Origin of the sequence: Streptomyces sp. AHU1 (assembly GCF_045343905.1) — a bacterium.
Classification (GTDB): domain Bacteria; phylum Actinomycetota; class Actinomycetes; order Streptomycetales; family Streptomycetaceae; genus Streptomyces; species Streptomyces triticiradicis.
Map to the genome: position 1 here is coordinate 7713051 of NZ_CP174283.1, position 113852 is coordinate 7826902.

Sequence of the window (113852 nt, forward strand, 5' to 3'; positions counted from 1 at the left end):
TCGCGGACCGGGCTCCCGGCGCGTCCGCCCGGACGCGGCTTGCCCCCGCCGCGGAGCGGACGGTCGCGCGTGGTCGCCCACCACAGGAGGTCGCCGAGCGCCGCGCCCGCCGAGACCAGGGCCGCGATCACCCCGGCCATGGTCAGTCCGTCGCCGAGGTGCGGGCGTCCGTGCAGGGCGTGCAGGTCGAACCCGCACAGGTGGTACACGCCCAGCGCGGCGATCCCGAGACTCGGTACGAGCAGGGCCAGCACGGACGCCGGTCCGCGTGCCGCGCGCTCGGCGTCACGTTCCTTCACGGGTTCCCTCTGGTGTACGACGCTCACCGCCGGGACCCTACAGTACGTAGGGTCGTCGTGTCCCGGCCGTGTTTCCACCGCGTTCCGGCGGCTACCCCGTGCGACGGCCGCCATGCGGGACCGGGGCGTCCGGGCCGCGTGATCCGGATCACGGGTGCGCCGTCCGACCGGCGCCCGTCCGGTTTCCGCACTCCTCCATGACGTCCGGTGCCCCGGTGACCCAATGGCTCGGTGACTCGGTGGGCGCCGGCCGGTGCGGGAGCGGGCGCGGCCGGTGCGGGACGGTGCCCGGCCGGCCGCGGGCGCGGGTTCCTGTTCGTCGTGTCGGCCGCGGTGCTCGCCCGGAGCGCGCTCTACGGCCACGGCGCTTTCTCGGTAGCGCGGTCCCTCACGCGCGCGCCGGGTGGTGGACGGACACGTCCACCACCCGGCGCGCGACCCCGCCGCGTCGTCTCCGCGGTGCGATGCCTACACGGACCGGTGGTACTGCTCGGGGACGCGGACCTCGGCCCCGAGTTCGCGGGCCGCGAGCCGGGCGAAGGACGGGTTGCGCAGCAGCTCCCTTCCCAGCAGCACCGCGTCGGCCTCCCCGTTGGCGACGATCTTCTCGGCCTGCTCCGCGTCGGTGATGAGGCCGACGGCGGCGACGGCCAGGGAGGTCTCCCTCTTCACCCGTGCGGCGAACGGGACTTGGTAGCCGGGGCCGACGGGAATGCGGACGCCGGAGGCGTTTCCGCCCGTGGAGACGTCGAGCAGGTCCACGCCGTGCCCGTGCAGTTCCGCGGCGAAGCGGACGGTGTCGTCCACGCTCCAGCCCGCGTCCTCCAGCCAGTCGGTGGCGGAGATGCGGAAGAAGAGCGGCTTGTCCTCGGGCCAGACCTCCCGTACGGCGTCGACGACTTCGAGGGCGAACCGGGTGCGGTTCTCGTAGGAGCCGCCGTACGTGTCGGTGCGGTGGTTGGAGTGGGGGGAGAGGAACTCGTTGATGAGGTAGCCGTGGGCGCCGTGGATCTCGACGATCTCGAAGCCGGCGGCCAGAGCGCGCCGGGCGGCGTCCCTGAACTGGCCCACGATCTCCCGGATCCCGTCCACCGTCAGCTCGTCGGGGACCGGGTGGCTCTCGTCGAACGCGACCGCGCTCGGGGCGAGCGCCCGCCAGCCGTGCGCGTCCGGGCCGACGGGGGCGCCGCCCTTCCAGGGGCGGTCGGTCGAGGACTTGCGCCCGCCGTGACCGAGCTGCACCGCCGGCACCGTGCCCTGCGCGGTCAGGAAGCGCGTGATGCGACGGAAGGCCTCGACCTGCGTGTCGTTCCAGATGCCCAGGTCGTACGGGGAGATCCGGCCCTCGGGCGAGACGGCGGTCGCCTCGACGATGACCAGTCCCGTCCCTCCGGTGGCGCGGGCCGCGTAGTGCGCGAAGTGCCAGTCGTGCGGGGCGCCCGCCGAGGGGCCGTCGGGCGCGGCCGAGTACTGGCACATCGGGGGCATCCACACCCGGTTGGGGACGGTGACGTCGCGCAGGACACAGGGCTCGAAGAGGGCGCTCACGGCCGACTCCATTCATGGCGGGACCGGTGTATTCCTCGTACGATAGACCTCGTAGTACGGCGAATGTCAAACTACGATGGCTCTCGTACAATGACGGCGTCGGGTGAATCCGCCGACGACGCCGAAGGTGAGGGGACGAGGGCCGAGGTCCCCGGACGAAGTGGAGCCGCCGTGACACCCCCCGCCGCCCATGGCCGTGACCTGCCGCACCCCGCGCGGGAGGAGATCCGCCTGGAGTCGGTGCTGCACGCCCTGTCGGACCCGATGCGGCTCCGGATCGTCCGCGAACTCGCCGCCGAGGGCCGTGAACTCTCCTGCTCGGACTTCGTCCTGCCGGTCACCAAGTCCACGACGACGCACCACTTCCGGGTGCTCCGTGAGAGCGGGGTCGTCCGCCAGGTCTACCGCGGCACCGCGAAGCTGAACGGCCTGCGCGCGGACGACCTCGACGCGCTCTTCCCCGGACTCCTCGGCCGCGTCCTGGAGGCCGCCGACCGGCAGGCCGGACGCGTCTGACGCCGTGACGGACCGGGTCGCTGCCGGCGGCGCCGCCGGGCGTCCGCGGTCAGGACCTCGCCGTCCGTGCCGCCGCCCGCAGCGCGTCCCAGCCGGGCAGCTTGACCACGTCACGGCCCAGCCTGGCCCCCAGCTCCGCCTCGGCCCGCTCGATCGCCTGCCACCCGGCCCACTCCACCGGCCACACCCCCTCGGCCCGCAGCGCCGCGAGCGGGTCGTCGGCGGCTCCTCGCCGCAGGAGCGCGGGAGCGTCCTCCAGGAGGGAGGCCACCGTCTCCTTCGCGCACGGGCGATTGGTCCCGATGACCCCGGTGGGGCCCCGCTTGATCCAGCCCGCCACGTACTCGCCCGGCGCGACCACGCCGTCCCGCAGCACCCGGCCCGCCCGCTGCGGCACCGTGCCGCGCCCGGGATCGAACGGCATTCCGTCCAGGGGCACCCCGCGATAGCCCACCGAGCGCAGCACCAACTGGGCCTCGATCTCCTCGAACCGGCCGGTTCCCCTCACCCCGCCCGCCCCGTCCGGCGCCGTCCGCTCGAAACGCACCGCGCCCACCCGGCCGCCGTCGGCGAGGAGTTCGACGGGCCGCAGGAAGAAGCGCGGGCGGACGGTACGCGGGCGGACCGGCGGCGCGGCCGACGCCCAGCCCCTGAGGACCTCCACGTTGCGGCGCTGTGCGGCCGGCAGCCCCGACGGATCGAGGTAGTCCGGGTCGAGCGCCAGCTCCGCCTCGTCCACGCTGATGCCGGCCTCCGGCAGGCCGCCCAGTTCGCGCAGCTCCTTGGTGGTGAAGCGGGCCTGTGAGGGTCCGCGCCGCCCGACCATGCTGATCTCGGTGATCTCGCTGGCGGCCAGCGCGCCGAGTGCCGCCTGCGGTATGTCGGTGGGGCTCAGCTCGGGCGCGGTGCGGGCCAGGATCCGGGTCACGTCGACGGCGACGTTCCCGACGCCGATGACGACGGCCGAGTGGACGCCGGCCACGAATCCGGCGGCCACGGAGTCGGGGTGCGCGCTGTACCAGGACACGAACTCGGTCGCCGACCAGCTGCCGGGCAGGTCCTCGCCGGGCACGCCGAGGCGCCGGTCGGCGGCGGCGCCGACGCAGTACACGACCGCGTGGTACAGCTCCCGCAGCCGGGTCGCGGGCACTCCGCCGGGTCCCACCTCGACGCCGCCGAGGAAGCGCACCCGCTCGTCCTCCAGCACGGCGCGCAGGTTGTTCTGGAGCGACTTGATCTTCTCGTGGTCGGGCGCCACGCCGTAGCGCACCAGGCCGTACGGGCAGGGCAGCCGGTCCAGGACGTCGACGCGGACGTCGGGAGGCCCGCTCCGCTGGACGAGCCCCTGAGCGCTGTAGACCCCACTGGGTCCCGAACCCACGACGGCGACACGCAGCACGGCGGAACTCCTTACCCGGGGGATCAGGGAGATCGCTGACAGGACATCGCTGGTGCTCCCAGGATCGCACCACCGGGTGCTCCGCTGACAGGGTGCGGTGCGTACCGGTCGCGCGCGTGTCCATGCGTGTGGAATGTGATGACGCGGCTACGTTCCGTGCGTGCTGGATGCATCGTTTCTCAATCTGTCCGACCGCTGCCGCACGGACGGCGACGTGTCCGTGTGGCCCGCCTGGGAGGTGCGGGAGTCCGGGACGGGCGTCACGTCCTGGTACAACGTCCGGCTGGCCTTCACCGACGGTGCCCGGGTCGACCTGCTCGCCGTGCTGTCGGAGGCGGCCCTGTCGATCGAGGACGTACGGGCCGATCCGCCCCTCTCGCTGGACGATCTCGCGGTGGTCGCCGAGTGGATCGAGGAACCGCTGTCCGAGGTGTGCGGCAGCCGCCTCGGTCCCGGCCGCGATCAGGACCGGGAGGGCCAGGCGCGGCGCGCCCGTCCCGCCTGGCCGCGCGGTGCCGAGGGCCGTCAGCTGGTCGCGGAGGAGTACCGGGCCGCGCAGAAGGAGGGCCTGGACCCGGTGCTCGCCGTCATGGACGCCACCGGCCACAGCCGCCGCAAGTCCCTGAGGCTGATCGCGGGGGCCCGTGACGCCGGGTTCCTGACACCTCGTCATGCCCGCCGCTGACCGCGGCCGGACGCGTGCTCGCGGTCTTCGCGCGAACCCGGCCTCCGGACCCGGAGGCACCGGATCCGGAGGCACCGGATCCGGAGGCACCGGATCCGGAGGCACCGGGCCCGACGTCCTCGCGCGGCGCGACTACTCGGGCCGGCCGTCCTCCGGCTCCGGACCGGTCGCGAAGAAGCGGGACAGATCCGTCTCGCGGGGGCCGTTCCGCGTCCCGGTGTCCGGCGGCACCCCCATCTCCCAGTCCAGCCGGTAGCGCTTGAACAGCTCGGCCCGCAGCACCGGGACCTTCATCGGCACGCCCGGCACCAGTGCCGAGTAGACCGCGCCCATGAGCAGGGCGCGCAGCATCGGGTAATCGGCCGCGACCTGCTGCGATCCGTACCGTGCGACGGTGTCCCCGAGCAGCTCCGAGAGCCGCACCTGTTCGGGGCACTGGACGAACCCCTCGGCCTGGAGCAGCCCGGCCATGTGCTGCCGCATCAGCACCGGCTGGTCCTGGGTGAGGCCCAGGATCGCGTCGATGGCCCGCGCCATCCGCTCCCGGCCGTCCTCGCTGCGCGGCTCGCGTTCGAGGGCCTCCTCCAGCGTGCGGTGCATCAGCCGGTGCACCGCCGACTGCAGGAGCTGGCGTTTGCCGGGGAAGTAGTACGAGACGAGTCCGCGCGCCGATCCCGCGCGATCCGCGATGTCCCCGAGTGTCGTGGCGTCGTACCCGTGCTCGCTCACGAGCTCCACCGCCGCCTGCAGCAGCCGCTCCCGGGAACGCCGCCGCAACTCTTCATTGACCGAGGCGCTTCGCGGGGACATGCTGTAACTCCTGCGTTGACTGGCTGCCAGCCAACTATACTCAACGCGACGGGATCCAGGCCCTCCACGGGTCGGTTCCGGGCTGCCGCCGACCTGGGGCGACGCGGGGGATCGCCTCAGGTCGGACGGGCGGCGGCGGGCGCGCCGGGAGTGCCGTCCGATCGGCGACCGTCCCCCGGGCCCCACGAACCGTCGGCCCGCGCCACGCGCACCTCGCCCCCCGGGGCGTGCATTTGACGCGTCGTGAGACAGGCGCGTCGCCAACGGGCAGGGCCGACCGGTCAGTCGCCGACCGGATGACGCGGGTCGTGCGCGCAGGAGCCGGACTCCCCGGCCCCGTTCCCGGTGCCCGGGTTCGAGCCGTGGCGCATCCATGACCGGGCAGGCCGCCCGTGTGCGGGCCCATCTCGTGTCCCCCGTCCTCTGCGTCCCCCGCCCACAGGTCGGGAGGACGTGCCGAGGACGTGTCAAGGACGCCTCTGTCTAGGTTGACCGAGTCCTCGATCCGGTGGCTCGTGGGCATGCCGACCCAGATGGAACCGTTGAGGGAGTTGCAGCACCGTGGGCAAGCAGGTGATCATCATCGGTGGGGGCGGCACTGGCGTAAGCCTCTTCTCCAGGCTGTCCCGCGTCCCCGGTATCTCGTCGATCTCCATCGTCGACCCGAACCCGATCGGGCTGGGTACCGCCTTCGGCACCACGGAACCCTTTCTGCTGTGCAACACCTCCGTGGACGTCACCTCCATGGACCCGGACGGCGAATCGGACCTTCTCCGTTACCTCGCCGCGCGCGGTTGGCCCGTGCACCGCGACGATTTCGTCCCCCGCTACCTCGTGGGCCAGTACTGCCGTGAACGCTTCCTCGAACACCGTCGCGAGGCCGAGCAGGCCGGCGTCCGGGTGCGGCACCACACCTCCAAGGCGCGGACCGTCACCCCGGTCGGCGCCGACGGCTATGCGGTCGAGCTCGCCGACGGCCGACGGCTGACCGGCACGGACGTCCTGCTGTGCCAGGGACTGGACCGGCCGGTCGTTCCCGACGTGGTGCGCGAGCACCTCGGCAACCCCGCGCTGTCCGCCTCCGTCTACCCGGTCGATGAACTGCGCCGACTGCCCGAGAACTCCAGGGTGCTCGTCATAGGGAGCAAACTGGCCGCCGTCGACGCCGCCCTGATACTCGGTCGCGCCCGGCACCGGGTCACGATGGCCTCGCGCTCCGGGACCCTGCCCGCCGTACGCACCCGGCTGCGACGGTCCGAGAGACCCCGGCTGGACGCTTCCGCCTGGAACGGGCTGTCCCCGGACTCGCCCTCCCTCGACCGGGACGTGACACGCCTGCTGCTCGCCGCCGTGGCCCGGACGGGGAACGGCACCGCCCTGCGCAGGCAGACCAGCACGGCGGAGCGGCTCACCGAACGGCTGGCGGAGGAACTGGAGATGGCCAGGACCGGCCGGGCGCACTGGCAGGACGCCATCGCCGAGATCATCCAGGCGGTCAACCACGTCTCCGCCAACTGGCGGTACGCCGCCCGCGCCGCTGTCCTGAACCGGTACCGGTCCTTGGTCGCCCGCTACATCTCCGCCATCCCGGTGCGCAACGCCGCGTTGCTTCTGGGACATCTCAGCGCCGGAACCCTGTCCGTCGTTCCCCGGATCCCGCAGAGCGTCACCCCGGCCCCCGACGGCGGCAGGGGATGGCAGGTCACGTGGGCGGGAGCGCCGGACGAGCACTTCGACCACATCGTCTGCGCCACCGGCTACCACAAACCCGTGCTCGACCGCCTCCCGGACGGCACCCTCCGTCTCGATCCGACGGCCGCGAAGGACGCCGTCGCCCCCTACGTCGCCGGCGACCTGCGGGTCTGCGATCCGCTGACCGGTGAGCCCGAGCGGATCTGGGTGCTCGGCGGCGCCTCGCACCGGCGTACGGCCATCGTCAACTACCTGAACACGGCCGCTCAGCAGAGCAAGGCCGTCGCGGACCGGTTCGCCGCCGAGGAACCCGAGCCCACGTCACTCGCAGGAAGGCCCGTCTGATGTTCATCCTTGTCGACCCCGTCTCCACCGGAGCGGCTCTCGCCGCGGCGTTCACCGAGGAGGGGGCCGAGTGCCTGCACCTCTACGACGCCTCCCTGCGCGACGCCTACGACGCCGACGACTCGCCCCGCACCCTGCTCCACGAGGACCTCACGAAGACCCTCGAACTCCTGGAGGAACTACCGGTGACCGCGGTCATCGCCGCCAGCGAGTACGGCGTCCTCCTCGCCGACGAGCTCGCCGTCGCCCTCGGGCTGCCCCACCACCGGCCCGAACTCGCCGCGGCCCGGCGGGACAAGGAGCTGATGGTGCGCGCCCTCGACCGGGCCGGCGTGCCGACGGCACGCACGGCATCGGTCCGTACCGAGGACGAACTGAGCCGACTGCTCTCCGGCTGGGACACCTATCCGGTCATGGTCAAGCCGCGCAACAGCGCCGGCAGTGACGGCTGCGTCATCTCCCCGGACCGGGACACCGCGCTCCAGGCGTTCCGTGACATCGTCCACCGGCGCAACCTCATGGGCGAGGTCAACGAGGACGTGCTCGTCCAGGAGTTCCTGACCGGCACCCAGTACATCGTGAACACGGTCGGCCTCGCGGGCCGGCACCTGGTCAGCGACGTGTACGCCGAACGGATCGACCACGTCGACGGAGCGCCCGTGCTCCGTCACATCATTTCCCGCCCGCTGCTGGAACCCGCCGAGGCGGGGCTCGTCGACTACGTGCTGGAATGCCTCGACGCACTCGGCATCCGTGAGGGCGCGGCCCACACCGAGGTGATGCTGACCCCCGCCGGACCCCGCCTGGTGGAGGTCAACTCGCGTGTCATGGGACCCTCGCTGGCCCCCGACGCCTACCACGCCGCCTTCGGATACAGCCACCAACACCTGGTGACGGAACGGTTCCTGCGGCCCGACGAGTTCGTCCGCCGCTTCGAACTTCCCTACACCGCGGCCCGGACCATCGCCAAGGTCTTCCTGCGGCCGCATCGTCCGGGAGTCCTGCGCTCGATCGAGGGGGCTCGCATACTGCGCCGGATGCCCGGTTTCCACAGCATCGACCGGCTGCCCGCCGTGGGCGAGCCCCTGAAGGACCGTTACCTGACCACCGGCGCGTGCGGCATCGCCTACCTGGTGCACGAGGACGAGGAACTGCTGCTGAACTCCCTCGCCGTCCTCCACTCGCTGGAGGACGCCGGCGGCTTCTACCAGCTCGACGACCAGGACTGATGTCCGTGCCGATCGTACTCACCCTCGCTTCCGTCCTCCTCCAGGCCGGGGCCGAGGGCTTCCTCTCCGGACGGCTCGACGTGACGGCGAGTCTGCGCCTGTCCTTGCTGGCCTTCCTGGCGACCACCGCGGTGTTCACCGCCGTCACCTGGCTCAGGCGGCGTTCCCGCCCCGGACCGCCGGCCACCGCCGCGCAGCGCGCGCGGATACGGGGCCTGCTGTGGCGGATGAACATCGCCAGCACGGTGACGTTCCTCGGCTTCTACCTGGCCCTGGCCTGGGTACCGGCCGCGCTGGGCGCCAGCCTGGTCGCGGGGGTCGGGCCGCTCGCGGTCCTGCTGATGGGGACCCGCGCCGGTACGAAGCCCAGCGGCCCGGTCGCCTGGGCGCGCGCCGTCCTCCTGCTGGCGGTGTCCCTGGCCACCGCGGCCTGCATCCAGCCCGGCCTCCTGCTGGGAGCCGGCCCCATGGTCTACGCCGGCGCGGTGCTGGCCGTGCTCGCGGGGTTCGGCGCGGCCTCCCTGGCCGTCGTGTCACGCCGTCTGGGCGCCCTCGGCGTCGACCCCACCCGGGTGATGGCCCACCGCTTCCACCTGACCTACGTACTCGCCACCGTCCTCCTCGTGCTGCGGGGCGGGGGCGGCACGTCGGAGCTGTCCGTGGGCACCACCGTGATCACCGCCCTGGTCGGTGTGGTGGTCCCGTTGTACCTGCTGCAGATCAGCGTTCAACGCTGTCCGCCGCTCGTGACCATGGTCCTGCTCACGGCCCTGCCAGGGCTGACCTATATGGCGCAGGTGGTGTTCGGAGATGCCTTCCGGCCGCCCGCCGCCGCGATGGTGGTGGTCCTGGTGGCCCTGACCGTGGTCTTCGCCCTGCTGGAGGCAAGACCCCCGCGCAGCGTCCCGTCCCAAGTCCCCGTCCGCAGTCCGAGGAGAGTCTGATGACCACCGTTCTCGTCATCGGTGGAGCCGCACCGAGAGAATCCGGATTCGTCCGGGACATCTGTGAAAGGGCGATGGACCAGTTCCTGGCCCGCGGAGCCACGGTGATACTCACCGACACCAAGAAGAACCTGGCCGCCGCGCCGGAACTCGTCGCCAGGGCGGCGGACTCCTACGAACTGGATTTCGCCGACGCCGACGCCTGCCGCGACTGGGTGACGGAGTTCGCCCGGCACACCCCGGTGGACGCCGTGGTCGGATTCCGCGAGTACGCCGCCGTCAGCGTGGCCGAGGCGGCGGCCGCGCTCGGACTGCCGGGTAACCCGCCCGAAGCCATACGCCGGGTCCGCACCAAGGACGAGTGCCGTGAGTTCCTGCGCCGGCACGGCCTGCGGCAGCCTGAGCTGGCGCTGTGCGCCAGTGAGGACGAGGCGGTGGCGTTCCTCGCGACCCACGGCCCCGACGTGGTGGTCAAGCCCCGGCGCGGTTCCAGCAGCGAAGGCGTACGGCAGGTCTCCGATCCGGCGGCGATGGCCGCCGCGTTCCGTGACGCCGTCGACGCGGAGGGACTGGTACTGGTCGAGGAGTTCGTCCACGGCGCCGAGTACAGCGTCGAGGGCGTCTTCGAGGCGGGTGCCCCCCACGTGCTGGCGGTGACGCGCAAGCACCTCGCGCCCGGTGGATTCGTCGAGATCGGTCATGCCATGCCCGCGCCCCTGCCCGACGCGGTGGAGGCGGAGGTCCGGGACACCGTGATACGGGCCCTGGGCGTACTCGGCCTGAGGCGGGGGCACTTCCACGTCGAGTGCTGGGTCACCGACTCCGGGGTGGTGCTGGGTGAGGTGCACGGCCGGCAAGCAGGCGACTGGCTCCACGCGATGCTGGAGTGGATCCATCCAGGACTGGAGCTCTACGGTCGCTGGCTCGACGACCTGCTGGGCGTCCCGGCCGCCACGCCCCTGCCGCTCCGTCCCTCCCGTGGCGCGGCGGTCCGCTTCCTCACCCCGCCCGTCGGCGTGGTGAGGACGGTGCACGGCTGGGCCGAGCTGAGTGCCCATCCGTCGCTCCTGGCCGCGTCGTGCGTACTGTCCCCGGGCTCGGCCGTCCGGCCGGTCTCCTCCAACCTCGACCGGCACGGAGCGGTCGTGGTCGGTACGGAGGACACCGCCTCGGCCGAATCACTCGCCGCGCGGCTCCTGGCCGGTCTGCGCATCACCGTGGCCGACTGACCACAGGGCCGCGAGGACGGTTCGGGGACGGCGCCGACCGCCTTCCGCCCGTGATCCACCCCGTCCTGCCGTGGACGCCCCCGCCCCTCCCGGTCCCCGGGCGGCCGACCGACGGACGGGTGGCCGGGCATGTCCCACAGCGCGGACATCGCCTCGGCCGTGACCGCGGACAGGGTCTCGGCCGAGGCGCGCTGAGGACCGATCAAGGACGGTGCGGGGATTCCCGCACCTAGCGTCGCCGAGGTGACTGGACGAAACAACAGGCGGAGGGAAAGCGATGGGTAGGACACTCGCGGAGAAGGTCTGGGACGACCATGTCGTCCGGCGCGCCGAGGGCGAGCCCGACCTCCTCTTCATCGATCTGCACCTGCTGCACGAGGTGACCAGCCCGCAGGCCTTCGACGGTCTGCGTCAGGCGGGCCGGCGGGTGCGGCGCCTGGACCTCACCATCGCTACCGAGGATCACAACACCCCGACCCTCGACATCGACAAGCCCATCGCGGACCCGGTCTCGCGGGTGCAGCTGGAGACGCTGCGCAAGAACGCCGCGGAGTTCGGGGTGCGGCTGCACTCGCTGGGCGATGTGGAGCAGGGCGTGGTGCACGTGGTGGGGCCGCAGCTGGGGCTGACCCAGCCGGGCACCACGGTGGTCTGCGGTGACTCGCACACCTCCACGCACGGCGCGTTCGGCGCGCTGGCGTTCGGCATCGGCACCTCGCAGGTGGAGCACGTGCTGGCCACCCAGACGCTGCCGCTGGCCCGCCCGAAGACGATGGCGATCACCGTCGAGGGGGAGCTGCCGGCCGGTGTCACCGCCAAGGACCTGATCCTGGCGATCATCGCCCGGATCGGCACCGGCGGCGGCCAGGGCTACATCCTGGAATACCGCGGCCCGGCCATCGAGAAGCTCTCGATGGAGGCCCGGATGACCGTGTGCAACATGTCGATCGAGGCCGGCGCCCGCGCGGGCATGATCGCCCCGGACGAGACCACCTTCGACTACCTCAGGGGCCGCGCGCACGCTCCCGAGGGCGAGGACTGGGACGCGGCGGTCGCGTACTGGAAGACGCTCAGGTCCGACGACGACGCCGTCTTCGACGCCGAGGTCGTCATCGACGCCGCCGCCCTGTCGCCGTTCGTCACCTGGGGCACCAACCCCGGCCAGGGCGCGCCGCTTTCGGGACACGTCCCCGACCCGGCTTCGTACGAAGACGCTTCGGAGCGCCTGGCCGCCGAAAAGGCCCTGGAATACATGGGGTTGACCGCCGGACAGCCGCTGCGCGACATCAAGGTCGACACCGTCTTCGTAGGTTCGTGCACCAACGGCCGCATCGAGGACCTGCGGGCGGCCGCCGCGATCGTCCAGGGCCGCAAAGTCGCCGACGGCGTACGGATGCTGGTCGTCCCCGGCTCCGCACGCGTCGGACTGCAGGCCGTCTCCGAGGGCCTGGACGTGGTCTTCAAGGAGGCCGGCGCCGAATGGCGGCACGCGGGCTGCTCGATGTGCCTGGGCATGAACCCCGACCAGCTCGCCCCCGGCGAACGCTCCGCCTCCACCTCCAACCGCAACTTCGAGGGCCGGCAGGGCAAGGGCGGCCGCACCCACCTGGTCTCCCCCCAGGTCGCCGCCGCCTCGGCGATCCTGGGCCACCTGGCCTCCCCGGCCGACCTGTCCCACACCCCCGCGCCCGCTGGAGTCTGAAAGCCATGGAAGCATTCACCACCCACACCGGCCGGGCCGTCCCGCTGCGCCGCAGCAACGTCGACACCGACCAGATCATCCCCGCCCACTGGCTCAAGAAGGTGACCCGGGACGGCTTCGAGGACGGCCTCTTCGAGGCCTGGCGCAAGGATCCCTCCTTCGTCCTCAACCGGCCCGAGCGCGAGGGCGCCACGGTCCTGGTCGCCGGCCCCGACTTCGGCACCGGCTCCTCCCGCGAGCACGCCGTCTGGGCGCTGCAGAACTACGGCTTCAAGGCCGTCATCTCCTCCCGCTTCGCCGACATCTTCCGCGGCAACTCGCTCAAGAACGGCCTGCTCACGGTGGTCCTGGACCAGAAGACCGTGGACGCGCTCCAGGACCTGTCGGAGCGTGACCCGCAGGCCGAGATCACCGTCGACCTCCAGGCCCGCGAGGTACGCGCCCAGGGCGTCACCGCCGCCTTCGAACTCGACGAGAACGCCCGCTGGCGACTGCTGAACGGACTCGACGACATCTCCATCACCCTCCAGAACGAGAACGACATCGCCACCTACGAAAGCGCGCGCCCGGCCTTCAAGCCCCGTACGACCGCTCTCGGGCCCCGCGTCATCGATCTCGCGGTGATCCCCGGTGACGGCATCGGCCAGGAGGTCGTGGCCCAGGGACTCAAGGTCCTCACCGCGGTCCTGCCCCAGGACGTGAAGCTGGAGACCAAGGAGTACGACCTCGGCGCCCAGCGCTGGCACCGCACCGGTGAGACACTCCCGGATGCCGATCTGGAAGCACTCGGGCACCACGACGCGATCCTGCTCGGCGCCATCGGCGACCCGTCGGTCCCGTCCGGCGTCCTGGAGCGCGGCCTGCTGCTGAAGCTCCGCTTCGCCTTCGACCACTTCGTCAACCTGCGCCCCTCGAAGCTGTTCCCGAACACGGCCACCCCACTGGCCGGCCGTCCGGAGATCGACTTCGTCGTGGTCCGCGAGGGCACCGAGGGCCCGTACACCGGCAACGGTGGCAGCCTGCGCACCGGTACCCCCGCCGAGGTGGCCACCGAGGTCAGCGTCAACACCGCCTACGGCGTCGAGCGAGTCGTCCGCGACGCGTACGAGCGGGCGAACGCCCGCCCCCGCAAGAAGCTGACGCTGGTTCACAAGAACAACGTCCTCGTCCACGCCGGCCGCATCTGGAAGGACATCTTCGACACCGTCGGCGCGGAGTACCCCGAGGTCACCACCGACTACCTGCACGTCGACGCCGCGACGATCTTCTTCGTCACGCAGCCCGAGCGCTTCGACGTCATCGTCACGGACAACCTCTTCGGTGACATCCTCACCGACCTGGCCGCCGCCGTGACCGGCGGCATCGGCCTTGCCGCCTCCGGGAACATCAACCCGACCGGAGCCTTCCCGTCCATGTTCGAGCCCGTCCACGGCTCGGCCCCGGACATCGCGGGGACCGGCAAGGCCGACCCGACCGCGACGGTCCTCTCGGTCGCCCTCCTGCTGCGCCATCTGGGCTATGAGGCCCAGGCCGCCCGCATCGAGGAGGCGGTCCGCGCCGACCTGGTGGAGCGCGACGGGACCTTCCGGACCACCGATGCCATCGGCGACGCCCTCGCCGCCCGCGTGGCCGGCTGACCCTGCAGCCCGTACCACCGTCCTCGGACCGTCTCCCCGCCCACCACCGACCGCGTGTGCCGCCCCAGCGGGTTCCGTCCCGCCCGGGCGGCATCGCGTATTCCTGCCCGCCCGCCAGAGGGACCCGGGCCGGAGCCGGACGAAACCGGATCGACCGGGATCACGATTTTTTGTTTCATTCTATTTCCCTCGATGTCTTGATGAGTTCTCCGGAATCCGGCACCATGAATTCATGATGACCGAACCGGTAAATCTGCAGAAAACTCTTGATTCCTTCACCGAGCTGTGGAGCCCGCGCATCGTCGCTCAGTTCAATGATTATGACGTCCGGGTGGCGAAATTCCATGGCGAATATGTGTGGCATGCTCACCAGGACACCGACGAGCTGTTCCTCGTCGTGGCCGGCCGACTCGTCATCCACCTGCGGGAAAACGGGGTGGAGCGCTTCGTGACGCTTCAGGCGGGGGACACGTACGTGGTGCCGCGCGGCATGGAGCACAAGCCGGTGTCCGACGTGGAATCCCATATCCTCATGGTCGAGCCCACGGGGACGCTGACGGTCGGGGACACCCACGAGGAAATCCCCGACCACGTCGATGCGACCACCGGGCATCATATCGGCTGACCCCGGACAGGTATTTCATGACGAAGGCGCCGAGCCCCGGGGAATTCCCCGGGGCTCGGCGCCCGTTCGTGTCGGATCTACCGGGCCTGCGCCATTTCCGCGCACACGGCCCCGAGCACCTCGTCCTCGCACTCCCGAAGGTAGTGATGCCCGCCCGGGAACGTCCGGACCCGGGCGCCGGCCGTCGTGGCCTCCGCCCAGGACGACAGCTCCGCCACCGGACACGTGTCGTCCGCCCTGCCGCCGAAAGCCGTCAGGGGCGCCCGCAGCGGGGTCAGCCGCTTCGGCAGGTAGCGGTCCAGCAGGGCCAGGTCCGCCCGGAGCGGCGGAAGGATCAGGGGCAGCAGCGACGGGTGGTCGTACACCGCGGCGTCCGGCCCGCCCAGTCGGCGCATCGCCGCGACCAGCTCCTCGTCGCTCAGCCGGTGCCGGTGCTCCCCGTCGATCCGGTGCGGAGCGGGCCGCGCGGAGACGAAGACGTGGTCCATCACGAAGCCGTCCGAGCGCTCCAGCCGGCCGGCCACCTCGTAGGACAGGCCGGTGCCCATGCTGTGCCCGAAGAGTGTCATGGGGAGATCCAGCAGCGGGCGCAGCGCCTGTGCCAGCTGGTCGGCCATCTCGGCCATGTCTCCGATCGGCTCTTCGGCCAGCCGGTCCTGCCGGCCCGGATACTGCACGGCGACGAGCTCCACTCCGGCAGGCAGCCGTCCGGCCCAGCCGGCGAAGGAGCCCGCGGTCCCGCCCGCGTGCGGCAGACAGACCAGACGGCTGACGACAGGCCCTTCCACCGGGTGGTGGCGCAACCACTTGTCCATGGATCTCACTCCCCGGCGCGCGCGTTCACGCGCAGCTCTTCGAGTGCCTCGCCGAGCCGGTCGATGCCCTCGGCGACGGCCCATTCGTCGCAACTGAGGCTCAGCCGGACGCAGCGCTTGCCGTGTGTGCGCAGGAACGGGGTGTCCAGCGGCTCGACGAAGAAGTGGCGGCCGGGGACGACGAACATCCGCTTGCGCTTGAGGAGCTGGTACAGCTCCAGGTCGTCGAACCAGTCGTGGTCGATGGACAGCCAGCAGAACATCCCGCCGTCGCTGGAGTGCAGCCGCCAGTCCATGGAGTCCGGCAGCGCCCCGGTGAGCAACTCCTCGGCCATCGCCCGTTTGGCTTTGTAGTAGGGCTTGATGTGCTGCGTGGTGAGCGTGTCGATCTCCCGGGTCCGCAAGGAGCGTTCGACGGCGGCCTGCAGCAGCTGCGGTGCGTGCAGCGCCGAGTTGGCGATGAAGGACACCATCGGGTCGACCAGTTCCGCGGGGCCGATGGCGAAGGCGATCCGCTCACCGGGCAGGCCTGCCTTCGACAGGGTGAAGAGGTTGATCACGTGCGAGTGGAGGACCGGGGCGAGCCGGGTCTGGACGACTCCGGGGAACGGCTCCCCGTACGCGTGGTCGAGGACCAGTGGTACGTCGCGCCGCTCGGCCGTCTCGATCAGGGCCTTGAGCTCGCCGGCCTCGATGCTGCTGCCGGTCGGGTTCGCGGGGTTGGAGAGCAGCATCATGCCCATGCGGCTCTGCCGGGCCAGGGCCTCGGTGTCCACGGCGTAGTGGAAGGAGTGGCGGCCCTCCGGGACGATCAGCGGCTCCAGGCCGACGATGCCTCCCGGGTCCAGTCCCAGTCCCTGGTAGCCGGTGTAGTCGGGCAGACGCGGCAGCACCAACGGCTGGACCACCCCGTCGGTGTCCGGGCCCGTGAAGAGGGTGGTCGCGATGAACGACAGCATCTGGCTGCCGGGCCCCACGACCACGTTCTCGGGGCCGATCGACCACCCGTAGGTCAGGTTGAAGTAGTCGACCACGGCCTCGACGAGCTCGCTGGTGCCGCGCGAGGGGCCGTAGCGGGTGCTGGACTCGACGAACCGCTCGTCCAGGGCTTCCCGGGTGAGCCGGTGCCAGGCCGCGACGACCTCGGGGATGTGTGAGGGATTGCCCGGGCTGAGGTTGAGCCACTCGCCGGAGCCGGCGCCGTTACCGACCGCGGCGATGTCCTCCATGATGCTGCGGATGCCCGACAGACGGGACATCTGGCGGCCCCGACTCGATAGTTGCACTGAGGGCTCTCCTGTGGAAGTGAGGGTTGGGAAGGGGACGGCGGAACGCCGGGGACAGGGCCTGTGGCCCTGTCCCCGGCGGCACCGGGGGATCAGGTGGTCGGGGGCCGGAGTCAGGCGGCCGAGAGCGCCGACTCGATGTGCTCCGAGATCTCCGCGACCGTGGACTTGCGGAAGAGCTGGTCCATCGGAACCTCGACGCCGAGCTCGGAGAGGATCTCGCGCTGGATCCGGGTCATGATGAGCGAGTGCCCACCGAGGCTGAAGAAGTCGTCCGTGTCGGCGAACTCCGCCAGATTGAGCTCACGGCTCCAGATGGCGTGGATCTTCGATGTGATCACGTTCTGTGTTCCTTGTCTGGTGAAGGAGAAGCGGGGGAGGAGATCAGCTGGTCCAGCCGAACGGGGTGCCGTGGTTGCTCTCGGTGCGGATCCGGTTGTGCTCGTACCGGTTCTCGCCGGCCACGAGGACGCTGCCGTACTCGGACAGGTCGAACGTGGCACCGTGGGCGCTGAAGGAGTCCTGGTCCGGGTACACGCGCACGTGCGTGGGCACGTAGCGGCTGGCGATCGCGAAGCGGGTTTCGCGCTCGGTGGTGTTCGGGGTCGAACCGTGCACGCAGGACGCGGTGAAGATGACGGCCTCGCCCGGCTTCATCTCCAGCTCCACCACGTCCTCGGGACGCGGCTCCCAGTTCGGGTCGATCTTGAAGTCGGCGAAGTCGTAGCCGAAGAAGCCGGTGCTGGAGTGGGCGACGTCGTAGTCGGTGCCGCGGCCGGCCTGGGTGGCCTTGTGCTCGTCGAAGATCCAGTCACGCTGCGAGCCGCGGACGAACTTCATGCACGCGGTGTCCTTGGTGGCGGGCGTGAACGTGGTCCACACGGTGATGTCGATGAACGCGTTCCACTCCGACTCGGTCGGCAGGAGCTGCGGCTTGCCGTTGGCGTAGCTGTAGTCGCGCACCTGGTGCCATTCGGTGGCCTTGGCGCCGGGGAACTTCGGGAACCACTCGGTGCGCCAGTTCAGCACGTCCGGACCCAGGATCGCGGTCAGGTACTTGACGATCGTCGGGTGGGCGATGTGCCTGGTCAGCTCGGGGATGTCGAAGTGCCGGTCGTAGTTGACGCTGTTCTTGTAGAGCGCCTGCGAGGCGTCCTGGTTGTTGATGCGGATCTCGCGGATCAGCGCCTCGGCCTCCTCCGGCTCGTACAGCTTGATCGGGCCGGTGAAGCCGTCCAGGCTGAACTGCTCGATGTCCGCCTTGATGTCATCGGGGATGACAGCGTTGCTGGAGATCTGGGCGGCCGGAGTAGGGCGCTGCTGGTCGACGGACATGTAGGGCGTTCCTTTGCTCGATGGGTTCGGATGAGGAGGTGTTCGTCCGGGGGTCAGGCGGCGGCCAGGGCGGCCAGGGCCCGGCGGTCGGTCTTTCCGTTCGGATTGAGGGGAAAGGCGTCGAGGACCTTGAACTCCTGCGGGACCATGTTCAGAGGCAGGGTGTCCAACAGGTCGCGGTACAGGGCCCGGGCGTCGATCGCCCCGGCGGCGGGCAGGACGAAGCCGACCAGGCGGAGTTCGCCCGAGGCGTCCGGGAGCGCCACGACCACGGCGTCGTCGACGAGCGGGTGGGAGCGGACGCCGTGTTCGACGTCCCCGAGGTCCATCCGCATGCCGCGGATCTTGACCTGGGCGTCGACCCGGCCGACCACCACCAGCTCCCCGTCCGGGGTGAGGTAGCCGCGGTCGCCGGTCCGGTAGATCCGTACCGGACCGCCGGCGTCGGCCAGTTCCGTGAACCGGCGGCTGTCGGCGGGGGAGGCGTTGAGGTAGCCGGCGCTGACGCTGAGGCCCGAGATGCAGATCTCGCCGGTCTCGCCGTCCGGCACCTCGTTCAGTTCGTCGTCGAGCAGGCGGATCTCCGTGTTGTACACGGGCTTGCCCACCGGCGTCGCCGCGCCGCGGTAGCGGGCGTGGTCCGCGAGCACGTGGGAGGTCGCCACGTCCGTGCACTCGGCCACCCCGTACTGGTGCAGCAGTACGCAGGAGTTGCCGTCCTGAGCGGCCCATTCCTCGATACGGGCGACCGTGAGCGGCTCCCCGCCGATGAAGACATGACCGACCCGTGTCAGCGCGTCGGTCCCGAGTGCCTGCTCGTGGTCGATCAGCACGTACAGGGTGCTGGGCGCGCAGTGCAGCTGCCGGACGCCGTGGGTCTCGATCAGCCGGTACGCCATGCCCGGGTCGAACATCCGGCTGGGCAGCAGGTGAAGGGCGGCCCCGCAGAACAGCGGCGCCATCAGGCCGCGCTGGCTGATGTCGAAGCCGAAGGAGCTGACCGTGAGCCCGCTGGCCGATCCGTCCAGCGCGTACTCGACGCGCAGCCATTCCAGGAGGTTGTACCAGCCCTCGTGGCGCACCGCGGTGGCCTTGGGCGTGCCCGTCGACCCGGAGGTGAACACGACGTAGCACAGGTCGTCGTTGGACAGGTCGACGACCGGATCGGTGGCGGGCAGGCTCTCCAGATGTCCGGCGAGATCGTCCAGCAGGAGCAGCTCGCCCGGTGCCCCGGCGATCAGGGCACGGGTCTCGGCCGAGGCCACGTTGAGCTTGATCTCGTCCAGCTGGGAGATCATCAGCCGCAGCCGCTCGGCAGGATAGGTGGGGTCCAGGGGCACGTACGCGGCGCCGGCCTTCAGCGTGCCGAGGATCGCGACCAGCAGGTCGGGCGTCCGGTCCAGACACACGCCGATCACGGAGCCGCGGCCCGCACCGGCGGCGATGAGGTGGTGGGCGAACCGGTTGGCCCGCGCGTTCAGCTCCGCGAAGCTCAGCTGCTCGTCACCACAGGTCAGGGCCGTACGGTCGGGGTGCTGCCGGGCGTGGGCCTCGAAGACCCGGTGTACGAGCAGGTCTTCCGGCAGCGCGTGGTGTCTGCCTATGAGGGACATGCGATCCGTTCCTCTCCAGGGCTCGGGATGCGTGGTGGTTCGGGCTCGTGCGGCGGCCGGTCAGGCGACGGCGGTGTCGGCCTCGCCGATCAGGACGCTCTTGTCGTACTCGAGCAGGTAGCGGTAGAAGGGGTGGCTGGCCCGGAAGCTGCGGGCGACGAGCCGGCTGACGTTCAGCCGGTACGTCCGTGGTGCCCCGACCGGTCCCGAGCCCTCCACCGCCGTGAAGCCGAGCTCGGCCAGCCGCTTCGGGGACCGTCCGTCGGCGAGTTCCACCACGACATCGCTGACGTCATGGAACACCGCCCACTGCAGACAGCCCTTGAGCAGACCGCCGAGCGCGCCGAACGGCAGTTCCGGCAGTGGCGCGACCGCGAACTCAGGGCGTATCACCGGCCGTCGGCACTGCACCAGCCGACCGCTGTGCCTGAGCACACCCCGTAGGGCGGGCCACTCGGACAGGGGCAGCCCCAGTGGCGAATAGGCGACCAGCTCCGCGCCGGCGACCAACTCCCCCTCGACCATCACCAGCATGTGGGTGGTGTGGGGGGCGAAGGCGTCCTGCTCCTGTCCGGCCCTGGGCAGACCGAACCGGTCATGGTCCTCCAGTCCCCGCAGGTTCTCGACGCCCATCAGATCCAGGTCGCTGTGCCCCGTGTACACGAAGCAGTCACGACCGTGGTCCTTCTCGCTCTCGACGAAGGCGAAATCCATGGCTCGGCTCACAGAAGTCCGTGGCAGACGGGGAACATCAGGCATGCGCGCGGTTGACGGCGGAGGTGACGGCGCCCAGACGGGCACTCTCCGCGTCGCCCGTGATCGCGGCGCCGTAACGGGGTTCGCCGTCCAGGACGATCCGCGCATAGGCGGCGTACCGGGTGCCGAGGCTGTCCTGCAGGACGTGCCCGGACACCTCGGTGACCTCGACGGAGAGGCCGCCGTCCCCGAGGGCGTCGGCGTAAGCGGCCGACACGTCGGGACCCGCCCCGGTCAGCCGCTGCTCCCGGCCGTCCCCGTCGACGACCAGGGCCTCGACGGCCACGGTGTCCTTCCCCTCGGTCAGCCGGAACTCCTTCAGCAGCAACGCCGGTCGCTCGAATTCGAGGTACATCTGCGCGAAGATGGCCCGCAGTTCCCGGGACGTGAGTTCCACCCCGTCACCATCGGCCACCTGCTGCACGCGCCGGGCCAGCTCCACCCGCATTCCGCGGGGCAGGTCCAGCCCGTAGGCGCTTTTGAGCACGTGGGCCACGCCGCCCTTGCCCGACTGGCTGTTGACGCGGACCACCGACTCGTACGTACGGCCGACGTCCTTCGGATCGATGGGCAGGTACGGGACGTCCCAGGGCACCTCGGTGGTGGAGGTGCCCGCCTCGGCGGCCTGCCGTTCGACCGCTGCCAGACCCTTGGCTATGGCGTCCTGGTGGGTGCCCGAGAAAGCGGTGTACACCAGGTCGCCGCCGTACGGATGGCGCGGGGGCACCGACAGCTGGTTGGCGAACTCCACCGTGCTGCGAATCTCGTCGATGTCGGAGAAGTCCAGCTGCGGGTCGACGCCCTGGCTGAACAGGTTGAGCGCCAGCGTGGCCAGGCAGACGTTGCCGGTGCGCTCACCGTTGCCGAAGAGCGTCCCCTCGATCCGGTCGGCGCCGGCCATGACGGCCAGTTCGGCGGAGGCCACCGCGGTGCCCCGGTCGTTGTGCGGGTGCACCGAGAGGATCACCGCGTCACGGCGCCCCAGGTTGCGGTGCATCCACTCGACCTGGTCGGCGAAGACGTTCGGCGAGTCGGTCTCCACGGTCGTCGGCAGGTTCAGCGTCACCGGACGGTCCGGGCTCGCGTCCCACAGCGTGGTGACCGCGTTCGACACCTGGAGCACGAATTCGGGTTCCGTCACGTTGAACGTCTCCGGAGAGTATTCGAAACGCAGCTCCGTGCCCTTGACCGCGTCCGCCCGGCGGGCAATGTGCTCCGCCGAGCGGAGTGCCATCTGCTGCACCTCGTCCGCGCTCATTCCGAACACGACCTCACGCCACAGACAGGCGGTCGCGTTGCACAGGTGGACCATGGCCCGGTCCGCGCCCTCGATGGCCTCGAAGGTGCGATCGATCAATTCCGGCTTGGCCGGCGTGAACACGGATATCGTGACGTCGTCGGGAATCCGGTCCTGCTCGATCAACGTTCGCAGGAACGAGAAATCCGCGTCACTGGCCGACGGGTATCCGACCTCGATGTCCTTGAACCCCATGCGCACCAGCAGTTCGAACATCCGGCTCTTGCGCTCGATGTCCATCGGGCTGCTGAGTGCCTGGTTCCCGTCGCGGAGGTCGACTGAAGCCCAGATCGGTGCCCTGACCAGTGACTTCGTCGGCCACGTACGGTCGGTCAGCTCGTGGAGGAGCCGACCTCCCGACCGCTGGTACCGCTGGAAGGGCATGGCTGATCCGCGCTGCGCGTTCCACCGCGACTGGTCGGCGCGGCGTGGACCCACAGGGGTCCTGAGCCGTGACATGGCGAGGGGGGACGGTGGCGCCTCGGTCATTTCATGCCTCCCTTGAATTACTTCGGCCCGGCGCATCCGGTGATGAGTCCGGATGTCTCGGCCGGTGATGTCCATAAACCTAGGACGGGCCGTCCTCGATGCGTCCCCGGCCCGTCCTCAACTCGGCCTCAGCCCGTCTGCAAGGTATTTTCCGAAAGAGTGGACGACCGGGCGACGGAAGGGTTATCCGGCAGGTGAACAGAAGGGTTCGCGGGCAGGACCCTGAAGATTTTCAGGAGTGGTCCCGTCATGGCGGTCGTCACGACGGCCATCACGACCATCATCGAATAGAAGTCCTGGTTGATGAGGCCCATCTCCAGGGCGACGGCCACGATGACGATCTCCGTCAGACCCCGGGTGTTCATCAGCACGGCGGCAGGCAGAGCCTCGGAACGGGGCATTCCCGCGAGCCGGGCGCCGCCGTAGGCGCCGCCCGCCTTGGAGAGCACCGCCACACCGATCACGGCGGTGAGGGCGAGCAGGGTGGTGACGTCGAAGGCGGACAGGTCGACCTTGGTGCCGGCCACCACGAAGTACAGAGGGAGCAGCACGTGTCCGGCCTGCTCCATGTGCCGCATGATCTGCGACCGCGTCTCGCCCGTGGTGTTGCGCGGCATCGCCGCACCGAACGCGAACGCGCCGAAGATGAAGTGGATCCCGAGCCATTCCGTGGCGCCGCAGGACAGCATCAGCCCCACGATCAGGAGGGGCACGAGCCGTTCGACGGTCGGACCGTCGCGCCGGGTCCGTTCGACGAGCCCTGCCAGAAGCGGCCGCACCACGAGGAACATCACAAGCAAGTACACCGGCAGCAGGGCCAGTTGCCACTGGCCGGCCGCCCCCGCGTAGGCCGCGACGCCCGCCAGGCATATCCAGGCGACCAGGTCGCCGACGGCTGCGGCCGCCAGGGTGAGGGCGCCGACGGGGTGTCCGCTCAGGCCTCGGTCCGAGAGGATCCGGGCCAGCACCGGGAAGGCGGTGACCGACATGGCCACGCCGACGAAGAGGACGAATGCCGTGTGGCTGCCGGGGGCGTAGGTGTGAGCCAGCGGGACCGCCAGTGCCATGCCCGCGGCCAGGGGGACGACGACGGACCCGGTGGCCACGCCCAGCGTGGCCTTCCTTCGGTGGCGCAGAAACGTTCCGTCAACTTCGTAGCCGATAAGGAACATGAAAGTGGCCAGGCCGACGTTGGCCAAGGCCCCCAGCAGGGGTTTCACCGTGGTGGGCAGCACGGTGTCCGCGCCGGCCCGGGTGAGGATCATCGGGCTCGCCAGCACCCCGGCACAGATCTCGCCGACCACGGCGGGCTGGCCCACCCGGCGGGCGAGCGCCCCGAGGATCCGGGCGGTGCCCAGGGCGAGGGCGAGGGAGAGGAAGAAGTCCGCAACAGCGTTTCCGGTCATGGGAGAGGGCTCCGAGAGGACGCAGGAGAAGAGGAGGCGGTGAAAAGCGGAACGGGCGGAACGGCGCGATCAGGCGGCCAGTTGCCGAGTGAGCACGCGGCGGGGGTCGGCGGTCTGCGTCTCCGCGGTCTGCGTCTCCGCGGTCTCGTCCGGGCCGGGCAGCTGCGCGCAGTAGGTCTTGAGGAGAGGGTGCATCCGGTACTGACCGGGCTCCGGCTGCATCAGGAGGTGCTCGTCGACCAGCCCCTCCAGGAGCTGCTCGGCGGCGAAAGCCGGCACGCCCGCCAGCACCGAGGTGGACCCGACGTCCGTACGGTCCCCCTCGGCGGCGCCCAGAAGCCGCAGCAGTCGTCGCTGACCGGCGTTCAGATGCCGGTACGACGCGTCGAAACAGGCGATCAGCCCGCCGTGCTCGGTCTGCAGTTCGGCGAGCCGCAGTGCCGGATCCGAGAGCCGCTCCGCCAGGTGCCTCACCGGCCACGACGGCCGTCGCCGCAGTCGTGCCGCGGCCGCCGAGACGGCCAGCGGGAGATCGCCGCAGTGCTCCAGGATGCCGCTGACGGCATCGGGCTGCGGAATGGGGTGCCGGTCGCCGAGCAGTCGGCAGAACAGCGCGTACCCCTCCTCCCGGGGCATGCGGTCCAAGGACAGCACCCGGGTCGGGGACAACATGGTCATGGTCAGCCGACGCCGGCTGGTCACCAACGTCAGGCAGTCGTCCCCGGCGGGCAGCAGCGGTCCGATCTGCTCCGCGTCGGCGGCGTTGTCCAGCACGACCAGCACCCGCCGCCCCGAGGTACGGGTGCGCCACAGCTGGGCCAGCGCCTCGAACGACACGGGAAGCTCCGGCTCCGGCAGCCCGGAGAGCAGCAGCAGCCGGCGCAGCGCGGCCCGATGGCCGAGCGGCGCCCGCTCGCCGCTGTGGCCCCGCAGGTCCACGAAGAGGCGGCCGTCGGGGAACCGGTCCGCGAGCTGGCGGGCCACGTGCACCACGAGGGCCGTCTTGCCCACCCCGCCCATGCCGTCGACGGACAGCACGCGCTGTGGTCCGGGGCGCGCCCCGTCAGCGAGGAGCGTCTTGATCTCGGCGGTCCTGCCGACGAAATGCCCGACCTCGGACGGCAAGCTGTCCGGAGTGGCCGGCGCCGGGGCGGAGGCGGTGAGTCGTACCGAAGCGGGCGGGCTGCTCGGAGCCGGGGCCGGAGCCGAGCGTGCGGGCGCCGCCGCGTCGGCGTCCTCGCGCAGCATCAGTTGGTGGATCTCGAGCAACTCGGGGCCCGGGCTCAGGCCGAGCAGCTCGGCCAGCCTGCGTCTCGCCTGCTCGTACACGGCGAAGGCGCGGGCCCGGGCACCGGAGCGGTACAGGGCGAAGATGTACTGGGCGACCATGCGCTCGCGCAGCGGGTACTCCGCCACCCAGGCGGCGAGTTCGCTGACCAGGTTCTTGTGCCGGTCCTGGGCGAGTTCGAGGTCGATGCATTCCTCGGCGACCGACAGCCGGACCTCGTTCACCCCGGCGACCTGGGCCTGCAGCACCGGACTGTCGATTCCGGAGAGCATCGGGCCGGTCCATAAGGACAGCGCCGAGCGGAACTCCGTGATGGCCTCCGTCGGCCGCTGCCGGCCCAGCAGCGTGCGCGCTCGTCCCAGATGTCCGTGGAACTCACGGAGATCGAAGTCGGCCTCGCCGATGTCGATTTCGTAGCCGTCGGCGACGGGAGTGATGACGGCTCCGCTGGAAACCAGGATGCCGCGCAGGTCGGACACGGCATTGCGGATCTGCTTGCCCGCCGTGCTCGGAGGAGCGGTCCCCCAGACGGCATCGACGAGACGTCCGATGGAGGTGCGCCGACTCTCCGCGGTGAGCAGCGCGCCGAGAACGATCTGATGTTTCATTCCTCGCAGCGGTACCGAGCGTCCGCCCACTTTGAGCTCAAGTGGTCCCAGTACCCGAAACTCGACTTCAGACATGAAGTTGAGGACCCCGATCTTGCATTTCCGCATGGATGAGCATGATGACCGTGTATGCGACGTTGCTTACACGTGGGGGTGAAAACGAGCGCCCGCCCGGGGCGGGGGTGGGGCCCTGGGCAGGCGCGAGGCGTGGACACCGCCGCCCCCCGAAGGCGGTGTGGAAATCACTGAGTCCGATTGCCGAAGGTGATCCGGATCAGCCCCTGTTGAGGGATTCCAGATCGCCGGACTCCGTGGTGTTGCCGGGCTCGGCCGACTTGTCGGGCTGCACGGGTTCGTGCCGGTGCCCCTGCCGGAAGTGGCCTTGCGTCACGGCCAGCAGCGCGCCGGCCAGCATGACGGCCGCGCCGATGAGCTGCAGCCCGCCGAACGACTCCCCGAGGAAGATCACGGCGCAGGTCACGCCGAACACGGGAACGGTGAACATGACGACGGTCGCGGTCGACGGGCTGACGACCCGCAGACCCCGGAAGTAGAACAGATAGGCCACAGCGGTGGGGCCTACGGCGAGGTAGACGATGTTCGCCCATGTCACGGAGGACAGCGCGCCCCAGTCCACGTCCGGCACGGACGGAACGGCGAGGAAGGCCAGGGCCAGCGCCCCGGCCAACGTGCCGTACGTGGTGGCCCGCAGCGGGTCCATGCCGACCAGGACCTTCTTCGAGGCGATGCTGTACACCGCCCAGGAGAACGCGCCGAGCAGATAGACCAGGTCCCCGGTCAGCCGGGAGCCGCCCCCGTCGAGACCCCCGTTTCCTGCACCGACGAAGAACACCACGGCGCCGGCCACGCCGAGGGCGAGACCGCCGATCCGTGCGGCCGACGCCTTTTCCCTGCCGAGGGCCAGAAGGACGGCCGTGGTGATGACCGGGCTCAGTACCGGAACGATAATGCTGCCGTCCGCCGAAGGGGCCAGGGAAAGGCCCCAGAAGAAGAACAGGTTGTATGCGAATACGCCGATCAGGCCCACCCCCGCAGCGCGCAAGATCTGCTGTCGAGTAAGTGCTGAGCCGCGAGATTTTCGCCCGATGACGGCAAGCAGGAGCAGAAGAATAACTGCACCGCCGCCGAATCGGAGGCCGGCCGCGACCTGATGGGGTATATGGCCGACGACTGCCTTGGAGCTGGCGAAAGCACTTCCGAAGAGCGCCATGGTCGTCAGCAGGTACATGTACGCGTTGGCGGATTCGCTCCGCCGTTGCGATTCTTTTTCCACGTCGCGCCCCTAACGAGACGTCACGGGTGCATCGAGGCGCCCTTGACGATTTTGTCCACGGCGTTGCGCGGTCCGTACACCGCCATGCCGACGAGGTCCAGCTGATCGCGGTGGACGGCCCGCACCGCGGCCCTGTTGTCCCGGTCGTTGTTGGTGGCGAAGAGGTCGCTGGTGAACACCGACAGGTGCACGCCGCGGCTGACGGCGCGCTGGTGGGACGTGGTCAGGGCCTCCTTGCCGGCTTCGAAGACCAGGACCGGCTGCCGGAACATGGGCAGGTACGGGGTCTCGTCGGCATCCGAGTACGGCTCGCCGATCACTTCCGGCACGTTTCGGCCGATGCCGCTGACCAGAAACGCGGTCATGTTGAGGCGCTGCCACACCTGGAGATCGTCACGCAAGATCACGGCGATCTTTGTCTCAAAACGCACGGGTTCGTTCACGGATTCCATGTGTGAATCAAACCCCGGCGGCGCTGGTCGCGTCTTGTACGATCTTTGCATGCTTGATCATCCGCAGATTCGTGCATGGCGCCCTGCTCTGTCGGGGGTCGAAGAGGTTTTCCACGCTCGTATCACCGACCACGTCTATCCCCTGCATACGCATGACTCCTGGACCCTGCTGATCGTCGACGACGGCATGGTCAGATACGACCTGGACCGTCATGAGCACGGTGCGCTGGAACAGATGGTCACACTGCTCCCCCCGCACGTCCCACATAATGGACGCGCGGTCACCCCGGCGGGTTTTCGAAAGAGGGTTGTCTATCTGGATTCCTCACAGCTGGAGGACAGCCTGATCGGCTTAGCCGTCGACAGTCCCGTCCTCGAGGACCTCGTGCTGCGCCAACGCATCCACCAGCTCCACCAGTCGCTGGAACACGCCGGTGAGGAACTCGAGGCCGAGAGCAGGCTCGCGCTGGTGTCCGAGCGCCTGCGCGACCATCTGCAGGGCCGCGTGGAAGACCGCACCGCCGTGCGCAACGCCCCCATCGCCCACCAGCTGCGTGACCTCCTCGACGCGAATTTCGTCGAGGGCATCAGCCTCCAGGACGCCTCCGAGGCCCTCCACGCCCACCCCGCACACCTTGTCCGGGTGTTCAGCCGCGAATTCGGCATGGGGCCCCATCAGTACCTCACGAGCCGCCGCGTCGACCTGGCCCGCAAACTCCTCCTCGCCGGGATGTCCCCGCGCCTGGTCGCGGCCTCCGCCGGGTTCTACGACCAGTCCCACTTCAACCGCCACTTCAAGCGCACCCTCGGCACCACCCCCGGCCGCTACGCCCGCAGCGGCCCACCCGACCTGGTCGCGCCCTTCTGCTGACATCCGCTCGCGGCCTGCCGTCACCCACGGCCCGCGGCGGACCGAAGCGGCCGCCATCCGTCGGCCAAGTCCGTGAACCGGTGGGGAAAGCGACTCGCGCGGCGCCCGGCGAACCCGCGGTCGGATCAGCGGCCCAGCGCCCGCAGCCCCGGTACGAACGCCACGACGACCGGTACGACCGGCACCAGCGCCGCCGCCGCCGTCAGGCGCAGTCTGCGGGCCGCCGGGAGCCGGTCCCGGGGGGTGAGGAGGCGGTCGACGCGCTGGGGGACGTGCGCGTCCGGGGCCGGGCCGGGGCCGAACACGCCCCGGTCCTCGTTGAGTTCGACCAGGGCGAGAGCGATCGTGAGCCGGCCGAAGCGGCGTGACGCCACGTCGTCGGCGGCGAGTTCGACCAGCCGGTGCATCTCGTCGCGGAACGCGGCGAACACGGGCACCTGCGGAAACCCGTTGGCCAGCGCCGCCGAACAGTGCAGCAGCCAGTCGTGCCGGGCCCGTGCGTGCCCCTGCTCATGGGCGAGCACGGCATCCAGCTGTCGTCCCTTCAGGCGGCGCAACGCGGCCGTGGTGACGACCAGTTGGGGAGTGGTGCCGGACAGCAGCCAGGCGTCGGGGCGCTCCCCCTCCAGGACGACGAGACGGTCGTCCCCGGGTTCCTCGCCCGGCAACAGCGGTGCGCGCACCAGCAGTTCGGACCGGCTCTGGCGACGGCGCAGCCGTGCCCGCACGATCTCGCGCGCCAGCATCGCCGCCGTCCAGGCGCCGCCGCACGCGAGCGCCACGGCCGTGGCGGCCGCCCAGGGGGCGCCCGCCCCCGGCGCGTAGGCGTCGACGACCGGGGCCGGTGCGCCGCCGAAGACGTGGCCGCGCACGGCCACCCAGGCGGCGGACGCGCTCAGCGTCATCGACAGGACGCAGCACAGCAGGACGGCCGCCACCACGCATTGCCACACCCACAGGGCGACCACGGGTTCCCGGTCCGGCCAGTCGACCCGGGCGAGCAGTCGCGGAGCGGCCACGGAGGCAAGGGCGCCGAGCAGCAACAGTGCCGCGGGGACCATCATGGCCGAAGCCTATGGAGCGGGGCCCGCCGCTGGATACGGTCGGCGACTCCAAGTGACGTACGCCACGGCTTCGTGCCGCGCCCGGACTCCCGTCGGACGCCGCCGACTTCGGAGCGCGACCGGGCGCGGAGCGCGGCCGCGCCCCCGGAGGCCGGAGCGTGAACGACGTCAGAGCGTGACCAGCATCGCCAGCATCGCGATCCCCATCGACAGGCGGCAGGCCTGGGAGAGTTCGGGACGGTCGCCCCAGCCGACGGCGCGTACCGCGGGGCCCGGCGCGACGGCCAGGGGCAGGAGGCGGGCGCCCGAGCGGAGCACGTAGCCGGTGAAGTACAGCAGGAGCGCCCCGGTGAGGACGGGGACGCCGGTGCCGCCGTGGACGTGGTGGGCCGGCGCGGCGGTCATCACCGCCGCCATGTAGGCCATCGCGACGGTGCCCATCAGATGGTGCAGGTGGTGCCGGCGGCCGCGGGCCGTCCACAGCGCGCGCAGCGCGGCGGCGCCGAAGACGGCCGCGCAGGCGAACCAGGCCCAGCGCGGCGGAGTCAGCACGGCCGCCGGTACGGCCATCGCGGCCATGCCGAACCCCATGAGCGCCTCGCCGCCCGCCGTGCGGCGCTGTTCCTCGACCGGGCTGCGCATCCGCAGCAGGCAGTAGGCCCCGGTCGCCGCGCACAGCGCGACGAGCAGCCAGCCGGGTGAAGCCGGTCCGTGCACCGCGTACCTCCCCGCTCGACGACGCCGGACACACGACGCGGGACACGCGATGCCGGGCAACTGGTGCCGGGCGGCGGTGCCGGACATCGGACAGTCGGTCAGGGCATGCCCCGGGCGGCCGGTGCGCATACGAGCGCAGGGGTGTACACGGGGGAGCGTGCGGGGGTGCACCGCAGGTGGGGGCCGTCCGGAAGAATTAATTTACAGGTAAAACACCTGTTAAGGTCATTGCCATGAGCAGTGCGACCTCTTCCGGCCCCTCGCGCGCACGGCGGCTTCCGCTGGCCGCCGCGCTGCGCCTCGGGGGACCCTCCGACATCTGGTTCAAGCCCGCCCTGAGCGTCGTCGCCGCGGTCGCCCCGCCGAACCTGACACTGCTGGCGCTCGGCCGGCTGGACCTGGCGATGTACACCATGGCCGGATCGCTCTGCGCGCTCTACGCCCACAACCGCCCGTACGCCGCACGGGCCCGGGCCCTCGCCTGGGTGGTGGCCGGGATGCTCGGCGGACTCGGCGCCGCCCTCGTCACCGCCTCGCTCACCACGAACGCCGTCGTCCTGGTCACCGTCGGCGCGCTGCTGGCCGCCGCGCAGAAGGTCCTGTGCGACGCCACGCGCATCGGCCCGCCGGGGCACGTCGTCCTCGCCTTCATCTCCTCGGCGTCCCTGTTCGTGCCGCAGAGCCCCGGCCAGGTGCCGGGCCACCTCGCGCTGGGCGCGGCGGCGGGGGCCTGGGCCTGGATCGTCGGCATGGCCCCCGCGCTCGTGCGCCCGCACGGCCCGGAGCGGCGCGCCACCGCGCACGCGCTGAACGCCGCCGCGGCATCCGTCGGCGCTCCGGACGACGCCCGGGCCCGCGCCGCCGCGGCCGCCGCCGTGCACGCGGCCTGGCAGTCGCTGCTGTCCGCGGGGGCCCGTTCCGAGCCCCGGCGCGCTCTCGAGCGGCTCGTCGTACGGGCCGAGGTCGCGCTCGCCGCACCCGCCGGCACCGACCCCGGACGGCTGCGCGGCTGGGCCCGCGAACTGTCCGGCACCGGACCCGTCCCGCGCCCCGACGGCCTCGGGGACGCCGCGGACGAACTCCTCGGCGTCGAGGCCGCGCTCGCCTTCGGGGAACCGTCCCTGCTCACCCGCCTGGGTCCGCTCACCCCCGTAGCCCTGCGCACCGCGCTCGGCTGCGCCCTCGCCGGATACGTCTCGCTCGCGCTCGGCGTCGGCCGCCCCTCCTGGGCCCTGGTCACCGCCGCCTCCCTCTACCAGGCCAACGTCACCCTGACCTGGAGCCGGGGTGTCCAGCGCGTGACCGGCAACCTCCTCGGCGTGGTGGCCTTCGCCGTCCTCGCCCCGCTCGCCCACACCGGACAGGCCGCCCTCGTCCTGTGCTGCCTCGCCCTGAACTTCGGCGCCGAGGCGCTGATCGGCCGCAACTACTGGCTCGGCAGCGTCTGCGTGACCCCCATGGCCCTGCTGATCACCGAGTTCGCGCACGCCCAGCGGCCCGGGGAGCTGATGACCGACCGGATCCTGGACACCCTCGTGGGAGCGCTCGTCGGCTTCCTCGCGGCCGTCGCCGTGACCGACCGGCGGGCGGGTGACCGTGTCGAAGAAGCGCTCCTCGCGGTGGGGCGGGCCCAGGAGCACGCGGCCGCTCTGCTCGCCGCGGAGCGGCCCGCGTCCGGCGCCCTGGAGTCGGCCCGCCGCGGACTGTCCGCCGCCGTCGTGCACCTGCGCTCCGTGGCGGACGCCGCGTCCGGCGAATGGTGGCGGCGCGCCCTGCCGGAGGAGCGGGTGATGCGGGCCGAGCAGGCCGGACACCGTACGCTCGCGGCGACGGTACGACGCCAGGGACTGCACTGCCGGGAGGGCGCACAGGCATGACGACAGCGGACGGGCGGAGAGCGGCGGACGGCGGCCCGGCGCGGGGCGGTGACCCCTCGCCGGACCGGACGGCACCCGCCGGAAAGGCGCCCGCCGGCACCGGGCCCGCCGGGAGGGCGCCCGGCGGCCCGGCGGCGGCCGACACGGTGGCGGCCGTCGTGCGCCAGTGGGGGACCGTGCGGCCCGACCTCGACACCGGGCCCATGGAGGTCATCGGGCGGGTCAACCGCTGTGCCGCGCTCCTCCAGCAGGCCGAGGACGCGCCGCTGCGCCGGGCCGGGCTCACCCGCCCCGAGTTCGACGTGCTCGGCACACTGCGCCGCACCGGGCACGAGCTGACCCCGAGCGAGATCGCCCGTGAGACGTTCTCCTCGGGTGCCGCCGTCACCAAGCGGCTCAAGCAGCTGACCGAACGCGGCCTGGTCGAACGGCGCGGCGACACCCGGGACCGCCGCGTCGCCCACGTCAGGCTGACCGACGCGGGACGGGACCTGGTCGACGGCGTCCTGCCCGACCAGCTCGCCTACGAGACCGGGGTCCTGTCCGGCATCGACCAGGACCGGCAGCGTGAACTGGCCGGACTCCTGGGCGAGTTGCTCGGGCAGCTGGAGGGCCGACTGAGGCTGCCGCGCGCCTGACGCCGGCCGGATCAGTCCTTCTCGCCCTCCGCGTAGATGCCGAAGGCCGCGCCCTGCCGGTCCCGGGCGACGGCCAGGCGCCGGCCGCCCGGCTGCGAGACGGGCTCCATGAGCAGATGGCCGTCCGCCATGAGGGCCGCGTTCGCCGTGGCGTCCACGTCCTCGACGGCGAAGTAGGGCAGCCAGTGCGAGGGGACCTCGTGCGCGAAGTTCTCGTCCATCGTGACCATGCCGCCGAAGTCGGCCCCGTCGACGCCCCACTGCGGGTAATGCGGAGAGGGGGTCACGGTCCAACCGAACACCGTCGTGTAGAACTCGGTCACCCGGTCCGGGGCCCGGGTCAGGAGTTCCGCCCAGCCGAGCGTCCCCGGTGCGTTGAACAGCCCCGCACCGGGGAAGGAGCGCGCCTGCCACAGCTGGAAGGCGGCGCCGCCCGGGTCGAAGACGACCGCGAAACGTCCCATGTCGAGCACGTCCGTCGGCGCGAGGGCGATGACGCCACCCGCTTCCTGCACGGCCGCCGCGGTCGCGTCCACGTCGGCGACGGCGAACGAGACGTTCCAGGCGACGGGCTGGGACTCCTGGTAGACCGGGGCGATCCCCGCGACGGCCGCGTCCCCGAGGTGCTCGACGGTGTACCCGCCCGCCTCCGGACGCGGGTCCGTCTCCGGGCGCCAGCCGAACAGATCGGCGTAGAAGCCCTTGGCGCCCTCCAGGTCGTCGGTACCGAGCTCGGTCCAGCAGGGTCCGCCGGTCACCGGCCTGTCGAGCTTCATGACGTTCCTTCCGCAGCGAACCCCCTCAGCACGCTAAGCCCGCCGGGAAGCACCGGCCATCCGGCGCCGGCTCCGGACCCCGCGTCCGGCCGGGGCCCTCAGGGCCGGTGGCGCAGCGGATGGTCGGCCGGAACCTCGACGATCACGATCTCGGTCCCGTCCGGGTCCGCGATCCACATCTCGATCAGCCCCCACGGCTCCCGCACCGGCTCGCGCACCACCTCGACACCGGCGGCCACCAGCTCCTCGCGGGTCACCGCCACGTCCGCGACCTGGAGCCACAGCTTCAGCGCCGGGGAGGGCGGGGTCGCGGACCGTCCGGAGACCTCCAGGAAACCGCCGCCGAGGAAGTACACGGTCCCGCGCTCGGGCCCCGTACCGAACTCGCGGTAGACGGCCAGGCCGAGCTGTTCACCGTAGAAGAAGCGCGAGCGCTCGGGATCGGCCGGGCGCAGAAGGGTCCGACTGCTCAGTACGTGCACCATGCGCCCGGAGCCTAGGCCCCGTACGCCCGGTTCCGGTGGTGACACGGGTGCGGTGCGCACATCGCCGTGTCGTGTCGGCGGGGTCCCGTCGGCGTCCCCCGCCGCGACGGGCGGGCAGGTCTCGGGGGAGCGTTACGCTCGGGCGTGCCCAGCCGCGCCACTGATCGGAGAACCGCTCCCATGGAAACCGCCGCCGCCACCGGACTGACCTTCCGCGACGCCGTCGACAGCGATGTGGAGGCCCTGGTCGCGCTGATCGAGTCGGCGTACCGAGGGGACTCCAGCCGGGCCGGCTGGACCACGGAGGCGGACATCCTCGAAGGGCAGCGGACCGACGCCGAGGGGGTCCGCGCGGTCGTCGCGGCGCCCGACAGCCGGCTCCTGACCGTGGAGCGCGACGGCGCGCTCGTCGCCTGCTGCCAGCTGGAGCACCGCGGCGACCACGCCTACTTCGGCATGTTCGCGGTCAGCCCCGCGCTCCAGGGCGGCGGCCTCGGCAAGACGATCATCGCCGAGGCGGAGCGGACCGTCCGCGAGGCGTGGGGCGCCACGGAGATGCACATGACGGTGATCTCCGTGCGGGAGGACCTCATCGCCTGGTACGAGCGGCGCGGTTACCGCCGTACGGGACGGATGACGCCCTTCCCGTACGGCGACGAGCGCTTCGGCATCCCGCAGCGCGACGACCTGTGCTTCGAGCTGCTGGTCAAGCCGCTCGTCTAGACGGTCGGGCGGTCCCGCACGGGACCGCGGCCGGGCCGCCCGGCGCGTCCTCGCCGAGCGGCCCCCGGGCGTCGCCCGGTGCCGCGGTCCGCCCGGTCCGGCTACGCCGTGAAGCGGCCCGTGCGCTTGATCTCGGGGTAGTCGGTCGTGGCGCCGTCCAGTTCCAGAGCGCGCACCAGCCGGAGCTGGTCCTGGGTGTTCACCACCCAGCCGATGATCTTCAGATCGGCCTTGCGTGCCTCCTCGACGACCTCCAGGCTCAGCCTGCGGATGTTGAGGCACACGGTTGCGGCGCCGGCCTCGACGGCGCGCTCCACCACGTCGGTGCCGTAGCGGCTGGCGATCAGCGCGGTGCGGACCCCCGGCACCAGCCGGGCGGTCTCGGCGATCGCCTCGTCGTGGAACGACGACACCTCGACCCGCCCGACGAGATCCTCGCGGTGCATCACCTCGGCCAGTGCCCTGGCCGCCGCGACGTCCTTGATCTCGGCCTGCAACGGTGTCCTGACCGCCTCCAGGACCTCCTCGAAGACGGGGACGCGTTCGCCGCGCCCGGCGTCCAGCGCGCGCAGTTCCGCGAGCGTCTTGTCGGCGATCGGCCCTGTGCCGTCGGTCGTACGGTCCACTTCGGCGTCGTGCATGACGACGAGGGCGCCGTCCTTGCTCAGGTGCAGATCGAGTTCGATGAGGTCGAGGCCCGCGTTCTGGGCGGCGATGAAGGAACGGAGGGTGTTCTCGGGCTCGACACCCATCACTCCGCGATGACCGATGGTGAGGAAGTTCAAGATTCGACTCGCTTCCGTCGACGGCGGCTCGGCTCACGCGTGGTTCCGAGGGGGCGGCCACGCGGCAGGCCGCAGCCTAATGGCCTGGTTGTTCTGTGTACCCGTTCCGACACCGTGCAATGGGAGTGTCGGGTTCACACGGCGCGGCGGAGGTGTGGACCCCGGGCACTTCCTCACGGCGGCCCGTCGGTCGTCGGCCCACCGAGACCCCCGCCGTTCGGGAGGGTGTGGCGTATGTCATCGCATGGACGGTGTCAGACAGGAAAAAGAGCGGTGAAGACGGGGGTTGAGCAGGATAATCTCCCGGGTTTCCTCTTGCGTAACGGAACCTCGCATACATACGGTGTCCATACGCGAGGTTTTCCTGTGGAGGATGGGACATGACGGAAGTTCTTGTGCAGGTGGGTTCGGAGGAGCGGGTTCCTCCCGTGGCCAGGGTGGTGGAACACCCGGCATGGCCCGTCCTCAAGGCTGCCGTGGAGCAGATCCGCCCCTGGCAGTCGAAGGACGGCTCCATCGACTTCGAGGCGGACGGCGCCCCCGCCGTCGCCGACGCCGAAGCCGTCGTGCGCCGGGCGGCCGAGGCGATAGACGAGCTCTCCCCGCTGCTGCCCCACGACGTCGCGTACCACGAGGCGCTCGTGAAGGACCTGCGCCGCTGGGCCGACGGCGGATTCGAGGTCCCCGACTTCCTCGACTCGCTGCTGGCCTTCCACCCCGCCGCGAAGCGCGAGGACGGCCTCCAGCACCTGGTCGTCTTCCCGATGTACACGCAGAACGGCAACCCGGACCGCAACCTCGAGGCGGTCGTGCTGCGCATGGTGTGGCCCGAGTGGCTGGCCGAGCTGGAGGCGACCCGCTACGACAACCCGCTGTTCTGCGGCATCACCTTCGAGGACTTCACCGCCGGGTACGACACGAACTCCGCCGTCCTCTTCCCCGAGACGATCGCGGTGCGCGAGGCCCCCGAGCGCTTCACCTGGGGCGGCATCTTCTGCGACCGCGAGGCCGCCCGCTTCCGCGCCGTCACCGACGCGGCCGTCGACATCCTGGGCCTCGAACTGCCCGAGGACATCGCCGCCATGGTCCACGACCAGGAGCGCTGCGAGAAGGCCTTCGTGCTCTGGGACATGGTCCACGACCGCACCCACAGCCACGGCGACCTGCCGTTCGACCCCTTCATGATCAAGCAGCGCCAGCCGTTCTGGATGTACGGCCTGGAGGAGCTGCGCTGCGACCTCACCGCCTTCAAGGAGGCCGTGAAGCTGGAGTCCGAGGGCAACGAGCACGGCCGTGACGTGCAGTACGCCGTCCTGTTCGACCGGATGTTCCGCTTCCCCGTCTCCGGCGACCGCAACCGCAACTACGACGGTCTCGGCGGCCAGCTGCTCTTCGCCTACCTGCACAAGCACGACGTCGTCCGCTGGACCGACAACAAGCTGCACATCGACTGGCAGCGCGCCCCGCAGGTCACCAACCAGCTGTGCTCCGAGATCGAGGAGCTCTACCGGGCCGGCATCGACCGCCCCAAGCTCGTCCACTGGTTCAAGGCCTACGAGCTGGTCTCCACCTACCTCGCCCCGCACCCGGGCTCCCGCTGGGCCAAGGGTCCGGACGCGCTCGACCTGTCGCAGCCGCCGCGCAAGCTCGTGGACGACGTGCTTCCGGACGAGTTTCCCCTGAGCATGTTCTATGAGGCGCTCTCCAAGAAACTGAAGAACGTGATCGCCTCCACCAAGGGCATCACCGCGGCCGGCTCCGAGCGGGTCGCCGCGTGACCGACCGCGGTAGCGAGAACATTGCTCAGGAGGAGAAGACCATGGGGAACGGGGCTCTCAGCGGTGCGGTGATCGCGGTGGCGGGCGCGGGCGGACCCGCCGGCCGGGCGGCGCTGCTCAGGCTCGCCGAGGCGGGCGCGACCGTCATCGGCGCCGACAACGACGCGGAGCGGCTGGCGGAGGCCGTCGACGCGGCGCGCTACGCGCACGGCGGCTCCACCGTCGTCGGCGACACCGTCGACCTGCTGGACCTCCAGTCGACCCGCGACTGGGCCGCGCGCATCCAGAAGGACTTCGGCCGGGTGGACGGGCTCGTCCACCTCGTCGGCGGCTGGCGCGGCAGCGAGACCTTCACCAAGACGGTCCTCGACGACTGGGACCTGCTCGAACTCCTGCTGATCCGCACGGTGCAGCACACCACGCTCGCCTTCCACGAGGCGCTGCAGGCCAGCGACCGCGGCCGGTACGTCCTGATCAGCGCCGCGGGCGCGAGCAAGCCCACCGCGGGCAACGCCGCCTACTCCGCGGCCAAGGCCGCCGCCGAGGCGTGGACCCTGGCCATGGGGGACTACTTCCGCAAGGCCGGCATCGCCGAGGGCGCGGACGGCGCGACGTCCGCGGCCGCCATCCTGGTGGTGAAGGCGTTGGTGCACGACGCGATGCGCGCCGAGCGGCCGAACGCGAAGTTCGCGGGCTTCACGGACGTCACGGAACTGGCCGAGTCCATCGTCGGCGTCTGGGACAAGCCCGCCGCCGAAGTGAACGGAAAGCGCCTGTGGCTGACCGAGAAGCCGTGAGCCCCCAGAAGACCGACGCCCGGCGTCATCACGACCCGGCCGTCCGCGGCTTCGCCAGCGACAACTACGCGGGGACCCACCCCGAGGTGCTCGCCGCCCTGGCCCTGGCCAACGGCGGGCACCAGGTCGCGTACGGCGAGGACGAGTACACCGAGAACCTCCAGACGATCATCCGCAGCCACTTCGGTGGCGGAGCGGAGGCCTTCCCGGTCTTCAACGGCACCGGCGCGAACGTGGTCGCGCTCCAGGCGGTCACCGACCGCTGGGGCGCGGTCATCTGCGCGGAGAGCGCGCACATCAACGTCGACGAGGGCGGCGCCCCCGAGCGCATGGGCGGCCTCAAGCTGCTCACGGTGCCCACGCCCGACGGCAAGCTCACGCCCGAACTGATCGACCGGCAGGCGTACGGCTGGGACGACGAGCACCGGGCGATGCCCCAGGTCGTCTCGATCACCCAGAGCACCGAGCTGGGGACGTTGTACACGCCCGGTGAGATCCGCGCGATCTGCGACCACGCCCACGCGCACGGCATGAAGGTGCACCTGGACGGGTCCCGGATATCCAACGCGGCCGCCTCCCTGGACGTCCCGATGCGGACGTTCACCAACGCGGTCGGCGTCGACATCCTGTCCCTGGGCGGCACGAAGAACGGCGCGCTGTTCGGCGAGGCGGTCGTCGTCCTGAACCGGGACGCCGTCAGCCACATGAAGCACCTGCGCAAGCTGTCCATGCAGCTGGCCTCCAAGATGCGCTTCGTGTCGGTGCAGCTGGAGGCGCTGCTCGCCAAGGATCTGTGGCTGCGCAACGCCCGGCACGCCAACGAGATGGCCCGGCGCCTCGCCGAGGGCGTCCGCGCCGTGCACGGAGTGGAGATCCTCTACCCGGTCCAGGCCAACGCGGTCTTCGCCCGGCTGCCGCACGAGGTCAGCCTGCGGCTGCAGAAGCGCTACCGCTTCTACTTCTGGGACGAGGCCGCGGGCGACGTCCGCTGGATGTGCGCCTTCGACACGACCGAGGACGACGTCGACGGATTCGTGGCCGCGCTCAAGGAGGAGATGGCCCAGCAGTAGGGCCCGACGGGGGGAACCCGCTGCACAGAAGTTGATGCATAGATATGCGACCGCCTGAAAAGTTATTGACTCTCGGGCGGTCGCATTCCTATGCTCTACGGGCATGGAGCTGATCCAGAAGACAAGCGACCTGTCCGCCTATCTGGCCGCCGACGACGTGGTCGACCACCATCATCCACTCGTCCGCGAGACGGCCGCGCGGCTCGCCAGGGAATCCGTCGACTCGTATGCCTATGCGCGCTCGGCGTTCGAGTTCGTACGGGACGCCATCCCGCACTCGGCCGATTCCGGCGATCCCCGGGTGACCTGGCGCGCCTCCGACGTCCTGGAGCAGCGCACGGGCATCTGCCACGCCAAGGCCCACGCGCTGGCCGCGCTCCTGCGGGCGGAGGACATCCCCACCGCGTTCTGCTATCAGAAGTTCGAGGTGCTCCACGGTCTCGTCGCCGTACGCCTCGACGGCGCCTGGCACCGGCAGGACCCCCGGGGCAACAAGCCCGGGGTGGACGCCCGCTTCTCCCTCGACGGCGAGCGGCTGGCCTTCACGCCCGACCCGGACCTGGACGAGCTCGACTATCCGGAGCTGTACGCCGAGCCCCACCCGGCCGTCGTCGGCGTCATGAGGGCGGCCCCGGGCCGCGCGTCCCTGATGCGGACGCTTCCCCTCGCGCTGTGAGGCGGGGGAAGCGTCCCTCGGGCTGAGGGGAAGGGGTCAGCGGGCCTCGGCCGCGCGCACCTCTTCGGGGGTCGGCGCGGTGCCGCCGAGGTGGGCGGGCATCCACCAGGTGTCGTCCGGCCCCTTGGGGCGTACGGGGTAGGCGCGCTGCGCCGATTCGAGCAGCTCCTGGACCCGCTCGCGCAGCCGCCGGGTGATGGCGCCCGCGTACTGGTCCTTCGGGGCCTCCACCGGCTCGCCGACGCGGATGGTGATCGGGGTGTGGCTGCGCTTGAAGTTGCGCGGGTGGCCCTTGGTCCACAGCCGCTGCGTGCCCCACAGGGCCATGGGGATCAGCGGCACGCCGGCCTCCTGGGCCATGCGCGCGGCGCCGGACTTGAAGCTCTTCAGCGTGAAGGACTGCGAGATGGTGGCCTCGGGGAAGACGCCGACGATCTCACCGGAACGCAGCGACTCCAGCGCGTGCTGGTAGGCCGTCTCGCCCTGGGCGCGGTCCACCGGGATGTGCTTCATGCCCCGCATCAGCGGACCGGAGATCTTGTGCCGGAAGACCGACTCCTTCGCCATGAAACGCACCAGGCGCTTCTGCGGCAGGGCGGCCAGGCCGTCGAAGATGAAGTCCAGGTAGCTGATGTGGTTGCTGACCAGCACGGCGCCGCCCGAGCGCGGAATGTTCTCCGATCCCTTGCAGTCGATCTTGAGGTCCCACACCTTGAAGAGTGTCTGGGCGAGGCCGACGACGGGACGGTAGACAAGCTCTGCCATGGACGGGGTGGACCCTTCTCTCTGCCTGGGAAGGGGTCTCCCGGCGGGAAGTTACGCTGCCGTAGGTTTACGGCAATGCGCAGATCGTGCCCGAAGAACGAACGGGTGGCCAGTCCTGGTGCCGTGGAACGGCGAGATCCTCGTCACGTCGCCCTCTTGATCCACCTCGGAGTTTTAACCCGCCTTTACTTCGCGCGTGCGGTCGCGCGCCGCACGACCAGGTACATCTCGCAGCCGAGGCAGTACCCGAACGCGGCATTGAGGAACGCCGCCGCGAGCGCGCACGCGGTCGCCGCCGACCCCAGCCACGCCGGTCCCGCGGTCCATCCGATCAGACCCGCCACCGCGAAGCCGAGCCCGACCGCCTGCGCGAACCGCGGGGGTTCCGGCGCCTCGAACTCCGTGGGCGGGCCGAGCCTCGGCCGTACGGCCTTCCTGAAGACCCACCCGTACGGCGAGCGCGTCACGCCGCCCGCCGCGCCCAGGGCGAACGCCAGTGTCTGCCACGCCAGCAGCCAGACGCTCCCGGTGATCAGCGTGACCGCCAGGACGACGGCCGTCACCGTGGCGCCGAACCGCGGCCCTCTCGCATCGATGTCCATGAATCAAGCATTCCGCACGAAGGGCGCCGACCGGCTCCGGGAATCTTTGCGGTCTCGTGAATGCTTGTGCAGGTGATGAGCGGACTCGTGGTGTGCGTGGCGGTGCTCGCGGCGGCGAGCGTCTACGGAGTGCTGCACCGGTGGCGGAGCGGGAGGGTGCGGGTGAGCGGGCGCGACGGCGGCAGGCGGCTCGGGGCGGCGGAGCTGGGACAGGCCCTCGGGGAGAGGGCCACGCTCGTGCAGTTCTCCAGCGCCTTCTGCGCCCCCTGCCGGGCCACCCGGCGGGTGCTGGGCGAGGTGGCCGGCATGGTCCCCGGCGTGTCGCACGTGGAGATCGACGCCGAGGACCACCTCGGCCTCGTACGCGATCTCGGCATCCTCAAGACGCCCACCGTGCTCGTGCTCGACGCCGGCGGGCGGATCGTGCGGCGGGCGGCGGGGCAGCCGCGCAAGGCGGACGTCATCGCGGCGCTCGGAGAGGCCTTCTGACCGGCGGCGATCATGGTGAGGCATCTCCCACATGCCGGTACGCCCTTGACTGCGCCCGTCACCTCTCGTCAGCCTGACCGTATGTCACCCCACAGCCTTCTTCCCGAGCTCGCCGACACGGACCCGGCCCGCACCGCGGGCGCGCGCGGTCCGGGCTGTTGACCGGCCACGGACCGTCTCCCGCTCCCGGTTCCGCCCGCGCGGCCGGAACCCCACGTCGGATCTCGCAGAAGGACAGCTCCATGACGGTCACGCCCGGCCTCGGCACCCCGCTGCCCGCCTCGCCGGAGCTGCTGCGCTCGGTGTTCCGGCGGCACGCGGCCGGTGTGGCCGTGATCACCGCGCCCGGGGCCCACGGTCCCGTCGGTTTCACCGCCACCTCGCTCACCTCGGTCTCGGCCGAGCCCCCGGTCGTCTCGTTCGGCATCGGCACCGGAGGCTCCAGCTGGCCCGCGATATCCGAGGCCGCCCATGTCGGCGTCCACGTGCTCGGCGAGCACCAGCGGGAGCTGGCCGCCACCTTCGCCCGCAGCGGCGCCGACCGGTTCGGGGCGCCCACCCGTTGGCGTAAGGGACCCGAGGAAGTTCCCGTGCTCGACGACGTGCTGGCCTGGATGGTGTGCCGCGTCGTGGCGAGGGTGCCCGCGGGCGACCACCGCATCGTCCTGGCCGAGGTCGTGCTCGGCGATCACTCGGGTGCGGGCAGCCCCCTCCTGTACCACCAGGGCCGTTTCAACGGCCTGCGTGACTGATACCCGCAGGCCGGGGGCGGGGGCTTTGCTACCCACCGGTTCTACTCACCGGTTACACAGCGTTGCGAAGGTCACAGTCCAAAGCGCTTGCTTAGTGTGCGCCCCCTGGGTGTACTGGTGAGTAATATTTCGTTCGGAGCGCGGGCCGCCCCGACCGGGATCGGCCGCTTCAGGCGCCTATGCTGCCTGAAAGAAGGCAGCCCAGAAATGACGATGCAGTAGGAGAGCCGGCGTGAGCTTGAGGATCGTTGTCACTGTGAAGTACGTGCCCGACGCCACTGGCGACCGGCACTTCGCCGATGACCTGACCGTCGACCGTGACGACGTGGACGGTCTGCTGTCCGAGCTCGACGAGTACGCCGTCGAGCAGGCGCTGCAGATCGCCGAGGACGCGGACGACGCCGAGATCACCGTGCTGACCGTCGGCCCCGAGGACGCCAAGGACGCGCTGCGCAAGGCGCTGTCCATGGGCGCGGACAAGGCTGTCCACGTCGAGGACGACGACCTGCACGGCACCGACGCCCTGGGCACCTCGCTGGTGCTGGCCAAGGCGATCGAGAAGGCCGGCTACGACCTGGTGATCTCCGGCATGGCCTCCACCGACGGCACCATGGGTGTCCTGCCGGCCCTGCTGGCCGAGCGCCTGGGCGTCCCGCAGGTCACCCTGCTCTCCGAGGTCTCCGTCGAGGACGGAGTGGTCAAGGGCCGTCGCGACGGCGACAGCGCCTCCGAGCAGCTGGAGGCCTCCCTTCCCGCGGTCGTGTCGGTGACCGACCAGTCGGGCGAGGCGCGTTACCCCTCCTTCAAGGGCATCATGGCCGCGAAGAAGAAGCCGGTGCAGTCCTGGGACCTGTCCGACCTCGACATCGAGGCGGAGGAGGTCGGTCTCGAGGGCGCCTGGACCAAGGTCGACTCCGCCGCCGAGCGTCCGGCGCGCACCGCCGGAACGATCGTCAAGGACGAGGGCGAGGGCGGCAAGCAGCTCGCCGAGTTCCTCGCGGGCCAGAAGTTCATCTAGTCGTAGGAGGTCCGGGACCCGTTCCCGGACCGTCCCAGCGGCCAAGGTCCACCCCGCTCACCGCCCCTCAGACTTCGCAATCCGCAGGAGATCGTTCTCATGGCTGAAGTTCTCGTCTACGTCGACCACGTGGACGGTGCCGTCCGCAAGCCCACCCTCGAACTGCTGACGCTGGCCCGCCGCATCGGCGAGCCCGTCGCCGTCGCCCTCGGCTCCGGTGCCGAGAACACCGCCGCCGCGCTCGCCGAGCACGGTGCGGTGAAGGTCCTCACCCACGACGCCGCCGAGTACGCCGACTACCTCGTCGTGCCGAAGGTGGACGCGCTGCAGGCCGCGTACGAGGCCGTCTCCCCGGCCGCCGTGCTCGTCCCGTCCTCCGCCGAGGGCAAGGAGATCGCGGCCCGTCTCGCGCTCCGCATCGGCTCGGGCATCATCACCGACGCCGTCGACCTGGAGGCCGGCGACGAGGGTCCGGTGGCCACGCAGTCCGCGTTCGCCGCCTCCTTCACCACCAAGTCCCGTGTCTCCAAGGGCACCCCGGTCATCACGGTCAAGCCGAACTCGGCCGCCGTGGAGGCCGCCCCGGCCGCCGGCGCCGTCGAGGCCCTCGCGGTCACCTTCTCCGAGAAGGCCACCGGCACCAAGGTCACCGCCCGCACCCCGCGGGAGTCGACCGGCCGCCCCGAGCTGACCGAGGCCGCGATCGTCGTCTCCGGCGGCCGTGGCGTCAACGGCGCCGAGAACTTCTCGATCATCGAGAACCTCGCCGACTCGCTCGGTGCCGCCGTGGGCGCCTCGCGTGCCGCGGTCGACGCCGGCTGGTACCCGCACACCAACCAGGTGGGCCAGACCGGCAAGTCCGTCTCGCCGCAGCTCTACATCGCCTCCGGCATCTCCGGTGCCATCCAGCACCGCGCCGGCATGCAGACCTCGAAGACGATCGTGGCGATCAACAAGGACGCCGAGGCCCCGATCTTCGACCTGGTCGACTACGGAGTGGTCGGCGACCTCTTCGACGTCGTCCCGCAGCTCACCGAGGAGATCAAGACCCGCAAGGGCTGATCCCGCAGCGCCGGCGAAGGCCCCCGCGACCGCACCGGTCGCGGGGGCCTTCGCCCGTCCCGGAGCGGCGGCGCGCACGGCCGGCCGCTCGGGAACCGGCCGTGCGCCGGGAGGACGCCGGTCGGCGGGGCTGTTGACCCGCGGGAAGCCCGCCGGATAGCTTCGTTCAACGGATTGTTGATTCCGTGGCGCGGGAAACGGGAGGCTGCCGGATGGGCCAGGACCAGCGGGAGAAGGTGGCGACGAGCCTCCCGGGTGCCGTCACCGAAGCGGTCGGGGCCTTCCTCGCCCCCGTCGACGCCGAGCTCGAGCGCCTCTATCCGGGAGACCCCGGCACCCGGCAGCCCGTCCACACCGTGTACGTCCCCGCGGACGCGTTCGACGCCGGCACGGTCCGCTCCTGGGGCGACTGCGCCCTCGCCGCCCTCGACGAACACGCCCCCGACGCCGCGTCCTTCGCCGCCGTCCTCGGCCTCCCCGACGAACTGGCCGGGCCCGTGTACGACCGCGTACGGGCCAAGCTGGAGCGCGAACCCGTCGAGGACCTGCGCGTCGACTTCGAGGACGGCTACGGCCCGCGTCCCGACGCCGAGGAGGACGGGGCGGCGGCCCGCGCGGCCCGGCTGATCGCCGGGGCGTTCGAGGACGGCACCGCGGCCCCGTACATGGGCATCCGCATGAAATGCATGGAGGCGTCCGTCAGGGACCGGGGCGTCCGCACCCTCGACGTCTTCCTGACGGGCCTGATGGAGGCGGGCGGCCTGCCCGACGGACTCGTGCTCACCCTGCCCAAGGTGACGTACCCGGAACAGGTCACCGCGATGGTCCGGCTCCTGGCGGAGTTCGAGAAGGCGCGCGGCCTGGAACCCGGCCGGATCGGCTTCGAGATCCAGATCGAGACCAGCCAGGCGATCCTCGCCGCCGACGGCACGGCCACCGTCGCCCGCATGATCCAGGCTTCCGAGGGCCGCGCCACCGGGCTGCACTACGGCACCTTCGACTACAGCGCCTGCCTCGGCGTCTCCGCCGCCCACCAGGCGAGCGACCACCCGGCCGCCGACCACGCCAAGGCGATCATGCAGGTCGCGGCCGCCGGCACCGGCGTACGCCTCTCGGACGGCTCCACCAACGTCCTGCCCGTCGGACCCACCGAGAAGGTCCACGACGCCTGGCGCCTGCACTACGGCCTCACCCGCCGTGCCCTGGCCCGCGCCTACTACCAGGGCTGGGACATGCACCCCGCCCACATCCCGACCCGCTACGCGGCCGTCTTCGCCTTCTACCGCGAGGGTTTCGCACAGGCCGCCGCCCGTCTGTCCCGCTACGCCGGCCGCGCCCCCGGCGACGTACTGGACGAACCCGCCACGGCCAAGGCCCTCAGCGGCCATCTGCTGCGCGGCCTGGACTGCGGCGCCCTGGACGTCGCGGAGGTGGCGCGGGAGACGGGCCTGACCCGTCCCGAACTGGAGGCCTTCGCGGCGCCGCGACGGGGGGACCTCACCGCGCCGGACCGGTAGCGCCGCCGGGCCGGATGCCCCGGCGAGCGCGGGGGCGGGTGCGCGGGCGGATGCTCCGGCGGCCGGAGGCGGTGCGGCCGGGGCTCAGTGCGCCGGCGGCAGTTCCCCCGAGCCGCGGGTGATCAGCCGGGTCGGGAGTTCGATCCTCTCCGGGGCTATGAGGTTGCCGTCGAGCTGGCGGAAGAGGCGTTCGGCGGCGGTGCGGCCGAGGGCGGCGGCGTCTTGGGCGACGACGGTGACGCCGGGCTCCAGGAGGTCGGCGAGCTCGATGTCGTCGAAACCGACGAGGGCGACCGGGCGGCCGCGCTCGGCGATGACACGGACGACGGTCACGGTGACACGGTTGTTGCCCGCGAAGACCGCGGTGACCGGAGAGGGGCCGGAGAGCATGTCCTCGGCCGCCTTGCGCACCCGCTGCGGATCGGTGACACCGAGGGACATCCACTCGTCCTCGACCGGTATGCCCGCGTCCTCCATGGCGGCCCGGTAACCGCGCAGCCGCTCGGCGGCGGTGTGGATGCGGGGCATGTCGCCGATGAAGCCGATCCGGCGGTGGCCGTGGGCGATCAGGTGGGCGACGCCGTCCCGGGCGCCGCCGAAGCTGTCCGACAGGACGACGTCGGCGTCGATCCGCCCGGCCGGGCGGTCCACGAAGACCGTCGCGACGCCCGCCTTCATCTCCGGCTCCAGATAGCGGTGGTCGTCGCCGGCCGGGATCACGACCAGCCCGTCCACCCGGCGCGCGCAGAGCGCGAGGACCAGTTCCTGCTCGCGGTCCGGGTCCTCCGCGCTGGAACCGTTGATCAGCAGGGCTCCGTGGGCTCGGGCCACCTCCTCGACCGCGCGGCTCAGCGGCCCGTAGAACGGGTCCGCGAGGTCCTCCAGGACCAGTCCGATGCTCGCGGTACGGCCCTTGCGCAGCACCCGGGCACTGTCGTTGCGGCGGAAGCCCAGCGCCTCGATGGCCTCCTGGACGCGGCGCTCCGTGTCCGGGGTGACCCCGGGCTCGCTGTTGACCACGCGGGAGACCGTCTTGAGACCGACTCCCGCACGCGCCGCCACGTCCTTCATGGTCGGACGGTTTCCGTAGCGGTTCTCGGATCGGCGGGCGGTCTCGGCCACGATGTGCTGTCCTGTCCTGTCGTCCACGGGGATGCGTAGGTCCATGGGGTTGTATGAGGATGTGGCGTCGAGCATAGAGCCTGGACAACGTTGTCAGATGCGGGAGACACTGTCCACCGCAATCTCCGGCCTGCGTCTTCCCCAGGGCGCACGGTCCCCGTGGTCCGCCGGCGCGCCCCGCGCCGCGTGCGGCGGGGCCCGGTTCTGCCGGTTCCCGGCCGAAGACCCCGGACCCGCGGCGCGGCGGGCCCGTCACGACACCCCATGGGAGACCTGACTCTGATGCACACCGACCTCGTGGCCGCGCTCGACATCGGCGGCACCAAGATCGCCGGAGCGCTGGTGGACGGCCACGGACGGATTCTCCTGCGCGCGCAGCGCCCGACGCCCGCCAAGGAGGACGGCGGCACCGTGATGCGCGCCGTCGAGGACGTCATCGGCGAGCTGGCCGTCTCCCCGTTCTGGAGCAGGGCCACGGCCCTGGGCATCGGCAGCGCCGGCCCGGTGGACGCCTCCGCGGGCACGGTGAGCCCGGTGAACGTGCCCGGCTGGCGGGGCTACCCGCTGGTCGAGCGGGCCTCCGAGGCCGCGGGCGGACTGCCCGTCGAGCTGATCGGCGACGGCGTCGCCATCACCGCCGCCGAACACTGGCAGGGTGCCGCCCGGGGGCACGACAACGCGCTGTGCATGGTGGTGTCCACCGGTGTGGGCGGCGGGCTCGTCCTGAACGGGCAGCTGCACGCGGGTCCCACCGGGAACGCGGGCCACATCGGGCACATCAGTGTCGATCTGGACGGCGACCTCTGTCCCTGCGGTTCCCGGGGCTGCGTCGAGCGCATCGCCAGCGGCCCGAACATCGCCCGCCGCGCGCTGGAGGAGGGCTGGCGGCCCGGCCCCGACGGCGACGCCTCGGCCGCGGCGGTCGCCGAAGCGGCCCGCGCCGGTGATCCGGTCGCCGTGGCCTCCTTCGAGCGGGCGGCGCAGGCCCTCGCGGCGGGCATCGCGGCGACCGCGACCCTGGTCGAGATCGACATCGCCGTGATCGGCGGGGGAGTGGGCAAGGCGGGCGACGTGCTCTTCGCGCCGCTGCGCCGGGCACTGGACGACTACGCGACGCTGTCCTTCGTCCGGCGCCTGACCGTGGCGCCCGCGCTGATGGGTACCGACGCCGGCCTGGTCGGCGCGGCCGCGGCGGCGCTCACCCGCAGGCCGTGGACGGCCGGGGCTCACGTCTGATCCGGTCGCCCCGGGCCGCGGCTTCCCGCGGCCGGGGCCGGATCGGAGGCCGCGGCACTCCACCGGGTGCCGGGCGTGTCCGCGGCACCGGTGCGCGGCCGTGGCGGCGGATCCCACCGGGCATCCGCTCGGATGATCCCACCGGAATGCCGGGCCGGACGGTCTCACCGGAGCACCGGGCTGGACGGTCTTACTGGAGTACTGGACCGGACGGTCCTACTGGAGTACCGGGCAGGACGGTCTTACTGGAGCACCGGGCCGGGCGGTTCCATCGGAGCACCGGGCCGGGCGGTCCTGCCGGAACACCGGGCCGGACGGGATGTCCGGATGAAGGTGTCGGATCCACCCGTGACCCCGTCCGGTCTTCGTAGTTGAACCGGGCATGAAGAAGCGCAGCATGCTCGCCATCGCCTCCCTGGCCACCGGGTTCGTCGTCGCGGCGATCACCCCGTCCCATGCCCTGAGCGGGAACACCCTGAGCGATCCGGACGTCAAGGACGCGCTCAGCTCGGTCGATCACGCCGTCGACACCGGCGACCTGGGGGCCGACGGGGGCGCTCTCGGCGTCCAGAACGGCTGAAGGACCGCCGCACAGCGCCGGTGTCCCCGCCACGGGGGCACCGGCGCCGCCTCGTTCTCGCCCTCATCAGCGGCTGGTTTCCGTGGCAGGGTGGAGCGGGCAAGCCTCAGGGGGCCACAGAAGAGGGGGAATCGTGATCGTCTGGATCAACGGTGCGTTCGGTGCGGGGAAGACCGCCACCGCACGGGAACTGATCGAGCTGATCCCGAACAGCACGCTCTTCGACCCCGAGGTCGTCGGGGGCACACTCGCGCAGCTGCTCCCGGCCAAGCGCCTCGCCGAGGTCGGTGACTTCCAGGACCTGCCGATCTGGCGCCGGCTCGTGGTCGACACCGCGGCCGCCATGCTCGCCGAGCTCGGAGGCGTCCTCGTCGTCCCCATGACCCTGCTGCGGCAGGAGTACCGCGACGAGATCTTCGGCGGTCTCGCCGCGCGCCGGATTCCCGTGCGCCATGTGCTCCTCGCCCCGGCGGAAACGATCCTGCGGGAGCGGATAGCCGGGCGGGAGGTGCCCTTGGACCTGCCCGACGGCGAGATGCGCGTGCGCCAGTGGTCCTACGACCACATCGAGCCCTACCGGGCCGCGCTCACCTGGCTCGCCTCCGACGCCCACCCCGTGGACACCAGCACGCTCACCCCGTACGAGGCCGCCGTGCGCGTCGCCGAGGCCGTACGCACCGGGGAGGCACCCGTGTGCGACATCGTGCAGACCCCCGAACCCACCGGCGAGACGGTCGCCGCCGGGGTCCTCCTCTTCGACGAGGACGACCGCGTCCTGCTCGTCGACCCGACGTACAAGGCGGGATGGGAGTTCCCCGGCGGGGTCGTCGAGGCCGGTGAGGCCCCCGCCCGCGCCGGTATGCGCGAGGTCACCGAGGAGACCGGCATCACCCTCGACGAGGTGCCCACACTGCTCGTCGTCGACTGGGAGTCGCCCGCGCCGCCCGGCTACGGCGGCCTGCGGCTCCTCTTCGACGGCGGACGCCTCGACGAACAGGCCGTCCAGGGGCTCCTGCTCCCCGGACCGGAACTGCGCGGCTGGCGCTTCGTCACCGAGCAGGAGGCGGCCGACCTGTTGCCGCCCGTGCGCTACGAACGGCTCCGCTGGGCCCTGCGGGCCCGCGAGCGCGGCGCGGCGCTGTACCTGGAGGCCGGGACACCGCTCGGCTGACATCCGGTCCGCCCTGTCGGAGCCGAGGTCTTCCGCCCGTCGCTCCGCCGCCGCGGCCCGGCCGATGAGACCTTCTCCGCGCCGCCCGGTCCGCACGACGGGTGAGTACGGGCCCCGGCCGCCCCAGTGCTCACGCCGCACCGCCACCGCGTGGAGCCCCCGCGTCCCCGCCGGCTCTCCGGGAGAGCCCCCGCGGTGAACCGACCGGACACGGGCGGACAGGGCAGGGCACGGGCGGGCAGGGCCGGACACGGCAAGGGCCGGACACGGGAAGGGCCCGCGCCGTCAGGCGCGGGCCCCGTACACGTCCGCGGACGGTCAGCTCGCCGCGTAGTTCCGCAGGAACAGCGCCTCCGCGACCGACAGGCGCTCCAGCTCGTCCGGCGAGACGCTCTCGTTCACCGCGTGGATCTGCGCCTCCGGCTCGCTCAGGCCGATGAGCAGGATCTCCGTGTCGGGGTACAGCGAGGCCAGCGTGTTGCACAGCGGGATCGAGCCGCCCATGCCCGCCGACTGCATCTCCTGGCCCGGGTAGGCGACCGCCATGGCCTCGGCCATCGACGCGTACGCGGGGCTGGAGGTGTCGGCGCGGAACGCCTGGCCCTGTCCGATCCGCTCGGTGCTCACCCGCGCGCCCCACGGCGTGTGCGCCTCGATGTGCGCCTCCAGCAGCTTCGTCGCCTCGACCGCGTCGACGCCCGGCGGCACCCGCAGGCTGATCAGCGCACGGGCACCCGCCTGCACCGACGGCGTCGCTCCGACGACCGGAGGGCAGTCGATCCCGAGGACCGTGACGGCCGGACGCGCCCAGACCCGGTCGGCGACCGTGCCGGAGCCGATCAGCTCCACCCCGTCGAGCACCTTGGCGTCCTCACGGAACGCCTGCTCCTCGTACCGCAGACCGTCCCACGCGGCCTCGCCCGCCAGACCGTCCACGGTCGTCGAGCCGTCCTTCGCCCGCAGCGAGTCCAGGACACGGATCAGCGCCGCCAGCGCGTCGGGCGCCGCACCGCCGAACTGCCCCGAGTGCAGGTTCCCTTCGAGGGTGTCCACCTGGACCCGTACGAGGGTCATGCCGCGCAGGGTCGCGGTGACCGTCGGCAGGCCCGCCCGGAAGTTGCCGGCGTCGCCGATGACGATGGTGTCGGCGGTCAGCAGCTCCGGGTGCTGCTCGGCGTACCGCTCCAGACCGCCGGTGCCCTGCTCCTCCGAACCCTCGACGATGACCTTGACGTGCACCGGGACGCCGCCGTTCGCCTTCAGGGCACGCAGCGCCAGCAGATGCATGACCACGCCGCCCTTGCAGTCGGCGCTGCCCCGCCCGTACCAGCGGCCGTCGCGCTCCACCAGCTCGAACGGAGGCGTCGTCCAGGCCGCTTCGTCCAGCGGCGGCTGCACGTCGTAGTGCGCGTACAGCAGGACCGTCTTCGCGCCCTCGGGACCCGGCAGGTAGCCGTACACCGACTGCGTGCCGTCCGGGGTGTCGAGCAGTGCCACGTCCTGGAAGCCCTCGGAGCGCAGCGCGTCCGCGATCCAGTTCGCCGCGCCCTCGCTCTCGCTCCGCGGAAACTGGTCGAAGTCCGCCACCGACTTGAAGGCCACCAGCTCGGCGAGTTCCGCCTTCGCCCGGGGCATGAGCGAGGCGACGGTCTCGGCGACCGGATTCGACGACATGGGCACGCTCCTTGTAGGTGCGACGTTGTACTTCTGTGTACAGATGATCGAGTGATGCGGACTGGTGTACAGGACGCATCCGTTGCAGATCCTCCCACAGCGGCCCGCGGTGACGCCCGCCGTAGGATGCGGGGGACAGGTGCGGCAGACGGCTGGACTGGGAGCAGTAGACCAACGTGAGCAGCGAGAACTCTTCGGCGGACGACGAGCGGCGCCCGGCGGACGGCGAACAGCGGGTGTGGGACGTCGTGGTCGTCGGCGCGGGGCCTGCGGGCGCCTCGGCCGCCTACGCGGCAGCGGTCGCGGGACGCAGCGTCCTGTTGCTGGAGAAGGCCGAACTGCCCCGCTACAAAACATGCGGCGGCGGCATCATCGGCCCCTCGCGCGACGCGCTGCCCCCCGGCTTCGAGCTGCCGTTCAGGGACCGGGTGCACGCGGTCACCTTCTCGATGGACGGCAAGTTCGTCCGCACCCGGCGGTCCCGGAACATGCTGTTCGGGCTGATCAACCGCCCGGAGTTCGACCAGCAGCTCGTCGAGTTCGCGCAGAAGGCGGGCGCCGAACTGCGCACGGGTGCCACGGTCTCGCGCGTCGAGCAGCACGGTTCGGCGGTCCCGGACCGGCGCACCGTCGCCGTGGTCCTCCAGGGCGGGGAGACGATCCTGGCGCGGGCTGTGGTCGGCGCCGACGGCAGTGCCAGCCGCATAGGAGCGCACGTCGGTGTGAAGCTCGACCAGGTCGATCTCGGCCTGGAGGCCGAGATCCCGGTGCCGGAGACGGTCGCCGAGGACTGGCGCGGGCGCGTCCTGATCGACTGGGGCCCCATGCCCGGCAGTTACGGCTGGGTCTTCCCCAAGGGGGACACGCTCACCGTCGGCGTGATCTCCGCGCGCGGCGAAGGCGCCGCCACCAAGCGGTACTTGGAGGACTTCATCGCCCGGCTCGGCCTCGCCGGCTTCGAACCGTCCATCTCCTCGGGCCACTTGACGCGCTGCCGTGCCGACGACTCGCCGCTGTCGCGCGGCCGGGTGCTCGTCTGCGGCGACGCGGCGGGGCTGCTCGAACCCTGGACCCGCGAGGGCATCTCGTTCGCGCTGCGCTCCGGACGGCTCGCGGGCGAGTGGGCGGTGCGGATCGCCGAGGCGCACGACGCGGTGGACGCCCGGCGGCAGGCACTGAACTACGCCTTCGCGATCAAGGCGGGGCTCGGCGTCGAGATGAGCGTCGGCAAGCGCCTGCTCGCGGCCTTCGAGCGCCGTCCCGGCATGTTCCACGCCGGCCTCACCGGCCTGCGCCCGGTGTGGAAGGCGTTCACGGGTATCACCCGCGGCTCCACCACGCTCGGGGAGATCGTCCGGACCCACCCGGCGGTCGGGCGTGCCCTGACCGCCCTCGACCGACGGCCTCCGGTGGCGGAGGGGGCGGGAGAATAGCGGACGCGGTCGGCGTCGGCCCGGAGCGTGATCCGGAAGAAGCGTGATCCGGAGGAGGACGGACGTGGCCGGCGTCAGCTCTCGACCGTGATCCGGAAGACCGGGTGGTCGGGGGCGATGCGCCGCAGCTCCTCGTCGGGAGAGTCGGGTCCGACGCCGGCGAAGAACACGCCGACCTCGGCCTTCCAGCGCTTGAGGTAGGCGCGCAGCAGCGGCACCTTGTCGTCGTCGGCGACCTCCACGGCGGTGAAGGTGTCGACCTTCTTGCCCAGGCGCAGCTCGCCCCCGCCGGCCGCCCGCATGTTGTGCGTCCACTGGACATGGCCGCGGGGCGCGAGGAGGTACTGCTCGCCGTCCACGGTGAGCAGATTGACCGGGGTCGTCCGCCACTCGCCGCTCTTGCGGCCCCGGACGGCCAGGACGCGCGAGCCCCAGACGCTGAGACCACGCCTGGTGATCCAGGCCACGACGCGGTTGAAGACGTTGACGGTGAACCAGCCGGGCTTCTGGACGTGTGTGGACACGATGACCTCTCGGGGTGTGTGGGACGTGCGGGGCCTGCGGGACATTCGGCAAGAGCGCCGATCTGTTTTGTGAGCACTGCTCTCGCTCGAGAAGAGTGTGCATCGGATCGGTGATCCAATGCAAGAGCAGTGCTCTCGTTTTTGTGCGCCGCTCTTGTTTGTGTGCACTGCTCTGAAAACGTGGGACACTGCACGTATGAGTACCGCGCGAGGGGCACGTGCCCGAGCCAGGATCGAGGTCACGGCGGCCATCAAGGACGAGGCGCGCAGACAGCTCGCCGCGGAGGGCGCCGCCAAACTCTCGCTGCGGGCCGTGGCCCGCGAGCTGGGAATGGTCTCCTCCGCGCTCTACCGGTACTTCCCCAGCCGGGACGACCTGCTGACCGCGCTCATCATCGACGCCTACGACTCCCTCGGCGAGGCCGCCGAGGCGGCGCACGCCGCGGTGGCCGCCGCCGGCCCCCGGGAGCGCTGGATCGCCGTGTGTGCGGCGGCGCGGCGCTGGGCGCTGGAGCATCCGCACGAGTACGCGCTCATCTACGGTTCCCCCGTCCCCGGGTACGTCGCGCCCCAGGAGACCGTTCCGTCCGCCTCCCGGGTCGGCCTGCTCCTGATCGGAGTCGTCCGGGACGCGTACCGGGGCAAGGGCGTGGCCCGGGCGCCGCTGCCCGCCGGACTGGAGACCGAGGCGCGGCGGATGGCCGCCGACATCGCGCCCGATCTGCCGCCCGAGGTGGTGGTGGCGCTGGTGGCCTCGTGGGCGCAGCTCTACGGACTGATCGGATTCGAGCTGTTCGGTCAGTTCAACCGGGTCGTGGAGGACCGCGAGCCGTTCTTCCGGCACGCGGTGGAGCGGCTCGCGCACGACGTGGGGCTGGTGTACCCGGAGCCGGGCGGGACGGCCGGGGGGCCGAACCCGGCGTAGGCCGTCGACGCGGGCGGCACCGGGCGTGGGCCGTCGAGCAGCGCTGGGCGCGGGCCGTCGACGCGGGCCGTGGGCCGCGGGCGGCACGGGCCGGACCCGGCATGGCCGCACTCCATGGGGAGGCCGCGCCCCGTGGGGAAGCCGTACTCCGTGGGGAGTACGGGTGATCACCTCGCCCGGCGGACGCCGCCGCGATGGTCGGCCGTCTAGCGTGACGGACATGGAAGAGCAGCACATCCCCGCGGCACCGGCGCGGGGCGGTCCGCCGCGACGACGGCACCGGCCGCCCGGGTGGGACCGCTGGAACGACGAGGAGCGCCGCGCGCGATGGCCGTGGCGTTCCACGCTGCTGCTGACCGCTTTCGTGCTCGTCGGCTCCAACTTCGCGGCCCATGCCCAGCACGGCGACCGGCTCGCTCTGGACCCCTTCTCCCGGGCGCTCCTCCTGGCCGGTTCCGGCCTGCTGCTCTGGCGGCAGCGGTACCCCGTGCCCGTCGTGTTCGGCACGGCCGCGGTGGCCCTGGTCTACGTGGCCGCGGGATATCCCTACGGGCCGGTCTTCCTCCCCGTCGCGGTGGCCTGCTTCAGCGCCGTGGTCGCCGGGCACCGCAGGGCGGCCTGGACGGCGGTCGGCCTGCTGTGGGCGGGGCACCTCCTGGCCTCCCACTGGCTGTACCGTCGGCTGCCCCCGGCCGGCGACCACCCCCCGTCGTGGATCCAGGAGGTGGGCATCGCCACCTGGGTCGTGGCGGTGCTGGCGCTGTCGGAGCTGGTGCGCGTGCGCCGTGAGCAGTGGGCCCGTGAAAGGGCCGAGCGCGCGCAGGCGGCCCGGCGGCGCGCCGACGAGGAACGGCTGCGGATCTCCCGCGAACTGCACGACGTGCTGGCGCACAGCATCTCGGTGATCAACGTCCAGGCGGGCGTCGGCCTCGCGCTCCTCGACTCCGACCCCGAACAGGCCCGCACGGCGCTCACCACCATCAAGGCGGCCAGCAAGGAGGCGCTGGGCGAGGTCCGGCAGGTGCTCGACACCCTGCGGACGCCGGGGGAGGCGCCGCGCGCGCCCGCTCCAGGGCTCGACCGGCTCCCCGAACTGGTCGAGCAGGCGGCGGGCGCCGGTCTCACGGTGGAGGTCGAGGGCGAGGTCCCGGCGCCGGCCCCCGGCACCGACCTCGCCGCGTTCCGCATCGTCCAGGAAGCACTCACCAATGTCGTACGGCATTCGGGGTCGCGTCGCGCGCGGGTGCGATTCGAGCACGAGCGGGGCGTGCTGCGGCTGGTGATCGACGACGACGGTCCGGCCACCGGCGCGGACGCGGGCGGGAGCGGCAACGGGCTCGCGGGGATGCGGGAGCGCGCGGCCGCCCTGGGTGGCACGATCGAGGCCGGTCCGCGCGAGGACGGAGGGTTCCGGGTGCTGGCCGTACTGCCGTGGAAGGCCAAGGAGGAGAACCGGTGATCCGCGTACTGCTCGCCGACGACCAGTCGCTGGTGAGGGCCGGCTTCAAGGCGCTGCTCGACGCGCAGCCGGACATCGAGGTGGCCGGGGAGGCCGCCGACGGCGAGGAGGCGGTGCGCGCGGTCCGTGAGCTGCGCCCGGACGTCGTCCTGATGGACATCCGGATGCCCGTGCTGGACGGCCTCGCCGCCACGCGCCGCGTCACCGGCGACCGGGACCTCGGCGAGGTGAAGGTGGTCATGCTCACCACCTTCGAGCTCGACGAGTACGTCTTCGAGGCCATCCGCTCCGGTGCCTCCGGCTTCCTGGTCAAGGACACCGAACCCGATGAACTGCTGCGTGCGGTACGGGCGGTGGTCGAGGGCGACGCACTGCTCTCGCCCGGGGTGACGCGCCGGCTGATCTCCGAGTTCGCGGCGCGTTCCAAGGAGCCCGGGACGGCCGCGTCCCTGGCCGAACTCACCGAGCGGGAACGGGAGGTGATGGCGCTGGTCGGCATCGGGCTCTCGAACGACGAGATCGCCCGGCGTCTGGTCGTCAGCCCGCTCACGGCCAAGACCCACGTCAGCCGGACGATGGTGAAGCTCGGGGCCCGCGACCGCGCCCAACTGGTCGTGCTCGCCTACGAGTCGGGGCTGGTGCGGCCCGGCTGGCTGGGCTGAGGCCCGGCGCCCTCCTGGCGGAACCGGTACAGCACGGTGGCGACCCGGAGCGCGAAGAGGACGCCGGCCAGGGTGACGCCCGCGGTGACGAGCGCGTGGACCGTGCCCGACGACAGGGGGAGGAAGAGGGCGGGCCCGGTGACGAACCCGAAGCCGACCGCCGCGACGAACGCCGCGCTGGCCAGGGCGTACCCGATCTCGACGGTGACGGCGTCCCGCTGTGCCTGGGTCCGCCGTGTCCGTGCGGTGTCCGTACCGCCGCGGTTACTTCCCTCGTGTTCCCCGTTGTTGTCCATGCATCGAGTCAACAGCCGTGCGCCCGGCGGGGCAAGGGACCCCGCCGGGCGCGTGCGCCGGAGGCCGTCAGTGGTCGCGGACGGCGATCCGTTCCGGCCCCGGCTCCGTCGCGTTCCGGCCGGAGAGGCCGGAGGAGCCGGAGGAGCCGGACGGCTCGGACGGCTCGGACACCGGGGACCGGCCGGACCGGGCCACGACGACGGACTCCCGCGGGCGTCGTGCGCGCAGACCGGGCAGCGTGATCAGCAGTCCGGCCAGGGCGATGCCGGTCACCACCACCAGGCCGGTCCGGTAGCTGTCGAGGACGTCCTGGGGCGAGGAGCTCCCGGAGGAGTTCGCGGTGACGACGGCCGTCACGACCGCGAGGAAGAGCGCGCCGCCGACCTGTACGGAGGTGTTGAGCAGACCCGAGACCATCCCCTGCTCGTGGTCGTCGACGCCGTTGGTCGCCTGGATGTTGAGGGACGGGAAGACCAGGGCGCACGCGGCGCCGATCAGCAGCATGGTCGGCAGGATGAGCGTCGCGTAGACCGGGTCGAGGTCGACGCGCAGGAAGAGCGCGTACCCGGTGACCATCAGCGCGAAGCCCGCCGCGATGAGCCGGGGCGTGCCGAACCGGTCGACGACGGCGCCGACCTTCGTGGAGGACAGCGCCACCAGCGCTCCGGCCGGGAGGAAGGCGAGCGCGGTGTGCAGGGCCGACCAGCCCAGCAGCGACTGCATGTACAGCGTCACCAGGAACTGGAAGCCGACGTACGAGCCGAAGAACGCCATCGCGCCGAGCTGGGCCCGGATCTGGCTGCCGGAGCGCAGCACGCCGAGCCGGATCAGCGGGCTCGGGCTGCGGCGCTCGACACCGGCGAAGACGGTGAGCAGGACGGCGACGGCGAGGAAGCTCAGCAGGGTCCGCGCCGATCCCCAGCCGGCCGTGGGCGCCTGGACGACGGTGAAGACGAGCAGCAGCATCGCGGTGGTGCCGATGACGGCGCCGGGGATGTCGTAACCGCCGTGGTTCCTCTCGCGCTCGCTGCGCGGGACGATCCTCAGACCCGCGAGCAGGGCGAGGACGGCGATGGGTGCGGGGAGCAGCATGGTCAGCCGCCAGCTCGCCTCGGTGAGCAGGCCGGACAGGACCAGGCCCATGGAGAAGCCGGTGGCGGCGCAGGTGGTGTAGATCGAGAGCGCGCGGTTGCGCAGCGGGCCCTCGGCGAACGTCGTGGTGATGATCGACAGGCCCGCGGGCGCGGTGAACGCGGCGCTCAGGCCCTTGATGAAACGGCTGGCGATCAGCAGGGGGCCCGAATCGACGAGACCGCCGAGGAGCGAGGCGAGCGCGAACACTGCGAGGGCCACGAGGAAGACCTGGCGGCGGCCCAGCAGGTCGGCGGTGCGTCCGCCGAGGAGCAGCAGCCCGCCGTAACCCAGGATGTAGCCGCTGACGACCCATTGGAGCGTCGAGGTGGAGAGGTCGAGTTCGGAGCCGATGGACGGCAGTGCCACGCCGACCATCGACACGTCCAGCGCGTCCAGGAACATCGCGGCGCACAGCACGAGCAAGGTGCCCCACAGCCTGGGGGTCCAGCGTCCCGGCGCGGGGTGGGTGAGCGGAGAGGTCATGCCGCAGACATTACATGCATACGCATTCAATGCAAGTGCATTTAATTCCGATGCAACAAAGTTCATTCTTTGCTACGGTGCGGACATGGCGGCCGAGAATGCCGAGCAAGAGCTCGTGGACCAGTGGCGCGACATCCTGACGGTGCACGCCCGCACCCTCTGCGAGCTCGACCGCGAGCTGCATCCCCACGGCCTGGGGGCCAGCGACTTCGAGGTCCTCGACCTGCTGACGGTGGGCACGGCGGCGGACGGCGACCCGGGCTTCCGCGTCCAGGAGATCTCCGAGCGGGTCCACCTCAGTCAGAGCGCCCTGTCCCGGCTGATCGGACGCCTGGAGAGGGACGGTCTCGTGACGCGCGGGATGTGCGCCGAGGACCGGCGGGGTGTGCGTGTGTGCGTGACGCCGAAGGGGCGCGAACTGCACGGCGAGGTACTGCCGTTGCAGCGGGCGGTGCTGGCCCGGATGCTGACGGGCGGTCCGGCGGCGCCCGGCGCGTGAGCGGAACCCGGGCGGCCTCGCCGGCCGCCCGGAAGCCCGGAGCCGTTCCTGGACTCCGGCCGTCCCGGAGGGCCCGGGTTCCGGATGCGGGGGTCAGCTCCAGGTGATGGCGGACTTCTCCCGCCACAGGGTCGCGAGCGAGGCGTCCCCCGTCACGTCCGGGAACGGCGCGCGGTTCCACAGGGCCAGGTAGAGCGCCCCGGCCGGTCCCGCCAACTCGCAGTCGACGTCCGCGTCCTCGTCCGATCCGGCGAGCTCACCGACCGGAACTCCGGGCGACAGCCGTACGGTCCACACGGCGTCCGGGCGGTCCGTGGCGCGCACGCGCAGCACGCGGGGCTCCTCGGTGCGCACCCTGCTCTTCTCGCGCGCGTGGAATCCGCGCAGCAACTCGTCGATCCCGTCGACCGCGAAGTCCGGCGCGACGGGGGTGGGTTCCCCGCCGAGCGCGGACTCCGCGTCGACCCGGTGCACGGTGGTCTCGTGGGCCTGGCGGCGGGCCCAGAAGGCCAGCGGCGAGGGTGCCGGCAGGAAGCTCCAGCAGCGCACGTCCGGCGAGGCGCCGGCCAGTGTGTCCACGAGCCGGCGGTGCCCGTCGCGGAACCAGGTCAGCAACTCGTCGTGGTCCAGGTCCGGCAGGCCGCCGTCGGGGTGGTACGAGGTGTGCCCCTCGGCGACGAACGCGGTGGCCCAGCGGTGGACCATGCCCGTGTGCCGCACCAGATCCCTGACCTGCCAGCCCGCGCAGGTCGCGACGTCGGCGTCGGCGCCCGCCTTCTCCGCGGCGGCGGCCAGCGAACGGCCTTCCAGGTCGAGCGTTTCGACGAACTCCTGAATCTCCATGGCGCGAGTGTGCCCGACGCGGGCGGGCGGCCGGGGGCCCGTCTCGCGGAGTGGGAGTCGGGGCGGCGGGCTTCCGCGGGCCGGGGTCACCCCACGGCGGCGCGTCGTGTCGCGAAGCCGATCAGGGCGGCCACGGCCGCCAGTGCCGCGACGCTCGTGAGCGCCGTCGGCAGGGAGTACGCATCGGCCATGAACCCGATCGCGGGCGGCCCGAGGAGCAGGCCGCCGTACCCGAGCGTGGAGGCGGCGGCGACGCCGCTCGCTCCGGCGAGCGCGCCGGCCCGGTCCAGCGCCACGGGGAAGATGTTGGCGAGGCCGAGCCCGGTGACGGCGAAGCCGAGGAGCGCGGCCCAGAGGGAGGGCGCGAGGGAGCCGAGCAGCATGCCGAGCGAGGCCGTCGTGCCGCCCAGGACCAGCGTACGGGTCCGGCCCAGCCGTTCGAGCAGGGCCGTTCCGCTCAGGCGGCCGATCGTCATGGCGAGGGCGAAGCACGAGTACCCGAGGGCGGCGGTCCCCGGGCGCGCGTCCAGGTCCTGCTCCAGATGGAGCGCGCCCCAGTCCGCGAGCGCGCCCTCGCCGTACGCGGTGCACAGGGCGATCAGCCCGAAGACCAGCACCAGACCGCGCGCGTGGGTGCCGGCGGGCCGCCGCTCCGCGGACGCGTCCTCCCGTGCGCGCTCCGGTGGTACGGGGGCCGCCTCGCGGAGGAGCGCGCGTCCCGCGACCCCGGTGACGAGCAGGCCGACGACGGCGATCGCGAACAGATGGCGCGACGGTGACAGCTGTCCGGCGACCAGCCCGCCGAGACCCGCCCCGAGCATGCCGCCCAGGCTGTACGCGGCGTGGAAGCCGGGCATGACCGGGCGTCGGAGCGCCGCCACGAGGTCGACGGCCGCGCTGTTCATGGCGACGTTGGCACCGCCGTAGGCCGCGCCGAAGAGCAGCAGGACGAGTCCGAGGACGGTCACCGAGTGCGCGAGCGGGGGCAGGACGACGCTCAGGGACAACAGCGCCGCGCAGGCCACGCTCACCGGGTGGCTGCCGAACCGTCGGCAGAGCCGTCCCGTCAGCATCATGGTGATCACGGCTCCGGCGGAGACGCCGAGAAGGGCGAGACCGAGGGCGCCGGCCGAGGCGCCGGTCTGGTGCTTGACGGCGGGGATGCGGACGACCCAGCCGGCGAAGACGAAGCCGTCGAGGGCGAAGAAGGCGGTGATGGCGATACGGAGTCGGGTGAGGGGGCGATCCGGCACGACACTGTGCGGAACCATTTTGTTTATTAGCGGCACAAAATCACGTTAGACGGCCGCCGCGCTCGGAGCAAGAGAGGGGGGAGGGCTGGATCCGGGGGCCGCGGGTGATGAACGCGCTGGTGGGGCGATGTGAAGCCCTGGTCGGGCCGGTGCGGGCGGGCGCCGGCCCGCAGGCGAGGTGTCGACGGGCGTCGATCCGCGGGTGTCGACGGGCGTCGATCCGCAGTGCTGGCGGGCGCCGGTGCGGGCCCATGCGAACGAGGGGCGCCGGGGTTCCCGGCGGACGGGATTCCCTGGCGCCCCTCGTGGCGCGGCGGTTCGCCGTCCCGCCCGCTCGGACGGCGAACCGCGCGTGTCGCTCCCGGCTCAGACCGCCGGAGCCGGGAAGGTGGGGTACTCCACCCCGGAGACGTGCTGGACGACACGGATGACCTGGCAGGAGTAGCCGAACTCGTTGTCGTACCAGAGGTAGAGGATCGCGTTGTCGTCCTCGACCTTGGTGGCGCCGGCGTCGACGATCGAGGCGTGGCGCGAGCCGATGAAGTCGCTGGACACCGCGTCGGGGGCGCTGATGAAGTCGATCTGGCGCTTGAGCGGCGAGGTCAGCGAGACGTTGCGGAGGTAGTCCAGGACTTCCTCGCGGGTGGTCGCGCGGCCCAGGCGCAGGCTGAGGATCGCGATCGAGACGTCCGGCACCGGAACGCGGATCGAGCTTCCGGTGATGGGGGCCTTGAGGTCGGGCAGCGCCTTGGCGACCGCGGAGGCGGCACCCGTCTCGGTGATGACCATGTTGAGCGGCGCGGAACGGCCCCGGCGGTCGGAACTGTGGTAGTTGTCCAGCAGGTTCTGGTCGTTGGTGAACGAGTGGACGGTCTCCACGTGACCGCGCAGAACGCCGTACTCCTCCGCCATCGCCTTGAGCGGCGGCACGATCGCGTTGGTGGTGCAGGAGGCGCAGGACAGGATCTGCTCGTCCGGCTTGATCGTGTCGTGGTTGACGCCGTGCACGATGTTGGGGACGTCGCCCTTGCCCGGAGCGGTCAGGACGACCTTGTCGATGCCGGGGCGCAGGTGCTTCGAGAGGCCCTCGCGGTCACGCCACTTGCCGGTGTTGTCGACGAGGATGGCGTCCTTGATGCCGTACACCGTGTAGTCGATCTCGGACGGGTCGTTGGCGTAGATGACCTTGATCTCGTTGCCGTTGGCGATGATCGTGCTGCTCGCCTCGTCGACGGTGATCGTGCCCTGGAACTGGCCGTGGATGGAGTCGCGGCGCAGCAGCGAGGCGCGCTTGACGATGTCCTGGTCGCCGCCCTGGCGGACGACGATGGCGCGCAGGCGGAGGCCGTTGCCGGAGCCGGTCTTCTCGATCAGCAGCCGGGCGAGCAGGCGGCCGATGCGGCCGAACCCGTAGAGGACGACGTCGCGCCCCTCGCGGAGCTCGATCTTGTTCTCGCCGGTGGCGCCGGCGACCGCCTCGGCGGTGAACTCCTCGACGGACAGGCCGCGGTCGTCGGCCTGGTACGTCGCGGCGAGCATGCCGATGTCGATCTGGGAGGGGCCGAGGTCGAGCGCGGTGAGCGCCTGGAGGAACGGCAGCGTGTCGGTGACCGACAGCTCCTCGCCGGCGATCTGCCGGGCGAAGCGGTGGGTCTTGAGGATGCTCACCACCGACTTGTTCACCAGGGAGCGGCTGTGCAGAAGGACGGTGACGTCCTGCTCCCGGTGCAGCCTCCCGATGATCGGGATCATCGACTCCGCGATTTCTTCGCGGGTCTTCCAGTTGGTGAACGCGTCGTCGTTGACAGTCACAGAATCATCTTTCGAGCTAGGTGGCGCTCATATGGTAACCGGACCGTCTTTCTGATCATTCATGAGGTCTCCGCTGGCGGGTGGTGCGGCGTCCACCGGGGCGTTTCACGAGGTCCGGGCCCTGCCCGCCCGCCGGTTCGCCTCCCGGTCCGCGGTCCCGGAGGCCCCGGCGTTCCGCCTCGCGGGGTCCGGTACGAGGCGGCGGGCGCGTCGTCCGGATGCGCGGCCCCGTCACCGGCGCCGGAGTCGCCGGCCCCGGCCCCTTTGGCCGTCGGACTCCCGTGCGCGGAACCGGAGTCGACCGGGACGCGCGTGAGGCGCGGCGCGCCCGCGGCCCCGTGCCCCACGCCGGGGGCCGGTCCGTCCCCGTCCGCCCGGACCGTGGTCGCGCGCCGGGCCCGCGGTCCGGTCCGCCGTGCGCGACGTGGGGTTCCGCCGGTGCTCGCCCGTCCGTGCGCGACCGGAGTTCCGTCGCTGCTCGCCCCTCCGTGCGCGGGTCGCCTTCCGGCGGGAGCGCCGAAGGTCGTGCGGGTCGCCCTCCGGCGGGAGCGTCGGAGGGCGTGCGGGCCGCCTTCCGGTGAGGGTGAAGTCACACGGCCATGACCTCGATCCCCGCCTCCTCGAACCGTCCGATCGTCTCGGGCCCCGCCGCCGTGTCCGTGACGAGCACGTCCACCGATCCGGCCGAGCAGATGCGGGCGAACGCGCGCTGCCCCAGTTTGCTGGAGTCGGCGGCGACGATCACGCGCTCGGCCCGCTCGCACAGGAGGCGGTTGACCGCCGCCTCCGCCTCGTCGTGGGCGGCGGCGCCGTGTCCGGCGTCGAAGGCGACCACGCCGAGCACCGCGACGTCCAGGGTGATCTGCCCCAGCACACCGTCCGCCAGCGGGCCGACGAGCTCGTACGACTGCGGCCGGGCGACCCCGCCGGTCACCACGATCTTGAACTGGGGGCGCACGGCGAGTTCGTTCGCGATGTTCAGCGCGTTCGTGACCACGGTCAGCGCGGGGGAACCCGAGGTCAGGTCCGGGCGGACGGCGAGGGCGCGGGCCACCTCGGTCGTCGTGGTGCCGCCCGTGAGGCCCACCGCCTCGCCGGGGGCGATGAGATCCGCCACCGCCTTCGCGACGCGCTGCTTCTCCGAGGCGCGCCGGGCGGTCTTGTAGCGCAGGGGGAGTTCGTAGGAGACGCCGTGCACGACCGCTCCGCCCCGGGTGCGCACGAGCATCTGCTGCTCGGCGAGCTGGTCGAAGTCGCGCCGGATCGTCGCCGCCGAGACCTCCAGCCGCGCCGCGGCCTCCTCGACGTCCAGGCGGCCCTGCTCCACCAGCAGTTCCAGCAGCGCCTTCCACCGGGCGTCCCGCGACATCAGGGCCCTCCATTCCTCGGTCCTCCGCGACCCTAACGCACCCCGTCGCGACCCGAATGCTTGATTGTGCTCGAAAGCTCGCTATATCTTGCAGAAACAAGCATCGGTGGGAGGGGTACGACATGACGCACGTCGAGGACGAGCTGAGCAGCCAGCCCGAGTGCTGGATCCGCGCCGCCGACGAGGCGGCGGCGCACGAAGCCGCGCTGCCGGCGGCGGGGGAACGCGTCGCGATCGTGGGATGCGGCACCTCCTTCTTCATGGCGCAGGCCGCGGCGGCGCTCCGCGAACGGTCCGGGCAGGGGGAGACGGACGCCTTCGCCGCCTCGGAGTTCCCCACGGGCCGCTCGTACGACCGCGTGATCGCCCTGACGCGTTCCGGGACGACCACCGAAGTGCTCGAACTCCTCGGACGACTGCGCGGGCACGCGCGGACGACCGCGGTCACCGCCGATCCGCACACGCCCGTCATGAAGTCCGCGGACGACGTCGTCGTGCTCGGCTTCGCCGACGAACGGTCCGTCGTGCAGACCCGTTTCGCGACCACCGCGCTCACCCTGCTCCGCGCCCACCTCGGCCTGCACGGCGACACCGTCGTCACGGACGCGCGCACCGCGCTCGACGCCCCGCTGCCCGAAGGGCTCGTCGGCTGCTCGCAGTTCACCTTCCTCGGCCGCGGCTGGACCGTCGGACTCGCCAACGAGGCCGGGCTCAAGATGCGGGAGGCGTCCCTCGCCTGGGCCGAGGCCTACCCGGCGATGGAGTACCGGCACGGCCCCATCAGCGTCACGACCCACGGCACCGCCACCTGGATGCTCGGCGAGGCGCCCGAGGGGCTGGCCGGGCAGGTCCGGGAGACCGGCGGGCTCTGGGTGGACGGCGGCCTCGACCCGCTCGCCGAACTCGTCCGCGCCCAGCGCCTCGCCGTCGCCGTCGCCGCGGCGCGCGGCCTCGATCCCGACCGGCCCCGCCACCTCACCCGCTCGGTGATCCTCGGCCACTGAGGCGGCGCCGAAGCAGCCGAAGCAGCCGAAGCGGTCGATGGCACCCAGTCGCCGAAGTCGCCGAAGTCGCCGATCCGGTTCGATCCCCCATGGAGCAGGAGGAGTTGTGTCGCTCGCAGCAACCGCCGAGCTGGTCGCCCGGACCGCCGGAGTCCGGACCGCCGTCGCCGCGTTCAACGTCATCACCCTGGAACACGTCGAGGCCGTCATAGCGGGAGCGGAGTCGGTCGGCGCGCCCGTCGTGCTCCAGGTCAGCGAGAACGCGGTCAAGTTCCGCCAGGGCCGGCTGCTCCCGCTGGCCCGTGCCGCGACCGCCGCCGCCGAGCGGGCCTCGGTGCCCGTCGCGTTGCACCTCGACCACGTGCGCAGCGACGACCTGCTGCGCCAGGCGCCCGGGGCCGGGTTCAGCTCCGTCATGTACGACGCCTCGCGTCTGCCGTACGAGGAGAACCTCACCGCGACCCGGGCCGCCGCCGACTGGGCACATGCCCAAGGCCTTTGGATCGAGGCCGAGTTGGGAGAGATCGGCGGAAAGAACGGTGAGCCGCCGCGGGACGCGCACGCACCCGGCGCCCGCACCGACCCCGGGGAGGCCCGCGCCTTCGTGGCCGACTCCGGAGTGGACGCGCTGGCCGTGGCGATCGGCAGCTCGCACGCGATGACCACCCGGACCGCGGTCCTCGACCACGACCTGCTCGAGCGCCTGGCCGCCTCGCTCGACGTCCCCCTGGTCCTGCACGGCTCCTCCGGGGTGCCCGACCGGGAGCTCCGGGCGGCCGTCGAAGGCGGTATCGCCAAGGTCAACATCGGCACCGCGCTGAACATCGCGATGACCGGCGCCGTCCGGGAGTTCCTCGCGGCCGGCCCCGACGCGGTGGACCCGCGGAAGTACCTGGGCGTGGGACGGGAGGCGATGGCGCGGACGGTGGCGGGGCTCATCGGCGTGCTGCGGGGATGAGTGCCCTCCAGATGCCGCTACAGCGGGATATGTGCCCCAAAGCGACCGCCCGGCGGGCGCCGCGTCGGCCGGAAGCAATTTTCCGCACATGTGCATTTGCGGCGACGGTGGTTCGGGCGGGCGCCGAGGTGGCTAGGGTGAACAACCATGAGGAGGCCGAAAGGGCACGGCACGTTCGCGGGTGAACCTTCGCCCCGGAGGCCACTCGGGCACGCGTCCGTATGCCTCATGAACGCGGGGGAGCAGGGGTTTGCGGTGTTTTCGGGGCAGGGCCGACGCTGGACCGGCCGGGGAACGGAGAAGGCCTTGAGCGGTCAACTTCTGGCTGATATCCGTATGCCGGCGCGCGACGACGGCGAGTACGCCCCGGCGAACGGGGCGACGGCCGGACCCCGCACGCGCGTCGGCGAGCACCGGGGGCCCGGCCCCCGCACACCTCTGGGCCCGATGTGAGCGGACTGATCTACTACCTGGCCGCGGCCGTCCTCTGGACGGGGCTCGCCGCTCAGCTGCCCGATCTGTGCCGGCACCGCAGGGACCCGCTCAAGCGGTCGTTCTGCGCCGTCATCCTGCTGTCGGGCCTCTGCTTCGTGCTCGGCGCGCCGCCCACCGTCGCCCTCGTCAACAGCCTCACCGGCATACCGAACGTGGCGGCGCCGCTGGCCTACGGCGCGGTGACCGCCTTCGGCGCGGCCTCCCTCATCCTCATCGTGCACTGGCGCGGCAGCGACCCCGTCCAGGTGCGACGCACGTCCCGGGCCTGGCTGTTCAGCTACCTCGGAGTGATCGTCGCCGAGGGGGTCCTGTTCTCGCTGGGGGACACCCCGGTCGAGCGCCGGGCCGACTTCGACACCTACTACGCCTCGACGCCGTTCATCCGGGAGATGATCGTGCTGTACCTGATGGCGCACATGGTGGCCGCGGTGACGACGACCCTGCTGTGCTGGAGCTGGATAGGGAAGGTGAAACGCTGGACCCGGGGCTCGCTGGCCCTGCTCGTGCTGGGCTGGCTCTTCACCAGTGCCTACAGCGTCGTCAAGTTCGTGGCGCTGACCGCCCATTGGCTCGGACGCCACTGGGACGGGCTCAGCACCAGCGTCGCGCCGCTGGTGGCGGTCGGCTCCTGTCTGGCCTCGGCCGGCTACATCCTTCCCCTCGTCGGCCCGCGCATCGACTCGGCCGTCACGTTCGTGCGCCTGCGTCCGCTGTTCCGTCTGCTGGCGGGACCGACCGGCCGCCGGCGCTGCGTCACGGAACTGTCGTGGCGCACGATCGGCGACGTCGAACTGCGGCTCACCACACGGGAGACCGCCATCCGCGACGGCCTCAAGCGGCTCGCCGGACAGCTCGACGACCAGGTGCGGCAGACCGCCTACCGGGACGCGATGGCCGCCGGGTCCTCCGCGGCCGAGGCCGAGGCGATCGGGACGGCCGCGATGGTCGCCGTGGCCGCTCTCGCCGAGGCCCCGGCCTCCGTGCCGGAGACCGGCACCATCGGTATCTCGGTCGGTGACGTCGACGTGGTGGTCTCGGTCGGCGCGCGCGTGCGACGGCCGGCCGCCGGTTCACGGTCGCTGGACACGGGCCAGCCGTCCCTGCTGAGCCTGTCCAGGGCGGTGCGCACGCCGATCGTGGACGCCGCGGTCCAGTCACGGATGACCGCGGTGCGACAACTGTCCTGACCGCGCCCGCCGTCGGGCGGGCCACGGGGCCGAGCCCCGCGTCACACGGCGAGCGGGCCCACGGAGTCCACGAAGGCGCTCTCCACGGCGGTCAGCGGCGGCTCGGTCAGGGGCTCCATGACGGGTCCCTTCAGCGTGGCCAGGAGCAGTTCGGGGCGGACGAGACGGCTCGCGTCCTCCTGGAGCGTGATGACCTTGCACATGGCCGCGGACACGTCGTACGAGGTGGTCGCCACGCGCGCCATCCGGCCCATGTAGCGGCTGAGCAGCCGGTCCGCGAGCGTCGGAGCCCTGCCGACGACCTCCGGGAACCACTGGTCCTGGGAGGTGCTCATCGTGTAGGCGGCCGCGACGGACTTGGCGGCCGCCCGCTGCACGGCGTGGGCGAAGCCCGGAGCGGTGACGTCGGTCTGCCGCAACTGCCGGCTCAGCGCCTGGGCACCCAGGGCCGCGACGGACATGCCCTGGCCGTAGACGGGGTTGTAGGTGGCGACGGCGTCACCGAGCACCACCAGGCCTTCGGGCATGGCCGCCCTCTCGAACTCGCGGCGCCTGTTGCGGGTGCTGCGGCTGAGGAACACCTCGCTGAGCGGCTCGGCGGTGGAGATGAGCTGCCCGATGAGCGGGTGGCGCAGACCGAGGGCGAAGTCGGTGAACGCCCCGGGGTCGGCGCCGGGTTCGCCGCCGCGGGTACCCGCCAGACTGACCAGCCAGCGTCCGTCCTCGATCGGCACCAGGTTCCCCGAACGCCCCGGCCGGGAAGCGGTCGGGTCCGCCTCGACCTGCGTCAGCGGGAAGCTCTCCGCGCCCCGCGGGACGCGGAACAGCCGGCTGGCGTAGACGAGACCCGAGTCGACCTCGTCGGTGGGTATGTCCGTCACGCCGAGCCCTTCGAGCCAGTGCTCGACACGTGATCCGCGTCCGCTCGCGTCGACGACGAGATCGGCGCGCAGGTCCTCCTGGAGGCCTTCGGCGAGGAGACGTACACCGGTGATCCGCTCGGCGGTTCCGAGCAGGGACAGCGCCTCGGCCCGGCGGACCACGACAGGGGTGGTGCTCAGGACCGCGTCACGCAGGGTCCAGTCGAGCAGGTCGCGGCTGCAGCAGGTGAGCAGCAGGTCGTCGGTCACGGTCGGCCAGCGCCGGTACCAGCCCTGCGGGCCGAAACCCAGCATGCCGGTCAGGGACTGTTCGTGGGCCCCCGAGGCGAGCAGGCGTCCGTGCACGTCCGCCACCGGAAGCAGCTCCCGGATGGCGTCGCGTCCGCTGGGCAGCAGGATGTGGGCATGCCGTGCCTGCGGGGTCCGCTTGCGCGGGAACGGCCCGTCGGGCAGTTCGTCGCGCTCCAGGACGATCACCTCGTCCATGGAGCGGAACAGGGCCGCGGCGGCGAGCATGCCGGCCACGCTCCCACCGATGACGACAGCGCGGCGCGACATGGTTCCCCCGGTTCTCATTGGTGATCGGCATCACTCTACGGTCGTACGCGCAGGTGTCCAGAGGTGATCATAAAGTGAGGGAACTCTGTCCTGGACGGGGACTTCGGGCGACCCTCGACGGGGACTTCGGACGGCCCCCGACGGGGAGTTCGGGCGTCGTCCCGTGAGCCGGACCCGGTGGGTCGGCCTATCGGCCCGCGTCCTTCTTGACGGCCCGGAGGATCACGAACTTGGCGTCGCCCGCGACCAGTTCGCTGTTGCCGAAGAACCGGCGCAGCTTCAGGTGGTAGCCGAGGTGACGGTTCCCGATCACCCACAGCTCGCCACCGGGCCGCAGCGCCCGCCGCGCGTGCGAGAACATCCGCCAGGCGGTCGTGTCCGTCGTCGCCTGGTGGGAGTGGAACGGGGGGTTGTTCAGGACGAGGTCGACACTCCCGGAGGGCACTCCCTCCAGCCCGTCGGCGACACGGAACTCGACCCGTCCGTCGGCGTTCGCCCGGTAGGTCGCCTCCGCCGAGGCCACCGCCTGGTACGACTCGTCGGCGAACAGCACCTCGGCCTCGGGATTGGCCAGCGCCATGGCCGTACCGAGCACGCCGTTGCCGCAGCCCAGGTCCACGACCCGCTCCGCGCCCCGGCTGCGCGGCAGGTGCGCCAGGAAGAAACGGGTGCCGATGTCGAGGCGGTCGGCGCAGAAGACGCCCGCGTGGTTGACGACCGTGCGGCCGGAGACCGGGCCGACGTCGTCGGGCAGCCGGTAGCTGTACGGCCAGGGGTTCGCCTTCCGGGCGATCCCCCGCAGCGGGGTGCAGAAGATCAGCCGGGCCTTCTTCTCGGCCAGCGACGTGCGCGTCGGACCGAGGATCCGCTCGAAGAGGTGGAGCGTCGAGGTGTGGATCTCCTTGACCATCCCGGTGCCGATGACGACCGTCCCCTCGTGCACGCCGGGCGCCAGACGGTGGAGCTGGTCCTCCAGCAGGGCGAGGCTCTTGGGCACCCGTACGAGCAGCACGTCGATCCGCCCGGGAGGCGGGTCCTGGGTCGTGAGGAGCCGGACGGCGGACTCGTCGGCACCGGTCCGCGCCAGATTCGAGCGGGTCGCCTCCCGCGCCAGGTGGGAGTCGGTGATCTGCGTCGGCCGCCGCGCGGACAACGCCGTGGTGAGCGCGCCCCACCGGTCGCCGACGATCACGACCGGACCCGTCAGCGGGGTGTCGCTCTCCGCGAGGTGCCGCAGCAGGTACGTGTCGGCGGCGTCCCAGGCGCGCAGCCGGTCGCGGGGGTCCTCGGGGAAGCGGGCGAGCTCGTACTCGCCCCAGGGCGTCGTCATCCGGTCGTTCATGGTGGGTCAAGGCTAAGCGACCCGGGCCGCCCGGGGTGCGCGAGGATGGGGGCATGTCGATGGACGCGGAGCTGTTCCCGCGCGGCAGGAGGGAGATCGCGCCCGGCGCCGTGCACCTCCCGGACTGGCTGGACGCCGGACGCCAGCGGCACCTGCTGGAAGCCTGCCGCGACTGGGCCCGCCCGCCCGCGGGCCTGCGCACGGTCCGTACCCCCGGCGGCGGCACGATGACCGCGCGGCAGGTCTGCCTGGGCTGGCACTGGTACCCGTACGGCTACGCGCGCACGGTGGTCGACGGCGACGGTTCGCCGGTGAAACCCTTCCCCGGCCGGCTCGGCGAGCTGGCCCGCGAGGCGGTCACGGACGCCTTCGGCCCCGACGCCCCCGGAGCGGATCCGGCCACCGCGTACGACATCGCACTGATCAACTTCTATGACGCCGAGGCCCGTATGGGCATGCACCGCGACAGCGACGAATCATGCGACGCCCCGGTCGTGTCGCTGAGCCTGGGCGACACCTGCGTCTTCCGGTTCGGCAACACGGAGTCCCGGACACGGCCGTACGCCGACATCGAACTGCGCAGCGGCGACCTCTTCGTGTTCGGCGGCCCGTCACGGCTCGCGTACCACGGGGTGCCGAAGGTGTACGCGGGCACGGCGCCCCACGAGTTGGGCCTGACCGGGCGGCTGAACCTCACGCTCCGGGCGAGCGGCTTCCCGCCGGAGCCCGCGCGGTAGCGGCGGACGCGCCCGCGGTCGCACGGCGCCGTCGTGACCGGACGGGCCCCGCGCGAGCGGATCATGGGAGACTCGCCCTCATGAACGGCAAGGCGGGTCCCCGGACGGCGGGGGACGGCAGCACGCGGACACGGCTCGACCGGGGGCGCGGAGCGCTCGGACCGGCGCTGGAACTGGTGCACACCGGGCGCGCGCCGACGCGTGCCGTGCTGACCGCCGAGCTGGGCGTCACCCGGGCGACCGCGGGCGCGGTGGCCGCGGAGCTGGAGGCGCTGGGGCTGATCAGGGTCGACGCGCGGCCCGGTGCCGCCGCCGGTTCGCAGGGACGGCCCTCGCACCGGCTGGAGGTCGCCGACGACGGGCCGGTCGCGCTGGCCGCGCAGGTGCACGCCGACGGGTTCCGCGCCGCGCTGGTCGGTCTCGGCGGCCGGATCGTCGCGACCGCGCCCGGCTGCGAGACCGTCGACGCCGATCCGGCGAAGGTGCTCGGCTCGGTCGTCGACGCGGGCGCCGAGCTGCTCCGCGAGACCGGGCGCCGCTGCGTGGGCGCCGGGCTCGCCGTGCCGTCGGCCGTCACCGAACCCGAGGGGCTCGCGCTCAATCCGCTGCACCTGGCCTGGCCCGCCGGCTCGCCCGTCCGGGAGATCTTCGCCGAGCGGGTGCGCGCAGCCGGGATCCAGGGACCGGCGTTCGCCGCCAACGACGTCAACCTCGCCGCCCTCGCCGAGCACCGGCACGGAGCGGGCCGGGGCGCCCGCGACCTGCTGTGCGTGGCCACCGGACACCGTGGCGTCGGCGGTGCCCTGGTGCTCGACGGACGTCTGCACACCGGCAGTTCGGGGCTCGCCCTCGAAGTCGGCCACCTCACGGTCAATCCCGAGGGCCGCCCCTGTCACTGCGGAAGCCGCGGCTGCCTCGACGTCGAGGCCGACCCGCTGGCCTTCCTCACCGCGGCCGGCCGGACCCCGGGCCCCGAGGTGTCGCTGCTCCAGCAGTCCAACGAGCTGATCCGCGACGAGAGCGCCGACCCGTCCGTCCGCACGGCCGTCGAGGCGCTGATCGACCGTCTGGGACTCGGCCTCGCGGGCCTGGTCAACATCCTCAATCCGGACCGCATCATCCTCGGCGGGCTGCACCGCGCCCTGCTGGACGCCGACCCGGACCGGCTGCGCGCCGTCGTCGCCGACCGCAGCCTGTGGGGACGCAGTGGCGGGGTGCCGATCCTCGCCTGCACCCTGGACCACAACAGCCTGGTCGGGGCGGCCGAGTTGGCCTGGCAGCCGGTGCTGGACGACCCGCTGAGGGCGCTGCCCGCCTGACCCTCACGAGCATCCCGGGCGCCGGGGGACACGAAGCTCACGAGCGCCAGGGCACGGCGAAGGCGCGGCCGGGGTTCTCGGTGAGGATCCGGTCCACCAGCTCCTTCCCCAGGGCGAGTTCGAGCCTCGGGCGGACGCGGCGCAACAGGTACGGCATTCCCGGGCCGCCGTCGACCGAGCGGGCCGCCGCGGTCGTCGTGTCGCCGCCGAGCAGCAGCCGGTCGCCGAAACCGGCGTCGGCGAGGGCTCGTACGGCGTCCGGCATGCGCCAGTCGGTGCCGTGGTGGGCCCGGGAGGGGCCGTCGAAGGCGAGGTAGGCGCCCGAGGCGGCGGCCTCGCGCTGCACCACGAGGTCCGGGGAACGGTTGAGGTGGCCCAGGACCACCCGGTGCGGCGGCACGCCCGCCTCGCCGCACAGCAGGTCGAGCACGTCGAGCGCGCCGGTGCCCAGCTCCAGGTGCACGGCGACCGGCGCACCGGTGGCGTGGTGGGCCTCGGCCGCGGCGGCCATCGTCCAGCGGGCGTGCGCGTCCAGGGCGTGGAAGCCGCCCGCGACCTTGATCAGCCCGGCCCGGACCCCGGTCGTCCCGACGCCCGTCGTGAGCTCGGCGACGAAGACCTCGGCCAGCCTCCCGCGCAGCTCGCCCAGCGTCCGCGGTGCGTAGTGCGCCGCTTGGTGCAGTCCGGTCGCCGCGACGACATGGACCCCGGCGTCGCGCGAGACCGGCGGCAGGTCCGCCGCCCGCCTGCCGAGGCCGTACGGGGTCCACTGGACCACGCTGCCCCCGCCCCGCGCGCGGAACGCGGCCAGTTCGGCCCGTGCGGCGGACGTGTCCCACAGCTCCTGGCCCGGGAGCACCGGACTGGCGAAGAAGAGGTGGTCGTGCGCGTCGCACACCCCGAGGTCCTCGGGGGGCACATCGCCCAGCACCGTACGGACCAGGGCCGGCGGGCTCACCACTGCCGGCCCCGGGGCAGCCGGTCACGGCCGGGCTCGGACACGTGCAGCACCTGGAAGACCTCTCCCGGCGCCGTCGGCCGGTCGTGGTCCCAGAGCGAGAAGTGCACGACCTCCCAGTGCCGCGGATCGACGGCGGCACCGGCGCACACCGCCCCGTCCAGCCCGGCCAGCCGTCCGGCATCGCGCACCGCCTCCTCCATCGCCCCGGACAGCTCCACCCCCTCGGCGACGGGCCGGCGCCGGCGGACCGCGGCCCTGGCCGGCGATCCCGTGGCGCCGCCCTCCTCGTACGCGAGACCGGTCCAGTGCTGCACCACGGGGCGCCCGAAGTCGTTCACCAGCCCCTGGAACGCCCCTCCCCAGAGGAAGGAGTTCATGCCCTCGGCGGTGTCCCACAGGTAGAACGGCGCGTACTGGTTGACCGGGGAGCCGTCCACTCCGCGCTCGCGCATCAGATAGGCCTTGACGCCGAGGCCGTCCCACGCGTCGAGCCGGTGGCCGACGCGGGCGACGCGGTCCCGGACGACGGTCATGTCGTAGTCGGCGGGAAACGTGACCTCGTACTGCAGGGCGTGCATGGAAAGGTCCTTCCTGGGCTTCGCGGGAAGTGCGGGCGCCGGCCCCGGTGCGGCGATGTCAGCGGAGGGGCGCCAGCAGGGCGAGCAGACCCCGGACCGCCGTGTCGAAGGCGGCCGGTGAACCGGAGGCGCGCGCCAGGACGTAGCCGCCCTGGACGGTCGCGAGGATCACCGAGGCGATCTCCCCGCTGTCGAGCGCGGGCGCGAACTGCCCCTGTTCCTTGCCCTCTTCGACGAGGGCGGCCAGCCGTCCGCGCAGCCAGGCCAGGGTCTCGTCGACCGGTGCGCGCAGTTCGTCGTTCGCGATCACGTCCGGATCCATCGTGAGCCGCCCGACGGGGCAGCCGCGCAGGACGTCGCGCTCACGGCGCAGATACGCCTCGATGCGCTCGTACGGCGATCCGGGCGGGCCGAGGACGGCCTCGGCGGCGGCCCGCATCTCCTCGGCGGTACGGCGGATCGCGGCGAGCGCCAGGTCGGGCTTGCCCCGGAAGTGGTGGTACATGCTGCCCTGCCCCGCGCCCGCGCGCTCCAGGATCGCCTTGGGGCTGGTGCCCACGTATCCGCGCTCCCACAGCAGCTCGCGCGTGGACTCGATCAGTCGGTCCGGAGTGCTCATGGATCCACTGTACATACCAGTAGGTACAGAAGGAAGGCGGTCGGTCCACCACGGGGTGCCGCCGCGCGAAGCAGCCCGGGGCGCCCGGCGTACTCCCCGGGAGGTACGCGCACGGCCGCTGGCCGTACGACGACTCGGACCCCCTGTCGGAGCGAGTCTCGGAGCATCACCGAGAAATCCCGCGCCGAGGCGTGGTTCCACCGAGGAGATGACCCGAGATGCAGACCCTGGCGAACTGGGACGGCGGCCCCGGCCCCTGGATCCTGTTCTTCCCGCTGATCTGGGCGGCTGTCGTGATCGGCGTCGTGACCGTCCTGCGGCGCACCGGCCGGTACGGACGCCGCGGTCCCTGGCGGGCGGCGGGCGGCTACGGCCCCAGCGGCTCCCTGAGCGCCGGTGACTCGCCGATCGCCGTGCTCGGCCGCCGCTTCGCCTCCGGAGAGATCGACGAGGACGAGTACTGGCGCCGCCTGTCCGTCCTCGACGAGCAGTTCGGACGCATGGACAAGGGCGGTGCGGCATGACCGCCGCGACCGCCCGCCCGGACGCGGCACGTGTCGTCGACGCCGTGAAGGTGTACGGCGCCGGCGACACCGTCGTACGGGCCCTGGACGGGGTGAGCGTCGGCTTTCCGGCCGGCCGCTTCACCGCGATCATGGGGCCCTCCGGCTCCGGCAAATCCACCCTCATGCACTGCGCGGCCGGTCTCGACACCCTCACCTCGGGAGCCGCCTACATCGGCGACACCGAACTCGGCGCCCTCGACGACCGCCGGCTGACCCTGCTGCGCCGCGACCGGATCGGCTTCGTCTTCCAGGCCTTCAACCTGATCCCGACGCTCACCGTCGCCGAGAACATCGCCCTGCCCATGGACCTCGCCGGGACCAAGGGTTCCCGCGCGTGGACGGACGCCCTCGTCGACGTCGTCGGACTGCGCGACCGCCTCCACCACCGGCCGGGCGAGCTGTCCGGCGGCCAGCAGCAACGCGTCGCCGTGGCGAGGGCGTTCGCCTCGGAACCCGACGTGGTCTTCGCCGACGAACCCACCGGCAACCTCGACTCCCGCTCCGGCCAGGAGGTCCTCGACCTCCTCGGCCGGGCGGTGCGCCGGATGGACCGTACGGTCGTCATGGTCACGCACGACCCGGTCGCCGCCGCGCACGCCGACGAGGTGGTCTTCCTCGCCGACGGGCGCCTCGTGGACCGGATGGAGAACCCGACGGCCGACAAGGTCCTCGACCGCATGAAGGCCTTCGACGGCAAGGGCGCACCGGTATGAACGCCGCACTGCGCCTCAGCCTCTCGTCGCTGCGCGGCCACGGACGCCGTTTCGCCGGGACGTTCTTCGCCGTGTTCCTCGGCGTCGCCTTCCTGGCCGGAACCCTCGTCATGGGCGACACCCTGCGCGCCGGGTTCGACACGATGTTCGGCGAGGCGACCGAGGGCACCGACGCCGTCGTCCGCAGCGCGAACGTCATCACCACCCCGGGGGAGAGCCAGGGCGTCCGCGCGCCCGTCGGCACCGCTCTGGTCGAGACGGTCGAGCGCGTTCCCGGTGTCGCGGCCGCGGCGCCCGACATCCAGGGTGCCGGCCAGCTCGTCGGCTCCGACGGCAGGCCCGTCGGCGGACAGGGGCCGCCCACCCTCGCGGGCAACTGGATCGGCGACCCGAAGCTCAACGCGTACCGGCTCGCCGAGGGTCGCGCCCCCTCCAAGTCCGGCGAGGTCGTCGTCAACAGGGGAGCCGCGAGGAAGGGCCACCTGAAGATCGGCGACACGACGGTCCTGCGCACGCCCGACCCCGTCCGGGTGACGATCGTGGGCCTCGCCACCTTCGGCGGCGAGGACGGCATGGCCCAGGTGACGTTCACCGGCATGACGCGGGCCGACGCCGAGAAGTACCTGACCGCGAAGCCCGGCGAGGCCGCGGGCATCCGGGTGCGGGCCGGCCCCGGAGTCGGTCAGGAGGAGCTCGTCTCCGCCCTGACTCCCGTGCTTCCCAAGGGGGTCGAGGCCATCACGGGACAGGAGTCGGCGCAGGAGAACACCGACATGGTCTCCAGCCGGTTCCTGAACCTCTTCACCACGCTCCTGCTCGTCTTCTCCGGCATCGCGCTCCTGGTGGCGACCTTCTCCATCCACAACACGTTCGCGATCGTCGTCGCCCAGCGCACCCGTGAGAACGCGCTCCTGCGCGCCCTCGGCGCCTCGCGCCGGCAGGTCACCGCCTCGACCCTGGCCGAGGCGAGCGCCGTGGCCGTGACCGCCTCGGCCGCGGGGATCGCGGGCGGGATCGGTATCGCGGCCGGACTCCAGGCCCTCTTCCCGGCCATCGGTTTCCCCTTCCCCGAGGGCGGCCTGGTGATCAGCGGCCTGTCCGTGCTGCTGCCGCTCTGCGTCGGCGTCGTGGTCTGTCTCGGCTCCGCCCTGCTGCCCGCCGTCCGCGCGGGACGGACCGCTCCGCTCGCCGCGCTGCGGGAGACGGCGGTCGACGAGTCCGGCGCCTCGCGCACCCGGGCCGCGGTCGGCGGGGGACTGGCCGCCCTGGCCGTGGGCGTCACCCTGGCCGGTGTCCTGCTCGACCCGTCGCTGTGGCTCGCCGGACTCGGCGCCGTGCTGGCCCTCGCCTCCTTCGTCGTCCTCGGCCCGGTCGCGTCCTCGGCCGCCGTACGGGTGCTCGGCGCGCCGCTCGACCGGCTGCGCGGTGTCACGGGTTCACTCGCCCGGCGCAACGCGCTGCGCAGCCCCGGGCGGACCGCCGCGACCGCTGGCGCCCTGATGATCGGCGTCGCCGTCGTCTCGCTGTTCACGGTCTTCGGCGCCTCGCTCAAGGCCACCATGGACCAGACCGTCTCGCGGTCCTTCGCCGGTGACGTCGCCGTCAGCACACCGTCGTTCGGAGCGGGCGGCAGCGGGCTCAGCCCGAAGCTGGCCCCCGCCCTCGGGCACCTGCCCGCGGTCGAGTACGCCGTCGGACTGGGCAAGGGGGTCGCCGAGGTCGACGGCGAGGGCCGCGCGCTGACGGTCACCGACCCCGTCACGCTCGGCAAGGTCTTCGACCTCGGCCAGGTGCGGGGCTCACTGGGCGACCTCGGAACCGACGGCATCGCGATCACCCGCCAGGAGGCCGCCCGGCGGCACCTGGACACCGGGGACACGACCCGGCTGACCTTCACCGACGGCCGACAGGCGGACTTCACGGTCCGTGCCGTCTACGGCCGGTCGGAGCTCGTGGGCGACTACGTCGTCACCCGCGCCGCCTGGGCCCCGCACCGCACGCAGGACGCCGACACGCTCGTCGCCGTCTCCTTCAGGGACGGCGTGGGCACCGCCGAGGGCAAGGCAGGGGTGCAGCGGGTCGCCGAGCGGTACGGCAGCCCCGAGGTGCAGACCCGGGACGAGTACGCGCGGTCGTCGGCGGCCGGCATCGACATGATGCTGACCCTGGTCTACGCGCTGCTCGCCCTCGCGGTGCTCATCGCCCTGCTGGGCATCACCAATACCCTCACGCTCGCGATCCACGAGCGCACCCGGGAGCTCGGTCTGCTGCGGGCCGTCGGACAGACCCGGGCGCAGTTGCGCGCCATGGTCCGCTGGGAGTCGGTCCTCGTCGCCGCCTTCGGCACGGCGGGCGGGCTCGCCCTCGGCGCCTTCCTCGGCTGGGTGCTGGTCAAGGCCTCCGACGGAGCGTCGGACAGCGCCTTCGCCTTCGCGCTCCCGCCGGGGCGTCTCGCGGTGGTGGCGCTGGTGGGTCTCGCCGCCGGCGCCCTCGCGGGGCTGCGGCCGGCACGGCGGGCGGCGCGCCTGGACGTGCTGCGCGCCATCGCCACGGAATGAGCCGCCCCGTGCCGTACGACGCCCCGTGAGCGGGCGGCGCACGCGAGGAGGTCACCGCCCGGTCAGCCGGCAACGGCCGACCGGGCGGGAGCGTGTTCCGGCCCGAGCACGTCGACGGTGTGCCGGAGCGTGACCTCGCTCGCGGTCTCGTACGGCGGACGGAGGGAAGCCGCCACCACGGGGGCGGACGCCGGAAGCGTGAACCACACGGCCTTGCCCGACTCGCCGTCGGGCCGCACGCCCCAGCTCTCGCTCACCGCCGCGACCATGGCCAGGCCGCGTCCGCAGGTGGAACCGGGGTCGGCCTCGCGTATCACGGGAAGCCGGGGGTCGTGGTCGTGCACCGAGACCGTGAGGCGGTCGAGCAGCAGCTCGATCTCGACGGTGCAGAGCTTGTCCGGCTGGGCGTGCCGGTGGACGTTGGACAGCAGCTCGGTCACCCCGAGCACGGCCCGGTCTATCAAGGGGTCCAGATGCCAGTAGCGCAACTGCGCAGATACGATTCTGCGGACCTGGCCGATCCGCGACGGCAGGGCTTGGAGCTCCACCGTGCAATGCCTGCTTGGCTGGCTGATCACGGCTGCGACTCCCCGAATTGAGGTCCGGAAGAAGACGGAGATCGGATCCAGCAGAGCGGTCGAGTGGAGCGGCCGCCTGCTGTGCGACCGGCGGGCTGGTTCGCAGCGTTATCGCCGGTAAACCCAGAGTGATGTTCACATCAGAGTGACCCAGGGGGCACGGTCCCGCAACTCGCGGTGTTCGTGGACGCGCGGCCGGCGTGACCTCAGCCGCTGTGGCCCGCTGCCTTGCGGACCGCCTCGATGAAGCGGCGCGCCGACGGGGGTCCCGGCCGGCCGGGTGCCGGATCGTGCTCGCCGAGCGTGAGCGAGTACCGCGTGCCGTTGACGTCCGCCAACGCCCGGTCCTCGTGCGCGAACCAGGGTTTCGAGGCGCGCACCGCCTGCACCGGCGCGCTGTCGATCTCGCTGCCGTAGCTGGTGAGCAGTTCCAGCCTGCCGTCGCTGATCCGGACCTGTCCGGCCCGGGTGAGCGAACGCAGCCTCTTCCCGATCCGCACGCCCGTGGCCGTGAACTCCGGCTCCGCCATGACGCTCCGCCCCCTCGTGGGCTCCGGCTGTGCCCTGTCGTGACCCAGTGTGCATCCGTGTCGGGGGCGACCGCCCCGCGCGGTGCAGTCTGCCTGCAGGTGGCGTCGAGCACCAGTGCGTGCGGCGAGGCGGTGGAGGTGGCGGGAGCAAAGGCCGGGATGCGCCCCCCGGGATTCGGGTTCCACGCCCCCGGATCCGGGTTCCCGGGGTCCCGCCCCAGTGGTGCCTTTGGGCTGCTCAAAGGTGTGTTTATGCAGGTGAGAAGCGTGCGGAAGGTGCTTATGATCGAGGCGTCCGACCAGTTGAAGCGGCGTCGGCGCCCTGCGTTAGGAACCTTCCCGTGAGTACTGTCCAGCCGATCCGGACCGGCGAGACCCTCGATGTCGACCGCAGCGACGCGGAGTACCGGAGCTGGCTCAAAGAAGCCGTGCGCAAGGTCCAGGCGGACGCGAACCGCTCGGCGGACACGCATCTGCTCCGCTTCCCGCTGCCCGAGGAGTGGGGCGTCGACCTGTACCTGAAGGACGAGTCGACCCACCCCACGGGCAGCCTCAAGCACCGCCTGGCCCGTTCGCTCTTCCTGTACGGCCTGTGCAACGGCTGGATCCGGCCCGGCCGCCCGGTGATCGAGGCGTCCAGTGGCTCGACGGCCGTCTCCGAGGCCTATTTCGCGGGGCTCGTCGGCGTGCCCTTCATCGCGGTCATGCCCCGCACCACGAGTGCCGAGAAGATCAGACTGATCGAATTCCACGGCGGGCAGTGCCACTTCGTGGACGACTCGCGCAAGCTCTACGAGGAGTCCGCCGCTCTCGCGGACCGGACCGGCGGCCACTACATGGATCAATTCACCTATGCGGAAAGGGCCACGGACTGGCGCGGGAACAACAACATCGCCGAATCCATTTTCCGCCAACTGGCCCTCGAACGGTTCCCGGAGCCCGCGTGGATCGTCGCCACGGCCGGTACCGGCGGCACCTCGGCGACCCTCGCCCGCTACGTCCACTACATGCAGGCGGACACCCGTATCTGCGTCGCCGACCCGGAGAACTCCTGTTTCTTCGAGGGCTGGACCACCGGCGACGCGGACGTCACCTGCGACCGCGGTTCGCGCATCGAGGGCATCGGCAGGCCGCGCGTCGAGCCGAGCTTCGTGCCCGGGGCCATCGACCGCATGATGAAGGTTCCGGACGCGGCGAGCGTCGCCGCCGTACGCGCCCTGGAACAGGCCATCGGCCGCAAGGCGGGCGGCTCGACCGGCACCGGCCTGTGGAGCGCCCTGAAGATCGTCGCCGAGATGGTGGCGGAGGGGCGCAGGGGGAGCGTGGTGACGCTGCTGTGCGACCCCGGGGACCGTTATCTCGACAAGTACTACTCGGACGAGTGGCTGGCCGGACAGGGCCTGGACATCGCGCCGTACACGGCGGCGATCGACTCCCTGCTGGAGACGGGCGTCTGGCCGGCCTGACGGCCGAGGCCGACGGTTCAGGCGGGCGCCGACGCGAGCCGCCGGTCCAGTGCCGTCACCGCGTCGCGGAAGGCGCGGCCCAGGCCGCTCCGTCCCACGGCGAGCGTCGCCCGGAACAAGGCGGTTCCGTCGGCGGCGAAGGTCCACTGCACGCGTGTCCCCCTGCCCGCGGGCGTCAGCCGCCACTCCTCGGCCAGGGCGCGGAGCCCCGGCGCGTTCGTGCTGTCCACCCGGTACGCGTACACCTCGGGGGCCCTGGCGACCAGGACGGTCTCCTCGAAACGTCCTCCGCCGCGGAGCCGCACCTCACGTCCGGCGCCGTCGGCGGTGGGCCGGGCGAGCGTCACCGCCGAGAACCACTCGCTCCAGCCGGACACGTCCTCGGCGAGCGCGGAGAAGACGGCCTCGGGAGGGGCGGCGACCTCCCGCGCGAACACCAGACGCAGCGCGGCGGTCTCGACGAACTCGGGCCCCACCGGACGCAGTCGACGTGCCATGAGCGAACCCCCCTCGCGGTCGGCCGCGAGCGGCGGCCCGGCGCACCCGCGCCACGGACGACGCCGATGGCGTGACCGGCGGCGCGGGCAGCGTCACCTTAGCTGGCGGACCGTCAGATGTCTGTATCGTCCTCGGGTTCGCCGGCCACCACCAGGCGCCGCAGGTGCTCCGAGATCTCCGCGCGGGCGGCGGCGGGCATGCCGCCGTCGGTCACCAGCGTGTCGACCTGGTCCAGCGCGGCGAACGAACTGAGGCCCACCGTGCCCCACTTGGTGTGGTCCGCGACCACGATGACGCGTCGCGCGGACTGCACGAGCCGCCGGTTGGTCTCCGCCTCCGCGAGGTTCGGCGTCGACAGCCCCGCCTCCGCCGATATGCCGTGCACACCGAGGAAGAGGACGTCGAAGTGCAGGGCCGCGATGGCCTGGTCGGCCACCTGTCCGACGAGCGAGTCGGACGGGGTGCGCACCCCACCGGTCAGGACGACGGTCGCGGCCCCCTGACGCTGACCGGAGGTGCGCTGCGCCGAGTGGAACACGTCGGCCACACGCACCGAGTTGGTGACCACGGTCAGATCCGGGACGTCCACCAGGTGATGGGCCAGCGCGTACGTCGTCGTGCCACCGGAGAGGGCGATCGCCGAGCCCGGCGCGACCAACTCGGCCGCGGTCCGCGCGATGTCCTCCTTGGCGGTCAGCTCCAGACCCGACTTGGCCTCGAAACCCGGTTCGTGCGTGCTCGCCTCGGCCACCGGCACCGCGCCGCCGTGCACCTTCTCGACGACGCCCTGACGGGCCAGCGCGTCGAGGTCACGGCGGACCGTCATGTCGGAGACGCCGAGCCTTCGCGTCAGCTCGTTCACGCGGACACCGCCACGGCGACGCACCTCGTCGAGGATCAGAGCGCGACGCTGCTCCGCGAGGAGGTTCTGATTCTCACTCACGACCGCTCCGGTCCTTTCGCCGCTGCCTGCCCGACACTCCGTCCGAACCCACTCCCACGTGGACATTCTCCTTGCCCGAGGTCTGGAGGACGACCCATCCTCGCACGGGACACCCTCGGCCGTGCCACTGCCCGGGCACCCGCTGTGCCCCTCCTGTGCCGCAGCGTTCACACGTATCGGGGAGATTTGGTGCCTTCGGGTGTGCACGAGGCCCGGAGCGCGAGAGCCTTGTGCCTGCACATGACACCTGAGACACGCGGGGCACGGGGAAGTGCGGAACAGTGGAACGTGCACGGGAACACGCAGTCGACGGGGAGCCCGGCAGCCCCGTACGACGGCCCGGAACGGCCGGCAGTGCCCTGGAACTCCTGGTCCACGGCGTCGGGGGCACCACGCCGGAGGAGATGCTGAACGACCCGCGGACGGTCCGGATCACCGGCGACGCCACGGCCGCCGTCTTCCGGCGCGCCGACGACACCGACACCGACGCCGAGGAACGCCCCGGGGACCACGGCGGGGGACCGGTGCGCGAGGCGTACGTGTGGTGCAACCTCACCTCCGGCAACGGCGCCCGCGCCCTGTGGCTCCTCCTGCTGCCGTTCATGGTCGTCAACCTCGCGCACTGGATGCGCCCCGCCTCGCACGGTCACGGACGGACGGTGCGCCTGTACGGGCTGCTGGTCCGCCTCGCCGGACTCACGCTCACGGTGTTGCTGGTCGCCGCGGCCTGCGAGGTCGCCCTCGACCTGGCCGCCTGGCAGTGCGCGGGTACCCGCCTGTGCGTGCGCAACCACTCCTGGCTCGGATTCCTCTCCCCGGACCGGCCCGACGCCGGCTGGTGGAGCCAGCCGGGCCGCCGCCTCGCCCTGGCCTCCCTGGTGCCCGCGGCGCTCACCACGCTCCTGTGGTACCTGTCCCACCGCACCTGGAGCGCGTACGAGTCGCAGCAGCCGATGGCCCGCGCCGCCGAGCACGACGAGGAGACCGACGGCACCGGACTCGGCCGCCCCGGCTTCTGGTACGGACGCCGCCTGGTGGCCCGGCTGCGCGCCGCGCACACCGCCGCCGGATTCCTGACCGTCGCCGCGGCCGTGGGCTCCCCGGCCGCCCACCACGACCGCGCCCGGGGCGGGCCCGCCGTACTGGAGGTCCTGGGCGGCCTCTTGAACGCAACGCTCGTGGCGGGCGGGGCCGTTGTGCTGTGGGTGGTCTGCCGTCGTGGCCGCAGCGAGAACCGGATCGACCACGGACGCGACCCGGCGCTCGTGCGCCGGCTGCCGCTGGGCTCGCTCGCCCTGCTCGCCCTCACCCTGGTGTACGCCGGCTGGTCGCGGCCCCACTGGCACTCGGCCGGGCGCCTGCCGGGCGACGCCACGTTCGGCGGCCTCACCCTCGCGCAGGGTCTGCTCGTGATCGCCCTGTGCGTGGTCGCCCGGACCCTGCACCGCACGGCTCCCCCGGCCGTGGACGGGGGCCGGACAGCGGACGGCACCCCCACCCCGCGCACCGCGATGCGCGGCTTCGCGGGGCCCGCCGTCGCCATGCTGGCCTGCGCGCTCGGCGGCGTGATGTCCGGAGGGGTCTCCCAGCGGGTCGCCGACTGGCTCGACGGCACCCGCCACTCGATCCCCGGTCCGCCTGTCCTGCTCACCTGGCAGGCCTCCGTGATCCCGCCGCTGCTCGTCGTCCTGCTCGTCCTCACCGTCCTGCTCGCCCGGCGCACCTGGCGGCTGCGCCGCCAGGAGGCGATCGCCGTCGAGCGCGAGTACCCGGGCGGACCCCGGGACGCCTCCCGCACCCGCCGTATCGCGAGCACGCGCGCGATGGCCGCCCTCACCGACCGGGCGCCGCTCATGGTCGGCGTCGTCTCGTCCGTGACCCTGCTGCTCGGGGCCTGCGCCCTGGCCGGGTCCCTCGTCACCGGTGACGCCCCGGCCGAGGCCGCGCGAGGCACGAACGGCTTCGTCCACGGCGCGGCCGAGACCGCGCAGGCACTGGGCTCCTGGCTGATCGGCCTCGGCTTCGTCCTGTTCGTCACCTGGGGCCGGCGCGCCTACAAGGACCAGGCCGCCCGCCGCACCATCGGCATCCTCTGGGACGTCGGCACCTTCTGGCCGCGCGCCGCCCACCCCTTCGCGCCGCCCTGCTACGCCGAGCGCGCCGTCCCGGACCTCACCTGGCGCATGGCCACGTGGACCCGGGCGACCGGCGGACGGCTCGTGCTCTCCGGACACTCCCAGGGCAGCGTGCTGGCGGCCGCCGCGGCCTGGCAGCTCGAACCCGCGGTACGGGGGAGGGTCGCGCTGCTCACCTACGGCTCACCGCTGGAGCGCCTGTACGGTCGCTGGTTCCCGGCCCACTTCGGCCCCGCGGCACTGGCCTCGCTGCACCGCGAGGTCGCCTGCTGGCGCAATCTGTACCGTCGCACCGACCCGATCGGCGGGCCCGTCCGGCTGCCCGGGGACTGCGGTCCCGAGGTCGACCACGAACCCTTGAAGGACCCGCTCGCCTACGGCCGTACCGAGCGGCAGCCGCTGCCCGCGCCGATCCTCGGCCACTCCGACTACCAGGCGGACCCGGTCTTCGCCGCCGAGCGTGAGCTCCTGCTGGAGCGGCTGCTGCCCCAGGTGTCGGACCAGCGCCCCCGCGAGGACGCTCAGGGCAGTTCCGGCAGGTCCTCCGAGTAGAGCAGGGTCAGGTCGTCCGTGCTCGGCTCCTCCAGCTTGGCGACCCGGCCCGCGTGCCGTTCCAGCATCGCCTCGAACGTCTGCCGCGCGGTGCGGCCGTTGCCGAAGGCGGGCCCCCTCGGGATGGAGGTGAAGTACTTCAGGACCGCCTCGGGCGCGCCCGGACCCAGCCGGTACTCGTGCTCCTCGGCCTGTTGCTCCACGATCCGCAGCAACTCGGTGGGGAGGTAGTCGTTGAAGGTGATCGTCCGTGAGAAGCGGGACGCCACGCCGGGGTTGACCGACAGGAACCGCTCCATCTCGGCGGTGTACCCGGCGACGATCACGACCACCGCGTCCCGGTGGTCCTCCATCAGCTTCACCAGCGTGTCGATCGCCTCGCGCCCGAAGTCGCGGCCCGAGTCCTCCGGCGACAGGGCGTACGCCTCGTCGATGAACAGCACACCGCCGCGCGCCCGGTCGAACGCCTCCTGGGTGCGGATCGCGGTCGATCCGATGTGCTCACCGACCAGGTCCACCCGGGACACCTCGACGAGATGCCCCTTCTCCAGCACGCCCAGCGAGGCCAGGATCTCGCCGTACAGCCGGGCGACGGTCGTCTTGCCCGTGCCGGGGGAGCCGGTGAAGACGAGATGGCGCCGGGCGGACGCCGCCTTGAGGCCCGCCTGCTGCCGACGGCGGCCCACCTCGATCATGTCGGTGAGGGCACGCACCTCGCGCTTGACGTTGTCCAGGCCCACCAGGGTGTCGAGTTCACCGAGGACGATCTTCGACCCACGGGCCGCGGGGGCGGGTTCCGCGCCGGCGACGAGCGGTTCCCGCTCGGTGCTGCGCTGACCGGGGATCGTGCCCGGCGGACTCACGGACGAAGCCGAGGTCTCGACGGCCGTCGCGTGCGCCGGGGTGCGCAGCGATGCGCTCTCGTCGCTCGCGCAGTCCTCGACCACGGGACCCGAGCCGGGGGCCGAGCCCGCGTCGGCGAACTCGTAGCCCCCGCGCGCGCACCGCTCCGTACGGCACTTGCGCAGGGTCGCCCGGCAACCGTCGATCACATGGAAGCCGTAGCCGCCGCTGTCCGCCACCCGGCAGTTCAGGAAGCTTCCCCGGCCGTCCGCCGACACGTAGAAGCCGGCCTCGGCGGGCGAGGAGACCGTGCAGCGCTCGAAGGTCGGGTCGGCACCCTTGGTGACGATCACGCCGGTCTGCGTGCCGCCGATGATGCAGCCGGACAGAGTGCCGCCGCTGCCGTGGTCGCGGAACCAGGCGCCCGTCGCGGCCTCCCGGATGCGGCAGTCGTCCAGTTGCGCGGTCGCGCCGTCGCTGACCGACACCGCGGTGTTGCGCACCTGGGAGATGTCGCAGTCGACGACGTCCGCGCGTGAGCCCCGGTCGAGGACGAACAGGGCGTCCGGCACGTCGTGCACCCGGCACGAGTCCAGTACGGCGGTCGCCCCGTCGCTCACCCACACCGCGGGATAGTCGCCGGTGCTGTCGAAGATCTCGCACTGGTTGGCGTCCACCCGGGTGCCCGGGTCCCAGACCGACAGGCCGTTGCGCCCGAACTGCCGCACGCTCGTGCGGGTCAGGGTGAGCACCGAGCGGGAACGCAGGTCGACGGCGTTCTCCGGGATGTCGTGGATGCGGCAGTCGGCGAGCGTGAGCACGGCGTCCGTGTCGAGGGTGACGCCGTCAGCGGTCGTCCGGTGCACGTCGCAGTCGGTGAGGTGGGCCGTGGCCCGGGCGGTGATCTGCACCCCGGAGCCCTTGACCTCGTACACCTCGCAGCCCACCGCCTCCAGCGAGGAGTTCTCGCCGGTCGCCGACAGCCCCGGACCGGAGGTGTGGTGCACCCGGCAGCGCTCGAGGCGTGGACGCGCGCCCCCGCGGACCACGACCCCCGACTGGCCGGCCGCCACGACCTCGCACTCCTCGAACACCCCGCCGCCGCCGTCCAGTACGGCGATGCCGACGCCCGCGGGGTTGTCGACGGCGCAACGGCGCACGGTCGGCCGGGCGCCGCCGCGGACCTCGATCCCGGCCGCGGAGCGCGTGACGATCCGTACGTCCAGCAGTTCCGGGGTGCCCTCCTCGACGAGCAGCGCGGGCGAGGCCGAGTCCTGGCCCTCCAGGTGCAGGTCCTGGACGACGGCGGAGGCGCGTACGGTCAACGCCACACCGTCGACCGGCGCGATCCGCACGGAGCCCGGGGAACCCTCGGGGCCGCGCAGCGTCACCGCGCGCTCCACCACCAGGTTCTCCCGGTAGGTGCCGGGAGCGACGGTCAGCACATCACCCTCGGCCGCGGCCTCCAGGGCGGCGGCCAGCGAAACGTACTCACCCGTGCGGCGCCGCCACCGCGAGGTTCCGGTGTGCGTCACCTGGACCGTGCCCTGTGCCATGGCGCTGTTGTGCCCCCACCTCGTCGTACGCGGGTCCTGCGAGGTCGTGCTGATGCCCCGTCGGCCGGGATGCCGGCCCTGCCGGACAGCCTCTCACGACGGTGCCGAACGGTTCGGCCGGTCCACCGTAGCGTGCGCGGGGGCGCCCGGTTGACCGGAGCGGGAAGGCCGTCAGCTGCCGGCGTCCGCCTTGCCCCAGTCGGGACCCGCCTCGGCCCAGGCCCGGTCCCATCGGGCATGACGCCGGCGGATCATGTGCCACAGGATCAACCGCCTTGTGCCTTCGAGGAGTCCGGCCGCCAGCACGGCCGCACCGAAACCGGCCAGAGCGGAGTGCGCGGTCGCGGTGGCACCGTCCAGCGGGCGGCCCATTATTCGGCCGTGCCGGTCGGTCCAGATCGAGAACCGGTCCCCGGGAAGCGGCGACTTGAGGCCGGCGATCACCGTGCCGTGCCGAGGAGTGCCGTCCGGCGCCGTCCAGTCGGCCACGACCCGGCTGTGCGCGCCCCGTCCCGACGGGGTCTCGGGGTCGGGAGCGAGCGGGCCCCGGGACAGCTTCCTGACGACGACGGCCGCCACGTGGTGCCGGTCCTTGCGCTGGTCGCGCACGGCCTTCTGCAGCGTTCCCTGCACCGAGACCCCCACGGCCGCTCCGGCCAGGGGCGCCGCGACCAGCACGAGCAGGAGGGAGGCCAGGGCCAGCCAGGCCTCCACGAGATCCGTCGTACGGCACAGCGGATTGCGCCGCCAGCGCCAGAGACCGATGATCGCGCGCACCGTCCCGCACCCCCTTCCGCCTCCGTGATGTCCAGCCGCGGTGCCGTTCACGCGCGGGGCCGCGGAAGAGAGGCCGACGTCACCCTCTCCCGGGACCTTTCACGAACATCTCACGCAGATCCAACGATCCTGCCCGGCCCCGGTGTTCCCGGAGTCCGGTCTCTGGCGGAATGTGGTGGGGCGGCCCAGGGGACTCCGTCCGGATCGGCCCGGGTGCGCCCTGATCCGGACGTTCCCTAGCCGAGGACCGTGACCGGGTCGCCGACCCGCAGTGAGCCGCGGGTCTCGGGCACCAGGTTCTGCCCGAACATCGCCTTTCCGCCGAAGCGCCGGTGCCGGGCGAGCGTGCGCAGGGGTTCCTTGCCGCGCCGGGCGGTGTCCTGGTCGGTGGTGGTGACGATGCAGCGGCCGCACATCTTGGTGACCCGGAAGGTGACCTCGCCGATGGCGATCCGCGACCAGTGGTCCTCGGCCCAGGCGTCGGTGCCCGAGACGACGACGTTCGGCCGGAAGCGGCTCATCGGCACCGGGCCATCCTCGGCCCGGTCGCCCTGCGCGATCAGGGAGTTGAGCGCGTCCAGCGATCCGAGCGTGGTGACGAGCAGCGGGTAGCCGTCGGCGAAGCTGACGGTCTCGCCCGGCAGCGCGAAGTCCGGGTCGACGGGCCGGCGGACGGCCGGATCGTCCATGTGGACGAGGCGTACGTCGGCGCCCAGGTAAGCGCTGCACCAGTCGTGCGCGGCCGCGTCGGCGAGGACGGCCTCCACCTTGTCGCCGAAGATCTCCACCGTCGTCGTACCGGTGGGTTCGGGCACGGGAACCGTCACGGACCCGAGGTCCCCGCCGGACAGACGAAGGCCGCCGCCGGAGAGTGTCTCGGCGGCGGCCAGCGCCAGACGCGGCTGCTCGCGTTGCGTGACGACCTTTCCCCCGTCGTCGATCAGGACCCAGCGTCGGTCTCCGGCCAGCCCCCAGGGCTCGACCTCGGCCTCCTGGAGCGACGTGCTCCGGAAGGCTTTGACCGGATGGACGTGAATCGAGTGCAGTACCGCGTTCCCCATGACCGCCATGGTGCCAGGAAGCACCGACAAGCCGGTCAGGGAGTGTCAGTATCCGCGGTACTGCTGACCGTTGTACGGGTCCTGGTACGGAGCGGGGGCGGGCCGGGGGGCCGCGGGGCGCATGGCCTCGAAGCCCGTGGGGGCCGCCATCGGGCGGGGCTGCTGCGGCTGGGGGCTGGGATAGCCCCGGGGCGCGCCGGCCTGCTGCGGGATGTACGGCGCGGGGGCCTGCTGCAGCGGAGAGGGCTGCTGGGCCTGCTGATAGCCGTAGGAGGAGGGGCCGGACGGCAGCGCGGGAAGCGCGGACGGCAGGGCCGGGAGGTTGTTGCTGCCCGAGTCGTAGGCGGAAGGGACCCGGATCGGGGCGATCTGAGGGGTACCCCGTTCGGCGACGAGGGAGTCGTAGATCGGGGTGTCAGGGAAGGCGGAGTAGTAACCGCCGCCATAGGTGGAGCGGGGGGAGGTCATGGCCATAAGTTAAGCCCACGATGTGCTGGTTGGGGAGACCGATAAGAGGGTTGTTTTTCGGTGTCCGTGGTGACGTGGGATCCCCAATGCGAGCGAACTTGGCAAAAAAGGACGTCGAAGATGGTTGAGATCGTGTAAAGGCCGAGCCTCGGACGGGTTACCGGCGGTTGACCAGGATCTTCCTGTGCGAGCCATGGGAGTCGGTGGACCTGGGGATTAGGTTTGGCGGGACGGGGCCGGCGGTCCGTTCGGGGACTCGCACCGGCGCGGAGACACGTGATGGGGGAGTACATGTCAATGCCTAAGGGATCTAATGTTCCTGTCCCGACGAGCGCGCTCAGCGTGGAATTGGGGTGGCGTTCAGGACAGGGGGTGCCCGACGTCGATGCGTCCGCCCTTCTGCTGGTGGCCGGAAAGGTCCGTTCGGACGGCGACTTCGTCTTCTACAACCAGCCGGCGCACTCCTCGGGCGCCGTGCGCCACGAGGGCAAGCGGAACGACGGCGGCCAGGTGACCGACACGCTGTCGGTCGACCTCACGCGCGTGGAACCCGCCGTCGAGACCGTGGTCCTGGCGGCCTCCGCGGACGGCGGCTCCTTCGGACGTGTTCCCGGCCTGTACATCAGGGTGCTCGACGCACGCGGCGGCACGGAGGTCGCCCGTTTCGAGAGCACCGACGCGACCGTGGAGACCGCCTTCGTCCTGGGCGAGTTCTACCGGCGTCAGGGCGCCTGGAAGTTCCGCGCCGTGGGACAGGGCTACGGAAGCGGCCTCGAAGGGCTGGCCACCGACTACGGGATCACCGTGGACGAGCCGCAGCACGCGGCGCCGCCCGCCGCCGCGCCGCGGGGGCCCGCCACCCTCGTACAGGGCCCCCCGGCCCCCGTGGCGCCCCCGGTCGCCCCGCCCGTCACGATGCCGCCGCCCATGGCCCCGCGGCCGCCGGCGGCCCCTCCGGCGCCCGTCCGCCTCTCCAAGGTGACGCTGACCAAGGAGGCGCCCTCCGTCTCGCTCTCCAAGCAGGGCGGCACGAGCGGTGCCATGCGCGTGAACCTCAACTGGGAAGTGCGCAAGCAGTTCTCGGGCTGGGGCAGCAAGCGCGGCCGGGCCGTCGCCATGCACGCGGACCTCGACCTCGACCTGTGCGCGCTGTACGAACTGTCCGACGGCCGCAAGGGAGTGGTGCAGGCGCTCGGCAACGCCTTCGGGGCACTGCACCAGCCGCCGTACATATATCTCGACGGGGACGACCGCACCGGAGCCGTGGCCGGTGGCGAGAACCTCACCATCAACCTCGATCACAAGCAGAGCTTCCGGCGCATCCTCATCTTCGTGACCATCTACGAAGGCGCGCGTTCCTTCGCCGACCTGCACGCCACGGTCACCCTCCAGCCGCAGAACGGCGCGCCCGTCGACTTCTCGCTCGACGAGTGCACGGTGCCCTCCACGGTCTGCGCGCTCGCCCTCATCACCGGCAACGGCGCCGACCTCGTCATCCAGCGCGAGGCCCGGTACCTGATCCCCGCGCGCGGGGTGAGCCCGCAGCGCACCGTCGACCACGCCTACGGCTGGGGCATGAACTGGACGCCCGGCAGGAAGTGATCCCGGCCCGGGCGGGAGCCGGCCCTCCCGCCCGGCGGGAGACGACGGTCCGCCCGGCAGGAGGCGACCGTCCGCCCGGCGGGAGGCGACCGCCCGCCCCGCCCCCTCAGTTCTCCCAGTTCTCGTCGAGGGCCGCGCCGGGGCGCGCGTAGGTGCGGCCCTTCCAGGCCGCGCCGCGCCCCCTGTAGTGCTGCACCGCGGAGTCGACCGTCATGAGGAGGTAGAGGAACGCGGTGACCGGCAGCAGGGGAGCGAGCGCCGGAGACTGCCGGTAGTGACGGAGCATCGGTACGTAGGTCGCCGTCATCACCAGCCAGGCGGTCCCTCCCGCCACCGCCGCCCACGGATTCCCCGCGGCGAGGCCCGTCACTAGGGCGACCGGCGGAACCAGGTACACCACGGCGAGCCCGGCGACCGTCCCGGCGAGCAGCAGCGGGTTGTGCCGCAGCTGGGCGTACGCGCTGCGCGAGACCATGCGCCACAGATCGCGCAGCCGCGGATAGGGGCGCACGCTGTCCACCCGCTCGGCCAGTCCGAGCCAGATGCGTCCGCCGCCGCGCTTGACGGCACGGGCGAGCGCCACGTCGTCGATGACGGCATGCCGGATCGCGTCCGGGATCCGCGCCCGCTCGGCGGTGTCCGCGCGCAGCAGGACGCAGCCCCCCGCCGCGGCCGCCGTCCGCGAGCCCTTCACGGCGATCCGGCGGAAGGGGTAGAGCTGCGCGAAGAAGTAGACGAAGGCGGGCACGACGAGCCGTTCCCACGGGCTCTCCACCCGCAGCCGCGCCATCTGCGAGACGAGGTCGAAGCCGCCCGTGCGTGCCGCCGCCACCAGGAGCCGCAGACTGTCCGGGGCGTGCGCGATGTCCGCGTCGGTCAGCAGCAGGTACTCGGGCTCTCGCGCGCGGGCGAGACCGATGCCGTGGCGCACGGCCCAGAGCTTGCCCGTCCAGCCCGCCGGCGGCTCTCCCGGCGAGCCGACGGTGAGCGGCAGTCCACCGTGCCGCCGCGCCAGCTCGCGGGCCAGCTCACCCGTGCCGTCCGAGCTGCCGTCGTCGACGAGGAAGACCTCGGCCCGCCCCGGATAGTCCTGGGCCAGGAGCGAGGGAAGGCTCTCGGGCAGCACTGCGGCCTCGTCCCGGGCCGGCACCACGACGCAGACCGAAGGCCATTCCGACGGTTCGCGGCAGGCGGGCAGCCGTACGTCCGTACGCCAGAAGAAGCCCTGGCCGAGCAGCAGCCACAGCCACGCGGCCAGTGATCCGACGGCGGTCCACACGAGGGCGCTCACCCGCCGCAGTCTGCCCCACCGCGGTCGCCCGTGAAGACGGATCGTCTATGGTGACCGGGTGAAGATCGCGCTCATGGACTCCGGAATCGGACTGCTCGCTGCTGCCGCCGCGGTGCGTCGACTGCGGCCCGACGCCGATCTCGTCCTCTCCTCCGACCCCGACAGCATGCCCTGGGGACCGCGTACACCGGAGGACGTCACCGCGCGTGCCCTCGCCGTCGCCGAGGCCGCCGTGCTGCACCGGCCCGACGCCCTGATCGTCGCCTGCAACACCGCCTCCGTACGCGCCCTGCCCGCCCTGCGCGCGCGCCTGGAACCGGAGGTGCCCGTCATCGGCACCGTCCCGGCCATCAAGCCGTCCGCCGCGGGTGGCGGACCCGTCGCGATCTGGGCCACGCCCGCCACCACAGGCAGCCCGTACCAGCGCGGACTGATCGAGGAGTTCGCCGCCGGAGTGGCGGTCACCGAGGTGGCCTGCCCCGGACTCGCGGACGCCGTCGAGCACGCCGACCAGGCGGCCATCGAGGCCGCGATCGAGGCCGCCGCCGCGCACACCCCCGAGGACGTGACGGCCGTCGTCCTGGGCTGCACTCATTACGAACTCGTCGCCGAGCGCATCCGCGCGGCCGTGCAGCGCCCCGGCCGCCCGCCGCTCGTCCTGCACGGTTCCGCCGGAGCGGTCGCCGCCCAGGCGCTGCGCCGGATCGGCGAGCTCCCGGACCCCGGGGCCCCCGCCACGTCCACGGTCACGGTGCTGCAGAGCGGACGCGAGGGCGCGCTGCCCGCCACGGCGCTCACCTACGAGGAAGGCCGCATCCTGGCGGCGGTCAGCTCCGCCCGCTGAGAGCCGGCGCCTCCGCTCCTGCCGCTCGGCGGAGTGACGCTCAGCGATCCGGTGCCCGCGCAGCGAAACCTGAGTAGTCTCATGAGCATGAGGGACCATCCCCACGGCGAAGCCTCCCCGGATCCGGAGATCTGGACCGGGCGCGCGAGGAACCGTGTCCAGTGGCTGCCCGCCATAGGCGGTGTGGCCTGTGTGGCTCTAGGGATCGAGCTGGCCCTCACGTCCGGCTGGACGTCGGGAACGGCGCCGCTGGTCATGTCCGTCGTCGGATGCATCGCCGCAGGACTGCTGATCCTCTTCGGCACGCTCGCGTTCGTCCAGGTCGCCGTGCGGGTGGACGAGGACTGCCTGGAGGTGCGGTGCGGCCACATGGGCGTGCCGCGCCGCCGTATCCCGCTCTCCACGGTCGTCGACGCCGACTTCGCGCCGCAGGTCACCCCACGTCAATGGGGCGGCTGGGGGTATCGCTGGCGGCCCGAGCAGGGAACCGCCGTCGTCGTCCGGCGGGGCGAGGGCGTGGTGCTGCGCCTGGGCGACGGTCATACGTTCACGATCACCGTGGACAACGCCGAGGCGGCCGTCCGGATCATCCGCGGCCGTCTCCACCCGGACAGGACCGGCGTGGGGCGCTGACGGCCGGTCCGGATGTCGCGCACGTCCCCGGGCGGCCGTCGGGGCGCCGGGCCGGGGCCGGGACGCCGTCCGGCTCCTCCGAGGTGAGCGGCCGCGCGGTCGCGCACCCGGCCAGCAGCCCCGCACCCGCGGTCACCGTCGTGAAGCTCAGCGCGTTGCCGACCGAGGCGACGGCGGCCACCGCCGTCAGCGCCGCACCCGCCGACAGCGCGATCGGAGTGGCGCGTGGCGAGCGCAGAAGCGCGTACAGGACCCAGCAGAACGCCGTCGCGAGCAGGAGCACTCCGGTCAGCCCCTGCTCGGCGGCCTGCTGCAGGGGCGCGGAGTGCGGTTTGCCGTCGGGCAGCAGGGACCGGGCGACCGTGGGGCTGAGCTCTCCGTAACGGCCGGGCCCGACCCCCAGCCCGGGATCGGCACGGGTCATGCGCAGGGCGTCCTGCCAGAGCAGGACGCGGTGCTCGGTGAGCCGGCCCTCCAGGGACGAGGCCAGCCCGCCCGGCAGGGTGTCCTCCCCGATCGTCCAGGCAACCCCGGTCACCAGGGCCGCGGCGGCCGCGAACCCCGCCAGACCGAGGGCCCGGCGGCGCGCACGGGCGGCGGCGAGCGAACACAGCAGGACCCCGGCGCAGGCGACGAGTCCGGTGGTGGACCCGAGGAGCGCCGCCGCCACGGCGGCCCCGACGGCCGGCAGGCACAGCGCGAACCGCAGGGCGGACGGGCGCGCGGCCCAGGCCGCACAGCACGCGGCACCGCAGGAGAGGGTCAGCAGGGCCGCCGTGGCACCGCTGTGGCCGAGCCGCAGGCTGATCTGCGGGCCGGGCGTGGAGACCGCGAGGCCGAGCCCGGCCACCGCTCCGGCACAGGGGGCGGCCACCGGCAGGAGCGCTCCGGAGATCCGGCCCACCGCGTAGCCCGCCGTCACGGCGAGCACCGCCAGCAGCATGCCCTCGGGCCGGCCGTCGTGCGCGGCCGCCGTGATCAGCGACCAGGCGGCACAGGCCGCGAGCACGATCACGCCGGCGATGTCCGAGGCGCCGTGTCTTTCGCCCGTGGCTGCCATCCCCGCGGAACCCACCCCCGTCGTCCCCCGACCCCGCCGGACCCCGGGCGCCGTCACCGCATCGGGCCGCACGTCAGAGGCTCGGCCACACCGTAACGGCTGGTGCGCCGGTTGGGCACCGGTTGCGCAGGAACGTTACGGCGGACCTGGATGAGGGGACCGGTGAGCGGTGTTCCGTCCGTCGGGACCGAGCGGTCCGAGCTGTCGGGGCCCAGGTCAGGCGCCGTACACTCCCCGAGTGACCGCCACCGCAACCACCGTAGACGAGCCGGACCAGCTCGAACCCCAGGCCGTGCCCGCCCCGCGTGGGTCCGCCCTGGTGCGTCGCCTCGTTCCGGCCGCCGTCGCGGCGCTCTCCGGAGTGCTGCTGTACGTCAGCTTCCCGCCACGGACCCTGTGGTGGCTCGCCCCGCCGGCCTTCGCGGTCTTCGCCTGGATCCTGCGCGGCCGTTCCTGGAAGGCCGGCCTCGGCCTCGGCTATCTGTTCGGCCTCGGATTCCTGCTGCCGCTGCTGGTCTGGACCGGCGTCGAGGTCGGCCCCGGTCCCTGGCTCGCGCTCGTCGCGGTGGAGGCGATCTACATAGCGCTCGTCGGCGCGGGGATCACGTTCCTCTCCCGGCTGCCCGGGTGGCCGCTGTGGGCGGCGGCCCTCTGGATCGCCGGCGAGGCGGCACGCGCGCGTGCGCCCTTCGGCGGTTTCCCCTGGGGGAAGATCGCGTTCGGACAGGCCGACGGTGTCTTCCTGCCGCTCGCCGCGGTCGGCGGTACTCCGGTCCTCGGCTTCGGTGTCGTGCTGTGCGGCTTCGGGCTGTACGAGATCGTCCGTCTCGCCGTCGAACGGCGCGGCACAGGAGTCCTGCACCGGGGCGCGGCCTTGGTGGCGCTGCTCGGCGTCGCCGTCCCGGTCGTCGGCGCGCTCGCAGCGCGGGTGCTGGTCAGCGACAAGGCGGAGGACGGCACGGCGACGGTCGCGCTCATCCAGGGCAACGTCCCGCGCGCGGGACTCGACTTCAACGCGCAGCGGCGCGCCGTCCTCGACCACCACGTGCGCGAGACCGAGCGACTGGCCGCCGAGGTCAAGGCGGGCAAGAAGCCCCGGCCCGACCTGGTGCTCTGGCCGGAGAACTCCTCCGACATCGACCCGTACGCCAACGCCGACGCCCGCTACGTCATCGACTCGGCGGCCAAGGCGATCGGCGCCCCCGTCTCCGTCGGCGCGGTCGTCGAGCGGGACGGCAAGCTCTACAACGAGCAGGTCCTGTGGGACCCGGCGAAGGGCCCGGTGGACACGTACGACAAGCGGCAGGTCCAGCCGTTCGGCGAGTACCTGCCCCTGCGCCCGCTGCTCGGAGCCATCAACAAGAACTGGACCAGCATGGTCCGCCAGGACTTCAGCCGCGGCACCGAGCCGGGCGTGTTCAAGATGAACGGCACCGGCGTCGGGCTCGTCACCTGCTACGAGGCGGCGTTCGACTGGGCCGTGCGCAGCACCGTCACCGACGGCGCGCAGATCATCTCGGTGCCCAGCAACAACGCGACCTTCGACCGCAGCGAGATGACCTACCAGCAGCTCGCCATGTCCCGCATCCGCGCCGTCGAGCACAGCCGCACCGTCACGGTGCCCGTGACGAGCGGTGTCAGCGCCGTGATCATGCCCGACGGGAGGATCACCCAGAAGACCGGGATGTTCGTCGCCGACTCGCTGGTCCAGAAGGTGCCGCTGCGGTCCTCCGAGACCCCGGCCACGAAGCTCGGCGTCCTCCCCGAGACGATCCTGGTGCTTCTCGCGGCGGGCGGCCTCGGCTGGGCGGCGGCGACGGCGCTCCGGTCGCGGCGGAACACCGCCGTCTAGGACGAGCCGACGACCTTCGCGTCGCGCGGGAACACCAGGACCGCCGCCCGGGACCGGGCGGCGGTCTTCGCGTCGTGGTGCGCCGAGGGCACCCGGTCCAGGGCCTCGGCCGGTGCGCGGAACGGCTCAGCCGCGCGGATAGGGTCTGGGCCATGGCTACTCCCGACTTCATCCGCACCATCCGGGCCTTCGCGGGCCACCAGCTCCTCTGGCTTCCCGGAGTCAGCGCCGTGGTCTTCGACGACGAGGGCAGGATTCTGCTCGGCCAGCGTTCGGACAGCCACAAGTGGGCGCTGATCTCCGGCATCCCCGAGCCGGGGGAACAGCCCGCGGCCTGCGCGGTGCGCGAGGTGTACGAGGAGACGGCCGTGCACGTCGAGGTCGAACGCGTCGTGATGATCCAGGCCGGGGGGCAGGTGACCTTCGCCAACGGCGACGTCTGCCAGTTCATGGACACCACGCTCCGGTGCCGTGCCGTCGGCGGTGAGGCCCGCGTCAACGACGACGAGTCGCTCCAGGTCGGCTGGTTCTCCGTGGACGCCCTGCCGAAGCTGGACGATTACGCCCTCGTCCGGATCAAGCAGGCACTGCTCGACGAACCCACATGGTTCGAGCCCACGACCTGAAGATGAAGTGTGTGGGCTGACCATATCGGTCGGAGTCTGGGCGCTGCCTAGGGTCGAGGCATGACCGCGCCCAGCGCCCTCCCGGGCCCCCACGCCTTCGCACTCGACCTCGGCGGCCGCACCGCCCTCGTCACCGGCGCCGCGAGCGGCATCGGCCGCGCCTGCGCGCTGCGGCTCGCCGCCGCCGGAGCCAAGGTGAGAGCGGTCGACCGGGACGCCGGAGGCCTGGAGACCCTGGCCGAGCGGGCGCACGGCCTGACCGGGACGGTCGAACCGCGCGTCCTCGACCTCACCGATCTCGACGCGGCGGAGCAGGCCGCGGCCGGCACCGATGTCCTCGTGAACAACGCCGGACTGCAGATGGTCCGCCCCATCGAGGACTTCCCGCCCGCCATGTTCCACACGGTACTGACCGTGATGCTGGAAGCGCCGTTCCGGCTCATCCGCGGAGCCCTGCCCCATATGTACGGGCAAGGATGGGGCCGCATCGTCAACGTCTCCTCCGTCCACGGGCTGCGCGCCTCCGCGTTCAAATCGGCGTACGTCGCCGCCAAGCACGGACTCGAGGGGCTCTCGAAGACCGCGGCCCTCGAGGGCGCCCCTCATGGAGTCACATCGAACTGTGTGAACCCCGCCTATGTGCGCACCGCACTCGTCGAGAAACAGCTGGCCGATCAGGCGCGCACGCACGGGATTCCCCGGGAGCGCGTCCTGACCGAGGTCCTGCTGCGCGACAGCGCGGTCAAGCGGCTCATCGAGCCGGAGGAGGTCGCTGAGGCGGTGGCCTACCTCTGCGGTCCGCAGGCGGCCTTCATGACCGGAACCTCGCTGGCGCTGGACGGGGGCTGGACCGCGCACTGAGCCGGGGTCCGCCCCGCTCACGCCGTGCCCACCAGGGCCGACGAAGAGTTGTCCACAGGGCAGGGGCGCCGCCCGGCGGATGCGCGATCCTGTTGCCATGCCCCGCGATCATCTGCCATCAGCCGGGCGCTCCGCCGACAGCGCGGAAGCGCCGTTCCTGGAACTCCTGGCCAAAGGAGCGAGTGCCGACGCCTACGAGCAGCCGGTGCTGCTCGCCCGCGCCGAGGGCCTGCCCGCCCGGCGCGTCGCCGCGCTCGAACAGGCCAAGCTGCTCGCCCTGCGCGTGCGCACGGAGATAGAAGGACGCCGCCGCCGCGAGGCCGAACTCTCCGCGCTCTTCGAGACCGCGCACGACCTCGGGGGCCTGCGCGACCTGGACGCCGTGCTGCGGGCGATCGTGCAGCGGGCCCGGTCGCTGCTGGGCACGGACATCGCCTACCTCAGCCTGAACGACGTGGCCAGGGGCGACACCTACATGCGGGTCACCGAGGGCTCGGTCGCCGCGCGCTTCCAGCAGCTGCGGCTCGGCATGGGGGAGGGTCTGGGCGGACTCGTCGCACAGACCGCCCGTCCGTACGTCACCGACGACTACTTCAAGGACGAGCGCTTCCAGCACACCCGGACCATCGACGCGGGCGTACAGGACGAGGGGCTCGTCGCGATCCTGGGCGTGCCGCTGATGATCGGTCCCCAGGTCATCGGCGTGCTGTTCGCGGCGGACCGCAGGGAGCGGGTCTTCGAGCGGGAACAGATCGCCCTGCTCGGCTCGTTCGCGGCCCTGGCCGCGGCGGCCATCGACACGGCGAACGCGCTGACGGAGACCCGCTCCGCCCTGGACCGCCTGGGCCGGGCCAACGAGATCATCCGGGACCGCAGCGCGGCGATCGAGCGCGCCTCGGACGTCCACGACCGGCTGGCCGAACTCGTGCTGCGGGGCGGGGGAGTCCACGACGTCGCCGCCGCGGTGTCCGAAGTCCTGGACGGCGCCGTCGAGTTCACGGATCCGGGCGGCACACCGGTCATGGCCGTGGAGGCGGCCCGCACCGGCGGCCACGCCGTGCGGCACGGCGACGACTGGGTCGCCGCGGTGGCCGCGGGAGGCGAACTGCTCGGCGCGCTGGTGCTGCGCGGGCATCCGGACCTCGACCCCGTCGACCAGCGCACCCTGGAGCGCGCCGCGATGGTCACCTCGTTGCTCCTGCTCGCCAGACGCTCGGCCTCCGAGGCCGAACAGCGGGTGCGCGGCGAACTGCTGGACGATCTGCTGGACGCCAGGGACCGGGACCCGGGGCTGCTGCGGGAGCGCGCGGCCCGTCTGCACGCCGATCTCGACGGCCCCCATGTGGTGCTGGCGGCCCGGCTCGACGTCGTGGCCACCGACGCCGGCCAGGAGGCGGGCACACGCGGACGGCTCTGGTCGGCCGCGTCCCACCTGGCCGCCACCCGCCATGGACTGGCCGCCGCCCGTGACGGCGGTACCGTCCTGCTGCTGCCGCTCGGGCCCGGCGACACGGCGACGACACTGGCCCGCCGTACGGCCAAGGAGCTGGGCACCGCCGTTCAGGAGACGGTGACCGTCGGGGCCTCCGCGCCCGTCGACCGGCTCACGGCGCACCCCGAAGCGGTGGCCGCGGCGTACACGGAGGGACAGCGCTGTCTGGAGGCGCTGCGCCTGCTCGGCCGGACCGGCGACGGCGCGGCCGCCGAGGACTTCGGCTTCCTCGGACTGCTGCTCGCCGGTGACCGGGACATCTCCGGCTTCGTCGGCCGGACGATCGGCACGGTGGTCGCCTACGACGAACGGCGCGGCACGGACCTGCTGCGCACCCTCGACGCGTACTTCGCCAGCGGTATGAGTCCGGCGCGCACGAAGGACACCCTGCACGTGCATGTGAACACCGTGGCACAGAGACTGGAGCGGGTGGGGCGCCTGCTCGGGAACGACTGGCAGAGCCCGGCCCGCGCACTGGAGATCCAACTCGCGCTGAGACTGCACCGGTTGTCGTCGGACAGACCGCGCTGATCCCCGCACGCGGTATCGCGTGCGGGGACCGGGTGGCGCAGGAGCGCGGTCAGACCGTACGGGCGTCCGCCGGCGCGACCGGAGCCCGCTGGTCGTCGGCCGTGGCGTCGACGGCGGACAGGTCGCGGTCCCGGGTCTCCTTCGCGAAGCCCACGGCGATCAGGGTCAGCAGAACGGACCCGATCACATAGAGGGAGACGGGGGTCGAGCTGTCGTACGAGGAGAGCAGGGCCGTCGCGATGAGCGGTGCGGGCGCGCCGGCCGCGACGGAGGCGAACTGGGCTCCGATGGAGGCGCCCGAGTAGCGCATCCGGGTCGCGAACATCTCGGAGAAGAAGGCGGCCTGGGGCGCGTACATGGCGCCGTGCAGGACCAGGCCGACGGTGACGGCGAGAACGAGGTTCGCGAAGCCGCCGGTGTCGATCAGGGAGAAGAACGGGAACACCCAGAGGCCCACACCCGCGGCACCGAGCAGATAGACGGGGCGGCGGCCGATGCGGTCGGAGAGGGCGCCCCAGGCCGGGATGACGGCGAAGTGCACGGCCGAGGCGATGAGAACGGCGTTGAGCGCGGTCTGGCGGGAGACGCCGGCGGAAGTGGTGGCGTAGACGAGGATGAAGGCGGTGATCACGTAATAGCTGATGTTCTCGGCCATACGGGCGCCCATCGCGACGAGCACGTCACGCCAGTGGTGGCGCAGGACGGAGACCAGCGGAAGCTTCTCCGACTCGTCCGCTCCGGCGGCCTTCCTGGCCTCGGCCCGCGCCAACGCCTGCTTGAAGACGGGCGATTCATCGACAGACAGACGTATCCACAAGCCGACGACGACCAGGACACCGGAGAGCAGGAACGGGATGCGCCAGCCCCAGGAGACGAAGGTGCCGTCCGACTGCGTGGCGGTGAGCAGGGAGAGGACACCGGTCGCCAGGAGCTGCCCCGCGGGTGCTCCGGTCTGCGGCCACGACGCCCAGAACCCCCGCCGCCTCGCGTCGCCGTGCTCGGACACCAGCAGGACGGCACCGCCCCACTCACCGCCCAGCGCGAAGCCCTGCACCAGACGCAGCGCGGTGAGCAGGACGGGGGCCGCCGCGCCGACGGTCGCGTGCGTGGGCAGCAGACCGATCGCGAACGTCGCCCCGCCCATCAGCAGCAGACTCAGCACCAGCAGTTTCTTGCGGCCGAGCCGGTCGCCGTAGTGCCCGAACACGAGCGCGCCCAGCGGCCGGGCCGCGAACCCGACGGCGTACGTCAGGAAGGACAGCAGCGTGCCGACGAGCGGGTCGGAGTCGGGGAAGAACAGCTTGTTGAAGACCAGGGCGGCGGCCGAGCCGTAGAGGAAGAAGTCGTACCACTCGATGGTGGTGCCGATGAGGGACGCGGCGACGATGCGCTTGAGGTTGCCGGGTGTCGGGGGAGCGGATGCTGCGGAGGCCATGTGCGCCACTTCCTCGTGTGCGGTGGGGACGGGTACGTGTTGGCACACGGTAGGAAGGCGCAGGTCAGGCGCACATGTGGCGGGGCACCATAGTTCGGGGGTCGGCTATGCGTGTGGCCACCATGCCAGGGTTGCGGAAGTCCGGTTCAGGGGCTCGTAGGTGGGAGCAGACTCGGCGCCGCCGAGACGACCGGCTGTGGCCGCAGTGCGGTTGCTGCTGCCCGTGGGGCTCTCCTCCGCCTGACCACCTCGCCCCAGGGCGTCGCAGGAGCAAACAGGGTGCGTGCAGGGGGCGTCGAGCCGTGGGGAGTGAGCAGCACTCGGCCCGGATCGAGCCGCAACCGTTCGGCTCGTATGCCGAAGGCTGCCGCGCCGTCCCGGTCGGCAACGTCCCTTCCAGCAGAGTTGCATACCCCACATTTCAGCCTGTGGGTGAGCGCTCATTCGATACGCCCCGTTGGACCCAGTAACCGGTGACCCACCCGCAGACCGGTAAGTGAGGTTCGTGCATGTCAAAGATCGGTCCGAAACAAACCAAGCGGCGTCTCCCCACCGCTGACTGCTGCCCGGATTGGGTGCACCTTTGCTCCCGTCAACTCAAAGACTGAGGACGGTCGCTTCATGGACTACTGCATCCCGTGCAGCCGCACGCTCAACGGCGCCGTTACCTGCCCGGAGTGTGGGGCATGCGACCCCGGCATGGCACAGCTGAGCGATCGGAGAGGCGGCGCTCCGGCCGTCGAGGCCGCGATGGCGGAGGTCCGCTCGAGCAGGGGACCGAGCTCTTCCGAGTCGCCCCTTCCCGGGTCACCGGCCGACTCGCAAGACCTGTCGGCTGACCGCTGCGACCGTCCGGCGCGGCTGAAGAAGTATGCCGTCCGGTCTCTTGCCGCAGTCGCCTTCACCCTCCTCGGAGGCCTGGCCACCGCATCGGTGTTTCCCCAGTCGACGGCCCCACGAGCAGCCTCGATCCCGGAACAGCCGTCCCCCGAAGAGCCCGGGGTCCGCGTTCCGGATTCACAGGCTTCACCGGAGCGTGTGACCACGCACCCGGCCCGAAAGGGCGTCCGGGACCGAAACGGTGACGGGATCCGGCGTCCTCTGCCGACGGCGACTCGCAGCACGTCACCGGTTTCTCGGCCTCCCGCCACCACCAGTGCGCCGCCACCGGTGAAGCCGAAGCCGACCCCGCGAGCCTCCAGCAGTCGCCGCCCCAGCTCGCCCTCGCATACGGCAACCCCTTCCGCGAGGCCCTCGGCAAGTCCCTCTGCCAGTCCTTCCGTCAGTCCTTCCGTCAGTTCTTCCGGCAGCATCAGCGCCTCTCCCACCAGGTAGCGGCTCACCGAGCAGCAAAGGGGAAGCCGGTGGCTGAAACGCCGGCCGGCTTTCGAAGTGGTCCGGGCCCGGGCCGTGTTGAGTTCGCGGCAGATGTGCTCGATGCGTCAGAGGGCCTTGGCCGGACGGGCCAGGTAGTGACTGGACCGCTTGTGGGGCCGTTCATCTCTGTCCGTCGTCCCTCTGAGCCGCACAGCAGGCGCTGGGCGCCGGGAAGTAGTCGGCACCGACGATTCGATGCCGGGAGCGTGCGATCGCTCACAGTTATGTTGTGCACAATTAAATTGCGCACTAGCGTCTGTGTGCAGTACACGACGAGAGGGAGGCGGCACAATGAATCCTGTCCGTTACGAGGACTATCGACCCATCGAACGACCGTCCTACCAGGAGGAGATGGAGGCAGTCATCGCCCAGGTGGCGCGTCGTACTCGCGCCTCGGTCGAGCGCGAGACCGTCGGCCGCGCCGTCCGCACGGCCCACGGCAAGACCTACGGCCTCCTCAAGGCCACGGTCACGGTTGGTGACAATCCTGGCTTCTACCGGCAGGGAATCTTCGCGCGGCCGACCGCGTACGACGCCGTCGTCCGCTACTCGAACGGCTTGGGCCACGACCGCCCCGACCACCAGCTGGGCGCGGCTTGCGGAATGGGCATCAAGCTGTTCGGAGTCGCCGGCCCCTCGCTGCTGGACGACGAACGAGACAGCGGCACCTTCGACCTCAACCTGATCAACAACGATGTCTTCTTCGCGAACACGGCCTACGACTACATGGTGATCGAGGATCTGTTCGCCGAATTGCCCGAGGCCCTCGTGGACCCGGCCCGCCGCAAGACCTGGATGGCGGAGTTCCTGACCCGCCGGATGACGCTCACCGATCCCGACACCTGGCTGTGGGACGAACTGCTCGCCATGCTGTCGTTCACCGGTGTCCCGCGCAGGAACCTGCTGTCGTACAGCTACAACAGCATGGGCGCCTTCCGGTACGGCGACCACATCGCCAAGATCCGTACCGTGCCGACCGCCACGTCTCTGGCCTCCATCACGCAGCAGATCGTGGACGTGCGCGCGGACAATGAGGCATTCCGCCGCACCCTGGTGGCCGAGGCCGCGGAGCGAGACCACTCCTTCGAGCTCCAGGTCCAGCTCAACACCGATCTGACCCGTATGCCGGTGGACAACACATCCGTCAAGTGGCCCGAAGACCTGTCCCCCTGGGTGACGGTCGCCCGGGTGGATCTCCCGCGCCAGGCCATCGGCGGGTACGACAACCTGGCGGCCGCCGACGCCACGTCGATCACGCCGTGGCGTACGCGCGAGGACCACCGGCCCATCGGCGAGATCCAGCGGGTGCGGCAGGAGGTGTACCGGCGCTCGTCCGTCGAACGGCACCGGATCAACGGGCAGGAGCGGCGCGAACCGGCCGGCAGCGCTGAGCTGCTGGGCTGAGCCGCCTCGGTCGCGCCCGCCGCCGCGCAGGTCGCGGGACATGCGCCGCCGGTTCGGCACCTGCCGTGCTCTCGCACCTGCGGTTGTTCCGTGAACGGTTCCTGGTGTGCGAGGTCAGCGACACCAGCCACACCGCACCACACCTGCGCCGCGCCCGTACCACCGACGAGGGCGGGCGCGGCCTGTTCCTGGTGGCCCAGACGGCCGAACGCTGGGGTGCTCGCTACACCCGCGAAGGCAAAACGGTGTGGACCGAGCAATCACTGGCCGGCACGCTCACCTGACCGTCGCAGGCCGTCGCCGTCGACTCACACATCGGCGCGCGTGCAGGCGTGCGGCTGTCACGGGGCTCCGCGCGGGGCCCTGGGCGGACTGCGGCGGCGGGAGCGAGGCCGCCTGCTCGGTCCGCCCCCGCCACCTCGGTCATTCTGCTGCGGCGAGCAGACGTTCCTCGCTCTCCTCGTACAGCAGTCGGCTCTCCCGACTGTCAGCGGCGCGGCGCCGGTGGTCCAGACGGCTGCCCAGCCAGCCCGCCAGGTAACCGAACGGGATGGAGACCAGTCCGGTGGACTGCATCGGGAACCAGTGGAAGTCGGCGGTCGGGAAGACGGCGGACGGCGTGCCCGAGACGGCCTTGGAGAAGACCATCAGCACCAGCGCGCAGGCCGCGCCGCCATAGAGGGTGGCGAGCAGACCGGTGCGCGTGAATCCTCTCCAGAACAGGGAGTAGGTCAGCGCGGGAGCCACCGCGGATGCCCCGATGCAGACGGCCAGAGTGGTCAGCACGCCGACGTCCCAGCTCTGGACCAAGGTGGCGAGACCGATGGCCACGGTTCCCACGGCCACGCTCGTCCACGCCGCCACCGTCATCTCCGTACGCGGCTCCGCCTGTCCCCGCCGCGCCGCATGGGAGAACAGGTCGTGGGCGAGCGACGAGGCCGCGGCCAGGGTCATCCCCGCGACCGAGGACAGCAGGGTGATGAACACCATTCCCGCCACGGCCGAGTAGAGAATCGTCGCACCCGCGGAGGCGGGGGCCCCGCCGAGCACCTGCGACAGCATGAGCACCGACGTCCTGCCGTGCGGGTCGGCCGCGATGATGGACCGCGATCCCACCAGGGCTGCCGCGCCCGTACCCAAGATGATCACGAGCAGGCAGAAGGTGGTGACCGTGCCGACGGCCCACGACATGGAGCGCCGCACGGCCGGCACGTCCTGCGCGGAGAACAGGCGCATGGTGATGTGGGGCAGGCAGGCCACGCCGAGGACCACGGTGATCTGGAGACCGACGAAGTCCAGCCGGTCGCCGGCCGAGGTGCCCAACTGAAGGCCCTGTCGAAGGAAGGCCGGGCCCGTGCCGCTGCCGTGCTGGGCGGCCCTGAGCAGGTCTCCGGGGTTCCAGTCGAAGCGGTTCAGGACCAGGGCGGCGACGACGACGCTGGTGCCGAGCAGGATGACGATCTTGATCATCTGGAGGAGCGCGGTTCCCCGCATACCGCCGAGCGCCGCGTAAATGATCATCAGGCTGCCGACGATGACGATGCACGCCGTCCTGGCGCCCGCCCCGTGCTGGATGTTCAGGATGAAGGTGAGCAGCGACCCGGCCCCGGAGAGCTGGACGACCAGAAAGGGCAGGGTCGCCGAAAGCGTCACGACGCAGGAAGCGATTCGCACGGCACGCCCGGGCATGGTGCGGGCCAGGACGTCGCCCATGGTGAACCTGCCGGCGTTGCGCAGAGGTTCGGCCAGCAGGAACATCAGCAGCACCAGGGACAAGGCGGTGCTGACCGTGAGGACATAGCCGTCGTATCCGGCGAGCGCGATGATGCCGCTGGTACTCAGCACCGTGGCCGCGGAGATGTAGTCGCCCGCGATGGCCAGGCCGTTCTTGAACGGGGTGAGCGAAAGGTAGCCGGTGTAGAAGTTCGTCAGGTCGTCGCGGTCCGGCCCCGTCATCACGCACATCAGCAGCGTGACGGTGACCAGGGCGGTGAAGAGGACGAGGACGGTGGCCTGCGACCCGGAGTCGAAGTCGGTCATCTCGCCACCCCCGCGGGCCGGTCGGCCGCCCGCTCCCTGACGACGCGGGCCAACGGGTCCACCGAGCGTTGTGCGCTGCGCTCGTACGAGAAGACCGCCGCGAAGGTGACGACGAGCTGAAGGATCCCCAGGGCGATTCCAAGGCTCAGCTCCCCGGTGATCCTGGCCGCCATCAGCTCCGGTGCGTAGCAGGACAGCAGTACGTACACCACGAAGGAGCCGAGTGCGGTGATCGAGGAGACCCTGCGGAGCACGCGGTAGGCCGAGCGGAGGGCTGCCAGGTCGGCGCCGTGCCGATGCGTTTCGTGCGCGTACGGTTCCTGCCGGGCGGCTTGCCCGTACCAGTCGTACGCGGCGTCGTCGTATCCGGACGGGGAGGGCTCCTGCCCCGGGCCCCGCCCGTACGACTCGTACCGAGGGGCACGGCCGTACGGTTCGGTCCGTGGCTGCGGCCATTCTTGCTGCGGGTACCGCTGGTCATGGGGATATGTCATTGCGTGGCCTTCCGGCTCGGCTCGGCTCGGTTCCGTGGAGGGCTGGGGGGGAGGCGTGGCGGCGCACGATACCGACTGGTTGGTACGCCGGGCAGTCCGTGGGGCGTCACGTTTTGGGCTCGACGTGGCATCCGGCCGGCGCTGTCGGTCGACGGCTTGACGGTCTGCGAACCATAGGTGCCCGCCGGGCGGGGTGGCCTGTGGCGTATGTCACGGCCGCCGGCGTACCTGATCGGGTGGTGGGCATCGCCGGTGGGCCGGAGAAGTGTGCGTTGCTCACCGACGAACTGGGATTCGACGCGGCGATCGACTACCGCGCCGACGACGTCAGGAAGGCGCTGCATCGGCACACCCTCGACGGCATCGACGTCTACTTCGACAACGTGGGCGGCGACATCCTCGACGCCGCCCTGACCCGGCCGGCGATGCACGCGCGCGTCGTGGTCTGCGGTGCGATCAGTCGGTACAACAACGCCACCCCGGTCAAGGGCCCCTCGAGCTACCTGACACCGCTGGTGCGCCGCGCCCGGATGGGGGGAATCGTCGTCTTCGACCATGCCAAGCGCTGCCCGCAGGCCGCACAGGACATCTCCGCCTGGATCGCCGACGGCCGCATCAAGGTCAGGGAACACGTCGTGAGAGGCGGCGTGGACGACTTCCCCGAGACGCTGCAGATGCTCTTCCGTGGCGAGAACGTCGGCAAACTGGTCCTGGAGCCGGCATGACGGCCGCCTGGAGCGGGGCCGCGTTGTGGGGGCCGGTGAGGCCACTGCGGTGGCCTCGCGGCAGTTCGACTCTCTGCAGTGGTCGGCGGATCGGGCCGCTCGCCCTGGCCGGCCTCGGCCTGGCGGACCCATTGCGACCGGGCTTCCTTGTGGATGCCCAGGTCCCGGACGGCGTGCGAGACGGGGCGGCCGGACGTTCTCACTCGTCGTCAAGCCCGTGGACGCCGCGGGCGATCCTGCGGAGGATGCCCTCGTGGACCCATCGGCCGAGTTCGGCACGTAGTCCGCGTGCCTCGTCCAAGCCGACCCCCGGGTGATATCGCAGGCGCCGGGAACGTGCCGGGTCGGTCCCCGTCAACTGCGGCGTCCGGTCATGTCGACCCACCAGGGCCGGTTGACCCTGGTCCACGGTGATGGTCACGTCGCTGATGGGGGCCGCGCCGAGGGCCTTTGCCCCCGTGGCCGCAAGGCCGGTCGACAGTGGGTGGGGTCCGTGGGTTCATGACCCACGCGGCCGGTCGTCGGCCATTCCGTGCTCGGTCGGTCCGGTGGCCCGTGCGTGCCTGTCGTCGAAGCGGTGGGTGAGGTCGTCCACGACGTCGACGACACCGTCCGGCGGGCGCGCCGGACCCACCGCGACGGCGGCGCCGCGCCGCTTTCCAGCTGCCCGGTGAGCGTGACCGCACCGTCGTGGACGGCGACTTCGGGGATCTGGGGGCTGAGCCGGAGCGCGTCGGCGAACACCTCACGTCGCGCGGCCTGCCAGATCCCCTCGGCGGAGCGCGGGAAGACCTGGAGCAGGTCGCGGCGGCCGACGATGTCGACGAGCCGGTCCTTTTCGTCGGCCACCGGAAGTCGTTCGATGCCGTGTCGCGTCATCGGACGGGTGGCCTCCGGCAGGGCCGCCTCCGCGGGACCATCACGGCGGGCGCCGACACCGGCCCGCCGGCGGTGCGCGCCCGGACCTGACGAGCCCCCTGGCTGACGGTGGGTCAGGCAAGACCTGCGGAACCGGTCTGAGGGCCCCTCTGTTTCGGCGGTGTGTGCCGTATCACGCCCCCTGGAGTCGCCCGAGTCGTCTTAGTCACAGCGGAAATATCCCTTTTGTGTCCATGCTCGACCCGGACAGCGACTCCCGAAGTGGAGCCCGTCGGCATGGGCGCGAAGTTCCGAAGCGGCCCATGACGCAGCCCTCGTGACGTTCCTCCTCGCTCCCCTGGAAAGGTGCCCATCATGGCCGCTTACCTCTGCCCTCCTGCCGTGATACACGGCGAGCACCCCGTGGAGACCAGCCGGATAGTGGCGGAGGTGCGCGACCGGCACCCGCATGCGGCGTGGGCGCCGCGGATCGACGGCATCGCGGCCAGTACGGGCATCGAGACCCGCGGGTGGATGCTGCCGCTGGAGACCGCCGTCGCGCCCGGCGACGGCGGTGGCCTGCGGGCTGTCGGCATCGGGACCGCCCAAGAGGCGCTGGCGCGCGACGGGTTCACCCAGCAGGACGTGGACCGCGTGATCGCAGCCCTCGAGGCGATACCCGCGCCGCAGAGCGTCCAGGAGCGCACCGCGCCGGCCTGGGAGGCCGTGCAGTCCTACGGGGAGCGTGCGGCGCGCGGGGCCCTGCAGATCGCCGGGCTGGACGCCGCGGACATCGACTGCCTGATCACCAGTCACTCCACCACCCCGGCGCTGCCCGGGCTGGACATCGCCCTGGCCAACAAGCTCGCGTTCCGCAACGACGTGATGCTGCTGCCGGCCACGCAGTGGGCCTGCGTCGCGGGGACCCGCTCCCTGGCCCTGGCGGCTGATCTCGTGGCCGCGGACCCCGATCGGGTGGTCCTGGTCGTGATCGCGGAGGCGCTGAGCACGACCTACCAGCCCGCGGACGACACCCTCGAGTCCCTGATCGTCCGGTTGCTGTTCGCGGACACCGCGGTCGCCGCGGTGGTCACGGGCCGCCCGAGGCGCGAGTCCGTGCTGCGGCTGGACGCGGCCTGGCACCACACCGTGCCCGACACCCAGGACCTGCACTGCCTGGAAACACGGGCGGACGGCACCCACTTCGTGATGGACCGGCGCGGGCCGCGCGCCGTACAGGAGACGGTCACCGCGATGTGGGAGTGGCTGCGCGTCCGTTACCAGGACGACCCCGACTCCTGGCACCCCGACGTGCTGCTCGCGCACCCCGGCGGGACCCGGGTGCTGGAGTACATGGAGCAGACGATGCCCGACGCATGGCCGTCCGGGTTGCTGGACTACAGCCGGGACAGCTACACCAGCGGCAACCGCGGAGGCGCCGCCGTGTTCGACATCCTGAGGCGGGCGCACGACGCCGGACAGAAGTCGGGCAGTCGCGCCGTCCTGTACGCGGCGGCACCGGGCCTCACCGCCACCGCCCTGGAAGGGGAGTGGCTGTAGTGCGAGCCCGCGCCACCCGTAGCAGCGAACGGGCCGCCCGTATCACCGGTCACGCCATCGGTACCGCTGAGGGCGCCGTCCGTACCGTCGGTGGCGCCGGCTGACGCTCACGCCGCCCCTGCCCTCGCCGCGCTCGCGTACGCCCGGCCGCGCCCCGCCCCGCAGCCGCGTCATCCTGCGACTTCCGCCCAGACCACCTTGCCGGTGTCCGTCCACCGCACCCCCCACCGGGTGGTGAGCCGGTGCACGATGTGCAGACCGCGCCCGCCGTCGTCGAGGAGGCGGCCCCGGCTCAGACGCGGCCTGCCGTTGCCGGTGTCGCCCACCTCGCACAGCAGGCCGTGACCACCGGCCCTGATCAGTCGTATCGTGATGGGACCGGCGGCAAAGCGCACCGCGTTCGTGACCAGCTCGCTGACCAGCAGCGTCACGTCGTCCCGGGTGTCGCTCCTGGTGTGCCATTGCCGCAGCAGTGCGGAGACGTGCGCGCGGGCACGGGCGGGCGCGTCGTCGCGAGCGGGCAGCCGCCAGGTCGCGGTGTCCCCCTTGCGGTAGCCGATCATGCGCGCGAGCAGCAGGGTCACGTCGTCGCGCTGGCGCACGGGCGCCAGCACGGAGACGACGTGCCGTGCGGCCTGCTGCAGGGCATCCCAGGGGTGCACCGTGGAAACGGCATCCGCCAGCCTGCTGATGCCCTCGTCGATCGACAGGGCCGGATCCTCCACCAGACCGTCGGTGTAGAGGGCGAGCAGGGAGCCCGGGGGCACGCCGAACGTGTGCACGTCGAACGGCTCCCGCAGCGCGAACTCGGCGCCCAGGCCGGGGTGGGGGCGGACCGCGAGCGGGCCGGCGTGCCCGTTCGGAAGCACCAGGACCGGAGGGAGGTGGCCCGCGCTGGAGAGCGCCACGTGGTGGCTGACCGGGTCGTAGAGGGCGATGCAGCAGGTGGAGCCGAGGGCGCTGTAGCCGGCCGCCAGCCCGGACTCCGCGTCGTCCAGCAGCGTCACGGTCTCGTCCAGGTGCTCCAGCACCTCGTCGGGTGCCAGCCCCGCGGACAGCAGCGCGCGGGCCTCCATGCTCAGCTGGCCCATGGTTGCCGCGGCTCCCAGGCCGTGCCCGACGACGTCACCGACCACCAGCGCGGTACGGCCGTCCGGCAGCGGAAAGCTGTTCACCCAGTCGCCGCCGACGCCCGCGCTGTCGGGGGTGGCGGGCTGGTAGACGCTGGCGATCTCAATGGTGTGGCCGCCGGTCCGGGGCAGCAGCCGGCGCTGCAACGCCAGCACCTGCGTGTGCTCGCGCTGGTGCTGACGGGCCAGGTCGACGTGATGGGAGGTCCTGGCCACCAGTTCCTGCAGGTCGAACAACTCGCTGTCGCGGAAGGGGCGGTCCGCCCGCCGCCAGACCTCCGCCAGGCCCAGCACGACGGGTGGCGCGCCGTCCAGGACCAGCGGTACGCACGCCACACTCGCCGACCGGTCACCGGGCACCAGGGCACGGATCACCCGGGGACTGCCGAGCAGCCGCTCGACCGCCTCCCGGTCGGGTATGACGATGGGCTGCGGGGCATCGTCCCGCCGTACCGCCTGTGCCAGCAGGCGACTCGCGTCGCTCGGAAGATCGACGCCCGGAGTCACGTAACCCTCGGGCCACGCCCGGTCCGGCACCAGGGCTGCCCGCCGTAGCCGGATGCGCCCCTGCGCGTGCTCGGTGACTCCCTCGCCCGTCCACACGGCGAAGTCGAGGTCGACGGCGGCCACGTCTCCCCAAGCCAGCAGGGACTCCGCCAGCGACTGCGCGGTCTCGCCGATGTCGAGCGAGGTGCCGATCGCGGTCTCGGCGGCGTACAGGTGCAGCCTCCTGGCCATGGCGATCACGGAGACGGTCAAGCCCTCCTGAGGCGCCGCGGCGGGCAGGATGCTCAGCGAGACCACCAGCTCCGACCCGTCGCCGCGCCGCAGGCGCTGGATCCGGGCGACGTGCGCCTCACCGATCTCCAGGACCTGCCGCAACCGCCGTGTGACCGTCGGTACGTCCCCGGCGGGCAGGAGATCGGCGAACGGACTCCCGGCCTCGGCGTCCAGACCCGCGAATACGGGGGCGTCCAGATTGCAGCCGGTGACTCTCAGGTCCCTGTCCAGGTTGACCACGCCGAGAATCTGATCCTGACGGTCGGCTGCCGGGTTGTCGGGTACGCGTTGGCGGGTGGCGCGGTCACCCTGCGCGTTCGCGGGACCGCCCGCCGCTGCCGCTCCGCCGCGCGGGACGTAGCGCCCCAGGGCGCTGCTGACCAGGTCGAACGGCGAAGAGGACGAGGAGGAGGGTGTGGAGTCCATGCGGCTCTCTCGCAATCCCCGGCGCAGCGCCGGGGCTGTACTCGGACCCATGCGTCGGGGCACCGAGATCCCTGACCGCACACCTCATTGAATACCACCGGGGGCCGCTTCGCCCACACCAGCGGATCGCGCGGTGAACGCTGACCATGAGGGAATGCCGCGGTCGGCGGGGCCGTGCTCACCTTGCCGGGGGCGTCACCCGCCAGGATGCGACGACCGCCGCAGGACCACCGGGCGCCGGCGCCGACGGTGACGGCCAGTCCGAGTTCGCTGGAGAGGCGCGCACAGGAGCAGCACGATCAGGCCACCCCCACGTCGTGCAGACCTGCCACCCGCGGGATGCCGGGCATTGCGCTCGGCGGGGCGGTGGCCGGACCTCTCATCAGCGTCTCCTGCAGCGCTTCTCGAGACCGGTGACACCACCTCCCGGGTCATCCGCTCCAACGCCGCGTACCTGTGCTGGTTCGGTGCTGCGGGGGGCCATGTGCGCCACTTCCTCGTGTGCGGTGGGGACGGGTACGTGTCGGCACACCGTAGAAACAGCCAGGTCAGGCCCGCATGTGGCGGGACACCATAGTTCAGGGGACGGCTGTACGTGCGGCCACCGCGCCAGCTCGGAGGAGGGCGGTTCAGGGACTCGAAGAGGGGCGAAACGAGTGCCGTCCAGGGCCATGGGCGACAAGGAAAGGCAATCGACTCACCGGATAGGTG

The 113852-nt window shown here is 72.0% G+C and carries 101 protein-coding genes and 3 pseudogenes (1 of these 104 only partly in view); 52 read left to right on the top strand and 52 right to left on the bottom strand.

Annotated elements, in window-relative coordinates:
- Nucleotides 1-326: the 5' portion of a hypothetical protein gene (locus ACICHK_RS34020; protein ID WP_406839902.1), read on the bottom strand. Its footprint begins 25 nt before the window's first position; the window shows 326 of its 351 coding nt (coding positions 1-326); its start codon is at nt 324-326; its stop codon lies beyond the left edge, outside the window.
- A gap of 441 nt (nt 327-767) precedes the next feature.
- The gene (locus tag ACICHK_RS34025; RefSeq protein WP_406839903.1) at nt 768-1847 is read right to left on the bottom strand and encodes an NADH:flavin oxidoreductase/NADH oxidase; all 1080 of its coding nucleotides are present in this window, start codon (nt 1845-1847) and stop codon (nt 768-770) included.
- Nucleotides 1848-2018: 171 nt separating this feature from the next.
- On the opposite strand from ACICHK_RS34025, the gene ACICHK_RS34030 reads away from it, so the two are divergent.
- Nucleotides 2019-2363, top strand: a complete 345-nt coding sequence (locus tag ACICHK_RS34030; protein ID WP_406839904.1) for an ArsR/SmtB family transcription factor — start codon at nt 2019-2021, stop codon at nt 2361-2363.
- A 49-nt stretch (nt 2364-2412) separates the two neighbouring features.
- Here the strand turns inward: ACICHK_RS34030 and ACICHK_RS34035 are convergent, their stop codons facing one another.
- Nucleotides 2413-3762 (bottom strand): FAD-dependent oxidoreductase, encoded by a 1350-nt coding sequence (locus tag ACICHK_RS34035; protein WP_406839905.1) that lies wholly within the window; start codon nt 3760-3762, stop codon nt 2413-2415.
- Between the two features lie 214 nt (nt 3763-3976).
- On the opposite strand from ACICHK_RS34035, the gene ACICHK_RS34040 reads away from it, so the two are divergent.
- Entirely contained in the window at nt 3977-4447 is a 471-nt protein-coding gene (locus tag ACICHK_RS34040; RefSeq protein WP_406841389.1) for a DUF6214 family protein, read from the top strand.
- A gap of 132 nt (nt 4448-4579) precedes the next feature.
- Here the strand turns inward: ACICHK_RS34040 and ACICHK_RS34045 are convergent, their stop codons facing one another.
- On the bottom strand, nt 4580-5257 hold the full coding sequence (locus tag ACICHK_RS34045) for a TetR/AcrR family transcriptional regulator (protein ID WP_151473610.1): 678 nt from the start codon (nt 5255-5257) through the stop codon (nt 4580-4582).
- Nucleotides 5258-5818: 561 nt separating this feature from the next.
- On the opposite strand from ACICHK_RS34045, the gene ACICHK_RS34050 reads away from it, so the two are divergent.
- The 8 genes and pseudogenes from ACICHK_RS34050 to ACICHK_RS34085 all read left to right on the top strand — a co-directional run bounded on the left by ACICHK_RS34050 (nt 5819) and on the right by ACICHK_RS34085 (nt 14660).
- Nucleotides 5819-7294, top strand: coding sequence for an FAD/NAD(P)-binding protein (locus ACICHK_RS34050; protein ID WP_406839906.1), 1476 nt, complete (start codon nt 5819-5821; stop codon nt 7292-7294).
- Nucleotides 7294-8523 carry an ATP-grasp domain-containing protein gene (locus tag ACICHK_RS34055; RefSeq protein WP_406839907.1) on the top strand — a complete coding sequence of 410 codons (1230 nt, stop codon included), beginning with the start codon at nt 7294-7296 and terminating at the stop codon, nt 8521-8523. Before ACICHK_RS34050 ends, ACICHK_RS34055 begins: the two co-directional genes overlap by 1 nt.
- A 5-nt stretch (nt 8524-8528) precedes the next feature.
- Nucleotides 8529-9467 carry a hypothetical protein gene (locus ACICHK_RS34060; RefSeq protein ID WP_406839908.1) on the top strand — a complete coding sequence of 313 codons (939 nt, stop codon included), beginning with the start codon at nt 8529-8531 and terminating at the stop codon, nt 9465-9467.
- The gene (locus tag ACICHK_RS34065; RefSeq protein ID WP_406839909.1) at nt 9467-10696 is read left to right on the top strand and encodes an ATP-grasp domain-containing protein; all 1230 of its coding nucleotides are present in this window, start codon (nt 9467-9469) and stop codon (nt 10694-10696) included. The genes ACICHK_RS34060 and ACICHK_RS34065 overlap by 1 nt, the downstream gene beginning before the upstream one ends.
- 277 nt (nt 10697-10973) lie before the next feature.
- Nucleotides 10974-12398 (top strand): 3-isopropylmalate dehydratase large subunit, encoded by a 1425-nt coding sequence (gene leuC / locus ACICHK_RS34070; protein WP_406839038.1) that lies wholly within the window; start codon nt 10974-10976, stop codon nt 12396-12398.
- Between the two features lie 5 nt (nt 12399-12403).
- A pseudogene (gene leuD, locus ACICHK_RS34075) lies at nt 12404-12985 on the top strand (3-isopropylmalate dehydratase small subunit); the annotation flags it as partial.
- Nucleotides 12986-13006: 21 nt separating this feature from the next.
- The gene (locus tag ACICHK_RS34080) at nt 13007-14035 is read left to right on the top strand and encodes a 3-isopropylmalate dehydrogenase (protein ID WP_406841390.1); all 1029 of its coding nucleotides are present in this window, start codon (nt 13007-13009) and stop codon (nt 14033-14035) included.
- 232 nt (nt 14036-14267) lie between these two features.
- Complete coding sequence (locus ACICHK_RS34085) at nt 14268-14660, top strand: cupin domain-containing protein (protein WP_406839910.1); 393 nt, start codon at nt 14268-14270, stop codon at nt 14658-14660.
- 77 nt (nt 14661-14737) lie between these two features.
- Here the strand turns inward: ACICHK_RS34085 and ACICHK_RS34090 are convergent, their stop codons facing one another.
- The 11 genes from ACICHK_RS34090 to ACICHK_RS34140 form a co-directional block, all read right to left on the bottom strand.
- Nucleotides 14738-15475, bottom strand: a complete 738-nt coding sequence (locus ACICHK_RS34090; protein ID WP_406839911.1) for a thioesterase II family protein — start codon at nt 15473-15475, stop codon at nt 14738-14740.
- 5 nt (nt 15476-15480) lie between these two features.
- Complete coding sequence (locus ACICHK_RS34095; protein ID WP_406839912.1) at nt 15481-16761, bottom strand: aminotransferase class I/II-fold pyridoxal phosphate-dependent enzyme; 1281 nt, start codon at nt 16759-16761, stop codon at nt 15481-15483.
- A 113-nt stretch (nt 16762-16874) separates the two neighbouring features.
- Nucleotides 16875-17102 (bottom strand): phosphopantetheine-binding protein, encoded by a 228-nt coding sequence (locus ACICHK_RS34100; protein ID WP_406839913.1) that lies wholly within the window; start codon nt 17100-17102, stop codon nt 16875-16877.
- A gap of 43 nt (nt 17103-17145) precedes the next feature.
- Entirely contained in the window at nt 17146-18096 is a 951-nt protein-coding gene (locus tag ACICHK_RS34105; RefSeq protein WP_406839914.1) for a chlorinating enzyme, read from the bottom strand.
- A gap of 53 nt (nt 18097-18149) precedes the next feature.
- Nucleotides 18150-19709: an amino acid adenylation domain-containing protein gene (locus tag ACICHK_RS34110; protein WP_406839915.1), complete on the bottom strand. Its 1560-nt coding sequence runs from the start codon at nt 19707-19709 to the stop codon at nt 18150-18152.
- A gap of 60 nt (nt 19710-19769) precedes the next feature.
- Nucleotides 19770-20423 (bottom strand): hypothetical protein, encoded by a 654-nt coding sequence (locus tag ACICHK_RS34115; RefSeq protein ID WP_151469032.1) that lies wholly within the window; start codon nt 20421-20423, stop codon nt 19770-19772.
- A gap of 37 nt (nt 20424-20460) precedes the next feature.
- Entirely contained in the window at nt 20461-22146 is a 1686-nt protein-coding gene (locus ACICHK_RS34120; protein ID WP_406839916.1) for a 2-isopropylmalate synthase, read from the bottom strand.
- Nucleotides 22147-22379: 233 nt separating this feature from the next.
- Nucleotides 22380-23657, bottom strand: coding sequence for a cation:proton antiporter (locus ACICHK_RS34125; RefSeq protein WP_406839917.1), 1278 nt, complete (start codon nt 23655-23657; stop codon nt 22380-22382).
- Between the two features lie 69 nt (nt 23658-23726).
- Nucleotides 23727-25553 carry a BTAD domain-containing putative transcriptional regulator gene (locus ACICHK_RS34130; RefSeq protein ID WP_406839918.1) on the bottom strand — a complete coding sequence of 609 codons (1827 nt, stop codon included), beginning with the start codon at nt 25551-25553 and terminating at the stop codon, nt 23727-23729.
- A 274-nt stretch (nt 25554-25827) separates the two neighbouring features.
- Nucleotides 25828-26802, bottom strand: a complete 975-nt coding sequence (locus tag ACICHK_RS34135; protein ID WP_406841391.1) for a DMT family transporter — start codon at nt 26800-26802, stop codon at nt 25828-25830.
- 65 nt (nt 26803-26867) lie between these two features.
- On the bottom strand, nt 26868-27299 hold the full coding sequence (locus ACICHK_RS34140) for a DUF2000 domain-containing protein (RefSeq protein WP_151469028.1): 432 nt from the start codon (nt 27297-27299) through the stop codon (nt 26868-26870).
- A gap of 49 nt (nt 27300-27348) precedes the next feature.
- On the opposite strand from ACICHK_RS34140, the gene ACICHK_RS34145 reads away from it, so the two are divergent.
- Nucleotides 27349-28170 carry an AraC family transcriptional regulator gene (locus ACICHK_RS34145; protein WP_151469027.1) on the top strand — a complete coding sequence of 274 codons (822 nt, stop codon included), beginning with the start codon at nt 27349-27351 and terminating at the stop codon, nt 28168-28170.
- 125 nt (nt 28171-28295) lie between these two features.
- Here ACICHK_RS34145 and ACICHK_RS34150 read toward each other — a convergent pair whose 3' ends face one another.
- Nucleotides 28296-29234, bottom strand: coding sequence for a M56 family metallopeptidase (locus ACICHK_RS34150; protein WP_406839919.1), 939 nt, complete (start codon nt 29232-29234; stop codon nt 28296-28298).
- 168 nt (nt 29235-29402) lie between these two features.
- Nucleotides 29403-29951: a DUF5134 domain-containing protein gene (locus ACICHK_RS34155; RefSeq protein ID WP_406839920.1), complete on the bottom strand. Its 549-nt coding sequence runs from the start codon at nt 29949-29951 to the stop codon at nt 29403-29405.
- Between the two features lie 233 nt (nt 29952-30184).
- Between ACICHK_RS34155 and ACICHK_RS34160 the strand changes: the two genes are divergently transcribed.
- Entirely contained in the window at nt 30185-31828 is a 1644-nt protein-coding gene (locus tag ACICHK_RS34160; RefSeq protein WP_406839921.1) for an FUSC family protein, read from the top strand.
- Nucleotides 31825-32466, top strand: coding sequence for a MarR family winged helix-turn-helix transcriptional regulator (locus ACICHK_RS34165; protein ID WP_406839922.1), 642 nt, complete (start codon nt 31825-31827; stop codon nt 32464-32466). Before ACICHK_RS34160 ends, ACICHK_RS34165 begins: the two co-directional genes overlap by 4 nt.
- 11 nt (nt 32467-32477) lie before the next feature.
- Here the strand turns inward: ACICHK_RS34165 and ACICHK_RS34170 are convergent, their stop codons facing one another.
- Together ACICHK_RS34170 and ACICHK_RS34175 are read right to left on the bottom strand one after the other, a co-directional pair.
- Entirely contained in the window at nt 32478-33242 is a 765-nt protein-coding gene (locus ACICHK_RS34170) for a VOC family protein (protein ID WP_151469022.1), read from the bottom strand.
- Between the two features lie 98 nt (nt 33243-33340).
- Nucleotides 33341-33727 (bottom strand): VOC family protein, encoded by a 387-nt coding sequence (locus ACICHK_RS34175; RefSeq protein ID WP_406839923.1) that lies wholly within the window; start codon nt 33725-33727, stop codon nt 33341-33343.
- 180 nt (nt 33728-33907) lie between these two features.
- Between ACICHK_RS34175 and ACICHK_RS34180 the strand changes: the two genes are divergently transcribed.
- On the top strand, nt 33908-34450 hold the full coding sequence (locus tag ACICHK_RS34180; RefSeq protein ID WP_151469020.1) for a GNAT family N-acetyltransferase: 543 nt from the start codon (nt 33908-33910) through the stop codon (nt 34448-34450).
- A gap of 101 nt (nt 34451-34551) precedes the next feature.
- Here ACICHK_RS34180 and ACICHK_RS34185 read toward each other — a convergent pair whose 3' ends face one another.
- Complete coding sequence (locus tag ACICHK_RS34185) at nt 34552-35235, bottom strand: glycerophosphodiester phosphodiesterase (RefSeq protein WP_406839924.1); 684 nt, start codon at nt 35233-35235, stop codon at nt 34552-34554.
- A gap of 380 nt (nt 35236-35615) precedes the next feature.
- Here ACICHK_RS34185 and ACICHK_RS34190 point away from each other — a divergent pair, with 380 nt between their 5' ends.
- The 4 genes from ACICHK_RS34190 to ACICHK_RS34205 all read left to right on the top strand — a co-directional run bounded on the left by ACICHK_RS34190 (nt 35616) and on the right by ACICHK_RS34205 (nt 39556).
- Nucleotides 35616-37013, top strand: coding sequence for a DUF6421 family protein (locus ACICHK_RS34190; protein WP_151469018.1), 1398 nt, complete (start codon nt 35616-35618; stop codon nt 37011-37013).
- Between the two features lie 41 nt (nt 37014-37054).
- Nucleotides 37055-37810: an SDR family NAD(P)-dependent oxidoreductase gene (locus ACICHK_RS34195; RefSeq protein WP_151469017.1), complete on the top strand. Its 756-nt coding sequence runs from the start codon at nt 37055-37057 to the stop codon at nt 37808-37810.
- Nucleotides 37807-38880, top strand: a complete 1074-nt coding sequence (locus ACICHK_RS34200; protein ID WP_406839926.1) for a threonine aldolase family protein — start codon at nt 37807-37809, stop codon at nt 38878-38880. Before ACICHK_RS34195 ends, ACICHK_RS34200 begins: the two co-directional genes overlap by 4 nt.
- 103 nt (nt 38881-38983) lie before the next feature.
- Complete coding sequence (locus tag ACICHK_RS34205; protein WP_406839927.1) at nt 38984-39556, top strand: transglutaminase domain-containing protein; 573 nt, start codon at nt 38984-38986, stop codon at nt 39554-39556.
- Between the two features lie 36 nt (nt 39557-39592).
- Here the strand turns inward: ACICHK_RS34205 and ACICHK_RS34210 are convergent, their stop codons facing one another.
- Nucleotides 39593-40321: a lysophospholipid acyltransferase family protein gene (locus ACICHK_RS34210; RefSeq protein WP_406839928.1), complete on the bottom strand. Its 729-nt coding sequence runs from the start codon at nt 40319-40321 to the stop codon at nt 39593-39595.
- 185 nt (nt 40322-40506) lie between these two features.
- Nucleotides 40507-40923, bottom strand: coding sequence for a DUF4395 domain-containing protein (locus tag ACICHK_RS34215; RefSeq protein WP_406839929.1), 417 nt, complete (start codon nt 40921-40923; stop codon nt 40507-40509).
- A gap of 75 nt (nt 40924-40998) precedes the next feature.
- Here ACICHK_RS34215 and ACICHK_RS34220 point away from each other — a divergent pair, with 75 nt between their 5' ends.
- The 5 genes from ACICHK_RS34220 to ACICHK_RS34240 all read left to right on the top strand — a co-directional run bounded on the left by ACICHK_RS34220 (nt 40999) and on the right by ACICHK_RS34240 (nt 45761).
- Complete coding sequence (locus tag ACICHK_RS34220) at nt 40999-41412, top strand: thioredoxin family protein (RefSeq protein WP_151469012.1); 414 nt, start codon at nt 40999-41001, stop codon at nt 41410-41412.
- 242 nt (nt 41413-41654) lie between these two features.
- Nucleotides 41655-42164, top strand: a complete 510-nt coding sequence (locus ACICHK_RS34225) for a flavin reductase family protein (protein WP_151469011.1) — start codon at nt 41655-41657, stop codon at nt 42162-42164.
- A gap of 232 nt (nt 42165-42396) precedes the next feature.
- Entirely contained in the window at nt 42397-43182 is a 786-nt protein-coding gene (locus ACICHK_RS34230) for an electron transfer flavoprotein subunit beta/FixA family protein (protein ID WP_151469010.1), read from the top strand.
- Nucleotides 43183-43281: 99 nt separating this feature from the next.
- The gene (locus ACICHK_RS34235; protein WP_151469009.1) at nt 43282-44244 is read left to right on the top strand and encodes an electron transfer flavoprotein subunit alpha/FixB family protein; all 963 of its coding nucleotides are present in this window, start codon (nt 43282-43284) and stop codon (nt 44242-44244) included.
- Nucleotides 44245-44456: 212 nt separating this feature from the next.
- Complete coding sequence (locus tag ACICHK_RS34240) at nt 44457-45761, top strand: DUF6986 family protein (RefSeq protein WP_406839930.1); 1305 nt, start codon at nt 44457-44459, stop codon at nt 45759-45761.
- 84 nt (nt 45762-45845) lie between these two features.
- Here ACICHK_RS34240 and ACICHK_RS34245 read toward each other — a convergent pair whose 3' ends face one another.
- A complete protein-coding gene (locus tag ACICHK_RS34245) occupies nt 45846-46928 on the bottom strand; it encodes a LacI family DNA-binding transcriptional regulator (protein ID WP_192582351.1) in 1083 nt (360 codons plus the stop codon).
- A 237-nt stretch (nt 46929-47165) separates the two neighbouring features.
- On the opposite strand from ACICHK_RS34245, the gene ACICHK_RS34250 reads away from it, so the two are divergent.
- The 3 genes from ACICHK_RS34250 (at nt 47166) to ACICHK_RS34260 (ending at nt 49870) form a co-directional block, all read left to right on the top strand.
- Nucleotides 47166-48119, top strand: coding sequence for an ROK family protein (locus ACICHK_RS34250; RefSeq protein WP_406841392.1), 954 nt, complete (start codon nt 47166-47168; stop codon nt 48117-48119).
- Between the two features lie 382 nt (nt 48120-48501).
- On the top strand, nt 48502-48699 hold the full coding sequence (locus tag ACICHK_RS34255; protein ID WP_151469007.1) for a hypothetical protein: 198 nt from the start codon (nt 48502-48504) through the stop codon (nt 48697-48699).
- A gap of 130 nt (nt 48700-48829) precedes the next feature.
- Complete coding sequence (locus tag ACICHK_RS34260) at nt 48830-49870, top strand: NUDIX domain-containing protein (RefSeq protein WP_406841393.1); 1041 nt, start codon at nt 48830-48832, stop codon at nt 49868-49870.
- A gap of 318 nt (nt 49871-50188) precedes the next feature.
- Here the strand turns inward: ACICHK_RS34260 and ACICHK_RS34265 are convergent, their stop codons facing one another.
- Nucleotides 50189-51544, bottom strand: a complete 1356-nt coding sequence (locus tag ACICHK_RS34265; protein ID WP_406839931.1) for a dipeptidase — start codon at nt 51542-51544, stop codon at nt 50189-50191.
- 176 nt (nt 51545-51720) lie between these two features.
- Between ACICHK_RS34265 and ACICHK_RS34270 the strand changes: the two genes are divergently transcribed.
- The gene (locus tag ACICHK_RS34270; protein ID WP_406839932.1) at nt 51721-52977 is read left to right on the top strand and encodes a geranylgeranyl reductase family protein; all 1257 of its coding nucleotides are present in this window, start codon (nt 51721-51723) and stop codon (nt 52975-52977) included.
- 74 nt (nt 52978-53051) lie between these two features.
- Here ACICHK_RS34270 and ACICHK_RS34275 read toward each other — a convergent pair whose 3' ends face one another.
- On the bottom strand, nt 53052-53501 hold the full coding sequence (locus ACICHK_RS34275; protein ID WP_406839933.1) for a nitroreductase family deazaflavin-dependent oxidoreductase: 450 nt from the start codon (nt 53499-53501) through the stop codon (nt 53052-53054).
- A 196-nt stretch (nt 53502-53697) separates the two neighbouring features.
- On the opposite strand from ACICHK_RS34275, the gene ACICHK_RS34280 reads away from it, so the two are divergent.
- The 3 genes from ACICHK_RS34280 to ACICHK_RS34290 all read left to right on the top strand — a co-directional run bounded on the left by ACICHK_RS34280 (nt 53698) and on the right by ACICHK_RS34290 (nt 56547).
- Nucleotides 53698-54426: a TetR/AcrR family transcriptional regulator gene (locus ACICHK_RS34280; RefSeq protein WP_406839934.1), complete on the top strand. Its 729-nt coding sequence runs from the start codon at nt 53698-53700 to the stop codon at nt 54424-54426.
- Between the two features lie 220 nt (nt 54427-54646).
- Nucleotides 54647-55885 carry a sensor histidine kinase gene (locus tag ACICHK_RS34285; protein WP_406839935.1) on the top strand — a complete coding sequence of 413 codons (1239 nt, stop codon included), beginning with the start codon at nt 54647-54649 and terminating at the stop codon, nt 55883-55885.
- Nucleotides 55882-56547 (top strand): response regulator, encoded by a 666-nt coding sequence (locus ACICHK_RS34290; RefSeq protein ID WP_406839936.1) that lies wholly within the window; start codon nt 55882-55884, stop codon nt 56545-56547. Before ACICHK_RS34285 ends, ACICHK_RS34290 begins: the two co-directional genes overlap by 4 nt.
- On the opposite strand, the gene ACICHK_RS34295 is transcribed toward ACICHK_RS34290, so the two are convergent.
- Nucleotides 56508-56843, bottom strand: a complete 336-nt coding sequence (locus tag ACICHK_RS34295) for a DUF6332 family protein (RefSeq protein WP_406839937.1) — start codon at nt 56841-56843, stop codon at nt 56508-56510. The two genes, ACICHK_RS34290 and ACICHK_RS34295, sit on opposite strands and share 40 nt — an antisense overlap.
- Before the next feature lie 67 nt (nt 56844-56910).
- The gene (locus ACICHK_RS34300) at nt 56911-58461 is read right to left on the bottom strand and encodes an MFS transporter (RefSeq protein WP_406839938.1); all 1551 of its coding nucleotides are present in this window, start codon (nt 58459-58461) and stop codon (nt 56911-56913) included.
- An 85-nt stretch (nt 58462-58546) separates the two neighbouring features.
- Here ACICHK_RS34300 and ACICHK_RS34305 point away from each other — a divergent pair, with 85 nt between their 5' ends.
- A complete protein-coding gene (locus tag ACICHK_RS34305; protein ID WP_406839939.1) occupies nt 58547-58960 on the top strand; it encodes a MarR family winged helix-turn-helix transcriptional regulator in 414 nt (137 codons plus the stop codon).
- 93 nt (nt 58961-59053) lie between these two features.
- Here the strand turns inward: ACICHK_RS34305 and ACICHK_RS34310 are convergent, their stop codons facing one another.
- From ACICHK_RS34310 to ACICHK_RS34325, 4 genes are all read right to left on the bottom strand, one after another.
- Nucleotides 59054-59803 carry a maleylpyruvate isomerase family mycothiol-dependent enzyme gene (locus ACICHK_RS34310; RefSeq protein WP_406839940.1) on the bottom strand — a complete coding sequence of 250 codons (750 nt, stop codon included), beginning with the start codon at nt 59801-59803 and terminating at the stop codon, nt 59054-59056.
- A gap of 86 nt (nt 59804-59889) precedes the next feature.
- Nucleotides 59890-61074 (bottom strand): MFS transporter, encoded by a 1185-nt coding sequence (locus ACICHK_RS34315; RefSeq protein WP_406839941.1) that lies wholly within the window; start codon nt 61072-61074, stop codon nt 59890-59892.
- Between the two features lie 348 nt (nt 61075-61422).
- On the bottom strand, nt 61423-62868 hold the full coding sequence (locus ACICHK_RS34320; protein ID WP_406839942.1) for a glyceraldehyde-3-phosphate dehydrogenase: 1446 nt from the start codon (nt 62866-62868) through the stop codon (nt 61423-61425).
- Between the two features lie 589 nt (nt 62869-63457).
- A complete protein-coding gene (locus ACICHK_RS34325; protein ID WP_406839943.1) occupies nt 63458-64237 on the bottom strand; it encodes a DeoR/GlpR family DNA-binding transcription regulator in 780 nt (259 codons plus the stop codon).
- Nucleotides 64238-64359: 122 nt separating this feature from the next.
- Here ACICHK_RS34325 and ACICHK_RS34330 point away from each other — a divergent pair, with 122 nt between their 5' ends.
- The 3 genes from ACICHK_RS34330 (at nt 64360) to ACICHK_RS34340 (ending at nt 67881) form a co-directional block, all read left to right on the top strand.
- Complete coding sequence (locus tag ACICHK_RS34330) at nt 64360-65241, top strand: SIS domain-containing protein (protein ID WP_406839944.1); 882 nt, start codon at nt 64360-64362, stop codon at nt 65239-65241.
- A gap of 106 nt (nt 65242-65347) precedes the next feature.
- Nucleotides 65348-66199 carry a ketose-bisphosphate aldolase gene (locus ACICHK_RS34335; protein WP_406839945.1) on the top strand — a complete coding sequence of 284 codons (852 nt, stop codon included), beginning with the start codon at nt 65348-65350 and terminating at the stop codon, nt 66197-66199.
- A 449-nt stretch (nt 66200-66648) separates the two neighbouring features.
- A complete protein-coding gene (locus tag ACICHK_RS34340) occupies nt 66649-67881 on the top strand; it encodes a DUF6545 domain-containing protein (protein WP_151468990.1) in 1233 nt (410 codons plus the stop codon).
- A gap of 41 nt (nt 67882-67922) precedes the next feature.
- Here the strand turns inward: ACICHK_RS34340 and ACICHK_RS34345 are convergent, their stop codons facing one another.
- Together ACICHK_RS34345 and ACICHK_RS34350 are read right to left on the bottom strand one after the other, a co-directional pair.
- Complete coding sequence (locus ACICHK_RS34345) at nt 67923-69320, bottom strand: FAD-dependent oxidoreductase (RefSeq protein WP_406839946.1); 1398 nt, start codon at nt 69318-69320, stop codon at nt 67923-67925.
- 187 nt (nt 69321-69507) lie between these two features.
- Nucleotides 69508-70662 (bottom strand): methyltransferase, encoded by a 1155-nt coding sequence (locus ACICHK_RS34350; protein ID WP_406839947.1) that lies wholly within the window; start codon nt 70660-70662, stop codon nt 69508-69510.
- Between the two features lie 59 nt (nt 70663-70721).
- Between ACICHK_RS34350 and ACICHK_RS34355 the strand changes: the two genes are divergently transcribed.
- Together ACICHK_RS34355 and ACICHK_RS34360 are read left to right on the top strand one after the other, a co-directional pair.
- The gene (locus ACICHK_RS34355; protein ID WP_406841394.1) at nt 70722-71399 is read left to right on the top strand and encodes an alpha-ketoglutarate-dependent dioxygenase AlkB family protein; all 678 of its coding nucleotides are present in this window, start codon (nt 70722-70724) and stop codon (nt 71397-71399) included.
- Between the two features lie 80 nt (nt 71400-71479).
- A complete protein-coding gene (locus tag ACICHK_RS34360; RefSeq protein ID WP_151468988.1) occupies nt 71480-72718 on the top strand; it encodes an ROK family protein in 1239 nt (412 codons plus the stop codon).
- Between the two features lie 37 nt (nt 72719-72755).
- On the opposite strand, the gene ACICHK_RS34365 is transcribed toward ACICHK_RS34360, so the two are convergent.
- The 3 genes from ACICHK_RS34365 to ACICHK_RS34375 are packed head-to-tail and all read right to left on the bottom strand — an operon-like array spanning nt 72756 to nt 74891.
- Nucleotides 72756-73679, bottom strand: a complete 924-nt coding sequence (locus tag ACICHK_RS34365) for a phosphotriesterase (protein ID WP_406839948.1) — start codon at nt 73677-73679, stop codon at nt 72756-72758.
- Nucleotides 73673-74257, bottom strand: coding sequence for a DUF4865 family protein (locus ACICHK_RS34370; protein ID WP_406839949.1), 585 nt, complete (start codon nt 74255-74257; stop codon nt 73673-73675). The genes ACICHK_RS34365 and ACICHK_RS34370 overlap by 7 nt, the downstream gene beginning before the upstream one ends.
- Nucleotides 74258-74315: 58 nt before the next feature.
- Nucleotides 74316-74891 carry a TetR/AcrR family transcriptional regulator gene (locus tag ACICHK_RS34375; RefSeq protein WP_406839950.1) on the bottom strand — a complete coding sequence of 192 codons (576 nt, stop codon included), beginning with the start codon at nt 74889-74891 and terminating at the stop codon, nt 74316-74318.
- 203 nt (nt 74892-75094) lie between these two features.
- Here ACICHK_RS34375 and ACICHK_RS34380 point away from each other — a divergent pair, with 203 nt between their 5' ends.
- From ACICHK_RS34380 to ACICHK_RS34390, 3 genes are read left to right on the top strand one after another with little or no spacing between them, the layout of a single operon-like run.
- Nucleotides 75095-75400, top strand: coding sequence for an SHOCT domain-containing protein (locus ACICHK_RS34380; RefSeq protein WP_406839951.1), 306 nt, complete (start codon nt 75095-75097; stop codon nt 75398-75400).
- On the top strand, nt 75397-76155 hold the full coding sequence (locus ACICHK_RS34385; RefSeq protein WP_406839952.1) for an ABC transporter ATP-binding protein: 759 nt from the start codon (nt 75397-75399) through the stop codon (nt 76153-76155). The genes ACICHK_RS34380 and ACICHK_RS34385 overlap by 4 nt, the downstream gene beginning before the upstream one ends.
- A complete protein-coding gene (locus ACICHK_RS34390; protein WP_406839953.1) occupies nt 76152-78713 on the top strand; it encodes an ABC transporter permease in 2562 nt (853 codons plus the stop codon). Before ACICHK_RS34385 ends, ACICHK_RS34390 begins: the two co-directional genes overlap by 4 nt.
- Before the next feature lie 62 nt (nt 78714-78775).
- Here ACICHK_RS34390 and ACICHK_RS34395 read toward each other — a convergent pair whose 3' ends face one another.
- A complete protein-coding gene (locus ACICHK_RS34395) occupies nt 78776-79291 on the bottom strand; it encodes an ATP-binding protein (RefSeq protein ID WP_406839954.1) in 516 nt (171 codons plus the stop codon).
- 206 nt (nt 79292-79497) lie between these two features.
- Nucleotides 79498-79821 carry a hypothetical protein gene (locus tag ACICHK_RS34400; RefSeq protein ID WP_406839955.1) on the bottom strand — a complete coding sequence of 108 codons (324 nt, stop codon included), beginning with the start codon at nt 79819-79821 and terminating at the stop codon, nt 79498-79500.
- A 341-nt stretch (nt 79822-80162) separates the two neighbouring features.
- Here ACICHK_RS34400 and ACICHK_RS34405 point away from each other — a divergent pair, with 341 nt between their 5' ends.
- The gene (locus ACICHK_RS34405) at nt 80163-81287 is read left to right on the top strand and encodes a PLP-dependent cysteine synthase family protein (RefSeq protein ID WP_103552476.1); all 1125 of its coding nucleotides are present in this window, start codon (nt 80163-80165) and stop codon (nt 81285-81287) included.
- Nucleotides 81288-81304: 17 nt separating this feature from the next.
- On the opposite strand, the gene ACICHK_RS34410 is transcribed toward ACICHK_RS34405, so the two are convergent.
- Both ACICHK_RS34410 and ACICHK_RS34415 read right to left on the bottom strand, forming a co-directional pair.
- Nucleotides 81305-81784: an SRPBCC family protein gene (locus tag ACICHK_RS34410; protein ID WP_406839956.1), complete on the bottom strand. Its 480-nt coding sequence runs from the start codon at nt 81782-81784 to the stop codon at nt 81305-81307.
- 113 nt (nt 81785-81897) lie between these two features.
- On the bottom strand, nt 81898-82728 hold the full coding sequence (locus ACICHK_RS34415) for a DeoR/GlpR family DNA-binding transcription regulator (protein ID WP_406839957.1): 831 nt from the start codon (nt 82726-82728) through the stop codon (nt 81898-81900).
- 281 nt (nt 82729-83009) lie between these two features.
- Between ACICHK_RS34415 and ACICHK_RS34420 the strand changes: the two genes are divergently transcribed.
- Complete coding sequence (locus ACICHK_RS34420) at nt 83010-85415, top strand: hypothetical protein (RefSeq protein WP_406839958.1); 2406 nt, start codon at nt 83010-83012, stop codon at nt 85413-85415.
- Here the strand turns inward: ACICHK_RS34420 and ACICHK_RS34425 are convergent.
- The 4 genes from ACICHK_RS34425 to ACICHK_RS34440 all read right to left on the bottom strand — a co-directional run bounded on the left by ACICHK_RS34425 (nt 85385) and on the right by ACICHK_RS34440 (nt 90120).
- Nucleotides 85385-87814 carry a right-handed parallel beta-helix repeat-containing protein gene (locus ACICHK_RS34425; RefSeq protein WP_406839959.1) on the bottom strand — a complete coding sequence of 810 codons (2430 nt, stop codon included), beginning with the start codon at nt 87812-87814 and terminating at the stop codon, nt 85385-85387. The genes ACICHK_RS34420 and ACICHK_RS34425 overlap by 31 nt on opposite strands.
- A gap of 171 nt (nt 87815-87985) precedes the next feature.
- Entirely contained in the window at nt 87986-88591 is a 606-nt protein-coding gene (locus ACICHK_RS34430; RefSeq protein ID WP_406839960.1) for a hypothetical protein, read from the bottom strand.
- A gap of 236 nt (nt 88592-88827) precedes the next feature.
- Nucleotides 88828-89652, bottom strand: coding sequence for an MOSC domain-containing protein (locus ACICHK_RS34435; protein WP_406839961.1), 825 nt, complete (start codon nt 89650-89652; stop codon nt 88828-88830).
- Nucleotides 89653-89697: 45 nt separating this feature from the next.
- A complete protein-coding gene (locus ACICHK_RS34440) occupies nt 89698-90120 on the bottom strand; it encodes a DUF6643 family protein (protein WP_192582348.1) in 423 nt (140 codons plus the stop codon).
- Nucleotides 90121-90411: 291 nt separating this feature from the next.
- Between ACICHK_RS34440 and ACICHK_RS34445 the strand changes: the two genes are divergently transcribed.
- On the top strand, nt 90412-91722 hold the full coding sequence (locus tag ACICHK_RS34445) for a TerD family protein (RefSeq protein WP_406841395.1): 1311 nt from the start codon (nt 90412-90414) through the stop codon (nt 91720-91722).
- Between the two features lie 106 nt (nt 91723-91828).
- Here the strand turns inward: ACICHK_RS34445 and ACICHK_RS34450 are convergent, their stop codons facing one another.
- The gene (locus tag ACICHK_RS34450; RefSeq protein ID WP_406839962.1) at nt 91829-93013 is read right to left on the bottom strand and encodes a glycosyltransferase; all 1185 of its coding nucleotides are present in this window, start codon (nt 93011-93013) and stop codon (nt 91829-91831) included.
- Between the two features lie 58 nt (nt 93014-93071).
- Between ACICHK_RS34450 and ACICHK_RS34455 the strand changes: the two genes are divergently transcribed.
- On the top strand, nt 93072-93857 hold the full coding sequence (locus ACICHK_RS34455; RefSeq protein ID WP_406839963.1) for a glutamate racemase: 786 nt from the start codon (nt 93072-93074) through the stop codon (nt 93855-93857).
- Nucleotides 93858-93944: 87 nt separating this feature from the next.
- Nucleotides 93945-94490, top strand: coding sequence for a hypothetical protein (locus ACICHK_RS34460; protein WP_406839964.1), 546 nt, complete (start codon nt 93945-93947; stop codon nt 94488-94490).
- On the opposite strand, the gene ACICHK_RS34465 is transcribed toward ACICHK_RS34460, so the two are convergent.
- A complete protein-coding gene (locus ACICHK_RS34465; protein ID WP_406839965.1) occupies nt 94444-95550 on the bottom strand; it encodes an O-antigen ligase family protein in 1107 nt (368 codons plus the stop codon). The two genes, ACICHK_RS34460 and ACICHK_RS34465, sit on opposite strands and share 47 nt — an antisense overlap.
- 238 nt (nt 95551-95788) lie before the next feature.
- Here ACICHK_RS34465 and lnt point away from each other — a divergent pair, with 238 nt between their 5' ends.
- The 4 genes from lnt (at nt 95789) to ACICHK_RS34485 (ending at nt 100912) form a co-directional block, all read left to right on the top strand.
- Nucleotides 95789-97402, top strand: coding sequence for an apolipoprotein N-acyltransferase (gene lnt / locus ACICHK_RS34470; protein WP_406839966.1), 1614 nt, complete (start codon nt 95789-95791; stop codon nt 97400-97402).
- 152 nt (nt 97403-97554) lie between these two features.
- The gene (locus ACICHK_RS34475) at nt 97555-98028 is read left to right on the top strand and encodes an NUDIX hydrolase (protein ID WP_406839967.1); all 474 of its coding nucleotides are present in this window, start codon (nt 97555-97557) and stop codon (nt 98026-98028) included.
- A gap of 60 nt (nt 98029-98088) precedes the next feature.
- Entirely contained in the window at nt 98089-98889 is an 801-nt protein-coding gene (locus tag ACICHK_RS34480; protein WP_406839968.1) for a 3-hydroxybutyrate dehydrogenase, read from the top strand.
- 97 nt (nt 98890-98986) lie between these two features.
- On the top strand, nt 98987-100912 hold the full coding sequence (locus ACICHK_RS34485) for a helix-turn-helix domain-containing protein (RefSeq protein ID WP_406839969.1): 1926 nt from the start codon (nt 98987-98989) through the stop codon (nt 100910-100912).
- A gap of 49 nt (nt 100913-100961) precedes the next feature.
- On the opposite strand, the gene ACICHK_RS34490 is transcribed toward ACICHK_RS34485, so the two are convergent.
- Complete coding sequence (locus ACICHK_RS34490; RefSeq protein ID WP_406839970.1) at nt 100962-102347, bottom strand: MFS transporter; 1386 nt, start codon at nt 102345-102347, stop codon at nt 100962-100964.
- Nucleotides 102348-104015: 1668 nt separating this feature from the next.
- On the opposite strand from ACICHK_RS34490, the gene ACICHK_RS34495 reads away from it, so the two are divergent.
- Both ACICHK_RS34495 and ACICHK_RS34500 read left to right on the top strand, forming a co-directional pair.
- Nucleotides 104016-105128, top strand: coding sequence for a catalase family protein (locus ACICHK_RS34495; protein WP_406839971.1), 1113 nt, complete (start codon nt 104016-104018; stop codon nt 105126-105128).
- 77 nt (nt 105129-105205) lie between these two features.
- Nucleotides 105206-105412 (top strand): annotated as a pseudogene (locus ACICHK_RS34500) (ATP-binding protein); the annotation flags it as partial.
- A 139-nt stretch (nt 105413-105551) separates the two neighbouring features.
- Here the strand turns inward: ACICHK_RS34500 and ACICHK_RS34505 are convergent.
- Both ACICHK_RS34505 and ACICHK_RS34510 read right to left on the bottom strand, forming a co-directional pair.
- On the bottom strand, nt 105552-107168 hold the full coding sequence (locus ACICHK_RS34505; RefSeq protein WP_406839972.1) for a cation acetate symporter: 1617 nt from the start codon (nt 107166-107168) through the stop codon (nt 105552-105554).
- Nucleotides 107165-107662, bottom strand: coding sequence for a DUF485 domain-containing protein (locus ACICHK_RS34510; protein ID WP_406839973.1), 498 nt, complete (start codon nt 107660-107662; stop codon nt 107165-107167). The genes ACICHK_RS34505 and ACICHK_RS34510 overlap by 4 nt, the downstream gene beginning before the upstream one ends.
- Here ACICHK_RS34510 and ACICHK_RS34515 point away from each other — a divergent pair.
- On the top strand, nt 107656-108387 hold the full coding sequence (locus ACICHK_RS34515; RefSeq protein ID WP_406839974.1) for a zinc-binding dehydrogenase: 732 nt from the start codon (nt 107656-107658) through the stop codon (nt 108385-108387). The two genes, ACICHK_RS34510 and ACICHK_RS34515, sit on opposite strands and share 7 nt — an antisense overlap.
- Nucleotides 108388-108464: 77 nt before the next feature.
- Here the strand turns inward: ACICHK_RS34515 and ACICHK_RS34520 are convergent.
- Both ACICHK_RS34520 and ACICHK_RS34525 read right to left on the bottom strand, forming a co-directional pair.
- Nucleotides 108465-108590 (bottom strand): annotated as a pseudogene (locus tag ACICHK_RS34520) (transposase); the annotation flags it as partial.
- A 214-nt stretch (nt 108591-108804) separates the two neighbouring features.
- Nucleotides 108805-109266: a CBS domain-containing protein gene (locus ACICHK_RS34525; protein ID WP_406839975.1), complete on the bottom strand. Its 462-nt coding sequence runs from the start codon at nt 109264-109266 to the stop codon at nt 108805-108807.
- A gap of 354 nt (nt 109267-109620) precedes the next feature.
- On the opposite strand from ACICHK_RS34525, the gene ACICHK_RS34530 reads away from it, so the two are divergent.
- Nucleotides 109621-110805, top strand: coding sequence for a polyketide synthase (locus ACICHK_RS34530; protein ID WP_103553498.1), 1185 nt, complete (start codon nt 109621-109623; stop codon nt 110803-110805).
- 170 nt (nt 110806-110975) lie between these two features.
- Here the strand turns inward: ACICHK_RS34530 and ACICHK_RS34535 are convergent, their stop codons facing one another.
- The gene (locus tag ACICHK_RS34535; RefSeq protein WP_406839976.1) at nt 110976-113141 is read right to left on the bottom strand and encodes a SpoIIE family protein phosphatase; all 2166 of its coding nucleotides are present in this window, start codon (nt 113139-113141) and stop codon (nt 110976-110978) included.
- Nucleotides 113142-113852: the final 711 nt, after the last annotated feature.

Coding starts and splice junctions, on each gene's coding strand:
- ACICHK_RS34515 (WP_406839974.1), top strand. CDS start 107,656: ATGTCATTGCGTGGCCTTCCGGCTCGGCTCGGCTCGGTTCCGTGGAGG.
- ACICHK_RS34145 (WP_151469027.1), top strand. CDS start 27,349: ATGCTTGATCATCCGCAGATTCGTGCATGGCGCCCTGCTCTGTCGGGG.
- ACICHK_RS34380 (WP_406839951.1), top strand. CDS start 75,095: ATGCAGACCCTGGCGAACTGGGACGGCGGCCCCGGCCCCTGGATCCTG.
- ACICHK_RS34425 (WP_406839959.1), bottom strand. CDS start 87,814: ATGGCACAGGGCACGGTCCAGGTGACGCACACCGGAACCTCGCGGTGG.
- ACICHK_RS34400 (WP_406839955.1), bottom strand. CDS start 79,821: ATGGCGGAGCCGGAGTTCACGGCCACGGGCGTGCGGATCGGGAAGAGG.
- ACICHK_RS34115 (WP_151469032.1), bottom strand. CDS start 20,423: ATGGATTTCGCCTTCGTCGAGAGCGAGAAGGACCACGGTCGTGACTGC.
- ACICHK_RS34525 (WP_406839975.1), bottom strand. CDS start 109,266: ATGACGCGACACGGCATCGAACGACTTCCGGTGGCCGACGAAAAGGAC.
- ACICHK_RS34490 (WP_406839970.1), bottom strand. CDS start 102,347: ATGGCCTCCGCAGCATCCGCTCCCCCGACACCCGGCAACCTCAAGCGC.
- leuC (WP_406839038.1), top strand. CDS start 10,974: ATGGGTAGGACACTCGCGGAGAAGGTCTGGGACGACCATGTCGTCCGG.
- ACICHK_RS34505 (WP_406839972.1), bottom strand. CDS start 107,168: ATGACCGACTTCGACTCCGGGTCGCAGGCCACCGTCCTCGTCCTCTTC.
- ACICHK_RS34305 (WP_406839939.1), top strand. CDS start 58,547: ATGGCGGCCGAGAATGCCGAGCAAGAGCTCGTGGACCAGTGGCGCGAC.
- ACICHK_RS34105 (WP_406839914.1), bottom strand. CDS start 18,096: ATGTCCGTCGACCAGCAGCGCCCTACTCCGGCCGCCCAGATCTCCAGC.
- ACICHK_RS34150 (WP_406839919.1), bottom strand. CDS start 29,234: ATGATGGTCCCCGCGGCACTGTTGCTGCTCGGCGCCCTTGCCTCCGTG.
- ACICHK_RS34245 (WP_192582351.1), bottom strand. CDS start 46,928: ATGGACCTACGCATCCCCGTGGACGACAGGACAGGACAGCACATCGTG.
- ACICHK_RS34195 (WP_151469017.1), top strand. CDS start 37,055: ATGGGGAACGGGGCTCTCAGCGGTGCGGTGATCGCGGTGGCGGGCGCG.
- ACICHK_RS34350 (WP_406839947.1), bottom strand. CDS start 70,662: ATGAACGACCGGATGACGACGCCCTGGGGCGAGTACGAGCTCGCCCGC.
- ACICHK_RS34180 (WP_151469020.1), top strand. CDS start 33,908: ATGGAAACCGCCGCCGCCACCGGACTGACCTTCCGCGACGCCGTCGAC.
- ACICHK_RS34390 (WP_406839953.1), top strand. CDS start 76,152: ATGAACGCCGCACTGCGCCTCAGCCTCTCGTCGCTGCGCGGCCACGGA.
- ACICHK_RS34360 (WP_151468988.1), top strand. CDS start 71,480: ATGAACGGCAAGGCGGGTCCCCGGACGGCGGGGGACGGCAGCACGCGG.
- ACICHK_RS34510 (WP_406839973.1), bottom strand. CDS start 107,662: ATGACATATCCCCATGACCAGCGGTACCCGCAGCAAGAATGGCCGCAG.
- ACICHK_RS34225 (WP_151469011.1), top strand. CDS start 41,655: ATGACGGTCACGCCCGGCCTCGGCACCCCGCTGCCCGCCTCGCCGGAG.
- ACICHK_RS34190 (WP_151469018.1), top strand. CDS start 35,616: ATGACGGAAGTTCTTGTGCAGGTGGGTTCGGAGGAGCGGGTTCCTCCC.
- ACICHK_RS34210 (WP_406839928.1), bottom strand. CDS start 40,321: ATGGCAGAGCTTGTCTACCGTCCCGTCGTCGGCCTCGCCCAGACACTC.
- ACICHK_RS34130 (WP_406839918.1), bottom strand. CDS start 25,553: ATGAAACATCAGATCGTTCTCGGCGCGCTGCTCACCGCGGAGAGTCGG.
- ACICHK_RS34215 (WP_406839929.1), bottom strand. CDS start 40,923: ATGGACATCGATGCGAGAGGGCCGCGGTTCGGCGCCACGGTGACGGCC.
- ACICHK_RS34065 (WP_406839909.1), top strand. CDS start 9,467: ATGACCACCGTTCTCGTCATCGGTGGAGCCGCACCGAGAGAATCCGGA.
- ACICHK_RS34120 (WP_406839916.1), bottom strand. CDS start 22,146: ATGCCCTTCCAGCGGTACCAGCGGTCGGGAGGTCGGCTCCTCCACGAG.
- ACICHK_RS34315 (WP_406839941.1), bottom strand. CDS start 61,074: ATGGTTCCGCACAGTGTCGTGCCGGATCGCCCCCTCACCCGACTCCGT.
- ACICHK_RS34240 (WP_406839930.1), top strand. CDS start 44,457: ATGGGCCAGGACCAGCGGGAGAAGGTGGCGACGAGCCTCCCGGGTGCC.
- ACICHK_RS34255 (WP_151469007.1), top strand. CDS start 48,502: ATGAAGAAGCGCAGCATGCTCGCCATCGCCTCCCTGGCCACCGGGTTC.
- ACICHK_RS34495 (WP_406839971.1), top strand. CDS start 104,016: ATGAATCCTGTCCGTTACGAGGACTATCGACCCATCGAACGACCGTCC.
- ACICHK_RS34530 (WP_103553498.1), top strand. CDS start 109,621: ATGGCCGCTTACCTCTGCCCTCCTGCCGTGATACACGGCGAGCACCCC.
- ACICHK_RS34345 (WP_406839946.1), bottom strand. CDS start 69,320: ATGTCGCGCCGCGCTGTCGTCATCGGTGGGAGCGTGGCCGGCATGCTC.
- ACICHK_RS34435 (WP_406839961.1), bottom strand. CDS start 89,652: ATGGGGAACGCGGTACTGCACTCGATTCACGTCCATCCGGTCAAAGCC.
- ACICHK_RS34310 (WP_406839940.1), bottom strand. CDS start 59,803: ATGGAGATTCAGGAGTTCGTCGAAACGCTCGACCTGGAAGGCCGTTCG.
- ACICHK_RS34465 (WP_406839965.1), bottom strand. CDS start 95,550: ATGGCAGCCACGGGCGAAAGACACGGCGCCTCGGACATCGCCGGCGTG.
- ACICHK_RS34110 (WP_406839915.1), bottom strand. CDS start 19,709: ATGTCCCTCATAGGCAGACACCACGCGCTGCCGGAAGACCTGCTCGTA.
- ACICHK_RS34055 (WP_406839907.1), top strand. CDS start 7,294: ATGTTCATCCTTGTCGACCCCGTCTCCACCGGAGCGGCTCTCGCCGCG.
- ACICHK_RS34250 (WP_406841392.1), top strand. CDS start 47,166: ATGCACACCGACCTCGTGGCCGCGCTCGACATCGGCGGCACCAAGATC.
- ACICHK_RS34280 (WP_406839934.1), top strand. CDS start 53,698: ATGAGTACCGCGCGAGGGGCACGTGCCCGAGCCAGGATCGAGGTCACG.
- ACICHK_RS34085 (WP_406839910.1), top strand. CDS start 14,268: ATGATGACCGAACCGGTAAATCTGCAGAAAACTCTTGATTCCTTCACC.
- ACICHK_RS34535 (WP_406839976.1), bottom strand. CDS start 113,141: ATGGACTCCACACCCTCCTCCTCGTCCTCTTCGCCGTTCGACCTGGTC.
- ACICHK_RS34460 (WP_406839964.1), top strand. CDS start 93,945: ATGAGGGACCATCCCCACGGCGAAGCCTCCCCGGATCCGGAGATCTGG.
- ACICHK_RS34440 (WP_192582348.1), bottom strand. CDS start 90,120: ATGACCTCCCCCCGCTCCACCTATGGCGGCGGTTACTACTCCGCCTTC.
- ACICHK_RS34170 (WP_151469022.1), bottom strand. CDS start 33,242: ATGAAGCTCGACAGGCCGGTGACCGGCGGACCCTGCTGGACCGAGCTC.
- ACICHK_RS34370 (WP_406839949.1), bottom strand. CDS start 74,257: ATGCACGCCCTGCAGTACGAGGTCACGTTTCCCGCCGACTACGACATG.
- ACICHK_RS34140 (WP_151469028.1), bottom strand. CDS start 27,299: ATGGAATCCGTGAACGAACCCGTGCGTTTTGAGACAAAGATCGCCGTG.
- ACICHK_RS34300 (WP_406839938.1), bottom strand. CDS start 58,461: ATGACCTCTCCGCTCACCCACCCCGCGCCGGGACGCTGGACCCCCAGG.
- ACICHK_RS34445 (WP_406841395.1), top strand. CDS start 90,412: ATGTCAATGCCTAAGGGATCTAATGTTCCTGTCCCGACGAGCGCGCTC.
- ACICHK_RS34135 (WP_406841391.1), bottom strand. CDS start 26,802: ATGTACCTGCTGACGACCATGGCGCTCTTCGGAAGTGCTTTCGCCAGC.
- ACICHK_RS34205 (WP_406839927.1), top strand. CDS start 38,984: ATGGAGCTGATCCAGAAGACAAGCGACCTGTCCGCCTATCTGGCCGCC.
- ACICHK_RS34480 (WP_406839968.1), top strand. CDS start 98,089: ATGACCGCGCCCAGCGCCCTCCCGGGCCCCCACGCCTTCGCACTCGAC.
- ACICHK_RS34330 (WP_406839944.1), top strand. CDS start 64,360: ATGACGCACGTCGAGGACGAGCTGAGCAGCCAGCCCGAGTGCTGGATC.
- ACICHK_RS34090 (WP_406839911.1), bottom strand. CDS start 15,475: ATGGACAAGTGGTTGCGCCACCACCCGGTGGAAGGGCCTGTCGTCAGC.
- ACICHK_RS34125 (WP_406839917.1), bottom strand. CDS start 23,657: ATGACCGGAAACGCTGTTGCGGACTTCTTCCTCTCCCTCGCCCTCGCC.
- ACICHK_RS34045 (WP_151473610.1), bottom strand. CDS start 5,257: ATGTCCCCGCGAAGCGCCTCGGTCAATGAAGAGTTGCGGCGGCGTTCC.
- ACICHK_RS34385 (WP_406839952.1), top strand. CDS start 75,397: ATGACCGCCGCGACCGCCCGCCCGGACGCGGCACGTGTCGTCGACGCC.
- ACICHK_RS34235 (WP_151469009.1), top strand. CDS start 43,282: ATGGCTGAAGTTCTCGTCTACGTCGACCACGTGGACGGTGCCGTCCGC.
- ACICHK_RS34220 (WP_151469012.1), top strand. CDS start 40,999: ATGAGCGGACTCGTGGTGTGCGTGGCGGTGCTCGCGGCGGCGAGCGTC.
- ACICHK_RS34375 (WP_406839950.1), bottom strand. CDS start 74,891: ATGTACAGTGGATCCATGAGCACTCCGGACCGACTGATCGAGTCCACG.
- ACICHK_RS34295 (WP_406839937.1), bottom strand. CDS start 56,843: ATGGACAACAACGGGGAACACGAGGGAAGTAACCGCGGCGGTACGGAC.
- ACICHK_RS34410 (WP_406839956.1), bottom strand. CDS start 81,784: ATGGCACGTCGACTGCGTCCGGTGGGGCCCGAGTTCGTCGAGACCGCC.
- ACICHK_RS34475 (WP_406839967.1), top strand. CDS start 97,555: ATGGCTACTCCCGACTTCATCCGCACCATCCGGGCCTTCGCGGGCCAC.
- ACICHK_RS34485 (WP_406839969.1), top strand. CDS start 98,987: ATGCCCCGCGATCATCTGCCATCAGCCGGGCGCTCCGCCGACAGCGCG.
- ACICHK_RS34165 (WP_406839922.1), top strand. CDS start 31,825: ATGACGACAGCGGACGGGCGGAGAGCGGCGGACGGCGGCCCGGCGCGG.
- ACICHK_RS34265 (WP_406839931.1), bottom strand. CDS start 51,544: ATGTCGTCGAATCCGGTCGCCGAGACCGTCGCCTCGCTCATGCCCCGG.
- ACICHK_RS34325 (WP_406839943.1), bottom strand. CDS start 64,237: ATGTCGCGGGACGCCCGGTGGAAGGCGCTGCTGGAACTGCTGGTGGAG.
- ACICHK_RS34160 (WP_406839921.1), top strand. CDS start 30,185: ATGAGCAGTGCGACCTCTTCCGGCCCCTCGCGCGCACGGCGGCTTCCG.
- ACICHK_RS34355 (WP_406841394.1), top strand. CDS start 70,722: ATGGACGCGGAGCTGTTCCCGCGCGGCAGGAGGGAGATCGCGCCCGGC.
- ACICHK_RS34175 (WP_406839923.1), bottom strand. CDS start 33,727: ATGGTGCACGTACTGAGCAGTCGGACCCTTCTGCGCCCGGCCGATCCC.
- ACICHK_RS34285 (WP_406839935.1), top strand. CDS start 54,647: ATGGAAGAGCAGCACATCCCCGCGGCACCGGCGCGGGGCGGTCCGCCG.